We start from the raw sequence: 114,788 nt of genomic DNA on the forward strand, positions 1-114,788 counted from the left end.
GCACGGCGCTCACCGACTCAATCTGAAAGGGGAATCACTGAGAAAAACCAACGCACAAAAAACGGAATCGGTTGACCCATCGTGACCGCTCAGCGTACAAAACTCTCTCCAGCGTGAAGGCCGTGTGCAAATCGGTCACGATCACCGGAATGACCGGTCACGTTCGCCGGAATACGCACCAAGCCGCAAGCGTTTCAATATGTTTTTTATGTTCCTCCTCTTTCACCGCGTCCGTTTTATCGAGCTTTGGTTGATCAAATTTAGGCAAAGGCGGAATTTCAGGAGGTGGAAGATCAAAGATGCTTTTCTTAAAAGGTGTATGGAAGCCCTCTCCGTCCCCACGATTTACCTCTTTATTGATAAGAGTATCAAAAGGATTGATATTTAAATTCATCTGATCTCTTATAGCATTCTCTAATTCTCCCCCACCATTTCCAGCTCCTAAACTTCTCTCAAACTCTTTTTGCTGCTTCTCCATTGCTTCAAGTGCACCGCGGGCAGTATGCGCCCCTATGCTGCTGTCAAATTCTGCTCGCTGCCGGATCATGTCATCGAAAGCACTTCCGGCAGCGCCTAACCCTAATCTATTCTCGGACTCCGCTCGTAGGCGTTCCATCTCCTCAAAAGCACTTGCAGCAGCACCACCCCCTAAGAAGCTATTAACAGAGCCCGCTTGTAAGCGCTCAATCTCATCCTGAACGCTGTTGCTAGCCCCCCAACCATACTGCTTTTTAAACTCTTCATCTTGTCGCTCGATCTCGTCTGAAATCGTGTGCCCGCCACCTATGCCCAAACCCTTATACAAATCAGCGTGCTGTTTTTCATATTCTCTAAATCCTGTATTTCCCAAAGTCGCACGCATTATCTCGTCTTGCTGGTTCTGCTGGCGTTCTAACTCATCCTGCACACTATAGCCTCTGGCCAGATCCTCTATACGTGGGCTTTCAAACAGCTTTTTCGTTTCATGATCAATAGCAGCTTCACACATAATCATATCCAGGTAATGCCGCTCTTCAAAAGCACGGGTAAACACACCGGCCGGAAAGCCCATTGCTAGGTAGGCAGGTGAAACAGGCGTCATTTGAGCATCTTGATTGGCATTTACCAAGAATTCCACCCGCTCAGAAGGCGGCAAAGAAGGCACCCGCTTAAGCATCAGCTTGCCATCATTTAGCTTCAACCCATCTAACCTCAGCATTGATTACTCCTTCTAGAACCACGAACCCTCTCAAATCTGGTATGTGTAGTCACACCAGATTCAACCTTGACCAACACCACGAATAACACTATATAAAGTATTTTACCCCACAACGAAGTACAACATATAGGCCATGAGAGCATTCAGCATGACGAAAACGACTGTCAACAAAAGTGCGAAAACTAGCCGCTTTATCTCAGACAAGGAAGTGAAGGCAAAGCCAAGCACAACGTTCGTTCAAACGGTTAGCAAGCCGAGCGGAGGGAAAGGCAAAAAGCGCTAAAACAAATAAGCCCTTAGTCATCGCCACTGACTAAGGGCTTATTGCTTAATGCAGGTCTACACTATCCAACACCCCCCTCGCGTGATAGTAACATCTGAGCTGCCCCTAACTTTCAGAACATCCCTGTGGGCCGCTAATACGATCCCGCTCACTCCGCTTAGCCTGATAAAGCGCATCGTCGGCGTCCTTGAGCAGCAATGAAAGACTTTCCGGATCTGCAATTTCCCTGCTGGCAAGCCCCATACTTAGAGTAACTAGTCCCGAACTTGTCACTGGGTGGGGGATAGCACTTTTATGCACACCGTTTCTGATTCTGTGGGCCACTTGCTGAGCTAGTGACATGGGCACACCCAGCATCAGTACCAGGAATTCGTCACCACCCAGCCTTATCGGATAGGTCTCACCCACTTTGAGGCTGCTTTGAATCACCTGTGCCACCTGCTGTAAACAAAGGTCACCCTGAAAATGCCCCAAGGTATCGTTGTAGGGTTTGAACTGATCAATATCGATCATCAAGGCTGCTACCTAAAAATGGCGCCCCTTACTCAACAGAATATTACTCAAACGCTCTAACGCCCGGCGATTGCCCATATCAGTAAGTAGATCAGTTTCCGCCGTGATCAGCGCATTCTGGTACTCCTGTTTTAAAGCAGTCGTCATGTTCTTAGCCTGAGTGATATCAACACCAATACCTAGTAGACCTATCTCAGGAACCAGCGTTTCCGTCATCAACAGCCAGCGGCCATCCCATGCGTCAATTTCAAACTGGCGGTAGGTTCGTGTGCGACGCTTTGCTAACGCCGCCTGAATCCAGAACTCAATATCATCTGTCTCAGCAATCAGCCCATGGCCTTGGGAATAGTTGTCACGCACAATATCCGGCCAAGAGAGGTGTGCTCCCTGCGGATAGCAGATCAGGTCGTAGTAGTGGGCATTACCATAAAGCAACCAGTCCTGATTATCGAACAGGGAAATTGCTGCGCCACTATTATCAAACAGATGGGCCGCCACTGGCAGAATCTGCGCTAGTGGGTCGGAATTATCATTCGACGAAAACGTCACGACATCTGCCCCCTACGGTGCTTTGTATCCAGCTATAACAGATCGACTCCAACAAACCTATTAGATCAACGATAGTACTGCTCTTTAACCACTTTAAATTTACTTTTAGCCCCCATTTTTAAAGCCAGTATGAGAAGCGCAACTCCTCTTTCCAACTATCTTTTCAAGGCAAGACTGTCGCTGAAAGCGGGCAACTGTTGGCCTTGTCGAGTAGTTTAGTTCACGAAAGCAGATACCTAGCCTGCTAACAACTATGCTACGATCGTCGTTTGTGCTTTAAATCCTTTCCCTTCTTTTGATATGGAAAAAAGACCATTAGCCAACTAACACACATTAAGGCCGTCCTCCTTTTTGCCAGCACCATGACCGTGATGTCAGGGGCGATTATTGCGCCTGCGCTGCCGGGTATTAGCCGCCACTTCCCCGCCCAGCCCCAAGTGATCATTCAACTGATCCTGACCATTCCAGCGCTGATGATTACGCTTTTCAGTCCATTAATGGGTTATCTCGCCGACCGTTTTGGGCGCAAGAAACTGCTTCTAATGATGCTGTGTATCTATGGCTTTGCTGGGGTATCAGGCTTTTTTATTGATCGTGTGGATTTGTTGTTAAGTTCACGGGCACTGATGGGCATTGCCGTGGCGGGCATCCTCAGCATTAGTACTACGCTGGTGGGGGATTACTTCGATGGTACCGAGCGGGTGCGCTTCCTGGGCTTGCAAAGTAGCTGCATGGCGTTGGGCGGGGTTATTTTTATCAACCTTGGCGGACTCCTTTCTGACTGGAGCTGGCGCGGCCCGTTTTTACTCTACTTAACCGGCGTACTTTTACTGCCTTACGCCTGGGCAATACTACAAGAGCCCAAGTCCAGCGATGGAGTCGGCAGTGATGCAAGCAGTGCGCCGGTGAAGGTAGATTTTATGCGTACCGGCATTGCCTATCTGATCGCCATGATCAGTATGGCGATGTTTTATATGTTCCCAGCGCAACTGCCCTTTCTGCTCTCACAACAGGGGCAAATCAGCGGTGTAGCGATAGGCATTGCACTCTCTATGTCAGCGCTAACGGCTAGCATCGTTGCCTTTGGCTACGGCTACTACAAACCGTTTCTGTCGGTGATGACGATCTATGTCTTAGGGTTCTTGCTGGCGGCGACCGGCTTTTTAATCGTCGGCTTCACCCAAAGCTACGCCATGGCCATTGTCGGCGCGGCCATTTCCGGTTTTGGCCTTGGCGCCTTTATGCCGAATACCACCACGTGGTTGATGCGGATCACCCCGCAGCGGGTGCGCGGCCGGGTGTTTGGCGGTTTTACCTCGACCTTCTTTTTCGGCCAGTTTGTCTCCCCGGTGGTGGTCGCCCCGGCGGTCATCTGGCTGGAGTCGCTGCGCAATGTGTTTACCGGCATGGCAGTGGTGTGCGGACTGCTGGCCGTCGTCCTGATCGTCCTGGGCAAGACGACGCTTAAGGCAGACAGCCAACTTTAACAGGCGGCGAGTACGCCGCCTGGATTCATGCGGGCGGGTGAATCAACCCAACGACACTGACCAGAATCAGCACTGCGCCCAGCACGCGAAAAAATAGCCCGGTGTCCGCTTTCAGCATATAGCGGTGGGCTTTCTCGCCCGCCAAGTGACCAATGAATGCACAGGGCAACAGCCACAGCTGGTGGATAAGTTGGAGGTCTACGCCTGCAATCAGGAACGAGACCATCTTGATGACCACCAGAATAAACCACAGCACAAACATGGTATCCCGTAGCTGCTCCTTGGCCACATGAGCAGCGAATACCGCCACAATTAGCGGCGCGCCAATCAGTGAAGTACCGCTGACATAGCCCCCGAGCGCCAGTAGCACGTAGTCGACATATTTGTTTTTACTCTTGAACGGTCTGTTGAGGACGTAGCCAAGGGCATAAATGAACACAATGCCGAAAATAATGCTGGTCATGACCTGAGCGGGCAGCGTTAACAGCCCCACCACCCCAATCAGCTTGGGGATGATCATGATTTTCAGGGCTTTGAATAGGTACCTCCAATCGATATTGCTCTCAGGGGAATCGGTTCCCACGCCCTCTTTCTGCAGTTGGCGATGGCCGTTCCAGGCAATCCAACTGGAGAAAATCAGTAGATGAATAGCAATAATCGGTAAGAACACCAGAGGTTCGTTTGTCACTAGCAGTAGGAACGGCAGCGCCAGCACAGCGCCTCCAAACCCTAGGCTGGTGCGCACAAAACCGCTCCAGGCAAATATCAGTCCGATCAGCGCATACTGGTACCAGAGTAAATCTGTCATAGCTCGCGACAGGGTCCTAAATTATGGGTTGGGATTTCCCAGCGACCACCAGCTTGGCAATAGCGAGCGCACGCTGGCCTGGGCAAAACGATCATCCATTAATACCACAACGCCCTCATCTTCAGGACTGCGAATCACTCGCCCTGCGGCCTGCACCACCTTTATCATGCCGGGAATGCGGTAAGTGTAATCATCACCTTTACCAAAGCGCGCGTTTAGCCGTGCTTTCAGCGCTTCGTTAAAGTCGTTAAACGGCGGTAGTCCCAAGGTGGCGATAAAGGCTCCGATCAATCGGTCGCCGGGCAGGTCGATGCCTTCTGCAAAGGCGCCGCCCAACACCGCAAAGCCGATGCCTTTTCCGCCGGGCGTAAAGCGCGCTAGAAACGCCTCCCGCGCTGCCTCGGGCATGCCACGGATTTGGCTGAAAACGGGCACGCCTGGGTGCGCCTCGCGAAAGTGGTTCAGCACGGCTTCCAGGTAGACAAAGCTGCTGAAGAACGCCAAGTAGTGGCCTGGCTTGCGCTGATACTGCTGCGCTATGGTCGCCACCATCGGCTCAATCGACGCCTCTCGATCACGAAAGCGGGTCGAAATATCGCTGCGAATACGCACTTCAAGCTGGCGCGCTGAGAAAGGAGAAACAACCTCGCGCCAGGGCGTATTCTCCGACAAACCCAATAGATCCCGGTAGTAGTGAGCGGGATTTAATGTGGCTGAAAACAGCACCACTGAGTGCGCGGCGTTAAACCGTGCGGCCAGAAAGTCGGCGGGTATCAGGTTGCGCAACCCGAGCACTGCTCGCCCGCGGCCATGGCGTGTAATATCACACAACGAGTGCTCACCAAAGCGCTCTGCCAAGCGGCAAAACGCCAGCGCCTCAAACAGCAGTTCTTGAAGCTCAAAACTGGTTTGCTCGGGGTGCTCGCCAAGATAATCAGTGATGGCAGACCCTACTTGCTGAGCGGCGGCCACGAGCTTATCGGGCAGTGCCGTTAGCAGTCGGTAGGCTGGCTTGCCCTGACCACCCTCATTTTCCAGATCCGCGTCTTTAACCACATTTTGCCACTGGCGGGCTAAGCGCCCCAAAGGCCCGGCAAGCGCTTTGGGTGATGACCGGCGTATCCGATTGAAGCGTTGCTGATCGAGCTCAGCGCTGTACATGCCGCGGGCACGCTCCACCAGATTATGCGCTTCATCGACCAGTACGCCCGTTCGCCAATCGTTGGCCTGGGCCAAACCGTGCAGCAGGGCGTGGCTATCGAACCAGTGGTTAACGTCACCGACGATCATATCCGCCCAGCGCGCTAGTTCCTGGCCGAAATAATAGGGGCAAACATTATGGGCCAATGCCACCTCGCGCAGCGCTTCGCGATCCAGCCACCCCTGGTCCACCGCCGCTTGACGGGCAGCAGGTAAGCGATCATAAAAACCGGCAGCTAGCGGGCAAGACTCGCCATGGCAGGCGCGATCGGGGTATTCGCAGGCCTTATCACGCGCCACCAGCTCAAGCACACGCAAGGGCTGGACTTCATCGCTCTGGCTGGCGCGCAGCGTGGCGAGAGCATCCAACGCCAAACGACGGCCGGGGGTTTTCATGGTCAGAAAAGCGATGCGATCCAGCTGCTGTCGCGGCATCGCTAAAAGCATGGGGAACAGCGTGCCCAGCGTTTTACCAATGCCAGTGGGCGCTTGAGCAAGCAGGCAGCGCCCAGTGCTGGCGGCTTTGTAAACGTCTTCGGCGAGTTCACGCTGCCCGGGGCGAAAGGCGGCATGGGGAAAGCGCAGAGTTTGTAGACATGCGTTTCGGCGTTGACGATGGTCTGCCTCCTGTTTCGCCCAGGCAAGAAAGCGGCGGCACTGGGTGGCAAAGAACGCCTGCAGCTCGACGGCGCTGGCCTCTTGATTCAATAGCGTCTCTTTGCCACTGGCGATATCCAGGTAAACCAGCGTTAAGGTTATCTGCTCCAGGCTTCGCTCTGCACATAGCAGTGCGCCGTACACTTTCACCTGCGCCCAGTGCAGCGCACGCTGATTAGCGGCCATGCGCTCCAAGCTGCCGCGATGGGTTTTAATCTCTTCCAGGCGATTAGCCACGGGGTCAAAACCATCCGCTCGGCCCGTGACGACCACTCCCTCAAAGACACCCGACAGCGGAAGTTCGGCAATATAGTCTGCTCCGCGTCGGCTAGCGACAAGGGAGAGCCCTTCGATGCCTTCCCGCGCGCTGGGCGCTGGGGTAAAGCGATGATCGAGATCCCCTTCACGGGCAGTGAAATCACACAATGCCCGCACCGCCACGCGATAGGTCGTACTCATACCTCAAGCTCGTCGCTGGTGACCCAGCGCACGTAACACACTGCGACGGGCATCTCATGACGGTGAAAAAATGTCAGCCAGCGGCGCTGGTTATCCTGCAACCGATCACCGGGGCCTTTGACTTCGATCATCCGGTAGCGCGGTTCGCCAGCCGGCGCGTCAGGCATAAACTGAATCAAGTCCGGCAGCCCTGCCCGGTTGGCTTTCAGATCACCCAACAGCCGCTCAAAACAGTGCCGTAGGTGCTCAGGTGGGATACATGCCAGCGCGAGCTCAATGAGCGCCTCATCAACGATTACCCAGTGAACAAACGGCGAGGCAAGGCCCGCTTTCTCGCGCCAAGTCGTCTGAATGACTTCGCGGTAGCTGCCGTCTTCCAAGCGCGCTAGGCACGCATCGAAAAGGTCACGCCGACGCGCCACAAAATCGTCGCGATATAAATCCGCAGGGCCATTATGAAAAGGGTGGAAGAAAGCGCCCGGCAGTGGTGCGAAGATTGCCGGCCAACAGAGCAAGCCAAACAGCCCCGTGATCAGGCTGTTCTCCACATAGCAGACGGGTGCCTGGGGTTCACCGAGAGTCTGAGCCACGGCGCGCTCAACGCTTTGCGGCCCAGGCAATTGCAAGTCCCAACGCTCATGGGCGGGCTCCGGGTCACTCGGCGAAGCAGGCAGTTTAAGCCGTCGCCGCAAGCGTGGTAGCAGCCGCGACAGCGCTTGGTGCTCTGTCTCATTGGGGCTGCTATTGAGTGCCTTGCTCGCCAATTCAAAAGCAGCCTGGTGCTCGCCCTGCCTTTCCAACACCCGAAGCTGGCGTATCCGCGCTTCGCTGCTGCCCGAATCGTGATAAAGCGTCAGCGCCAGCGCTGCATCTCCGCTACGCTCTGCCTCTCGACCCAACTGCAGCAGTAACCGTGCACGCCGCGTAGCGAGCCAGCGGTTATTCGCGCGCGGTGGCACCTCAATATGTAGATCGGTGGGCAACTCCCCTGCATCAAGACGTTGACGCAGTTGATGGAGCGCTAAGTAGGTATCCACTTCCTGGCGCGATTGGAATGCGCGAGAGCGCAGCGTAAAGGGTACCGTCTCAAAGCGTTGCAGCCCCAGCTCGGTCAACACGAACTCCGCCCAGTCCTGACGCAGGTTGCCAAAGAACATCAGCCGCAGCCGGTCGCAGGTCTCCATTACCTTGAGACGCACGATTTGATCGCTGGAATCAGGCCACCATGCTTGTAAGGGTGCGGTGTGTGTCAGTTGGCTCGTTAAAGTGTCGTAGAGCATAGTTTTAGCGCTAGACACGCTCAGCCCAGTGGCGCGTATCTCATCGGCTAAAATATGGCGAAGCTCGGAGAGTCGCAGCTGGTTAAATAGCTCATCGACGCTAAGCGTCGGATCATTATCGACCCAGCCCAGCGCGATCAGTGGCACTATCGCCTCAGCGCTGTCACCTACCTCGGTATAGCTTAATTTGCTGAGCCTAAACAGCTCACCTTTACGCATGGCCATGCGCACCAGAAGCGCTTGAGAGGCCTGCGGCAAGCTTTCAAACTGTTCAAGAAAGTCGCGCTCGTCTGCCGAAAGCAGATCAGCATGGCGTTCCCCGACCCAAGCCAAAACGAAGCGAAAGTTCGTCAGGTAATAGTAGGGATCATCGAGCGAGGCGGTAGGCGTATCGAAAGCACTGTTCATTTATCCATTGTATCAGTGCTATCGTTTTGCCGTCATGGGGATTAACGGGCTTGGCTATGAAAGCGCTTTTACCCCACCCGGTGCTGCTTGAGCACGGTAAGGCTTCGCTCTTCTTCGCTTAATGCTTCTGTGCCTTGGGTTGGCACAGGCGCTTGGCGGGTACCCACTAGCACATACCATTCCGCTTCTGAAAGGTAGGTTTGGCACCAGCGGCCTAGTTCGGCGGCGCTCTCCTCGCGGCTAGAGTCGCCGCAGCGGTAGTTGTTCGCCAAATGAAGCAGATCTTGGCGGGCAGTACGCGCACGGGCATTGCCCCCGTGTACTTTTACCAGCGGGCAGCGTCGGTCATAGGCGGCGTTGGTTAACGCATTAAGCCAACGCTCCAATTCATGTGCCTGAATTCCACCATACACTGCCACGCTTGAGCTCCCTGCCCGTTGAAAGGGCAATAGCCTGCCCGATTTAGGGGCCGCTGTCACGGTTAACCTTTATCCTTATTTAAATGTAGTTCCAGGCCGTTTTATAGCGCCTGTTTAAAACCTTGTAACACATTGACTACATTGACACCGATTTCATCTACCGCATAGCCTCCTTCCATCAGAAACACACAGGGCAAACCCGCTTGCGCCAAACGTTCACCTAACAGAGTGAAGTCCGCGCTGGTAAAAGTGAAGGCACTTATCGGGTCGCCCTCAAAGATATCGACCCCTAGCGATACGATTAAACACTCGCACTCAGCGGCTTTCACCTGCGCCAACGCCTGCTCCAGTGTGGCCATCCATGTGGTCACGCTGGTACCGGGCGGCAACGGGTAATTAATATTAAAGCCCTCGCCCTTACCTTCGCCGCTTTCATCAGCGTAGCCCAAGTAATACGGAAAGGTTACCTCAGGGTCTCCGTGTAATGAGATAAATAGAACATCGTCACGCTTGTAGAAAATCTGCTGGGTACCATTGCCGTGGTGAAAATCGACGTCAAGAATGGCGACCCGGCGCTTGCCTGCATCCAGCGCCCGCTGGGCGGCAATAGCGGCGTTATTAAAAAAGCAGTACCCGCCGAACTGATCAAACGCGGCGTGGTGGCCTGGCGGTCGGCACAGGCCAAAACTGGGTTCGCCGGTTTGTAGCGTATGCTCTACCGCACCCAACGCCACGTCTTTACTCGCCATCGCGGCTTCAAAGGTACCTTCTGAAATGGACGTTTCTGCTGCCAGCGCGTAATAGCCTAGCTGACCGCTAACAGATTGCGGAATGCGATCCCCCCGCATGGTTCGGGCGGGCCAAATATTGGGAATCGCCTCACCCTCATGCCCAGCCGCTTGCCACTCTTTCCAACAGTTGGCTAGAAACGTCACGTACGCCTTATCATGCACCGCCAGCACCGGTGCCAGCCCGTAGGCGGCGGGCGCTCGAATATCGCCAAGCCCAGAATGGCGGAGATGCTTTAGCACTAAATCCAGGCGTTCCGGGCACTCAAACGGGGTGACCAACGCGCCGTCATGTAGCTCTGTGCGCGCTTGTCGTAAGCGGCTGTCCTCTGAATAAAACGTCAGCATTCCGACTCCTTAATGGGCATCTAACTGAATAGGCCACTGTTTGGCCCAGCGGCGTTTTTGGCTCGGCGTTTGCTGCTTTAACTGATACTCAGCTCGGCTGGCAGCGGCGCGGTCTTCAAACGGCTCGGCGCCCAGCAGCGCAATGGGCGGATTAGCGCGGGTATAACGCGCCCCTTTGCCCGTGCAGTGGGCTTGATAGCGCTTCGCGAGGTTATTGGTAATGCCTGTGTAAGTACCGCGCTGGCACTCCAGCAAATAGAGATACCACTGAGGTTCGGCTTTCCCAGGCTGGGCAATGCCACTATTCACCGCAACATACCTTCAATTTACGCCCGCTACCACATAAGCACGGGTCGTTTCGGCGTGGCTTTTCGCGGGTAAGCGTCGGGGTGCCATCGATATACCACCAACGTTGCTGCTCTTTAACGAAGCGGGAAACCTCCTCTAATACATGCCACCCTTTTTGCTCTCGCCTTCGTTCATAAAAATAGGCCTTAAAATGAACATAGCCGCTATCTCCAAGCGGTGGCTCTGCTGAGACAATGGTTAGCGACTTCCACTCAGTATCGGGATCCTGCCCAAGTTCAGCTGGCCGTGTGGTGGGGTGCCACGTGGCCAACAGATAGTCGCTTAAGCCTAATGCAAAGGCCGAATAGCGAGATCGCATCAACGCTTCAGGGGTAGGCGCTATCTCGCCTTGATGATAACGGCCACAGCAAATAGTCAGCATTAAATCGCTACCACAGGGGCAACTTACATCAGTCGTGCGGGTCATAACCTACGCTCTTTAGCCATCTCTTCTATAGCCTAACCGATACATTCTATGCGCGTCGCCCGACGTGTATCACTATTGTTTCGATTTTCATGCCACGTTAGGTATATAGTAGTGGGGCAATACATTCAGACGACGGAGTACGAATCACGATTGATCATTCTTTCCAAAATTTTTGGAGGTTCTCCTATGAAGGTCTTTAAACCGGAATGGCAGTGCACGTTTAGCGTAAACGAAGGCGCGGAAGAATCAGCAACTTGGAAAGAGAAAATCGCGTGGCGGCTCAGGGGAGTTGCGGATCGACTGGAAGGTGGCGGACGCACGGTAAAAATCGATTACCGCGTGACGCCAGCCGTTAGCCCACAGGAAGTGGACACTTGCTTAGGCAAGGGCTTCGAAGTAACTCAGCGCCTGTTGACGCAGTTAGCCCAACAGCAGGCGTGCGAAGATGTGATGCGCCATGCAAAAGCTGAGCTGTTTGAACAACATCCTCAGCACTGAAATGGTAACGCCAAACATCCCACCCCTTTAACCGGGTGGGATGTTTTTGTGTGGCTATTGGGCGGTTTTTAGCCAGCGTCAGCGGGCTTTTCGAGCGCTTTGCCCATCTTGGTTAGAAATGCTTCGCACGCTTCGAGCTGTTCAATATCGATATACTCATCGGGCTGATGCGCCTGGGCAATGCTGCCAGGACCGAGAATAATGGTTTGTAAGCCCTGGCCCTGGAACTGCCCCGCTTCTGTAGCGTAAGCCACTGCATGGTTACAGCAAACGGCGGGCAAGTGGTCTTTAGCTAAGCTAAGTACTCGGTCGTTATCGCGATCCGCCAACCCCGGCACTGTGACGTTAAGGGGCTCAGTGGTGATGTCAACGTGCTTGCCTTTGGCCTTGAGCTCGCCGGTTAGCTGCTCACAAAACGTTTCAAAGCGCGCGTATATCTCATCGAAGGTGTCGGTCGGCAGGTGGCGAATTTCCCACTCGAACTGACACTCCCGCGCCATAATATTGATGGCCGTTCCGCCTTTGATTTTGCCCACATGTAGGCTGGTGTGAGGCACGTTAAAGGCTTCATCAACTCGCCCCTCTTCGACCAACGCCGCCATGGTGTCTTCAATAAAGGTGACGAGTCTTGCCGCCACGTGAATGGCTGAGGTGCCTTGATTCACCTGGCTGCTATGAGCTTCCTGGCCAGTCACCGTAGTGCGCAGGTTGGTAGCGCCTTTCTGCGCGACCACAGGTTGCATGCTGGTGGGCTCGCCAACAATCACATGGGCGGTGGTGGAGTAGTGTTCGTAAAAGCGCTTAATAAGGCTGGGCGCACCCACGCAGCCGATCTCTTCATCGTAAGAGAAGCCAAGATAAATGGGCTGCTGCAGAGGCGCTTTCACCCAGTTAGGCACCATCGACAAGACACAGGCGATAAAACCTTTCATATCGCAGGTACCCCGCCCGTAGAGCCGTCCATCATTACCGTCGCGCAGGGTGAAGGGATCGCTCGACCAAGGCTGTCCTGCCACCGGGACCACATCAGTATGCCCGGAAAGCATTACCCCACCTGGGGCATCTGGGCCGATTCTTGCAATCAAATTGGCCTTGGTGCCGCAGGGGCTCATCACCCGCTCGGCGCTAACGCCAACCTCGGCCAAATAGCCTTCAACATACTCAATCAGCGCCAAGTTGGATTCGCTGGAGGTGGTGTCAAAGGCAACCAGTTTTTCGAGTAGAGCGATAGCGTGAGGCATTATGTTCTCTTTCCAAAATAGCTTTTCAGCAACAGCTTTTTAAAAGTAGCTTACCGCTAACCCTAACACCCTCCCGATACTTCGCCTACTCCCCGTCATTAGCCGTGAATGTCATCGCGTGTTCACCTCGCATTCATCAAAACGTCATCGTCACTTTCTACTGTTCAGTGCATCCAATAAAACTTAATAACACACTGCACACCTGATTAAGTTCAGGCCCACAAGGAGCTGTTATGTCTCGTTTATCACTGCACGCGCTTGCTGTTGGGGTGGCGACTGCCAGCCTAAGTCTATCCGCCCAGGCCGCCACGGAAATTAGCTGGTGGCACGCCATGGGCGGCCAGCTCGGTGAAATCCTTGAAGGCATCACCGAGGATTTTAACCAGTCCCAAGACGAGTACCAGGTCACGCCCAGCTACCGCGGCACCTATGCCGAAACCATGACCGGTGCCATTGCCGCTTTCCGTGCAAACGAACAGCCACATATCCTGCAGGTGTTTGAAGTTGGTACCGGCACCATGATGAACGCCAAAGGCGCCATCTACCCAGTATATGAACTGATGGAAGAGCACGGTCGCGCTTTCGATAATGAGGCCTTCCTGCCCGCCGTGGTCGGTTATTACACCGATACCAATGGCAACATGCTCTCTTTCCCGTTCAACTCTTCTACGCCGATTATGTACTACAACCGCGACGTATTTGAGGAAGCGGGCCTCGATCCTGAACAGCCGCCCGAAACCTGGGAAGCGCTGGCCGAGGCCTCTCGTCAAATCGTCGAATCCGGGGCGGCTAGCTGCGGTTTCACTTCGTCTTGGCCTAGCTGGGTAATGCTGGAAAACTTCTCCGCCATGCATAACTCGCCGCTCGGCACATTGGAAAACGGTTTTGGCGGCATGGAGACCGAGCTAAATTTCAACAATGAGCTGGTCGCCCGCCATTGGGATAACCTACACGACTGGCAGGAAGAGAACATTTACCGCTGGGCAGGCCCCGGCACCGGTCCGGATTCAGAGCCGATGTTCTATTCCCAGGACTGTGCGATTTTCTTTGGCTCTTCAGCTTCCCGCGCCGATGTCGCCGCCAACTCAGAATTTGAAGTCGGCTTTGGCATGCAACCCTACTACGACGACGTAGAAGGCGCACCGCAGAACTCGATTATCGGTGGCGCTACGCTCTGGGCACTTCAAGGCCACAGTGATGAAGAGTATGAAGCGGTTGCCGCTTTCTTTGAGTACCTCTCTCAGCCTGAAGTACAGGCAGAGTGGCATCAGCAGACCGGCTACTTACCCATCACCCAAGCCGCTTGGGATTTGAGCAAAGAGCAGGGTTACTACGAAGAGAACCCCGGTGCGGATATTTCTCTGCAGCAAATGACGCTCAACGAGCCGACCGAGAACTCGAAAGGCCTTCGTTTTGGTAACTTCGTACAGATTCGCGACATCATTTCCGAAGAGATGGAAGCCGTAATGACCGGTGGTAAATCAGGTCAGGAAGCCGCAGACGACGCGGTAGAACGCGGCAATGCGCTGCTGCGTGACTTTGAATCCGCCAATCAGTAAATAAGCACTCACTTCGCCGCCTGCCCTTAGGGTAGGCGGCGATTTCGTTTACATGCGAGCTGCCCATGCAAACTAAACGCATGACGTTTCCAGGGCGATGGCTGCCTTTCGCACTGCTGGCGCCCCAGGTAATTGTTACTCTGATCTTTTTTATCTGGCCTGCGGGCCAAGCGCTGTACCAATCGCTACTGCGTGAAGACGCTTTTGGGCTGCGCTCTACGTTTGTGGGCCTGGAAAACTTTGCCCGTCTGTTTCGCGACGGTAGCTACCTCAATTCGATGTCGGTGACCGCCATATTCGCTGTTGGCACCACGCTGGTATCAATGTCGGTGGCGCTACTGCTGGCTAGCACTGTGAACCGGATGATTCGTTCACGCAGCACCTACACCACGCTCCTCGTTTGGCCTTACGCCATTGCGCCTGCGATTGCCGGTGTTTTGTGGTGGTTTATCTTCAACCCTTCCATCGGCATCGTGCCCTATATGCTGGAAATGGTCGGCTACCAGTGGAATCACCGTAACTCGGGCAGCGACGCCATGCTGCTGGTCATTCTTGCCGCGGCCTGGAAGCAAATCTCTTACAACTTTCTGTTCTTTTTGGCGGGTCTACAGTCTATTCCGCAATCGCTCATTGAGGCAGCCTCAATTGACGGCGCCAGCCCCACTAAGCGTTTCTGGACGATTATCTTTCCACTGCTTTCTCCCACGACCTTCTTCTTGATGGTGGTTAACGTGGTGTACGCCATGTTCGACACCTTCGGCATTATCCACGCCACTACCCAAGGCGGACCGGCTCAGTCGACCAATATCTTGGTTTACAAGGTTTACGCTGATGGCTTTGTAGGCCTCAATTTGGGTTCTTCCGCAGCTCAGTCGGTGATTCTCATGGTGATTGTAGTGGTGCTCACGGTGATTCAGTTCCGCTTTATTGAGCGGCGCGTGAACTATTAACAAACGTACTATTAAATCGGCCTCGTTGGAGTGTTGTCATGGTTGAAAATCGCCCATGGGCCAATTTTTTCGCCCATACCGTGTTAATCATCGGCGTCGCGCTGGTGGTCTTTCCGGTTTATATCGCCCTGGTGGCCTCGACCCAGGCGCCGGGTGAGTTAATGCGTGGCACCCTACCGCTGCTGCCCGGCAGCCATGGGATCGAAAACTATACCCAGATGTGGCAATCGGGCATATCGTCAGCGAACTCCCCGCCTGCCGCGCTGATGCTTTGGAACAGCTTTGTGATGGCCATGACCATCACCGTGGGAAAGCTGTCCATTTCGCTACTTTCCGCCTTTGCGATTGTCTACTTCCGCTTCCGTTTTCGGATGTTCTTCTTCTGGCTGATCTTCGTCACCCTGATGTTGCCGGTTGAGGTGCGCATTATCCCCACCTTTCAGGTGGTCGCGGACCTTAATATGCTCAATAGCTTTGCCGGGCTGTCGATACCTTTGATTGCCTCAGCCACCGCGACCTTTCTGTTCCGACAGTTTTTCATGACCATTCCCGAAGAGATGCTCGAAGCCGCCAGGGTCGACGGCGCCGGGCCGTTCAAATTCTTTAAAGACATCTTGATGCCGCTCTCCGTAACCAACATCGCGGCGCTGTTTGTGATCATGTTTATTTATGGCTGGAACCAGTATTTGTGGCCGCTGCTGATCACCACCGACCCCGACTACACCACCATTGTGATGGGCATTCAGCGCATGACCTCGGAAGAGAACCCACAATGGCACCTGGTGATGGCCGCAGTGGTGATGGCAGCGCTGCCACCGGTATTAGTGATTCTGTTTATGCAACGCCTGTTTGTGAAAGGCCTGACCGAGACGGAGAAATAAGAATGGCCAGTATTACCTTGGAAGGCCTAAAAAAAACCTACACCGGCGATGTTCACGCCGTCAAAGGCATCGACTTACACATTGAAGACGGTGAATTCGTAGTACTGGTCGGGCCTTCGGGCTGCGGAAAATCCACCCTGCTACGTATGGTAGCGGGGTTGGAAACCATCACGGCAGGCACGCTCACCATCGGCGATCGGGTGGTGAATAAGCTCGAACCCGCCGAGCGCGATATTGCCATGGTGTTCCAGAACTATGCGCTCTACCCGCATATGACGGTGTACAACAACCTCGCCTATGGCCTGAAAAACCGCGGCTTCAAAAAAGACGAGATTGATAAGCGCGTTCAGGTCGCCGCCAAGATGCTGGAAATAGAGGATTTTCTGGATCGCAAACCGCGCAAGCTCTCAGGCGGTCAGCGCCAGCGGGTGGCCATGGGCCGCGCCCTGGTGCGCGAGCCTGCGGCTTTCCTGCTTGATGAGCCGCTTTCCAACCTGGATGCCAAACTGCGTGTGCAGATGCGCGTGGAGATCAAGCAACTACAGCGACGACTGAAAACCACCAGCCTCTATGTGACCCACGATCAGTTGGAAGCCATGACCCTGGGCGATCGCTTAGTGGTACTAAACGCCGGTCAGATTGAGCAAGTGGGCACGCCAATGGAGATCTACGCCCGCCCTGCCACCATGTTCGTGGCCGGCTTTATCGGTTCGCCCGCCATGAACATGCTGCCGGTGGATTACCTCAAAGCCCAGGGTGCCAACGGCCTGCTGGATAACCTGCCCGAAGGTACCGATATCGTCGGCATTCGACCGGACGATATGCACCTGGCGCCGCCGACTACGCCTTACCTAACTGTCGACTCTACGCTTGCGCTGTTTGAAGCCGCCGGTGCCGAAAGCCACCTGTACGTGACCCTCGCTGATAGCGACCAGCCCACGGTCATCCGCGTGTCGGGCCAGCCGCCGGTAGCCGAAGGCGAAACTCTGCGATTTTTTGTAACCCGCGATGCTCTGCATCCTTTCAACAGCGCCACGGGGAAACGCACAGGGGATTGAACGCCTCCCTCCCAAAAAACAAGTCAACGGAGAAACCATGCACTACGTTTGAGATAAAGCTTTCGGATCTCCCTTGATGAGTACTGAATCTGCATCCATTGACGACCTGTATCGTGAGCACTCCCGGCGCGTGCAGGCGACACTGATACGCCTGCTGGGGGAGTTTGAGCTGGCCGAAGAAGCCATGCAGGATGCCTTTATGGCGGCTGTTCAACAGTGGCCAATTAACGGCAAACCTGATAACCCCACGGCATGGCTAATTCGCACCGGCTACCACAGCGGAATCGACCAAATCCGCCAACGCAGTACTGCTCGCCGTCGGGCTCACTTGCTATTACCCACAGAGCGGTTACCTACAGAAGAGACGCTGGATCTTGAGCTAACGGCTATCGAAGACGACGCCTTGCGGCTGCTATTTACCTGCTGCCACCCAAGTTTGAGCATGGAAGCACGGATTGCCCTGACGCTTCGCGAAATATGCGGTTTGACCACTGAGCAAGTAGCCAGCGCGCTACTGATGAAGCCTACGACGCTGGCTCAGCGTATCGTACGAGCCAAACGTAAAATTCGCGATGCGCATATTCCTTATGCCGTGCCTACCCAGGAAGAATTACCCGAGCGCCTACCCGATGTGCTCCAAGTTATCTATCTGGTCTTCAATGAAGGCTACTCACGCAGCACGGGCACCAGCGTGGTTGATATCAGCCTAACCCAAGAAGCCATGCGACTGGGCAATGAGCTGGCACGGCTACTGCCCCAGGGAGAGGTGTTTGGGCTGATGGCATTGATGCTGCTCAACGATGCTCGGCGCGATGCCCGTCAAAATAGCGCCGGTGAGCTGATCACCCTTGATGCTCAGGATAGGCGACTCTGGCACCAACGTGACATCCACACCGGCATTAAGTGGCTTGAACAGGCACTGGCACTCACCCCCGCTGGCTACTATACGCTTCAGGCTTCGATTGCCGCTGAACACGCCCAGGCTAGCATCGCTGAACGCACTGATTGGGGGCGTATCGTGAGGCTCTATGATGCCCTATGCCGACGCTTTCCATCGCCGATTCTGGCATTGAACCGTGCGGTGGCCATTGCCATGAACGGTGCTCCCGCGACCGGCCTGCAGTTACTCGACGACATCGCTCAGCATCCGCAAATATCCCGCTATCATTTGTTTCATGCTGCGAAAGCGGATTTGCTGCGTCGCCAGGGCCAGTATGAGGCCGCACGTAACGCCTATCAGCAAGCGTTACTATTGGCCACTCTGGAGCCAGAAAAACGGTTTTTGAACAGGCGATTGGCAGAGCTCGAAAATTCCCCATAAAAAAATGCTTAGGCTATGTCGATTCAAGACGATGCCAAACGACTAAAGAGAGTCACTACCCTGACCAACCAGGAGACTCCCCATGAAGTACGTTGCGCTGGTGTATTACCAAGAGCAGATTATCAACGCCATGAGCGAACAGGCATGGCAAGACCTCAATCATGAGTGTATCGCCGGGGTAGAGCGCTTGAGCACCAACGGCCACTACCTAGCCGGACAAGCGTTACAGCCAGTAGAAACCGCTACCACCGTGCGTGTACGCGATGGCGAGACGTTAATCTCCGATGGTCCCTTTGCGGAAACCAAGGAGCAGTTGGCCGGCTTCTACCTGCTCGAAGCCCACGACTTGAATGAGGCGCTGCAGCTGGCTAGCCGCATCCCACCAGCCCGGCTGGGCAGCATTGAGGTACGCCCCGTTCGAGAACTCTCCCCTAAAGCACAATAAAACAGTAATAGGAGAACAGCCATGAGCAAGCTTACACACCCTTATGTAGATGGTTTCGTCGCTGCCGTACCCAGCGCTAATAAAGATGCGTTTATTGAGCATGCCCGTGCCGCGGCCGTTGTATTCAAGGAGCACGGCGCACTGCGGATCGTGGAGTGCTGGGAAGACGATGTTCCCGAAGGGGAAGTGACCTCCTTTTCCATGGCGGTCAAACGCAAGGATGACGAAAGCATCATCTTTTCCTGGATAGAGTGGCCATCGCGGGCCGTCCGTGATGAAGGAATGGCCAAGGTCATGCAAGACCCGCGCTTGCAGATGGATGTTAATCCAATGCCGTTTGATGGCAAGCGACTCATTTTCGGTGGTTTTAAAAGTATCATTGATGAGGAGTGACAGGGCACCGGCCGACATAAAAGTTGGAAGCGCTATGCGTGAACCGCCGCCATGGCGCCTTCCAAGCCAATGTCCGACCGACTACCCGCCAACTGAATTTCGATAATCTTGTGCCAACCTACCCACCAGTAGCGGTTTCACTAAACGTTATTACTCATCCTCAAGATCCGCTATTAATGCTTTCATTTCTGCGATCTCTTCCCGCTGGGTCTCGATAATTGAGTCGGCGAGTTCACGTACGCGGGGATCGGTTATCTGAGCACGCTCACTGGTCAGAATGGCAATAGAGTGATGCGGAATCATCGCCTTCATATAGGAAACATCATCCACCGTCTGCTGGCTACGCACCAGCCACAGCGCCCCGGCAAAGACCACGATGCTGCCCACCAAAATAGCCAGGTTCACGCCCTTTTTGGAGTACATATCAAGCATGAAACCCAGCATGACCACTGCCATCGTGGCCCCCATGACAATAGCCATGTAAGTACGAGTTTCACTGAAAGTGACATGGTCTAGCTGGTAAGTGTTCAGGTACATCAACCCCAACATGATCACGGTCGCCGTCACGATCATAGCGCCGAAACGTAAATACATTTTCATCGCATTCCTCCTTGAACCAATTATCGGAGTTACGAGTGTAGATACCGATTCGCTATCCTGGCGAATGACAACGGTGCAACCAAAGGATGCTTTTCATGTCCCGCAACGATCACCAGGAAAGAAGCTCCCCATTGCTATGCCAAAACCCACCACTGTTATCTAGTGTCAGTGCTTCAATACGGGCAGCAATCCCTAAAGCAGCTTCTTGCGGGCTTATTAATCCACCAAAATTGACCATGCGTGTTTGCACATAGCCTGGGTGAAGCTGGGCTACCGCAATACCTTTGGGCTTCAGATCTACTGCCAGCGATTTACCAAACGCATTCAGCGCTGCTTTAGAGGCTCGATAACCATAGCGCCCACCGGAGTCGTTATCAGCAATTGAGCCCATTCGACTAGTGATATTGGCGATTTTGCTGCCTTCGGCAAGGTTGGGGAGCAGCGCCTCGACCACCCGCAACGGCGCATAGGCATTAATTTCCATCTGCTCTCGGATACTGTCGAGATCAATATCGCCAAGCGATTCATCACGCAGCATGCCTGCATTGTTAATTAACAGCGTGATCGCTTGCCCGTCGAGCGCCGTTACCAGGCGGACGATATCATCTGGCTGGGTAACATCAATGTTCTCAATCACTTGATCAGCCACGCGATCGAGCTCTTCCGACGACTGACGGCAAACGCCTATAACCTGCCACCCAGCGTCAAAATAGTGCTCTGCCAACGCTAAACCTACGCCGCGATTGGCTCCCGTAATTACCACTGTCGGCTTCATGTTTGTCTCCCTGTTGCCATTTATAATGCGTCCTACCCAGCCTAGGTGATAATCGCGCGATTGGCTTTCTGACAGTCATGGCATTGCCGTTCGTTATCATTCCTTACCACGTTGTCATCGCTTGTTCATCCATTTGACTCGGCAGTGTCATTCACTCTGCCCACACTGCATAAAAACGTGATAAAGGGATGGATCGCTTATGCGGCTCTGCATCGTCAGTGAAACATGGTCACCGGATATTAATGGCGTTGCCCATACGCTGAGCCGGTTAAGCTACGAACTTCGTCGGCAAGGAGTGCCGGTTGATGTTATTCGTCCTCGCCCAAGAACCCCTAGTCATGCAACGGGGGTGAACAGCGAACTGCAAGTGCAGCGCCTTGCTTTACCCGGCTATTCCGATGTTCAGGTGGGATTAGTCACACCCGCCACATTACGACGCTTTTGGGACCAACATCGCCCTGATGTTATCTACTTAGCAACCCAAGGCCCGCTCGGCTGGGCTGCTCGTCAAGCGGCACGGCGGCTCAATATCCCTCTAGTGGCGGGTTGGCACACGAACTTTGATCACTACTGCGAAGATTATGGTGTTACTTGGCTGGCATCGACCACACGGCGCTACCTTCGCTACTTTCATAATGGCTGCGACCTAACGTTAGTGCCTACCCATCAGCAAGCTAATACGCTTCAACAGCAAGGGATCCGGGATATCCATGTGCTTTCACGTGGGCTAGACGGAGAGCGCTTCTCGCCTGCTCATCGTGATACACAATTGCGCCAGCGCTGGGGCGTAGGCGAACATCAGCCGGTCGCACTTTATGTTGGTCGGTTAGCCGCCGAAAAAAACCTCACCCTGCTCCATGAAAGCCTTCAAGCCATGCGCGAAGTGCGTCCCGATATCGCTCAGGTCATCGTAGGCGACGGCCCTGCGCGGGCACAGCTGGAAAAAGCACTGCCGGACGCGCATTTCACCGGCTTCGTGGGGCAGGAATCGCTGGCTCGCCACTATGCCAGTGCCGATCTGTTTATTTTCCCCTCACTTTCAGAAACCTGGGGGAATGTGGTCGCAGAAGCAATGGCCAGCGGCTTAGCCGTGGTGGCTTATGAGCATGCTGCCAGCGCCGAACTCATTAATAGTGGCTATAACGGTATTACCGTTCCCGCTGGCAATAGCGCTGCCTTTCAGCAGGCAGCGGTCGAGCTGTGCCAGCACCCCGCTGACTACGCGCGCCTAGGTCGAGTAGCGCGCTTACGTGCACTTGAACAGAGCTGGACAGGGATTGCAGAGCAGTTTCTGCGTTATTTACACCAAGCCCAGGAGGCTCACCATGCGCCCGCGTCCGCTTGTCGTATTCGACCGTCTTGATTTACTAGAGTGGCAATTATGCCAGCGCATATCGCGGCTCTCGCTGTATCGCCCCTGGCGCATTACTCTGCAAGCTGCCAGCCGCTTAGGTGATTGGCCGGTATGGGTGCTGCTGATTCTGGCCCAGCCCTGGCTTCAACCAAACGGCTCGTGGCGGTTGATGCAGTACAGCGTTATTGCGCTGTTTGCCATAGCTGTATATCGCCTGGTAAAAACACGACTCTGTCGTGAGCGGCCCTTTATCACCTATAGCGAGGGCATCCTGTGCTGTGAACCGGCACGTGATCGTTATAGTTTTCCCAGCGGCCACACCATGCATGCGGTGATGTTTAGCGTATTAGTAGCCGCTCACACCCCCTGGCTACTACCGGTGATCCTACCGCTATCCCTACTGATTGCGATCTCCCGCGTCGGACTGGGGCTGCACTATGTGAGTGATGTACTGGCAGGCGCTGCATTGGGCTATGCCTTTGCCTTGGTCAGCCTTTATTGGATGGGGTAATGGCCGTTTTCTTCCGACTTATTTTTACCGCTTATTAACCGTGGGCTGGCTTGCATTTGGCTTGCTCTATTTCGAGCGTATGGTGCCTGAGCGAGGCAAAGGCCGTTGGAAGCACTAACGCAAAATGCCTGCTTACGCGGGCATTTTAGTTATTTTTAAATAATTGTTATGGTTAGAGCAGTTGGTTAAATGTCGGGAGGCATGTCATCGCGCTCGTCCATAGTGGCCATGAAAGATGTCTTAAACATCATATACACACCAACCCCCGAAAACCCTAAGAACAAAACAAACATGCATAACATCAATGCCATCGCCATAATCTTGTCCCTGGTCGTGTGCGGTCGTTACGTTGACGTTTTCTAACCGCTACATTTGGTTTTATCGAAAGGATAGACTAAAACACAGGTTTTATCTGTACGAGAGCTGTGTGTACAAAAGCGATGCAAAAAGCTAAATTTTAAAATATATAAAAATCAAGTACTTAAAATATTTTTCGCACGCAAAAAGACCACCCCGTTTTCACGAGATGGCCGTTTTGCACCGACTCCACTCCTTGGTCTGATGAACAGCGCCTCCTTGCGCTGCAACCAGTGAGTGGGCGGATTGTCCTTTAACTTAACTCCCTGTTTGTCTTTCGGCGTCCTGCCTTCCTTTTTTCTCTCAACCCACTCACTTAGTTACTAATAACAATTATCTAAACGGCTAGAGCTAAACAACTGAACTTCTACGCAACTACTCAGTAGCTGCAGGGACTGCGCCAAGCCATGCCAATAATCAACATTAATAATTAAAAACAATAACTTAAAAACAACAAACATCTCCAAATAGGCTAATTTCCCTGCACTTTTGATGTGTAGAACTGGCACATGCGACATAAGCACACGTTATCAAGACACATCTATCTAGCTGAAACACATTAAAATGATGGCGAAACGGCGCAACAGCGATTATTTTTGCTAACGAACCTTCCCACTTTGCTATAAAAAGGCTTTGCTTTAAAAAGTGTCCAGACAGCTCTATCAATGTTTGACGCACGCCCATGCCTTTGAGGAAACCGCTATGAAACGTACTATTGCGCTTGCCATACTCGTCATGACCACACTTCTGTTGGTAAGTGGTTGCAATACCATTCGGGGTGCTGGTGAGGATATCGAACAGGGTGGAGAAGCTATCCAACGCTCAGCGAGCTAAACGTGATGATGACTGTTTACTTATCCCACGGCCTAGAGAGCGGCCCAGGGGCACTTAAAATCCAGGCACTAAAAGGCGTTGCTGAAAAACTAGATGATTGTGAGCCCGTGGTAATGGACTATCGAGGCATGGCAGAGCCCCAGCAACGTCTTCAGCATCTTTTACAGGTGATAGCCGAGCGCGGTGATGACCCTGCCCACTGTGTACTGGCAGGTTCAAGCCTGGGCGGGTGGCTAAGCGCGGCCGTCAGCGCTCAGCAGCCCGTATTAGGCTGTTTTTTGTTAGCCCCCGCGTTAGGCATAGCCGCCTACCCTGAAACGTCGCCCACCATCCAGGCACGCCACACGCACATTGTTCACGGCTGGCGCGATGATATCGTTGCCCCTGAACCGGTGATTGAACGTGCTCGCCTGCAGCGGCTGTCGCTGAGAATGGTGGACGATGATCACCGCTTACACGCCAGCCTCGACACCATTTTGGTCGATTTTGAGCGCTTTCTATGTCAATGCAGCGCGGACTCTCAGAACGACGCATAACCGCTGACCAAAACAAACATTCGACACAAGCAACCAAAACCTATACAAATGGTGTACACCAAAACCAGATAGTGAGGAAATTGCTTATGTTTGGCATGTTTAAGCGCGACCCCAAAAAGAAACTCCAGCAAAATTATGAGCGTAAACTGCAAGCCGCGATGGAAGCGTCTCGTAACGGCGATATGCGCGCCAATGCCACCCTTACCGAAGAAGCTGAGGCGATATTGGCTGAGATTAAACGCCTTGAGCAGTAACGACTGCTTAGCCTTTACTCGTCAGCCAGTGCTGGCAGCAGCGTTTTTAATTTGCGGGTCAGTGTATTACGCCCCCAGCCAAGCAGTTCAGCGGCTTCACCTTTGCGTCCACCGGTATGCTTTAAAGCGGTTTCAATCAGAATCCGCTCAAAATCGGGCACCGCCTCTTCCAAAAGATGGGTATGGCCTTCGGCCAAGGCATGATCCGCCCAGTCGCGAAACGCCGTACGCCAATCGCCATGGGCGCTACTTTCGGAAGCGCTTGGCGAGCGCAGTTCCTGCGGCAAATCTTCAACCAGGATTTCACGCCCCGACGCCATCACCGTCAGCCACCGGCAGATATTTTCCAACTGCCGCACGTTACCGGGCCACGGCAAGCGTGTTAGGTGGGCTTCCGCTTCACTGGTCAGCACCTTGATATCGGTAGTCAGCTCTTTCGCCGCTTCGGCCAGAAAGTGTCGGGTTAAACGTGGTATATCTTCGCGCCTTTCAGCCAGTTTCGGCAGGTGGATACGAATCACGTTCAGGCGGTGGAACAAATCCTCCCGGAAGCGGCCGTCATCCACCAGCACTTCTAGATTTTGGTGAGTAGCGGCGATGATACGCACGTCCACTTTGACCGGCGTATGCCCCCCGACGCGATAGAACTCACCATCCGCCAGCACGCGCAGCAGGCGCGTTTGGGTTTCCGATGGCATATCGCCTATTTCATCTAAAAACAGTGTGCCGCCGTTGGCCTGCTCAAACCGCCCTTGGCGCTGCTGTGCCGCCCCAGTAAAAGCACCCTTCTCATGGCCAAACAGCTCCGATTCGATCAAGTCGCGAGGAATCGCCGCCATGTTCAACGCGATAAAGGGTTTACCGGCACGCGGGCTATGCTGATGCAGCGCCTGGGCAACGCGCTCTTTACCCGTCCCCGACTCCCCGTTGATTAACACCGTGATATGCGAGTGAGAAAGACGGCCAATGGCGCGAAACACCTCCTGCATCGCGGGCGCTTCACCAATAATCTCAGCGTTTAAGCCTTCCGGCACGGCGACCGGTCGTTGGCGTTCCCGGGCGTGGGCCACGGCGCGGCGCACCAGCGCCAGGGCTTCATCAACGTCAAACGGTTTAGGCAGGTATTCAAACGCCCCGCCCTGATAGGAAGCGACGGCGCTGTCTAGGTCGGAATGGGCGGTCATCACGATCACCGGTAGATCGGGATGCGCCTCGCGTACTCTCGCCATTAAGTCCAGGCCGTCGATGCCTGGCATACGAATGTCGGTGACCAGCACGTCGGGAGGGCTTTCCAGTAAACGCGCAAGGGCTGTATCTGCACGCTCAATACACTCAACATCGAGATCGGGCTGCGCCAAGGCGCGCTCCAGCACCCAGCGGATAGCGCGGTCGTCATCGACAATCACCACCCGCGCAACATCGGTACGTGTAGCCTCAGTCATGACGCTTCTCCGGTAAAATTATTACCAATGGAATCAGTAAACGAAATTCGGTATGTCCGGGTCGTGAGTCGCATTCGATCAATCCTTGATGTTGGTGCAAAATCGACTGGGCGATCGATAACCCAAGGCCACTGCCTTCTGCGCGTCCTGACACCATCGGGTAGAACAGCGTTTCCTGCAGCGTATCGGGAATGCCTGGGCCGTTATCAATCACCGAGACTTCACTGACTAAGCGGTGGCGTTCCGCCCCGAGGGTAAACTGTCGCCGGGCGCGGGTGCGCAATATTAAGGTAGGTTCAGGGGTTTGAGCATCGCTCATGGCTTGCACGGCGTTGCGTGCAACGTTGAGTACCGCTTGAATCATTTGAGATTCATCGCCGGAAAGGTCGGGCAAACTGGGGTCATAATCGCGGCTAATAACAACGCTGGGATGCTCGGCAATTAACAGCGCGCGTACACGCTCCAACACCCGGTGAATATTGACCGGCTCATGCTTAAGCACACGGTTAGGGCCCAGCATGGAGTCGACCAAGTCGCGCAGCCGATCCACCTCTTCCACAATGATATGGGTATATTCGCGCAGCGCCGGATCGTCTAAATCCCGTTCTAACAGCTGTGCAGCACCACGAATCCCGCCGAGCGGGTTTTTCACTTCGTGAGCAAGCCCACGGGCCAATATCTTGATGGTTTCTTGGCGAGTGGTCAGCGCCTCTTCACGCGAGATCTGCATTAACCGATCCCGCGGCTCCACTTCTAACAGTAACTCGTCGTCCGATAGCGGCGTTACAGTGTAGTCGACCGTCAGCGGCTCACTGTTCAGCGGCGTAATACGCGCTTCTCGCTGGGTGTAAGGATGAAACGCATCCCGCGCTTTAGCCAATACCTCATCGATGCTGTCAACACCGCCCAGAAGCGTATCTAGGCTGATGCCGTGAACGCGGCTTAAGCTAACCGCTAGTAAGGCTTCAGCGGCAGGGTTCATCCAGCGCACACGCAGCTCGCCGTCCAGCAGCAGTACCGCCGTGGTGAGATGTTCAAGCAAACGCTGATGCATGGTGGTGTCCTGAGAAATTACGTCTTCCATCGCCGTTGCAGACCTACAGGTGGATAATCAATGAGGGAACTGCAAAAAGCGCGCCAATTATGCATTTATGCCTAGTTGCACGGCTTGCGGGCATAGCAATAAAAGAAGATGGATCGTTTTAGCGCAATCACCGCGCCAAATGCCTCCACAACCGCACCAATTTAGTGCATTCGAGATTTTAACCACCCGGTCTAAGGAACCGTAATCGTCACTGCGGGCGTGCGGTGCTGTAAACGCTGGCTACTATCCAGTAGCTCTGCTTGAAGCTCGTGCTGCCCCGCAGGAAGCCCCGTTAACCAGAAAACATCACTGTGCAGCGCGGTCTGGCTAATCTCTCCATTCACTATCAGCCGCACTTGGTGGTCATCGCGCAGCGGAGGCGCAATAGCCACTTCCACCGCGGTGCTTCGCTCCGGCAGCCGTGCGCCTTGCTGGGGCAGTGCAATCGAAAAATGGTCATACGGCATAAAAGGCTGCCCTGGCTTGCCACGTGGGCGCCCAGTAGCGGGCGTGGCTACACTGGCCGTAGCTGCGCTTAACCCAGGCGGCAGGCTTGGCAACGGTGCCAATTCCAACGCCTCCCCGCCGCGGCCAGGGTTATCGGTAAACGTAACGTTGCCGTGCTCATCAATGACCCTGAAAACCGTTTGCCCAAAAGCCGCACCTGACATGATGGCCGCCCCGATGCCCAGCAAAGCGGCCATCAAGAAGCTGATCGTGTACGTGGTTAGCTTGCCCATACTGCTCCTCACACTTGTCACACCCTCAATAACGAAAAACCCCGCCGAAGCGGGGTTTTGATACTATTTTGATCAACTGCGTTTTGATCAACTGCGTCTTTATCAACTGTTACCACCGCTAGGGTGATGGTAGCAGTTAGGTGCTAAAAGCGCTGATTAGCAGCTGTAGTACATATCAAACTCGATGGGGTGCGTCGTCATACGGATACGCTCCACTTCTTCCATCTTGAGTTCGATGTAGGCATCGATCATTTCGTCGGTGAACACGCCACCTTCGGTCAGGAACGCACGGTCAGCGTCGAGGGCTTCCAGTGCTTGATCCAGGCTGTGTGCTACGGTCGGTACTAACTTGCCTTCTTCTGGCGGCAGGTCGTACAGGTTTTTATCCATTGCATCGCCAGGATGGATCTTGTTCTTGATACCGTCGATACCGGCCATCAACATGGCAGAGAATGCCAGGTACGGGTTGGCAGTCGGATCAGGGAAGCGAGCTTCAACACGCTTGCCTTTCGGGCTAGCGGTGTAAGGAATACGGATAGAAGCAGAACGGTTACGGGCACTGTAGGCCAGCATGACCGGCGCTTCAAAGCCAGGTACCAGACGCTTGTACGAGTTGGTAGAAGCGTTAGTAAAGGCGTTTAGGGCACGGGCGTGCTTGATGATGCCGCCGATATAGAAAAGCGCCATTTCAGACAGGCCAGCGTACTCGTCACCGGCGAACTGGTTCTCACCACCTTTCCAGAACGACTGGTGAACGTGCATACCAGAACCGTTGTCGCCTACCAGCGGCTTCGGCATAAAGGTCGCCGTTTTACCATACGCGTGCGCCACGTTGTGGATCACGTACTTCATTTCCTGCACTTCGTCAGCTTTCTTCACCAGCGTGTTGAATTTAACGCCGATTTCGTTCTGACCCGCGTTGGCAACTTCGTGGTGGTGAACCTCGACAGTCTGGCCAATCGCTTCCAGGGTGTTACACATCGCGCCACGAATATCGTGGAAGCTGTCAACCGGGGGAACCGGGAAGTAGCCGCCTTTAACGCGCGGGCGGTGGCCTAAGTTACCGCCTTCTACCTGGTTACTGGTCGCCCAAGCGCCTTCGTCAGACGTGATTTTGTACATGGAGCCCTGAATGTCAGACTTCCAATGCACTTCGTCAAAGATAAAGAATTCAGGCTCAGGACCGAAAAACGCAGTGTCGCCCAGGCCAGTAGACTCTAGATAAGCTTCAGCGCGCTTGGCGATGGAGCGCGGGTCACGATCGTAGCCCTGCATAGTGGCCGGCTCGATGATGTCGCAGCGCAGAACCAGCGTCGCATCTTCGGTGAAGGGGTCGAGATAGCCAGTGCCATCTTCCGGGCGCAGAATCATGTCGGATTCGTTAATGCCCTTCCAACCTTCGATAGAAGAGCCATCAAACATCTGGCCATTCTCAAAGAATTCTTCGTTCACATCGCGAGCAGGCACAGTCACGTGCTGTTCTTTACCGCGAGTGTCGGTGAAACGCAGATCTACCCACTTAACATCATGTTCTTCAATTAGCGCGAGAGTCTTGGCTGACATAGAGTCCTCCGGTATGAGCGTGGCTTAAAGTTAACGACTGTAAGCTACCGATAAATGTGTTGTTCGACAAAATACGCGCTAAACCGCACGTTTGTCATTCTTGTTCGCTCAACGTTTGCCTGACATTAGTGAACAAATCGCTCAGCGAGCATTTCAGACCGGCTATCGTTTTAGCACGTCGTAGGGCTTATGCCTACGGCCCGCTAGCCGCTTGCAAATATAATGCAGAGAACATGCCAACCCTGCACCAAGATGGCATAAAAAATCAGCAACCAATTGTTTTATAAACGTTAAAAAGTGGACAAGGATGCCTCTTGATGACGCATAGCAGCTAAATGCTGGTTCGGCAGCTGTTTAAAAAAGCCATAGCGCACCAATACAGGGCAAAAATAATGTTTTATGCGCCAATAAAGTGCATGAATAATAGTGAGCCCTCTTTTTTGGCTCGCAAGTTTTTTTACTTGCTACCCAAATAAGCCAGATACTACAATAAATTACAATTTGATAGATTTGCTCACAATCGGAGTCGGCAAATGGGGTCGGTTTGCTTTATCGTTGATGCCATGGTGACGGGTAACATGTTGCCACGCCACTTAAAATCCATACGTGATTCTGGCGTAGCCGACCACTTGCTGCCCATTTTGGTAACCAGCACGCAAGCCCATGCGCGTCTCAGCTCGATTGAGCAGCGCTACCACACTCATTGCTTGATCACCCCCAAGCTACCACTAGGCGCACGCCTCAATAAAGCAGCCTTTGCCAGCCAAGCTGAGTGGTTAATTATTGCGCTGCAGAAGCAGCCACTGCCTGCCAGCCTCTGGGGCTCACTCTACCCGCAATTGAACACCTACAACCTTGATGCCTTAATTGTTGGCCTTGCTCAGCCATCATTAGCCAAACGCATCCTGCGCCGCTTATTGGCAAGCACGCTGCTGTTACCGCCCTACATCGCCGTCAGGCGGGCCTGGCTTGAGCGCTTAGGTGGATTTGATCCCGAGCTGGATGACGCCAGCGCGATTGACGATTTTTTACAGCGTTTGCATGACTGCCCCACTCGCTTAAAAACGTACAGCGGCCGCTTGCTTAGCCAGGCTGCTGAACACACATCCGCCATGCTGCCCAACGACCCGGATCTCGCTTACACATCGAAGCGGTAAGCCGTGCCTTTCGATTTATGCACTCACATATTTCCATTACCGAACCTTCAAGCGCTTGCCAAACAGCATCGCTCCCAGTGTGGTGGTATTCGCCAATTTATTAAGGGCCACCGACCCGGCGAGTCCCACGACGATGAGTACCAGCGCATACACCCCAATCGGCAACGACAAAGGCTCAACGACCAGATCGGCAAGCACAAAGAACATGGGGTGGGCCAAGTAAATCCCAAACGAATACGCATTGATGTGGCGCACCCACAATGGCGCCGGGCGCCCAGCCAAATAACGCATGGCGCAAAGCGTAAACAGCACGAAAAATGGAATCACCCACACCTCTTTGGATGAAAACGCCAGCCAACCCGCAAACGTCGCCGCTATAATTAGCGCCACCAACAGCACCAACCACGCCGGGTGCGCCAATTGCTGCATCCAGGTGGGCCGCTCAGCGAGTACACCCTCTTGAGCTAGCGGGTAGTAGCGCACTAGCACCAGCGCCAGGAAAAACACATAGATCCACCCCAGCGGGGCGATCCACAGCAGGTAGCCGGGCAAATCAACATCAAACCAATAAGCCAGCCCCCAATACGCCATGCTGATAACGCAGGCACCCCACAACCATGGCACCGGATTCAATCGCCACAGCTGCCAGCGGGTAAACAGCCAATAAGCCACGTAAAACTGCATCGCAATGATCAAAAAATAGCCATGCCAGCCCGCATAAACGTAATACTCGATAGCATTAGCCACGAACCCCACCGGCTCATCCGACGCCTGTTGGCTTAACCATTCAGCGGTGGAATAAATAAAGCCATACACAAAGTACGGCACCATCACATACTTTACGCGCTGAATAAGAAACCCCTCCGGCACGGATTTATCGTAGCGAACAGCAAACACAAAGACCGATATAAACAGAAATATTGGCGTACCCAGCACCAGCGGCAGGCGCATTAAATCAGTGGCGACATTATCGAGGCGTTGATTGACGTGATCTAATAAATGAAACAAAAAAACGGCTATACAGCCGTAAGCGCGCAACCAATAGATCTCTTCAATTTTTCGCATTGGGCCTCCCGCCGCTACATACGCCTAACCTGCTATCCTGCATGGCTACTTTGTGTAACTGCTCGGCATAACGAGTCTGCATAGCTACGATGAACAACCAGTACCGCCGCGCTGTCCGACTTTATTAAACTAGTTTAATTCCGGAGAAAACGTGTTCATCCCAAAACCACCTTTCCTCTCCTACCGGTTTCGCACCCTACTCACCACTTTTATTGGGTGGCTAACACTCAGCGGCCACAGCTTGGCAAGCGACGTTGAGCATCATTATTTTTCCTCATCCACCCTCGGTTACGATTACCCTTATAGCGTGTATTTACCTGATAATTATGACACCCAGTCGACTACGCCCTATCCCGTCATTTACATGCTGCACGGCTCTTTTGGCACCGACCGCGACTGGGTTTCCCGCGGCAATTTACAACAGGTAGCCGACAGGTTAATTCGCGCAGGGCATATACCCCCGGCAGTTTTCATTATGCCCGGCAGCCGCAGCTGGTGGGTAGATGGCCATAACGAACCCGCCCGTAGCGCGTTTTTTAATGACCTAATGCCCCACGTGGAAGCTACCTATCGCGTTGGGCAAGAACGCCACCTACGTGGCGTAGCGGGGCTTTCCGCCGGTGGTTACGGTGCGCTTAACTTCGCCCTAGAACGGCCTGATTTATTTGCCGCCGTCGCGGCGCTTAGCCCCGCAAGCTACGCCCCCCTACCACCGCGCAACTCCTCCGCCTGGCGCCACCCAGCCTTTATTAATGACCAAGGGCAATTTGACCGCGAGCTTTGGGAAACCCTCAACTACACCGCCCATTTAGAAGAGTACCGCCTGCGTGTCACCCCCCGCGGCACCGATGAAGAAGGCGACCTTCCCCCCGTACCACTGTATATCAGCGCCGGGCGCAGCGACGTTTACGACGCAGAATTTCACGCCCGCTTACTCCGCCAAGCCATGGAGCGCATTCAACCCAACGAGGTACGGCTCGACCTTTACCCCGGCGGCCACACATGGCAGGTTTGGCGCGCCAGCCTACCCGCCGCGCTCAATTTCCTGTTTCAATACGTGGGGCAAACAAACAGCGTAGCGGGAATTGAAAAACAAGCTGAAACACAAGTTGAAACGCAAACTGAAGAACAGATTGAAGAGCAGAATGAAGAACAAGCCAATGAAGCGCGAGCAGAGGCAGCAAGCCCAGGCGGTTTAGAAAGCACCGCCAGCCCTGATGAAGTAAGCAGCTGAACGCACTACACTGAAGCAACATCCAACACGACAAGGAAGACCACAATGCATCAGCATATTGAATGGGACGAACCCGGCAGCGCCAGCGTAGCGGAATACTTTAAAAACGACCCCGACCACAGGGCACCCGACCCAGGCGATATTATTTCCGCACGTTTCCAGGGCATGATGGTACGCATCAAAGTAGAAGCCTACCGCGAAGATGACGCTGTCAGCATTGGCGAAGTTGTCGCCATTATCGACACCAGCGGCGGCCGCCACCAACGCCACAGCAAGCTCGAAGTCGGCCACATCGTACGGGTACCCGACGACAAACGCGCCATGGAAACACCGCCGAAAGAAGATTAACGCGTTAGCGCGTTCCTGATTTCAGTAACAGAGGCCATCCAACGCGATGGCTTTTTTGTGTGAATTTGAATAGCCAAGCAGCCATTCTTGAGTAGCGTAATCGCAACCACATTGATGGCCTTGCGATTACGCGCAGCAATACCAAAGGCACTTATCATATTTATTGCGGATGGGGAGACTCGAACTCCCACATCTTTCTGAGCTGCCTGAGCTACAGCGCAAATTAATCACCTAAGGTGGCAGGCAAACTATCCTCACACTCCGCGTTAGCAACAGTTAACAGAAGCCACCATGTAAATTTATACTCACTTCAATATTGTCGCCTGTTGTCTTCTTGCGTTTACACTAAACAAATGCAAAGTGGTTTAGCGGTTTTAGAGGAGTATCACTATGGCCGTACATTATGAACACGATGCCTATGCCTGGGCCCTGGAGCAAGCTGGGCTACTGCGGGCGGGGAAACTGGAGCAACTTGATCTTGAGCACCTCGCCGAGGAGATTGAGAGCATGGGCAAAAGCGAACGGCGCGCGCTGGTCAGCCAATTGGCTCGTCTGTTAATGCACCTGCTGAAATGGGATCACCAGCCCGAACGCCGCTCACGTAGCTGGCGGTTGACGATCATTGATGCCCAAGCCAAAACGAATCGCTTACTGAACGACAACCCCAGCCTAAAAGCATCATTACCTGAACTGATGAGCGAAGCGTACGAAGATGCACGCCGCGCAGCAGCGATTGAGACCGATAGCGAGCTGCACGCTTTTCCAGAAAAGTGTATGTACAGTTTCGATGAAGCGGTAACGTTTCAACCTGTCGAGCACTAAATCGCATGAAAGCAGTCAGGCCTAACCACTTACTCGCCCAATGCACGTCACTTGTAGCTTGGCATGAGCGCTAGCGCACCCCGAAAGCACCGCACAGCGATACTACCAGTACACATCTTAAATCTAGCAAAACTGCCTGGACGGCAGCGTACTCTCACCCATACTTCTGCGCTTCGTTGACGTTTACCTGAGCTACCTGGGCAGCGCACGAGCAGGATGCCTACGCCTGGGCGCTTGAACATTTCTGAGCTGCCTGGGCGGCAGCGCACGGCCAGCACTCAAGATGCCCTGCGCGACGAATTTTCTGAGCTGCCTGGGCGGCAGCGCACGGCCAGCACTCAAGATGCCCTGCGCGACGAATTTTCTGAGCTGCCTGGGCGGCAGCGCACGGTGAACAGCTTGGTGATGTGGGTTCGCCTTGTTTCTGAGCTGCCTGGGCGGCAGCGCACGGGCATTTGCGCGGCTGCTTGGTGGCGCGGGTTTTCTGAGCTGCCTGGGCGGCAGCGCACGAGGGAGGGGCCGTTGATTTGAATTTACCCTTTTTCTGAGCTGCCTGGGCGGCAGCGCACGACTACATTCGCGATACGGGCGGCAGCTTGTCTTTCTGAGCTGCCTGGGCGGCAGCGCACTCGGTGTTGACGCTGGGGATAGCCGCTGCTTTTTTCTGAGCTGCCTGGGCGGCAGCGCACAATTTCGCATCGGCACGCACTGAAATGGTTAGTTTCTGAGCTGCCTGGGCGGCAGCGCACGACCCCACTGGGTCGGCACGCCAATAGCGTCATTTCTGAGCTGCCTGGGCGGCAGCGCACTCTCGCCCGCCTCACTGGCCTGGCTTTCTAGCTTTCTGAGCTGCCTGGGCGGCAGCGCACTGGAGAATTCCCAGGCGGCGGGGGTGGTGGCGTTTCTGAGCTGCCTGGGCGGCAGCGCACAGGGCAACATCGAGAAGGCCGAAGCCTGGAACTTTCTGAGCTGCCTGGGCGGCAGCGCACATGGGCGTGAATCCCAACAGCGGCCGATTCCATTTCTGAGCTGCCTGGGCGGCAGCGCACGGCACCAAAGGCAAGATAGTCACGCCTGACATTTTCTGAGCTGCCTGGGCGGCAGCGCACGTCCCGCCCGCTGGCTTGCCCGACGACGTAGTTTTCTGAGCTGCCTGGGCGGCAGCGCACGCAGCTTGCCGAGCGCCTTCAAGGCTTCGTTCTTTCTGAGCTGCCTGGGCGGCAGCGCACGTTGAGCCTAGGAACTTGCGCGGGATGCCGGCGTTTCTGAGCTGCCTGGGCGGCAGCGCACATGGGCACGGTAGGCACCGGCAAAAGCCACCTTTTCTGAGCTGCCTGGGCGGCAGCGCACCCAACAAGCGGCCCATCATGTCCGACTTGAAATTTCTGAGCTGCCTGGGCGGCAGCGCACGGGGTGTAGTGAATGACGCATCAGGGTCAGATTTTCTGAGCTGCCTGGGCGGCAGCGCACTAACGCACGGTTGAATTGCTGCTTGGCCTCCATTTCTGAGCTGCCTGGGCGGCAGCGCACTTCGCGATGCGGGAGATTGACGGCATAAGCGATTTCTGAGCTGCCTGGGCGGCAGCGCACCTTAGCGAGCACTTGGAGTCTGCCGAGCTACTTTTCTGAGCTGCCTGGGCGGCAGCGCACCTTGGCGATCTGCAAAGCTGGCTTCCAGTTCCTTTCTGAGCTGCCTGGGCGGCAGCGCACGCTTCGTAGCTAACAGGATTGCGAGCTAGCTTTTTCTGAGCTGCCTGGGCGGCAGCGCACACGCCCGTAACCTGCGCAGCCACCTAGCGTCCTTTCTGAGCTGCCTGGGCGGCAGCGCACGCGATTAGCGGCCCGCCTTGCGCCCAGTCGATTTTCTGAGCTGCCTGGGCGGCAGCGCACGGCGCCAGCGCGCAAACCTTTGTGCTGCGCGTTTTCTGAGCTGCCTGGGCGGCAGCGCACGAGCTCATCAATGACCAGCTCATACGCGGGCTTTTCTGAGCTGCCTGGGCGGCAGCGCACCAAAGAAGCGAGGCGAACCTCCTACCCACATTTTTCTGAGCTGCCTGGGCGGCAGCGCACAGATGACAGCACCGCGCGGCAGGAACAGGAATTTTCTGAGCTGCCTGGGCGGCAGCGCACCGGGTGCTATTGTCCTTGTTGCTGAAGTACTGTTTCTGAGCTGCCTGGGCGGCAGCGCACTGCAAGCAGTGCGCGCGCCGTTCGTGCCAGAATTTCTGAGCTGCCTGGGCGGCAGCGCACAGGCCAACGCCGAACGTGGCACCGGTGTCGATTTTCTGAGCTGCCTGGGCGGCAGCGCACTAGGCGGTCGGCGGCGTCGACGAGGTCTATTTTTTCTGAGCTGCCTGGGCGGCAGCGCACTCGCAGGCCCAAAAACCCGCGCGCTACTTCATTTTCTGAGCTGCCTGGGCGGCAGCGCACCAGGTCGCCTGCCGACATCCAGATTTCATCGTTTTCTGAGCTGCCTGGGCGGCAGCGCACTGCAGTTCGCCCAGGCGCTGCTCGATGTGGGCTTTCTGAGCTGCCTGGGCGGCAGCGCACGCAGCTTATCCAGCACCTCTAACGAATCGTTATTTCTGAGCTGCCTGGGCGGCAGCGCACCCTTCCCGGTCTTTGCCCATCAGCACGCCAGCTTTCTGAGCTGCCTGGGCGGCAGCGCACGATCCCAAGAAGCGCTACTTTCGCGTGCGCACTTTCTGAGCTGCCTGGGCGGCAGCGCACAAGCAGCATGAAAAGGATCGCCGCTTCTTCCTTTTCTGAGCTGCCTGGGCGGCAGCGCACTGTTGGCATCACGGCGGTCCATCATTTGGGACTTTCTGAGCTGCCTGGGCGGCAGCGCACCGCAGAATGCGCACCATGACTTCACCGTCGCGTTTCTGAGCTGCCTGGGCGGCAGCGCACCGTTGGCCTTGAGGGCTTTTGCGTAGGGGTTGTTTCTGAGCTGCCTGGGCGGCAGCGCACCCGAAACGGCGGCGGTGTTCGCGGCCACCGATTTTCTGAGCTGCCTGGGCGGCAGCGCACCGTCGCGCCCGTAACCAGGGCAGGCGGGGCGTTTTCTGAGCTGCCTGGGCGGCAGCGCACTCACCCAACAGATCTAAAAAAGCGCGCTCGAATTTCTGAGCTGCCTGGGCGGCAGCGCACAACCGTAACCAGGGCGGTGTGAGGGCGAAGCCTTTCTGAGCTGCCTGGGCGGCAGCGCACCGTAGCAACTGTTCAATCTCAGCCAGGCTATTTTTCTGAGCTGCCTGGGCGGCAGCGCACACTGACGTTCGCGCGGCTGGCGGTACCGGAGATTTCTGAGCTGCCTGGGCGGCAGCGCACTGACAGGGCGCGCATGTCGCCGGTGTAGCCGTTTTCTGAGCTGCCTGGGCGGCAGCGCACGGTTCGCCCTGGCTGGGCGGCGAAGTGTTCGCTTTCTGAGCTGCCTGGGCGGCAGCGCACGCTGGACGGCGCCAGCGGGTCGCCTAGCTGGTTTTCTGAGCTGCCTGGGCGGCAGCGCACTTATCGCCAATTTGCAAATCGGCAGGGCGGCTTTTCTGAGCTGCCTGGGCGGCAGCGCACTACGAAACAATGCGCGAAAGACGCGCCCCGATTTTCTGAGCTGCCTGGGCGGCAGCGCACCGACCATGGATAGCCAAACAAAAACGGGCTCGTTTCTGAGCTGCCTGGGCGGCAGCGCACTGGCAGCATCGAGTTATTCCGAGTGACGTGGTTTTCTGAGCTGCCTGGGCGGCAGCGCACTTGGATTGTTAACGCCGATACGGCAGAGGAGGTTTCTGAGCTGCCTGGGCGGCAGCGCACTTCGTGCCAAAAGAAACTTTAACCCAGATCACTTTCTGAGCTGCCTGGGCGGCAGCGCACGAGGCTTCACAATTTATGCTTTGCCCTAGCATTTTCTGAGCTGCCTGGGCGGCAGCGCACCTGAGAAATGCCAAAGCGTTTGCTGATTTTCATTTCTGAGCTGCCTGGGCGGCAGCGCACAAGACGTTTGGTTCCAGCGTTGGCGATGTAATTTTCTGAGCTGCCTGGGCGGCAGCGCACAAGATGAGTATCGCCGTGTCGCGGCACAGCTATTTCTGAGCTGCCTGGGCGGCAGCGCACTCGAGCGTCTGAATGAATACGATGAGCTGCTGTTTCTGAGCTGCCTGGGCGGCAGCGCACGTGGGGATGAAGAGGATGGCGTTCATTGGCAATTTCTGAGCTGCCTGGGCGGCAGCGCACGGCATCACTATCAACCCCCGGCTCACGCGCTATTTCTGAGCTGCCTGGGCGGCAGCGCACATTTACGCGACGTGTTAGGAAAGACCATGAATTTTCTGAGCTGCCTGGGCGGCAGCGCACATTAGCATTGAGCGCGGCCAGCGCGCCCTTGATTTCTGAGCTGCCTGGGCGGCAGCGCACACGCAGGGGCTTTTTTATGCAGGAGGGTTTATTTTCTGAGCTGCCTGGGCGGCAGCGCACACTGGCAGACACAAAAAAACCGCACTGTTGGCTTTCTGAGCTGCCTGGGCGGCAGCGCACCGGCAGCTCTTCTAGCAGCCGTTCATCAACGTTTTCTGAGCTGCCTGGGCGGCAGCGCACCCGCCGAACAACGCAGAGCCTAGCCCCGAAAGTTTCTGAGCTGCCTGGGCGGCAGCGCACTCTATCCAGTAGCGCGGCAATCCCTCGCCTGCTTTCTGAGCTGCCTGGGCGGCAGCGCACCTGGGCACAAACAACAAATGCCCGGTCTTGATTTTCTGAGCTGCCTGGGCGGCAGCGCACAAGTCGGGGCAAGCCTGATCGACGGTTTGCTATTTCTGAGCTGCCTGGGCGGCAGCGCACGCATGATCGTCAGCAACTGGGGCGGCATTGCTTTTCTGAGCTGCCTGGGCGGCAGCGCACTTTATTTGCTGTCATGTAAAGATTTTATCCGGTTTCTGAGCTGCCTGGGCGGCAGCGCACTGAAAATCTCATACGAAAAGCACGGCGTGGAATTTCTGAGCTGCCTGGGCGGCAGCGCACGCTCTGGGCTTTGGATGCCTGCAATGCGGACACTTTCTGAGCTGCCTGGGCGGCAGCGCACTTGATGTTCCCGTTTTCGGCACTGCCGTTCACTTTCTGAGCTGCCTGGGCGGCAGCGCACTTGCCGTGGTTAGCGTGGGCAGTGGGGGTAGATTTCTGAGCTGCCTGGGCGGCAGCGCACCAGTGGTCGATTGGCCGGTCGTTCCTGTAGACTTTCTGAGCTGCCTGGGCGGCAGCGCACGAGCCGGTGTTGCCCGCCGGCACCGTGATACTTTTCTGAGCTGCCTGGGCGGCAGCGCACAACGGGTGGCGGTAAACGATCCACGCCGCCACTTTCTGAGCTGCCTGGGCGGCAGCGCACGTTAAGCAGGGGCCAGCCTCTCGCGTCGTCGTTTTCTGAGCTGCCTGGGCGGCAGCGCACGTGGCACCTCCCTGGCTGCAGAGGTTGCCATTTTTCTGAGCTGCCTGGGCGGCAGCGCACTATAAGGATGTCATCTCCCCCTCTTTTGATTATTTCTGAGCTGCCTGGGCGGCAGCGCACGAGTGGCTCCCGATTCACCAGATGAAAGTAGATTTCTGAGCTGCCTGGGCGGCAGCGCACGTCGTATTCAGCCAGTAGCTCTGGATGCTCACTTTCTGAGCTGCCTGGGCGGCAGCGCACAGTCTGAGTTGGCGCGCGCTTGCGGGGTCAGTTTTCTGAGCTGCCTGGGCGGCAGCGCACGCTACCATTTAGGCGCTTGGCTTCGTTGAGTATTTCTGAGCTGCCTGGGCGGCAGCGCACCCCTGGTAGCCATAGTTGAAGCCCTGGTACCATTTCTGAGCTGCCTGGGCGGCAGCGCACACGGCACGGTCTCGGGCATTGCTAACCGTGCTTTTCTGAGCTGCCTGGGCGGCAGCGCACTGTCGCGCTTCGGCTGATCGTCGGTGTTGGCTTTTCTGAGCTGCCTGGGCGGCAGCGCACCCGCTCGATACCCGCGTAGGACACCGCGACTGTTTCTGAGCTGCCTGGGCGGCAGCGCACCCTGCACACCATGGCGATCGCACCGGCCGTAATTTCTGAGCTGCCTGGGCGGCAGCGCACCAGGGCGTGCGAAGAGCTACGGCCGTTTGATTTTTCTGAGCTGCCTGGGCGGCAGCGCACTTACAAAGCCAAAGGCCAAGCATTTTGGCTGGTTTCTGAGCTGCCTGGGCGGCAGCGCACGTAGGCCATCTCTGTTGGTTCACTCATCGCTTTTTCTGAGCTGCCTGGGCGGCAGCGCACACCGGCGCACCGCCTCCCGGCGGGGTGATTTTTTTCTGAGCTGCCTGGGCGGCAGCGCACGCTCAGCGTTTCAGTCGCTACCGTCTATCGCTTTTCTGAGCTGCCTGGGCGGCAGCGCACGTACCGTGTCCTATTGCCAAATGGCCTTGAATTTTCTGAGCTGCCTGGGCGGCAGCGCACTACCGTCGACTGGATCTGCTGGCGCGCTTACGTTTCTGAGCTGCCTGGGCGGCAGCGCACCACTTAGTTGCGGAGGTGCTGGGCCTCGCTGCTTTCTGAGCTGCCTGGGCGGCAGCGCACTGCTTGTTCCATTCGATACCGATGGGTTGCTTTTTCTGAGCTGCCTGGGCGGCAGCGCACACTGTTGGTGCTGCGTCGAACCGATGCTCATTTTTCTGAGCTGCCTGGGCGGCAGCGCACCTGGATACTGCGCTTCAAGCGCGACGGAACCATTTCTGAGCTGCCTGGGCGGCAGCGCACTTTTCGTAGTTGGTCAGGTACACGTCCGCATTTTTCTGAGCTGCCTGGGCGGCAGCGCACTATCACCGCGTCAGCCGCCGCCGCCATGGACTTTTCTGAGCTGCCTGGGCGGCAGCGCACCCTGAGTCGCTTTTCGCGAGCGCCGCGGCCTTTTTCTGAGCTGCCTGGGCGGCAGCGCACGACAATATCGTCACTTGGTCGCCGCGGTTACGTTTCTGAGCTGCCTGGGCGGCAGCGCACGATCTTGGCAGCCGCAAAGCAGGCTGGTTGATTTTCTGAGCTGCCTGGGCGGCAGCGCACGGGTGGTATCTCTGACTGGTTTGGCAATATGTTTTCTGAGCTGCCTGGGCGGCAGCGCACTCGCTGCGGGTTACATGCAGCTGAACGTTATTTTTCTGAGCTGCCTGGGCGGCAGCGCACCGTATCGTTGTGCTGCCCTGGGGTATCTGGTTTTTCTGAGCTGCCTGGGCGGCAGCGCACAAAACAGCCTGCCTCACTTACATGTCGCACTATTTCTGAGCTGCCTGGGCGGCAGCGCACGTCATACGCGGCTGTTTGACGATATCCTTCTTTTTCTGAGCTGCCTGGGCGGCAGCGCACACCTTTCTGGGTCAACACAGACGCATGAAGCGTTTCTGAGCTGCCTGGGCGGCAGCGCACATAGCGGCAAGAAGAGCTCAGTCCAGCAAGTTTTTCTGAGCTGCCTGGGCGGCAGCGCACACGTGTCTTTAACGCCCCATTGCGTCGTTGATTTTCTGAGCTGCCTGGGCGGCAGCGCACTATCACTCGCCTCTAACCGACACCATCTTTATTTTCTGAGCTGCCTGGGCGGCAGCGCACTCTAGTCGCCGCTGGTGGGCGGCGGACCAGCCTTTCTGAGCTGCCTGGGCGGCAGCGCACGACGCTACAGGAAATTGCTTCCAGCGTTCGACTTTCTGAGCTGCCTGGGCGGCAGCGCACGTTAGCGTAAACCTGATTCGCCAAGGCTTCCGTTTCTGAGCTGCCTGGGCGGCAGCGCACTAGAGCATACCAAAATTAATGTGCTGATTGTTAAAGAGCTTTAGCCGAAAAAAGCGGTATCACCCTTTTCAGAGCGACACCGCTAAGTGGTTGATTATTGGTGGCCAATTTTCATGCTAGAAAAAAGGGTCAAAACCAGGGCACCGTGGCGTTGGGGCTTAGGCCGTAATGGCTAAACGTGCCTTCCGTTGCAGAAGCCAACGGTTTGCTATGTTCAATAAACAGGCTAAAACGCTGCTGGGTGGAGCGGCTATTGATCTGCACAAAGGGGAGCTCAATGCGTCGTTCAGCCAACTTGGCATAAATCTTCCGCGCCTCTGCTTCTGAAATATCATGCCGTTTGGCGTAACGTTTGGCCCGGCTTTCACTGCCCGTATTAAATTGCTTACGCGCCACGTTTATATGCTGAGTATTTGCAGGTACCGCAAGCACTTCGCTCACCTGGGTGTGGTCGCGCATACCGGTTAGCCAGTCCGCTCTCATTAGCTGCTGCAAACGTGCTTGCGTGCCATGCAAGCGAAGGTGATCGCCCAGTGTGCGAGCGCGAACACCGTGCTTATAGCCTGGGAAACTGGCGCCTACATCTTCGGCATGTAAATCAAACAGCGCCCGGTGCAGCTTGTTATAAAGCGCGCCCATTAACATTGCCGGGGCAAAGTCAGGATCGGGCCTTAAACGAATGTCGATATAGTGATCCATGGTTTACCCCGCTTCGCCGAATACACCACCGCGAATCAGGGTCGCCATCACAAAGTGCTGATCTTCCTTCGTAGGCACTTGGTCCTTGATCATCCAGTTATCTAGGAGTGAATAGAAATCAGCTTTCTGCTTGGGCTGGCGGTACGCTTTACCCTGCGTGGTCACTGAGCCATACGGCTCAACGGCAATCGGCCCAAGATCATCATCGTTTTCATTGGGGTACCAGGTGTCGATGGTACGAATGGCGTTACCCAACTTTTGCGAGTGAATACCGGCAATGTTGCTGACGTGATAAAGCGTTTTGCTCTTATCACCCCGGCCCCGCTCAAGAATCAGCTCTTGTGAAGGAAACACTTCTTGGCCACTGCCCACGCGCACATAGGCCACTACCTCTAGCAGTAAGTGCTGTTCCCCCACCAACGCGGCGGCGATAACACCGGCGAGTTCTTTAAGCTCGGCGGTCTCCTCAAAGGCCCGCAACGAAAGCGACAGTGCATCAAACGTCCACTCTTTGGTGGCTTTACCCTGCGCCAATTGGCGAACGCTTACCTCGACTTGCTCAGCGCCCATGCGGTTACGCCACAGAAAGCGGCCATTAGCGAGGTTATTGGCATAGCGATGCGCCAGCTCGCCGAAGCCTTGCGCTTGTTTATACTCGGCAACTGCCTGTTCCAGCTTGGCTTGGTACTCGGCGTTATTACAGGCCGAAGGCGTTCCGGCACCCGCCAATACGCGCAGCGTAAAACGAGCAACTAAGGTGTCTGCATCGTGGGGCAGCGTGGCGACATCCACCGTTTGCAGGTTGGGATTTTCAATCGCTGCGTCTAGCTTAGCGGGGTCTTGGTCTTTGGCTTTCAGGCGGTTGGAAATGGTGCCGCGCACCGACTTTTCGCGCACTTCTACCGGCTGCCACTGCTGATTATCTTGCCGCTTTTCCCAGCTGCTGGCGTAAAGCAGGGCATCGGAAGGATCAAGCTTGCGTTCAAAGGCGAGGACGGAAGCGGTTTTAAGGGTATCGTTTTTAGCCATGATAGAGCTCCTGGTTTACTGGGCAGTGGCGCGAAGGTGGTAATCGTTATTGAGTCGGTAAAGTCCCGCTTCTTCGTCGTTATCAACGTACCAAAGCAGGTCTTCCGGTTGCTTCATGCGGTGGGGGCTGACCCACTCGCCAATGGAGTAGAGGCTTTCAACAAAGCGAAACTGAGTCTTGGCATCGCGAGCATTGGCCACTTCGCCGGGATTAAATAGATCGGAAATAGCGCCGTAACCTACAGGGATAGGCACCAGCCAGCCGCGATAGGGGCGCTGAGCCTGCCAAACGGGCTTCTCGTTGGATTCACCTTCATTTTCCAGGGCGCAGTGGTGATTGAGCCGTGAAAGATCCAGCCACGCATCCAGCAAACTGGCATCCGGGTTCTGCTGTTGCAGCGTCTGGTGGTGCTCGGCGAGGTAGTCATCGCGCAGGGTTAGCGCAAAGCCCGGCAGCCAGCGCCGTTTTAGGCGTTCGAACTGCTTTTGCCGCTTTTCTTCATCGTCATCAAGCGCGACCCATTGCGGGCGTTGCTTGTGGCTTGGCACGGCGCGGTTAGGGATGACGCTACCACCGGCAATACGCATACCTGCAACGATCTCACTGATTTGTTTGGCAATCTCATCATGCTCACTTTCTGCCGCGGCTGAATCAATCGTGAAGATCAGCGTGATATCCAGATGGATGCGCCCTTCTTCTACAATCGCTGCCGTTCCGCCAGTTTTATCCACTGGATTACGGGTGAGATGAAAACCACGGATATAGCCGCCTTCAGTGGCCTGGGCTTCAAAGTCATGGCAGATAACGCCGACGTTACCGAGCGAAACGTTGATGCCTGCTGCATAGAGTTTGCGTTCCAGGGCGTGCATCAATCCCACAAAAGCACTCATGGCAGGAAAGCCCCAGGTCATTGGGCTGGAAATCGCATTAGCGTTTTGTACCCGCAGGCGTGGTAAAACCAGGAGGTTTTTCACTTCACTCATCGTCATCACCTCCTGGCAGGTTGGTTAAGTCTTCCATTAGGTTTTCCATCCAGCGGCGGTCACGATCTAGCAGGCGTTGATGGGTGGCATCTTTTGCCAGCGTTTTCTGCCAGTGGCGAAATTCCACATCACCTAATGGGAGCTTTTCACCCAACGCAGCATTGAGCCAGTTAGCAAAGCGGTGGCGAATCTCGTCTGCCCACTCCACGCTGTTTCGTGCTTCACGAAAAGCGGCATCTTCCTCGGCACGGCCAGGATCTAACCAAAAGGCTTCTTCGGCGACCAATTCGCATTTTTCATCCGCACTCCACCCGGCAGGTAGGCTGTGCATTTGCATGGCAAACAGCGCCAGTTCATCCATCAGCATGGCGGTGTAGTCATCACGTAAATCGCGGGTGTGCATGTCGGTAGAGGGGTTGGTCTCCAGAAAGCGCTTGAGGTCTTTAACAAGGGCGCGCACTTCTGAGCGGCTGCCAAATACGCCTGGATGGGAGAAAACCGATGCTACTTTTAGCGGTGGGCGAATATCACGGACATTCCAACTGGGCGGAAGCGACGCCAACAAATAGTTGTTACCGCCCCGCTCGCTATTCAGCTGCGAGATATTTTGCGGCTTGGTGCCGCCCATTTTTTGTACGGCCAAGTTGGGGTAGCTGTGAACGGGTTGCTCAGCGTAGTTGCCCTCCCGTTTAGCTTTACGTGCCTCTTTAGCCTCTTCGCTAAAGCGGTCATGGTTAATGGTTTGAAATACGCGGTGGGCCAGCGAGGTGGCATAGAGCGGTGCTAATAGATGAAAATTCTCGGCATCACTTTCTACGTCTGCGGCATCATCACCTACCAGCCAGTAGAGCTGTTTGCCTCGGGTATGTGAGGCGTGCTCGCCACGCGGTTCGGTAATCGCCGCAAAGGCGCTGATCCACGCCTGGGCTTGTTCGGGGTTATCGCTTAACGCTTTGGCAAACTCGCTATCATTTTCTAGCGCACGCTCAAGCAGCGATTTTCCCTCGAGCTGCAGCTTCAAGAACTTATAAACATCCAAGGCTGCGGCGTTCCCCACCACATCGCCCGCAAAATTAGCGGGTAGTACATGACTGCCAACAAGGTTGTGGGTATGTAGCGATTCGGGCGGAGCGTAAAGGTTGGAGCCTTTGGCATCGGGGTGGATAGGTTTTAGCGAGTGGGTGACGACTTGCAGTTGACCAACGCGCCTTGCCGCATCGTTGATCCAGGTATCGAATTGGAACTGTTCAACCAGTGCTTGGTATTTTGGATCGTCGGGAGCTAGCTTTTCCGCCTTGGTATCGAAGCGATCTTTTAAAAAAACTTCGACTAATGTTCGGAGTTGCTGCCAACTTCCACTAGGAATGGTAGGCATTATTTATCCTTACGAATTTGGGAATCACTGAAATTCGTGCCAAAATAAGCCCCGAGGCAATACGCCTCGGGGCATCTGGCAGGCCGATCTAAAAATCGGCCTCAAAATATTATGTTTACATGATAGCCAATCATGCTCAGATTCCTCCTATCTGCTCTGACCCTGCAGATTTGGGTAACGACGATATACGAATGTGTTTCAAGCTAGCCAAGGAGGTGTGCGACCACCCCTTGGCTAAATTGATATTAGGGCACCACTCTAAAATTATCAACCAGTTTATTAATTAGTGTAATTAAAATAGAAAATGACTTTGACTGCCCGTGCCACTACCATATTTTTGTTGCCGCCCAGGCAGCTCAGAAAAGTTTCTTAATCAGAGTAACTTACGCTGCCGCCCAGGCAGCGGGCCGGTGTCTATCACCGGCCTTCATTTACTCCGCCAAAATCCCAGCACCGGGTGATATCCCCAGCGTTGGTTTCTAGCCGAGGCGGTTACCGTGCCGAAGGTGCGAGCGGCGCGATCAAGGGAGATATCCAAGTCTTCTGCCAAGTCAGCCAGGGCTGTTAAATAGTCGTTGGCTCCCCAGGGCTGAATCCGCTCGCCCTGCTCTTTTGTCAGGTCTATCCGCACCAGCAGGCTCTCCTCCACCAGAACGTAGAGCTTTTCACCTCGCCTTGCGCCATCGTCTACGCGGTGTAGTGTCCAGGTTTCTCCTCCCTCATCGGGCAGCAGCGCTAGGGTTATTTCAGGTTCGAGCTGCTTGCGAAATGGGTCACGCTGAATCAATACACCGGTTAAGTGCACCTGTGGTACGGCGTACCAACTATAGGCCCCCAGCGGTGGTGGCTTGGGCTGCTTGCCAAGCCTGATCTCTTTTTTGGTTAACGGTTCGGCGGGCTGTTCGATCATCAGTTGATGCAGCCGCTCATGCTCCAAATCGACGAGACTTTCTTTAGCGTGCAGCACTTCCCGCGCCAGCACGCGCGGGCGGGCATCTATCACCTGGTACTCATCTTTAGTTAACAGCGTGGTAAGTGAGTGGCTATTAAGTTTCCAGGCCATCTTCGTTTCGAAGCCTGGCTTATGAAAAGCGGGCTCATCCGCGCGCTCCAGGTGTTTTAGATTGGTCTCTAGCAGCAAAATATTGGCCACTTCACAGGCCTGCTCGCGGTGTCGGCGCACCCGGCCCGCTAGTTGGATAATTGAGCGCATGGAAGAAGGCTCGACAATGGCCCAGTCATAATCGTGGTCGCGGCCCACTTCGGTGACCGGCGAGCCCAGCACGATAAACAGGTGGTCGTTTTCTTCGCTGCTATCCAGCAGGCGGCGGATATCGGGCTGCTGAAACACGCGCTCGGGCTCGGCCCGTTGCAGCGTTTTATCTAACCGGCGCTCAATCTCCGAGCGCATCACCAACGGGTGGCGCGAGTGGTAAACGCAGAGGTGAATGCGCACACCTTCTGGCGCGCCCTGCTGAAACAGTGCCCTGGCCACATCCACCAAGGGGTCGATATTGGCCATGCGAATCAGACCGAAACTGACGCGCTTGCTGGTGTGGGGGTCAACGGAATGATGCTGCTGGTGCATCGCCAATGCATGTTCGCGTAGCAGCGTTGCAACTGCGGGCCTGATTTCTTCTGGCCGTTTACCCAACGCTGGCAACGCTAAAATATCGCCACTGCGTCGCACCGGGCTGGAGGCTAAGCGCTCTAGCCGGCGCTTGGCAAAAGCCTGATGTGTCGCCTTGAAGGTCTCGCTACTGGCGCAGTTTTCATGTTGGCGGTCGTGCTCGTCGAACCAGGCGCAGCAGATATCGACCGCCAAACCCGGTTCGCCTCGGTGGCGTTGAAAGGCTTCGCGACCGCTGCGGTAGGCTTCATACAACCCTTCGACCAACGCGGGCGGCAAGGTGGCCGATGAAAGCAACACCCGTGATCCCAAAAGTCCCGCCCAATTGACGAGCCGAGTAAGCGCGGGCAGGTCGTTAATATCGAAATCGTCGATTTCATCGAGGACTAAATCACTACTCATCAGGCGCAGCATTGGCACGATTTGCCGACCGCCGCGCGTGCTTTCCGTGGCGGGCACCAGGTGGTCAACGGTACATACCAAAATAGGTGCGGCGGTTAGCGCTCGGGTGCCCGGTTCATCGTTCAGTCGGCGCAGTACGGGGTGGCTATCAAAATTGCCATCAAACACCACGTGGGCGTCTTCTTCGATAAGTGCCTGTTTAGATGCCGAGCCACTGGCTTCGGCCTCTTGCTCGTAGTGCGCAAACAGAGCTTTATTGGCGCTGCCGCCTACGCGCACGGCGAGTTCATCTTCACCCAGATTCAGACGCTCACGAAGGGCTTGACCAGTTTGCAGAGTCAGCGTGCGTAACCCCAGCGCAATGCTAAAGCGCGCGCCCTGCTGAGGGTCGGCCAGCGCGTACATAATGCGCCCATTCGCCAAGGTTTTACCGCAGCCGGTGGATGCCATATTGATGCCAAAGAAGCCCTGGCGCTGGCTGCGCGCTCTAAGCGATTGGGCCAGATCAAAGGCTTTATCCTGCCAGCGAAAGCGCGGGTGACTGCTGCGCTTACGAAAACCTTTATGGCGGGCTAAACGGGGCAAGTGGCTGTCGACGCTAGGCAGCGCACGGGCGACCGCGGCGGCGTGCTTTTCGACGCCAAGAATATGCTCATCCAATGGCTGATTGGGTTTGCCGGTTTTGCGCACGGTATTGGCAACCAGTGGATAGTTGGACTCACCACGCACTCGATGCAGTGGGTCTTCCAGGCTTGAGTAGTGGTGATCGGCCAGCATTAAACTTAGCCGCGCTAAGTGCATGACGTAGTGACTCTCCAACCAATGGCCATCTTTGTCCAGCCGCGCCTGTAAACGCGTGGCAAGCTTTGTGGCGCGTTCCCTCCAGCGTGTTGTGCTAACGGGTAACCCGCCACTAAATTGCCAGTAGGGCGCGATGCGATTTGGGTCTTGCGTCTCAGGAATTTCGTTCCACTCGGCGCTAATCGACTCAAATAACGCAGGCAGTTGCTCGGCTTGCAGGTTGATGCTTCCACCCCAGCGCCTGGGAATATCGTTATCGTACGACGGCGGCTTTAAGGGCAGCCGATGGTGACTAAGTACTAGCCAACCAAGCGCAGCGGCAAGCGGCGGCAAATGACTAAACACCGCTGAAGTAGCCTCATCCAGACCATCACGCTCTAACCCCTCCAACCAGTCCTGCTCTTGATAGTCACCTTCGGCCAGGCGCGCCAGCCAAGTGGCATCGTCGTCATTACCCACAAATGCCTGAAACAGGCGTAGCGATATCCACTCATGACGGTATAAGTTGCGGCCTTCCAGCTTGCCCTTAAGCCGTAGCTGAAAGGCGTCGCAAGCTTTTCCCAGGTCGTGCAGTAGCGCAGCTAGCGCGGTGAGCAGGAGAATATCTTCACCGCTATGCCAGTCGTTTTCATCGCGACGACGCAATATATCTCTGGCGGTGGTATTGGTTGGCACTGCGCCATTGATATTAAACCTTGAAGCATCCCCCACTACCCACATCAGTTCGCTGTGGTCGTGACCACGAATCCAGTGGCAGGCGACGGCGGTGTTTTTGCGGGCTTTTTTACGCAGCAGTTTGCGCAGTGTGTCCAGCCCGGCCTGGGTGATCGGCGTTTGCCAGGTGCGGTCGCCCCGGCGTTCGGCAAACTGATCAAGGATGCGGCGCGTTTCTTTAAGGGCGTTTTTGTTGCACTGGGAAATCAACAGCACGTTCATGCTTCGCCACCCCCCGACTCTTGCCCTAGCTCTTGGGCGACTTCCTTGAGCGTATCAATCATAAAGTCGAGGGATTCGGTGCGCGTTAAGCGCTCGATGCAGGCTTGGCGAAATTCCTGCTCTTCATCGCCGCGCATGGCGGAAATAAATGCCTGGGGCAGAATCACCGCGTCTTTTACCAAGTCGGCTACATCAAACACCAGCCCGCCCCGGCGGGTTTTACCGTGGAGTACCGCAAGCCCGTGAGGAATCCCCAGCACCCAGGTGGCGGTCGCCGCCAGGCCGTAAGCAAGGTAGTTGCCGTGATCAAGAAATCGGTTGGCAGGGTCAGTGCCCGAGCCGCGTTTGGCACGGGTGAAGTCCCCGTAATCAACGGCATTCACCGCCAGCTTGAACAGCGTTTTGGTTAAACGTGCTTCTAGGGTCAGCAGGTCAACGGTGCTGGGGGCTTGGGTAATCGCTTCGCGATGATGGGCAAGGGCACTCTGCAGGTGATCAGTGGATATACCAAAGCCTGCATCTTTCATAACACGGCTGGTCCACAGCGCTTCGATACGGGCAAGTCGCGCCTGCTGAAACGCCCGGGCGGCATCCAGGCGCTTTACATCATCGAACCAAAAGCGCACCCAGTATTGCAGGTACTCCGTGGGCCGGTACTCGCTTTGCGGGGTCAGCCAGGCGACATCTACATCGACCTCATTGGCAGCAAATAATGGCGTACCGCCGCCGCCGCAGAACCCAACTAATACGCCTGCCTTGGCAAGCTCGCGCATGGCTGCCTGGGTAATCGAGGTGCCGGTGCCCAGCAGTATCGAGGTGGTGTTGGCAATGGGGATATTCCAATAGCGGGATTTGCTGCCTTCATCGGTGACGTACTCTACGCGGCCACCATTCACCAACACTCGACAATGCTGAAGGTAATAGAGGTTAGCGCGCTTGGAATGAAGAATGGTTTTTAGGTCATTGGGCGAAAAGTCATCCATGCGGCGCTCCTGGTTATCGTCTCTCCTCATCTAATCATTCTTTATGAGCAAACACCATGAATCTTAGTCATACTTCGCTTCGTGTTATTCCACGCTAGCCAGCCGCGAACGCCGTGCTACGCTTAGCGCTATTGATCCCGTTAATAGGCACTTCCTTATGCATGCTTTTCGTCTTCTCTCCGCGCTGGTTACGACGCTGGTGATTGCCCTACCTGTCTCTTTGCAGGCCCACGCACAAACCCAGGCTCAAACCGGCGGGCAGTGGAGTGAGTACGATGATGTGTTTGAGGATGGCGCGCGCCATGCGCATGTTTGGCAGTGGGGCTGGACAGGCATTTACGGCACTAGCCTGGCAGTGAATGCGTACCAGTCGAGTGAGGCAAACGACGCGGATGACCGTTTTGATGCGCGAGTGGGGGTGGTGAAATCTGCGCTGGCGCTGGGCGGTATGCTGACCGACCGCCAGCCGCACCCGGCGGCGTTGGCCGAATATGAGCGTTTGAAAGCCAGCGGCGAGCTAAGCGGTGTGCAGGCGTTGGGGTTACAGCTTTCCCAGGCGGAACGTGAGCGGCGCGGCTGGGGCGCTCGCGTGGGCTCATTGGTGGTTAATGGTGTGGCGGGGGCGGTAATTGCTGCCGATGGTCGTGAAAGCGATGGCGCCATCAACTTCGCGACGGGCATGCTGGTCAACGAGCTACAGATTTGGACACAGCCGAATCAGGCGACCTCTGCGATTAATCGCTTCCAACCCGCTAATCTATCGCTGGGTCCGATGACTATTCCTGGTGAATATGCACTCCATGTAGGGCCACAGCAGCTTGGTGCTACCTGGCGCTACTAGGTTTTTACGCCAACTGCCTGCGCCAATCTCCCCCACTTATTTGTGACTCTAAAAAGCGCTGTCGGCAGTTTTCGGCTAGCGCTTTTTCGTTGTCAGCGCGGCATTAACGCGTAAAATATTCAGCAATTTTTTGGCTTTTCCAAATGTTATGTTATAACCTATTTGAAATTACACGAGGCCGCCTGATGAGTGAGCATACGCACCGCCATAACAAGGAAGGTCCTTGTCACTTCTCCTTGATGTCATTATCGGCTGTTAAACGGCTGTTGTTTGTCACCGTGCCGTTGTTGGTGCTTTGGTGTTTGGTGGTTTGGGCTGGTGGGTGGCTAGGATGAGTCAGCGCTCTTTATCACGCTGTCAGTTGCATAATCTGCATTTGGCTCAAGCGCGCCGCACGGTGCTTGAACACCTTGAGGGCGACTTTCAACCGGGCGCCATTACCGCGCTGATCGGCGCTAACGGGGCCGGTAAAAGCACGCTGATTCAGGCGATTATGGGTGAACTGCGGCCGATTAACGGTGAAGTGGTTTGTACGGTACCCAAAGAGCGCCGGGCGTGGCTGCCCCAACAGTTGGCGTTAGACCTGACCTTCCCGATGAGTGTGGAAGAGCTGGTGATGACTGGCAGTTGGCCCAGCCACGGCGCGTTAACCGGCTACTGTGCAGCGCACTATCGCAAGGGTCGCGAGATCATGGCGCGGCTGGGGATCTCGCACTTGGCCCACCGCCCCTTGGGCGAGCTTTCCGGTGGTCAGCGCCAGCGCGCACTGATCGGCCGCACACTGATGCAGGAAGCCGAACTGCTGCTGCTTGATGAGCCGTTTGCCAACGTGGATAGCGAGACCGTGGATATTTTGATCCGCATCCTGCGCCAGATGGCGGACGACGGCGCGACGATTATTGTCGTGCTCCACGATATGGATCACCTGCAACGCTTGGCCGATGAAGTGTTGATGCTAAACGGCGGCCATGGCCGTTGGGTCGCGCCGAGTGCGCTTACTGATCACCATTCACCCGCGCAAGTGGTGCCGTTTACTCTCGGAGGTCGTCATGCTGGATCTGCTTAATGCGTGGCTGATCAGCCCCTTCGATTACGGCTTTATGCGCCGTGCGGTGGTGGGTGGTTTGGCGCTTTCGCTGGCCGCCCCGCCGCTGGGAGTGTTTTTGGTGCTGCGCGGCATGAGCCTGATTGGTGACGCCATGGCCCACGCCATTCTGCCGGGCGTTGCGCTGGGGTTCCTGCTGGCAGGGTTTTCGCTGCCGATCATGAGCATTGGCGGGGTACTGTTTGGCTTAATGGTCGCGCTGCTGGCAGGGGCGGTCTCAAAAATGGGCGGCCAGCGCGAAGATGCCGCCATGGCGAGCTTCTTTATCATTTCGCTGGCCGCCGGTGTCATGCTGATTTCGATTGGCGGCAGCAGTGTAGATCTTACCCATGTGCTGTTTGGCTCGATTCTGGCAATCAACTCCACCGCGCTACTACTGATTGCAGGCATCAGCACGCTGATTGTGGTGACGCTGGCCATCGTGTTTCGCGCATTAGTGGTGGAGTGTTTAGACCCGCTGTTCTTACGCGGCCAAAGCCGCCGTAGCGGTTGGGTGCACAGCGTGTTTTTGGGGCTACTGGTGCTGAACTTAACCGCCGGCTTTCAAACCCTGGGCACGCTAATGGCGGTGGGCTTGATGATGCTGCCTGCTACCTCCGCACGCTTTTGGAGTAAACGGCTTGAGGGGTTGATCGGCATCGCGATTGTACTGGCCATGGTGGCGAGTACTGGCGGCCTGCTGCTCTCTTTCCATCTGGATATTCCTTCTGGCCCGAGCATTATTCTGCTGGCCGGGGCGGGGTATCTGTTTTCGGCCCTGTTTGGTCGCTATCACAGCTTGGCAGCCAAGCTGCGGCGTAAGACAACGCCATTGGCCGTGGAGCAAGGGTCTTAATCGTCCCTATTTATACTTATCGTAAGGAGTGTTGCATGTCGCTTTCCTATTTATCCTATCGGCCGTCGCGCTGGTTAGTGGGTGTTTCCGCCCTGCTGGCGCTGCCTGCCGCTATCGCTGATGAACGCGTTCAGGTGGTGACCAGTTTCTCGATACTGGCGGATATGGTGGAAAACGTAGGCGGCGAGCATGTTGAGGTGACCTCGCTGGTGGCTGCCGACGGCGATGCCCACGTCTACTCCCCCAGCCCCGGAGACGCCCGCTCTCTAGCGAACGCGGATTTGGTGGTGTTCAACGGTCTGCTGTTTGAGGGCTGGATGGAGCGTTTGATTAGCGCCAGCGATTATTCAGGTGCACTGGTCACCGCAACGGATGGCGTTGAACCACTCTCTTTAGCTGAGCATGAAGACCATGACGAGCACGGCCATGAGGAGCATGGGCATGACCAGCACGCTCACGAAGAGCAGGATCATGAAGAACATGGGCATGACGACCACGCCGATCACGACCATGGTAATGAAGACCCGCACGCTTGGCAGGATATGCAGCAAGCCGAGGTGTATGTCGCCAATATTCGTGACGGTTTAATCGCCGCGGATGCCGATAACGCCGATGCTTACCGCGCCAATGCGGAGCAGTATTTACAGGAAATGGCCGAGGTAGACGCCGAGATTCGTGCGCTAATTGATGAGATTCCGGCTTCCACCAGCGTGATTACCGGGCATGACTCCTTTGGCTACTTTTCCAGCGCTTACGGGGTGAACTTTCTCTCTCCGGTGGGGCTTTCGACCGAAGCTGACCCCAGTGGCGCCAGCATGGCCGCGCTAGTGGATGTGATTGCGCAGGAGAACGTACAGGCGCTGTTTCATGAGAACATGACCAATCAGTCGATCATCAACCAGCTCGCCGAAGAGACCGGCCTGCCGATCGCCGGTACGCTTTACGCCGATGCATTGACCGCAGAAGGCGAAGCCAGCACTTACCTGGGCATGATGCGCCACAATGCCCGTGTGCTGCATGATGCGTTAGCAGAGCCCGGATATATAAAGCCCGGTCATGACGATCATGAGCGTGACCACGATGACCATGACCACAGTGAGCATAATCACTAAGCCGATAGGGTTATAAACGCTGCTCACGTCGTGATAGATATGAGCAGCCATATCACCAATCATCTTTATCACGCTCTTTGCGGCTGGCCATACCCCTAACTTACTTGCCGCACCCACTACCACAGGATCTTGGTATGCGTAAGTTAGTAGCGGTAACAACCTCCTTTCTCATGACCAACTCACTCCTGCTCGGCAGCGCTGCCTGGGCGCTTGAAACAGCCGATAGCGACGCAGTTGAAGCGCTGGTGAACGAGACTATCGCCCCACTGATGGATGAGCACCGCATCCCGGGCATGGCGGTCGCGCTGAGCATCAACGGCCAGCAGCACTACTTTAATTATGGCCTCGCCAATCAAGAAGCGGGGATTCCGGTCGCCGATGAGACGCTGTTCGAGCTGGGCTCCATCAGTAAGATTTTCACTGCGGCGTTAACAGGCTACGCGCAGGCCAGCGGTGCGCTTTCGCTTTCCGACGCGGCCAGCGAGCACCTGCCTGCCCTTGAAGGCAGTGCCTTCGATGAGATCACATTGCTGGAATTGGGCACTTACACCGCGGGTGAACTGCCGCTGCAGTTTCCCGAGGCGGTTAACAACGAAGCGGCAATGGTCGACTACTATCGCCAGTGGCAGCCTGAATCCACGCCTGGCAGTCATCGGCTCTACTCCAACCCGAGCATAGGGCTGATGGGGTATTTAACCGCCCAACGTCTCGGAAAGCGTTATGCAGCATTGATGGAGGAACATCTCTTCTCACCGTTAGGGCTTGACCACAGTTTTTACCAAGTGCCTGAAGCACAGCAGGCGCACTACGCTTACGGTTACTCGAAAGAAGATGAGCCGATTCGGGTGAACCCCGGCGTATTGGATGCTCAGGCTTACGGCTTGAAATCAACTGCTGCAGATGTGCTCACTTTTGTGGAAGCCCACATGAATGACTCAGCGCTGGAAGCCCCCCTACGCCAAGCCCTGACGGCCACGCGCACGGGGTACTTTGAGGTCGGCAATATGACCCAGGGGCTGGGCTGGGAAAGCTACGCCTACCCAGTAACGCTTGAGCAGCTGCTGGCAGGTAACTCACTTGAGATGATATTAGAGCCCAACCCTGCCAACCGCTTAACGCCCCCTTTAGCCCCTCGGCAAGAGGCGCTTTATAACAAGACCGGCTCAACCAACGGCTTTGGCGGCTATGTGGCTTTTGTGCCCAGCGAGCAGATCGGCATTGTGATGCTGGCTAACCGTAACTACCCCAATGGTGCCCGCATAGAAGCAGCGCACCAACTGCTTACCGCACTGGCAGAAGCCCACTGAGTCTCTCTCGCTTAAAACAGTCTAATGCCGCCGTTGGCGGCATTTTTTATGGCATCATCGCTAAGATCAAACAACCTAAAGTTGCATTTTTCGCTGTCAATAAGGAGACTATTACTCCTCCCCGATACTTACCTTCACTGCGAAGAGCCCTTTCCCATGCGTCTAAACGCCGATTTTAGCCACTTTGCCTGTGTTACCCCGGAAGAGTATCAGTGGGTCGATTCCCCCAGTGCGGGGGTCGAGCGCATGATGTTTGACCGAATTGGTGATGAAGTTGCCCGTGCCACCAGTCTTGTTCGCTACGCGCCTAATACGCAATTTGAGCGGCATACCCACGGCGGCGGCGAAGAGATCCTGGTGTTGGAAGGCGTGTTCGCCGATGAGCATGGGCGCTACCCAGCCGGCAGCTACTTACGAAACCCCATCGGTACCGGCCACACGCCACAGATTGGCGAGGAAGGCGCGCTGATTTTTGTCAAACTGCACCAGTTTGACCCCAACGACACGCTCCAGCTGGCGGTACCTGCGCATCGGCTTCCCTGGCAGCCGGATCGTCGCCCGCGCATTGCCTACAAGATGCTGCACACCTACAAGCAGGAGCGCACCAGCCTGGAACGGTGGTCGGCGGGCACCTCCATCACTTACCCCACGCTGCTGGGCGGCCTGGAGTTTTTGATTCTTGAAGGCAGCCTAAGCGATAGCGAGCATAGCTACACGGCGGGCACCTGGTGTCGCTACCCCAGCGGCGCAGCCCCTGCACTCACCGCCGGTGAAAATGGCGTGATGATGTACCTCAAACGCGGTCATCTGCCGCCCGCATAGCTTAGTGCTTAGCTTCGTGATAAGCCCAGAAACGGCAGCAGCGTAAGAGCCGCAATAAGCCCCACGGCTAACAGCACCAGCACCACCTGCAGCGGGTGAGCGGCCAAGCGATGCCACAATGTTTCCGCGTCGCCCCGCTCAACCGCTGCTTGATGCTCACGCTGGACGCGGTCAAGGCGCTCCGCCTGATAGGCGTCTAGCGCGGCGATAGCCGCATCATGCTGATGTGGATTACGTAGCCAGATAGCATCGACCCCCAGGCGGAAAAAGCCCGCCTGGGTTTCATAGGTATCAAAGCCATGGTCGGCCAACAGGTCACGCACTTCCATGGCCTCTTCGTCGGTAACGTGGCGCAGCCGGAACAGTAGTTCAGCCATTGGCGTGCCTCATGCGTCGCTTTTACCCGCCATCAGGTCTGCCTGAATTACTTCGATCCAGTAGCCATCCGGGTCCTTAACGAAGATAACATCCTTCATTTTGCCCTGATCAGCGCGTTTTACGAAGGTGACGTCGTGCTCGTCAAACCATGCCTGTGCCGCTGCCAAATCCGGCACGTTAAAGCAGATGTGCCCAAAGCCCTGGGGCTCGGCATTGCCATCGTGATAGGCGAAATCTTCCTGGTTTTCAGTCCCCCAGTTGTGGGTCAATTCCAACAGCCCCTTCTGGCTAAACGTCCATACGGTACGCGCGTCAGTCTCTTCCGGCACGCTGTCGCTCGGCTCCACGTTGGCTAAAAAGTAGAGCGAGAACTGCATCTCCTCGAAATCCAGCCGCCGCAGTACCTGCATGCCAAACACTTTTGAGTAGAACGCCAGCGCCCGCTCGGGGTCTTTGACCCGCAGCATGGTGTGGTTTAAACGGAATCCTTGGGTTTGAGGCGGTGTATCGACGACACCAGGATGCTGCTCACCTTGAAAACTCATCACGCTCTCCTGTCGCTAATACTGTTCATTGACTCTATTGAGCCTCACATACCGCTTACCATGGGGGCTTTATTGCCAGAATGCTAGCCCTTACAAGCACGTAGGCAGTGTCGTATCGGGGCACCGGTAAGCGCACTAGCAATCCTAAACAAAAACCCTACACTTATTATCCATAAGATTTACAAAAGAAGTTCCCGCCACATGATCGATGCCCCTGATTGAGGGCGTCCTTCAGGAGGTTTTTATGACTGCGATTGATATGACGCTGGGTGATCACTTAACCCTCAAGCAACTTTCCAATGCGCTTCACAACGGCTTTTCGCCCATTGTTGAAGTGGAGTCGATGGATGGGATTTACAGAGTGCGCTTTCATCACGCTAACGGCGTGTCTGACCTCAGTGATAACAAAGGGCACGTCAGTACTTTTCTCGGCACGGGTGAAATCCGCGATACCTTAGGCCAACTTGGCTTGACCCACGGCGTGCTGACCTTCGCTGACCAGTGCGGTGACGAAATGATTGGGATAGAGGGGAAAGCCATAACGCCTGACGAGATGCTCACCTACGGCACGCGTATTTCGTTTCGTTAGATTGCCATCGTCTGTATCCAGGGGTTTACAGGGCTACTCCAGGCAAGGATAGTAAGCGCTCGACAGGGGCGCCCTCCGTTACGGTTGGGCTGAGACGCACCCTTTGAACCTGAACCGGATAACACCGGCGTAGGGAGTCATGGTACCGCTTACCACCTCCCCGCCGGGAGGATGCTATGACCCTACCTCCGCTTGGCGATTACCTTGCAACGCTGCGCGCAGTGACACCGTTAGTCCATTGCATGACCAATTATGTCGCCATGAACAGCACGGCCAACCTGTTGCTAGCCACGGGCGCGTCACCCGCAATGCTGCATGCTCCAGAGGAAGTGGCAGAGTTCACCGCTATTTCTGCCGGGCTGTCGATCAACATTGGTACCATCTCTGCCCACTGGGCGGACGCGATGTTGACCGCAGCGGCCACCGCCAGCCAGCACTCGATTCCCTGGGTATTAGATCCTGTCGCCGTTGGCGCGACCCGCTATCGACAATCGCTGTGCACGCGGTTACTCGCGTTAAAGCCTAGCGTGATTCGTGGCAATGCCTCTGAAATTCTGGCGCTTAATGGGTTAGCCAACCAAGGCCGCGGCGTGGACTCGACAGCTGCCGCCGACCAAGCCATAGACGCAGCGATAGCGCTAGCGCAAAAACATGGCTGCGTTGTCGCGATGACCGGTGAAAGCGACTGGGTGACGAATGGCACACAGCACTATCGTATTAACGGTGGCCACCCCTTAATGCCCCGTGTCACAACGTTAGGCTGCGGCCTTAGCGCACTGGTCACCGCCTTTGTTGCGGCCAACCGTGAAGCCCCGCTGGAAGCCACCGCCGCGGCGCTAGGCTGCTTTGCCGTCGCTGGCGAGCGGGCGGGCAGTACTGCTCAGGGCCCAGGCAGTTTCCAAGTCGCTCTGCTGGATGCGCTTTATCAACTTACCCCTGACGACCTCTCTGCTCATACTCAGTTGGAGTCACTCCATGCCGTATGATCTATCGCTTTATTTGGTGACCGACACTGCGCTTTGCGACGATTATGGCCTAGAGCAGACGGTTGAAGCAGCGGTAAGAGGTGGTGTGACCATCGTGCAGCTACGCGATAAGCATGCCAGCGATGAACAGATGGTTACTCAGGCCAAGCGGCTAAAAGCACTGCTGGCAGGCACCGGGGTGCCGCTCATCATTAACGACCGTTTACAGGTAGCGCTAGAGAGTCAGGCAGATGGCCTGCATGTCGGTCAGAGCGATGCCGCTGTTCAGGAAGCACGCCGAGCGCTAGGTGAACAGGCGATTATTGGCCTGTCGATCAATACCCTCGCTCAGCTCCAAGCGGCGCCCATGGCGTTAATTGATTACGTTGGCATTGGGCCCGTGTTTGCAACAGTGAGCAAACAGGACCACGCCCAGCCTATCGGCTTTGGCGGCTTGGCTTCGCTGGTCAAAGCGTGCCCACTGCCCAGCGTGGCGATTGGTGGGTTGAAAGCTGAGCATGCCATTAGTGTGCAGCGGGCGGGAGCGAACGGATTAGCGGTGATTTCAGCCATTTGCGGCCAACCCGATCCTTTCCAGGCGGCACGCGCCTTTCAGGTCGCTGCTGCGTCATGAACCAAATAGAGCATATCGTTGCTTTCGTGCGAGTCGCCGAGCTGGGTAGCTATACCCGGGCAGCTGAAGCACTCGATATTTCGCGTACCCGCGTGTCGCGTCAGGTCATGGCACTGGAGAAGGCACTCGGGGCGCGACTGATACAGCGCACTACGCGTCGCCTGCATCTCACGGAAGCAGGAGAGCGCTATTTAATGCGCGCCCAGGGTGTGCTGCAAGCGCTCGATGAAGCCGCTGCTGAAGTTGGCCAAGGTACCAGCGATGTGCGCGGCCGTTTACGCGTAAATGGGCCCATGAGTTTTGGTACCCGCTACTTAACGCCACTCGTCACCCAGTTTATGCTTACCCACCCGGCGCTTGACGTGCGCCTGGACCTTAATGACCGTCGCGTTGATCTACTTGAAGAGGGTTATGACGTGGCGATCCGTATCGGCAGCCTGCCCGACTCCAGCCTGGTGGCACGCCGCCTGACCCGCTGCCGTTTGCTGTTTTGTGCCTCCCCTGAGTATCTTGCCACCCACGGCGAACCCGTTAGCGTTAACGACCTTAATGAGCACCGCTGCCTGCGATATCGTAGTGGCCAGCAGAGCGCTGACTGGCAAATTGCTACGCAGTCTTTGACGGTTAATGGCCCACTGGAGAGCAATAATGGTGATGTACTGACCCAGGCTGCTGAAGCGGGCTTAGGCATCGCACAACAGCCCAGTTTTCTGGTCACGGAGAGTATTGTCAGCGGGCGGTTAGTGCCGATTTTAACCGACGAGCCCGCGGTGCGGCTCGACGTTCACGCGCTCTACCCTGCCCGGCGGTATCTGCCCGCCAAGGTGGAGCGCTTTATCGATCTGCTTACCGAGGCGTGGGGAGATCCACCTATTTGGGAACAGGCGATTGGATTATCGCCTATTACGCAACAGTGATGTGCATAACGCGCTGATTATCTCACCCTGGCCTAGCTGTAAAGTAGCTCCATCAACCACACAGATGGAAGCTCCTCAAATGACGACTCAATCATCACTTACGGCCACTCCCTCTCTACAGCCTTATGCTATTACGCTTCTGCGCATCAGCCTCGGCGTTATGGCCCTCGCTCACGGTTTGCTCAAAGTGTTGGTATTTACCGTACCGGGTACGGTCGGCTATTTTGAGTCACTGGGTTTGCCGGGGGTCTTAGCCTACTTAACCATTGCTGCTGAAGTGGGCGGTGGGATAGCCCTTCTGCTCGGCGTATACACTCGCTGGGTAAGCCTAGCACTGGTACCGGTACTGCTGGGTGCCGCTTGGGTACACTTGGGTAACGGTTGGATGTTCTCGAATGCTGGTGGCGGTTGGGAATTCCCGGTGTTTTGGACGCTGGCCCTCATTACTCAAGCGGGTTTAGGAAGTGGTCACTGGGTGTTAAACCGTCGCTTCGCCTAACCTCATCACCGGCGCTTGCTCCACCGCAAGCGCCGGTACTACCGTGGAGATCTACCCATGTTACCTAGTCTATTTATTTCCCATGGTTCACCCATGCTGGCGCTGAATAAAACATCTGCCCATACGTTTCTGCGTGAACTTGGCAGTCAGCTCTCGCCTAAAGCGGTGGTAGTGGTTTCGGCGCACTGGGAGAGCAGCGAGCTACAGGTCAGTAGCAGCGCCAAACCGAAGACGATTCACGATTTTGGTGGCTTTCCGCAGGCGCTTTTTGATTTGCAATATGCCGCCCCTGGCGACCCTGAACTGGCTGAACGGCTGGCCGTGTTGTTGGGCGCCAAACCGGTAGAGCGCGGCTTCGACCATGGCGTTTGGGTGCCGCTCTCGCTAATGTTTCCAGACGCTAATGTACCTGTCGTTTCATTATCGCTGCCGGTGCGCTGGAGCAGTGCGCAGCTTGCGGCACTCGGTGAACAGTTATCGGTACTTCGGGATGAGGGCATTTTGGTTATCGGCTCGGGCAGCCTGACCCATAATCTATATGAACTGATGGCGCAAGATAGCCCAATGCCCGGTTGGGTAGATGAATTTGCGCGCTGGGTACACGATCACCTGATCGCCAATGACCGTGAGGCGTTGCTAAATTGGGAGAACGCCCCTAGCGCGCGGAAGAATCACCCCACGCCAGAGCACTTTCAACCCTTGCTGGTCGCGATGGGCGCTGGCGGTAACGCCACCCAGCTACACAACAGCGTGGAACACGGCGTACTGGCGATGGACGTTTACCAGTTCGCTTAAGCGTACTGCTAGGCAGTAGGGCGGCGTTTAAGGGTGGTGCGGCGGTCGTGATACGCGACCGCTAATCCGCTGCCCATAATCAGGGCGCTGCCCACCCAGACCCAGAGGTCGGGCATTTCCCCCCAAAACCACCAGCCGAGAAGCACTGCCCAAAGCATCGCCGTGTAATCAAACGGGGCGGCAATGGCGGCTGGGGCGTACCGAAACGCCAGGGTAATAAAGGCGGTCGCCGCAACGCCGAAGATTCCAGAAGTGAAAAAACCGACCCAGTGCCAGGGCTGGGGGGGTTGCCATACCCATGGCAGCGTTAAGCCGGTTACCACGAGTGGCACAAAAGTCATATAAAACAGCATTGCCCATAAGTGTTCACGGGCGCCGTAGCGACGTGCGGTAATCATCATCAACGCATAAAAGAGCGCCGCGGCGACCAGCACCAGCGCGCCTAGCTGGAAGGCATCACCGTTAGGGCGAACCACAATCAGCACACCCACAAACCCGACTAACGAGGCGATCAGTACCGGTGGGTCGATACGCTCTCCTAGCAAGGGCACCGACAGGAGGGTGACAAATAACGGTGCCACAAAGGCGATTGCCGTCGCTTCCGCCAGGGGCAACAGCGTTAATCCCCAGACGAAACAGACCATGGTGGCGGTATAGATCAAACCACGCAGCAAATGAACGCCTGGGCGTTTCGTCCGTAGTTTGCGTAAACCACCCGCAAAATGGGCAAGCAGCGCAATCATTGGTAGCGAGACTAAAGCACGGAAAAAAATAATCTGCAGCGGCGAATGTGTCTCGCCTAACCACTTGGAAACGGCGTCTCCCAGGGCGAGAAAAAGAACCCCCATACACATGCAGAGTATGCCCTTCAGTGAGGTGGTCACCGCTCTCTCCTTAGTTGTTGTTAGCCGGTAATCGCCAGCCAATTGCTTAAAAGCAAAAACCCCGCCCAATAACGAGTGGCGGGGTGATACGCACTTGGGTCAGCGCTTGAACCAACGCCAGCTTAACCAGCTTACAAGCTGGCGTTAACGACCATACAGTCCATCCCCTGGGAGTGCAGTTCGCGACACGCTTGACGGGCGCGCTGTTCATCCAACGCCATTAAGCGAGCGCGGTAAACCGGGTTCTGGCCCTCTACGGTGTCGATAGCCACACGACCACCTAAACTTTGCGCAATACGCTGAGCCGCCTGTTGCGCCAATTGACGAGCCTGGGCCTCCTGGCTAAAGGCGCCTACCTGAACTCCCCAGCCGCCGCCTGTTTCATTGACAGACGCAAGCTGACGTTCGCGCTCAATAAAGGCCTGCAAAGGGTCGGGCTGCGGCATCTCGCTTTCAGGCGTGGGGCGCTGAACGCTGGTTATATCGGCCAACTGTTCTTCAAGGTCCACGGCGGGCGTTGAAGCGGCAGTGTTCGCGGAGGGCGAAAGCGTAGTCGTTTCTACGACGGCCAATAGCGGCTGACGTGGTTCAGGTGTTGGTGGGGAAACCGGCTGAGCGGGAGGGGCAAAGGCCATAAACTCTTGTGAAAAGGTGGTGTCGGCCACCCAGCTACGTTGATCACGTAGTGAAGCTCGCAAGAAGCTGCGGTCCAGCAAATTGGCCATATGGGTATCACGCGACTGAGATGAAAAACCGCCCATCACCACTGCCACTAATCGCCGATTACCGCGCACTGCAGTGGTCGCCACATTAAAACCAGACGCTCTAATAAATCCAGTTTTCAGCCCATCAGCGCCAGGATAATCACGCACCAGACGGTTGTGGCTGGTATGCCGTGTGCCGCGGTAGGTAAATTCCTGGAGACCGAAGTAGTGGTAGTACTGAGGGAAATCCTGCATTACGCGTACTGAGAGCGTCAACATATCCCGTGCGGTGGTGACTTGGCCGTCATCAGGCAAGCCAGAAGCATTGCGGAAGGTGGTCGCGTGCATGCCGAGCTCGCGCGCCTTGGTGGTCATCATCTGTGCAAAACGCGCTTCGCTACCGCCTAGTGCTTCGGCAACCACCGCGGCAACATCATTAGCCGAGCGAACCGCTAGCGCACGTATGGCCGTGTCGACGGGGATAGAACTACCTGCAGCAAGCCAGAGCTTGACGGCTGGCTTTGCTGCTGCAAAACGGGAAACCGGCAAGGGCTGATCTAAACGCAACGTGCCCGCTTCCAGCGCTTCAAAGGTCAAATACAGGGTCATCATTTTGGTCAGCGAAGCAGGATAACGCTGATCGTCAATATTTTCAGCGTAAAGGACTTCGCCATTATCCAAATCCACCACAATGCCTGCATAGCGTGGATTGTCGGCGTGAGCATTGGAGACCATTGCCAGCATGAGCAGCAAAACCACACTCAATGACCATACCGCTGATGCACCGCCAACGGCGATCTGTTTTACCCTCGCATACATACCTGCCCCTTGCTTGTTATCAACGTACTGTGACTGATCCATGGCCTCACTACCATGCCATATTCAAGGTGCAACGCAAGGCTTTCCCTGCTCTGCACGGCCATGCTAGGTACTTTTAATAATAAGCTGAGTATATACGGAGTTAGGCTTAGAAAAAGAGAAGTTACATACGTATCAAAAGAAGATGAATATATGCCATAAAAAAACCGACCCACTGAGGGGTCGGTTTTCGATCGCTACTAAAAAAACCTAGCGCAGAAAATTACTCTTCTGCAGCGGCTTCTTCAACAACCGGACGGTCAACTAGCTCAACGAACGCCATAGGTGCGTTGTCGCCGGTGCGGAAACCGCACTTAAGAATACGGACGTAACCGCCCGGACGCTCGGCATAACGCGGACCTAGTTCGTTGAACAGTTTGCCGACGGCTTCTTTAGAGCGCGTGCGGGCAAATGCCAAACGACGGTTTGCAACGCTATCCTGCTTAGACAAGGTGATCAGCGGCTCGATAACGCGACGCAGCTCCTTGGCTTTAGGCAGGGTTGTCTTAATGACTTCATGCTCGACCAGCGAGACAGACATGTTCTTGAACATGGCCTGACGATGCGAGCTGGTGCGATTCAGATGACGACCACTCTTACGATGACGCATGGTTGTAATTCCTTACCAAACTGGGACTCAAGTCGACGCTCACGCGGAGGCTTTGTCGTCCTTCAGGCTTGCCGGAGGCCAATTTTCCAACCGCATGCCAAGGGACAAGCCGCGAGCCGCCAATACGTCTTTGATTTCATTCAAAGATTTCTTACCGAGATTCGGTGTCTTCAACAGCTCAACTTCTGTGCGCTGGATAAGATCACCGATGTAATAAATATTCTCGGCTTTTAGGCAGTTCGCGCTGCGAACGGTCAACTCAAGATCGTCTACGGGGCGCAATAGAATTGGATCAACATGATCCTCTTCCTCTTCGACTTCCTGTTCTTTATCAGCTTCCAGGTCGACGAAGGCGGCCAGCTGCTCTTGCAGGATGGTCGCACTGCGACGGATAGCCTCTTCCGGATCCAGGGTACCGTCGGTTTCCAGATCGATAATTAGCTTATCGAGATCGGTGCGCTGCTCAACACGAGCGGCTTCAACCGAGTAGGAAACACGGCGGACAGGGCTGAAGGTGGCATCCAGCTGCAGGCGGCCAATGGCACGGGTCTCTTCATCAGAGCCACGCGCGTCAGCCGGTTCGTAGCCACGACCCAGCGCTACCTTAAGCTGAATTTTCAGCTCGGCACCTTCATTGACATGAGCAATGATGTGGTCCGGGTTGACGATTTCGACGCTATGATCAAGCGCAATGTCGCCAGCGGTGACGACGGCTGGGCCCTGCTTGTTCAGCGTGAGCACCGCCTCATCGCGGCTGTGCATCTTGATCGCAACATCTTTCAAGTTCAGGAGGATTTCAATGACATCTTCCTGCACCCCTTCGAGCGCACTGTATTCATGCTCGACGCCAGCAATTTCAGCCTCTACCACGGCACAGCCGGGCATAGACGAAAGCAGAATGCGACGCAGTGCATTCCCCAGGGTGTGACCAAAGCCACGCTCGAACGGTTCGAGCACGATTTTGGCGTGATGTGCGCTGATTTCTTCGACCTTGATGTCGCGAGGACGTAGAAACTCTGTCACTGAACGCTGCATATGAACACCTTTCAGGCTGCCAAACGGATACTTGGTACTCGGTACGACCTGGCGCGGGCGTTACACCCGCACCAGGTTGACAAGAAACAGAAAACTGCTTACTTGGAGTACAGCTCGACGATCAGGTTTTCGTTGATGTCGGCAGACAGGTCACCGCGTTCAGGCAGAGCCTTGAAAGTGCCTTCCATCTTCTTGGCGTCGATTTCGATCCAAGCGATATCGCCACGGTTGGCCGCAATGGACAACGCGCTTTGAATACGTGCTTGGTTTTTCGCCTTTTCGCGAATGGAAACAACGTCACCCGGCTTCACTTGATAGGAAGCTACGTTAACGGTGCGGCCGTTCACGGAAATCGCCTTGTGGCTGACCAGCTGACGCGCTTCAGAGCGAGTCGAGCCGAAGCCCATGCGGTAGACGACATTATCCAGTCGGGATTCGAGCAACTGCAACAATACTTCACCAGTCGCGCCTTTCAGGCGAGCGGCTTCTTTGTAGTAGTTACGGAACTGTTTTTCGAGTACGCCATACATGCGACGTACTTTTTGCTTCTCGCGAAGCTGCAAGCCGTAGTCTGAAAGACGTTGACGACGCTGGCCGTGTACACCCGGGATTTGCTCGGATTTACACTTTTTCTCGAAGGGAGTCACACCACTCTTCAAAAAGAGGTCGGTGCCTTCACGACGAGACAGTTTGCACTTCGGTCCAATATAACGAGCCATGAATCTGTCTCCTTAAACGCGGCGTTTCTTCGGCGGACGGCAGCCATTATGGGGAATGGGCGTCGCGTCTACGATGCTTTGCACGCGGAAGCCGGCGGCATTCAGTGCACGCACGGCGGATTCACGACCGGGTCCTGGACCTTTAACCAGTACGTCTACGTTTTTCACACCATACTCGGCTGCAGCAGTTGCTGCACGTTCGCTTGCCACTTGAGCAGCGAACGGGGTGCTCTTGCGAGAACCACGAAAACCCGAACCACCGGCAGTCGCCCAAGAAAGAGCGTTGCCCTGGCGGTCTGTGATCGTCACGATCGTGTTGTTAAAAGAGGCATGGATATGCGCAATCGCGTCCACTACCTGCTTTTTAACCTTTTTACGGTTACTACGCGGGTTAGCCATGTTGATGTTTCTTCCTGTCTTAACGCCGGCTCTCTATTAAAGAGCCTGCGTGTTATTTGCGGATCGGCTTACGCGGGCCCTTACGGGTGCGCGCGTTAGTCTTAGTCCGCTGACCACGCAGCGGAAGACTACGACGATGACGCAGACCACGGTAGCAGCCTAAGTCCATGAGACGCTTAATGTTAAGCGTGACATCACGACGAAGGTCGCCTTCTACGGTGTACTTGCCAACTTCAGAACGCAGGGTGTCGACTTCTTCAGAAGACAGGTCCTGGATCTTGGCATTCATGGCAATACCGGCTGCTGCACAGATGTGCTCAGCACGGGTACGGCCAATCCCGAAGATATAGGTCAGCGAGATCGCCGCATGCTTGTTGTCCGGGATATTGACGCCTGCAATACGGGCCATCAGCTTACTCCGAAATTTGAGCGGCTTGCTCGTTTATTCATCTACAAAAGGCGCAACAGCATACCCCTTTTAGCGCCCTAAGGCAAGGGGTATGCTGGCACCGCTTAATACAACCCAGGGGGATTAACCCTGGCGTTGTTTGTGCCGTGGTTCGCTGCAGATGACGCGGACAGCGCCATTGCGACGAATGATCTTGCAGTTACGGCACATTTTCTTTACGGAAGCTCGAACTTTCATCGATCTTTCTCCAAAAACCGGCTCGCGGCACGCCCCCTCACTAACTTAATAGGGGTGGGCGGCGCCTCAGCGCATGATACCGCCGCTACCGTAGCCTTTCAGGTTGGACTTCTTCATCACTGAGTCATACTGATGCGACATGAGATGCGATTGCACCTGGGCCATGAAGTCCATGATGACCACGACTACGATTAACAACGAGGTACCGCCGAAGAAAAACGGCACGTTCCACGCCACAATCAAGAACTGGGGCATCAAGGAAACCGCAGTGATATACAAGGCACCGAACAGGGTCAGACGTGTCATGACCTTGTCGATATAGCGAGCGGTCTGCTCGCCGGGGCGAATGCCCGGCAGGAAAGCGCCTGACTTTTTAAGATTGTCAGCCACATCCTTGGGGTTGAAGACCAGCGCTGTGTAAAAGAAGCAGAAGAATACCACTGCCGCCGCGAAAAGCAAGATGTAAAGCGGTTGACCTGGGCCTAATGCCTGAGATGCACGCTGCAACCACTCCATACCTTCACCGGCACCTACCCACTGACCGATAGAGGCCGGGAAGAGCAGAATACTGGAGGCAAAAATCGCCGGAATAACGCCAGCCATGTTGACCTTCAAAGGCAGGTAGCTACTTTGCCCTGCATACATCTTATTGCCCACTTGACGCCGGGGGTAGTTCACCTTGAGGCGGCGTTGGCCACGCTCGATGAAAACCACGAAGGCGACAGTCGCAATACCTAACGCAGACAACGCTAACAGCGGCAGAACATTCCAGGCCCCTTCATTACGGGCAAGCTCGAAGGCTTGGCCCACGGCACTGGGTAGTCCAGCGACAATACCGGCAAAGATTAGCAGCGAAATACCGTTGCCAATGCCCTTCTCGGTAATCTGCTCACCTAGCCACATCATAAACACCGCGCCTGATACGAACGTAATCACGGCGGTGAAGTAGAAGCTAAAGTCAGCGCTGTACGCGATGCCTTGGCTAGCCAGGCCGACGGACATACCGGTTGCCTGGACAAATGCCAGTATCACCGTGCCGTAGCGGGTGTACTGGCTAATCTTGCGGCGGCCAGCCTCACCCTCTTTCTTGAGCTGCTCAAGATGAGGGGAGACCGCAGTCATGAGCTGCATGATAATCGACGCCGAAATATAGGGCATGATACCCAGGGCGAGGACACTCATGCGCTCCAGGGCGCCACCCGAGAACATGTTAAACATGCCTAGGATGGTTCCCTGTTGCTCCCTAAACAAGGCAGCAAGCTGGTCAGGATTGATACCGGGAACGGGAATGTGGGCACCAATACGGTACACCACGATGGCGAGGAGCACGAAGCGCAAACGCGCCCACAGTTCACTCAGACCGCTGCCCATCGCCGGCATTTTTCCTGACTTGGCCATTTAGTCCTCTACCTTGCCGCCAGCGGCTTCGATCGCTTCACGGGCACCTTTGGTGACCTTGATTCCGCGAACGGTAACCGCCGTTTTCAATTCGCCAGAAAGGATAATCTTCGCGTGTAGCGTAGCATCCTTCAGCACGTTGGCTTCTTTCAAAGATGCCATGGTGACTTCGCCACCGGCAACTTTAGCAAGCTCAGCCAGGCGTACTTCTTCAGAGACCAGCGACTTCGCAGACGTAAAGCCGAATTTCGGCAAACGACGCTGCAAAGGCATCTGACCGCCTTCGAAACCGGGCTTAACACTGCCGCCACTACGTGATTTCTGACCTTTGTGGCCACGGCCACCGGTCTTACCAAGACCGGAACCGATGCCACGACCCACACGCTTTGCAGCGTGTTTGGAGCCCGGAGCCGGGCTTAGGTTATTGAGTTTCATGGATTACTCTCCCTCAACGCGCACAAGGTAAGTTACCTTGTGGATCATGCCGCGTACGGCAGGGGTGTCTTCCAGTTCAACCGTATGACCGATGCGACGCAGGCCCAAGCCTTTCATAGTAGCCTTGTGCTTGGGCATAATGCCGATGGTGCTGCGGATCTGGGTAACCTTGATCGTTGCTGCCATGGTGCCTTACCCCGTGATCGCTTCGACAGACAGACCGCGCTTGGCGGCCACGTCTTCCGGTGCTTGCATGGAGGAGAGACCTTTAACAGTCGCTCGCACCACGTTAACCGGGTTGGTGGAACCGTAGCACTTGGCCAGTACGTCGTGGACACCGGCAAGCTCTAGTACAGAGCGCATGGCGCCACCGGCGATGATACCGGTACCTTCGGAAGCCGGCTGCATGTACACCTTGGAAGCACCGTGACGGGCTTTTACCGGGTACTGCAGCGTGTGGCCAGCGAGGTTCACCTTGACCATGTTGCGACGAGCTTGATCCATCGCTTTCTGGATTGCGACAGGCACTTCACGCGCCTTGCCACGTCCGAAACCGACACGACCTTTACCATCACCAACGACGGTCAGTGCGGTGAAGCCGAAAATACGACCACCCTTGACCACCTTGGCGACGCGGTTGACCTGCACTAACTTCTCTTGCAGATCACCGCTTTGCTGTTCGTTCTTCGCCATCGTAAAACCCTTTAGAATTCCAGGCCGCCTTCACGTGCGGCGTCGGCCAGCGCCTTGACGCGGCCGTGATACTTAAAGCCAGCACGGTCGAAGGCCACCTGGGTGATGCCTGCTTCTTTAGCGCGTTCGGCAATCAGTGCACCTACTTTAGAGGCGGCATCTGAGTTACCGGTCGCACCCTCGCGCAGTGCTTTATCCAGCGTAGAAGCACTGGCTAGCACTTTGCCACCATCCGGCGAGATAATCTGCGCATAGATGTGACGCGGGGTACGGTTGACGCACAGGCGATACACGCCCAGCTCGCGGATCTTCGCGCGAGCGCGGCGGGCACGACGGAGACGAGATTCTTTCTTCGCGTTCATAACCCTGCCTTACTTCTTCTTGGCTTCTTTGCGACGCACCTGCTCGTCGGCGTACCGTACACCCTTGCCTTTATACGGCTCGGGCGGACGGAAAGCGCGGATTTCCGCGGCGCACTGACCGAGCTGCTGCTTGTCCGCGCTTTTCAGCACGATCACGGTGTTCTTCGGCGTTTCCGCTGAGACACCTTCAGGCAGTTCGTAGTCGACCGGGTGCGAGAAGCCCAGTGAAAGATTGAGCGTCTGGCCCTTAGCTTGGGCACGATAACCGACGCCAACAATTTCGAGAGTTTTTGTGAAACCCTCGGATACGCCCGTTACCAGGTTCTGAACTAAGGCGCGGGTAGTACCGGCCATTGCCCAGCTCTTGGCAGACTCACTCGGGGCGAAGGTCAGCTGGCCATCTTCTTGATTAACCACTACATCAGAGTGGATCGTCATAGATAGCGTGCCCTGGCCGCCTTTGGCGGTCAGCTGGTCGGCATTGATTTTAATGTCAACGCCGGCAGGCACTTTAACCGGATATTTCGCTATGCGGGACATTCCAGCCTCCTAGAATACGGTGCAGATGACTTCGCCACCGACACCCGCTTGGCGCGCGGCACGATCGGTCATGACACCCGTTGACGTGGTGACAATCGCGATACCGAGACCATCGGCGACCTTAGGCAAGTTGTCCTTACCCATGTAACGGCGCAGGGACGGCTTGGAAACCCGCTGAATATGCTCAATGACCGGCTTACCCTCAAAGTACTTGAGAGTGATGGTTAGCTCAGGCTTAACACCTTCGGCAACCGTAAAGTCGGCAATGTAGCCTTCTTCCTTTAGCACTCGGGCCACTTGTACTTTCAGCTTGGAGGACGGCATGGTAGCCGTCTCCTTGGTGGCCATCTGCGCATTGCGGATACGGGTAAACATATCCGCCAGAGTGTCTTGCATGCTCATTTAATGTGCGCTCCTGATGATACTACGTGGCGTTACCAACTGGACTTTTTAAGACCAGGAACGTCGCCACGCATGGCGGCTTCACGCAGCTTGTTACGGCCGAGGCCGAACTTGTTGTAAAAACCGTGCGGACGACCGGTGATACGGCAGCGGTTACGCTGACGTACCGGGCTTGAGTCACGCGGCAATTGCTGCAGCTTCAGCGTCGCCTCGAAGCGGTCTTCCTCAGACGTGTTCACATCCGAGATGATTTTCTTAAGCTCTGCGCGCTTGGTGGCATACTTTGCCACCAGCTGCGTACGCTTAAGCTCACGCTCTATCATACTTTTCTTAGCCATGATCCAACCCTTATTTCTTGAAGGGGAAGTTCAGTGCGGTTAGTAGCGCACGACCTTCCTCGTCGGTTTTGGCGGTAGTAGTGATAGTGACGTCCAACCCTCGGATACGATCGATCTTATCATACTCGATCTCCGGGAAGATGATCTGCTCACGCACACCCATGGAGTAATTGCCGCGACCGTCAAAAGACTTCGGGTTAAGACCACGGAAGTCACGCACGCGGGGAATCGCGATGTAAACCAAGCGGTCCAGGAAGTCCCACATGCGCTCAGCGCGCAGGGTCACCTTAATACCGATTGGCCAACCTTCACGTACCTTAAAGCCCGCGATGGACTTACGTGCCTTGGTCACCAACGGTTTTTGACCAGAGAGCTTCTCTAGATCGCCGATGGCATTGTCAATCAACTTTTTATCGTTGACTGCTTCGCCGATACCCATGTTCAGAGTCACTTTCGTGATCCGGGGTACCTGCATAACGTTGGCATAGCTGAACTCTTCTTTGAGTTGAGCTGCTACCTCGTTTTGATAACGTTCTTTCAAGTTCGCCATTTTGCTACCCGACTCGCGTTAGGCGTCGATCTGCGTCTGCGTCGACTTGTAGATACGTACCTTGGTACCGTCTTCCTTCACTTGGAAGCCGACGCGATCCGCCTTACCGGTCTCCGAATTGAAGATGGCTACGTTGGACGCGTGAATCGGAGCCTCACGCTCGACGATACCGCCCTGATTTCCCGCCATGGGATTTGGCTTGGTGTGACGTTTAATCATGTTCACACCGGACACCAAGAAGCGGTTTTCTAATACCCGCTTAACGGTGCCACGTTTGCCTTTATCCTTCCCGGCGATGACGATGACTTCATCGTCACGTTTGATCTTTTGCATATCCGCCTCGCTCCTTACAGCACTTCAGGCGCTAAGGAAATGATCTTCATGAACTTTTCATTACGAAGTTCACGAGTCACCGGCCCAAAAATACGGGTACCGATGGGCTGTTCGTTGGTGTTATTCAACAAAACTGCCGCATTTCCATCGAAACGGATGAGCGAACCGTCGGGACGACGGACGCCACTACGGGTCCGGACCACGACCGCTTTTAGCACCTGGCCTTTTTTGACCTTGCCACGCGGAATCGCTTCCTTAACCGTGACCTTGATGATATCACCAACGCGAGCGTAACGACGGTGTGATCCGCCTAACACCTTGATGCACTGCACCCGGCGCGCTCCGCTGTTGTCGGCGACATCCAGCATTGTCTGAGTCTGAATCATCGGTTTTCTCCAAACCTAATCTGACTGCACTGATTGACAAGCCTTGGGATTACCCCTTGGCGTGTTCAACCACCTCGACCAGCGTCCAAGCTTTTTTCTTGGAAAGCGGACGGCACTCTTGAATAGAGACCGTATCGCCTGCCTTAGCCTGGTTCGCCTCATCATGGGCGTGCAGCTTGGTGGAGCGCTTAACGTATTTTCCGTAGATCGGGTGACGCTCGCGCCGCTCGATCATGACGACGATGGACTTGTCCATCTTATCGCTCACCACTTTACCGGTGAGCGTACGCTTTGTGTTTTCTTCGGCCATCTCAATCACCTGCCTTCTCGTTGAGCAAAGTCTTAACGCGGGCGATATCCCGGCGGACCTGCTTGAGCAGATGAGTCTGGCTCAGTTGGCCAGTGGCCTTCTGCATGCGCAGGTTAAACTGCTCGCGGAGGAGTTCGAGGAGTTGCTCCTGGAGCTCTCCTGCGGACTTTTCACGAATTTCCTGGGCTTTCATCACATCACCGTCCGTTTCGCAAAGGTGGTGGATAAGGGCATTTTCTGTGCGGCAAGCTCAAACGCTTCACGAGCGAGCTCTTCCGACACGCCTTCAATTTCATACAGGACCCGACCCGGTTGGATCTGGGCAACCCAGTACTCAACAGAACCTTTACCTTTACCCATACGAACTTCGAGCGGCTTCTTGGAGATCGGCTTATCAGGGAATACGCGGATCCAAATCTTACCGCCACGCTTTACGTGACGTGTGATCGCACGACGGCCTGCTTCGATCTGACGCGCAGTGATGCGGCCGCGACCAGTAGCTTTAAGGCCGTATTCCCCGAAGCTGATCTTGCTTCCGCGATGCGCCAGGCCACGGTTGCGGCCTTTCATCATCTTGCGGAATTTCATACGCTTGGGCTGTAACATCGACTCGCTCTCCCCTTACCTGGAACCTTTCTTCTTGGGCGCGTTGCCGGCAGGCTGTTTGGCCTTGGCACGTACTTCCTCGATACCGCCGAGGATTTCACCCTTGAAGATCCACACTTTGACGCCGATAACGCCATAGGTGGTGTGAGCTTCGTAAGTGGCGTAGTCGATATCCGCACGCAACGTGTGCAGCGGAACGCGACCTTCGCGGTACCATTCGGTACGTGCGATTTCAGCGCCACCAAGACGACCTGACAGCTGAATCTTGATGCCACCAGCGCCAAGACGCATTGCGTTCTGTACCGCGCGCTTCATAGCACGACGGAACATAACGCGACGCTCAAGCTGACCCGCTACGTTAGCAGCGACTAGCTTGGCATCCAGCTCCGGCTTGCGAACTTCTTCGATGTTCACATGCACGGGAACACCCATCATCTGGGTGAGATCGCGACGCAAACGGTCGACATCTTCACCTTTCTTACCAATCACGATACCCGGACGGGCAGTGTGAATGGTGATGCGGGCATTGTTCGCCGGACGCTCGATGTGGATGCGGCTAACAGAGGCGCTTTTAAGACGCTCTTCCAGGAAGCTACGCACTTCGAGATCGTTATTGAGCTTATCGGCGTAAGCGCCGCGCTCAGCATACCAGACAGAAGCATGGTCTTTGACGATGCCCAGTCGAATGCCTGTTGGATTGACTTTCTGACCCATCGGTCGACTCCTACTTCTCGGCTACCTTGACGGTGATGTGGCACGTGCGCTTCAAGATACGATCCGCACGCCCCTTGGCACGCGGCTTGATACGCTTGAGCGTCATGCCCTCATCGACGCAGATGGTCGAGACACGCAGCTCGTCAATATCCATGCCGTTATTTTCTTCCGCATTTGCAATCGCGGATTGCAGCACCTTCTTAACCAGCTTGGCAGCCTTCTTCGGTGAGAAGGTCAGCAGGTCGAGTGCCTCGGCGACAGGTTTACCGCGCACCTGGTCAGCCACCAAACGGGCCTTCTGGGCGGATAAACGAGCGCCAAGCAGCTTAGCTGTGACTTCCATCTCTCAATCCTCTCTGGCTTACCGTTTGGCTTTTTTATCCGCCGCATGCCCGCGATAAGTGCGAGTAGCAGCGAATTCGCCCAATTTGTGGCCAACCATTTCCTCGGAGACGTGCACCGGGACGTGTTGGCGACCATTATGGACCGCGATAGTGAGGCCTACCATATTGGGCAGGATCATAGAACGACGCGACCAAGTCTTAATTGGTTTGCGATCGCTCTTCTCCACTGCAGCCTCTACCTTCTTCAAAAGATGAAGGTCAATGAAGGGACCTTTCTTTAGTGAACGTGGCACAGCCGTTACCTCTTAATGTCTTGGCAATTTAGATCAACGCGTCTTATTACGACGACGAATGATCAGCTTGTCGGTGCGCTTGTTCTTACGCGTCTTGTGACCCTTAGTCGGCACACCCCATGGGGATACCGGGTGACGACCACCACTGGTGCGGCCTTCGCCACCACCGTGTGGGTGATCGACTGGGTTCATCGCGACACCGCGAACAGTCGGACGCACGCCTCTCCAGCGCTTCGCACCGGCCTTGCCAAGTTGACGCAGGCTGTGCTCAGAGTTGCTCACTTCACCCAACGTCGCGCGGCACTCGGCCAACACTTTACGCATTTCGCCAGAGCGAAGACGCAAGGTGGCATAGTTACCTTCACGAGCAACCAACTGGGCGCTTGTACCGGCACTGCGAGCAATCTGCGCACCTTTGCCCGGCTTGAGTTCGATGCAGTGCACCGTAGAACCCAGCGGAACGTTACGCAGCGGCAAGGCATTGCCTTTCTTGATTGACGCGTTAACACCAGATTCCAGCACGTCACCCGCGCTGACACCTTTCGGTGCAATGATGTAACGACGTTCACCATCGGCATACTTCAGCAGTGCAATGTGCGCACTGCGGTTGGGATCGTGCTCCAGGCGCTCAACGGTGGCAGGAATGCCATCCTTGGTACGCTTGAAATCGATCAACCGATAGTGGTGACGATGACCACCGCCCACGTGGCGGGTGGTGATACGACCGTAGTTATTCCGGCCGCCGGACTTGGACTGTTTTTCCAAAAGCGGTGCATAGGCACGGCCTTTAAACAGTTCCTCGCCAACGATCTTGACGACGTGGCGACGACCGGCGGAAGTGGGTTTGGTCTTGACGATTGCCATTATCCGTACTCCTGCCCTTATTCGGCGCCAGAGAAGTCTTCGAGCGTTTCACCCGCAGCCAGGGTCACATACGCTTTGCGGTAACCCTTACGCAGGCCAACGCCGTTCGCAGTACGCTTTGTTTTACCCTTCATGTTCAGAACCTGAACACTACCGACCTTTTTGCCGAAGAGTGCTTCAACGGCCTTTTTGATCTCGGGCTTGGTAGCATCAGATGCTACCTTGAAAACGTACTGGTTGCGCTCGGCTGCCATTGCGGCCTTTTCGGTCACGTGCGGCCCAAGCAGAACCTTAAATACGCGTTCCTGGTTCATGCCAGCTTCTCCTCGAATTTACGCAGGGCGGAGACGGTAATCAGGACCTTATCAAAGGCTACCAGGCTTACCGGGTCAGCTGCCGCGACATCCACCACGTCAACGTGGGGAAGGTTGCGTGCGGCCAAATAGAGCTTCTCGTCGATTTCTTCAGTGACGATCAACACTTTTTCAAGGTTGAGCTCTTTCAGCTTGGCAGCTACCTGCTTGGTCTTAGGCGCATCGACGACGAACTCTTCAATCGCGACTAAACGCTCTTGACGTACCAGCTCAGACAAGATGGAGCGCATCGCTGCACGGTACATCTTGCGGTTAACCTTCTGGGTGTAGTCTTGCGGACGCGCCGCGAAGGTTACGCCACCACTACGCCATAGCGGAGAGCGGATGGTACCGGCACGTGCACGACCGGTGCCTTTCTGACGCCACGGCTTCTTACCACCGCCACGAACGTCGGAACGACTCTTTTGTGCGCGGGTTCCCTGACGACCAGCCGCCAAATAGGCAGTGACAACCTGGTGAACAAGCGCTTCGTTGAATTCTTTGCCAAAAGTGGCGTCGGCTACTTCAACGGTACCCGCGCCTGCAGCAAGATTCAGATTCATTGGTAATTATCCCCTTCAGCCTGCTTTCACGGCGCTGCGAACGATAACGTCACTACCGGGAGCACCCGGTACGGCGCCTTTAATCAGCAGCAGGTTACGCTCGGCGTCGACACGGACGATCTCAAGGCTCTGCACGGTGCAACGGGCGTTACCCATTTGACCGGCCATCTTTTTGCCTTTGAAAACGCGACCCGGAGTCTGACACATGCCGATAGAACCCGGCGCGCGATGCGACAGAGAGTTACCGTGAGTCATGTCTTGGGTACGGAAATTCCAGCGCTTAACAGCACCCTGGAAGCCTTTACCCTTAGAGGTGCCAGTCACGTCAACCATTTGACCAGCTTCGAAGAGGGATACGGTGATTTCGCCGCCCACTTCAGGAATTGTTTCGCCTTCTGCAAGACGAAATTCCATCAGTGCACGACCAGCTTCAACACCCGCCTTGGCAAACTGACCCGCTTGCGCTTTGGTGAGGTGCTTCGCTTTGCGAGAGCCAGATGTGACCTGAATCGCTGCGTAACCGTCAGATTCGACAGATTTAACGCGTGTAACACGATTAGGATCAACTTCAATAACGGTTACGGGCACAGACGCGCCGTCTTCGGTAAAGACACGGGTCATCCCGGCCTTTTTACCGACTAAACCGATAGTCATACTCAGTCTCCTATAGTGTACGGGGCTATCACCCGCTATGGCTGCCCTTTCCAGAGCATTCCACTAGCACATTGTATGGCGCCTCACGGCGCGGCGGCTGCTGCTCATGCCAACTCTTTATAAAGAGCGATGAGCGCTGGGCCGCAAAGTGACTAGTGTAATTAGTTGAGTTTGATTTGCACGTCTACGCCTGCGGCGAGATCAAGCTTCATCAAAGCGTCAACAGTTTTCTCGGTCGGCTCAACAATGTCGAGCACACGCTTGTGCGTACGAATCTCATACTGGTCACGCGCATCTTTGTTGACGTGCGGCGAGATCAGGATGGTGTAACGCTCGCGATTGGTCGGCAGCGGGATCGGGCCACGAACCTGAGCACCAGTACGCTTAGCAGTTTCAACAATTTCCGCTGTGGACTGATCGATCAGGCGATGGTCGAATGCTTTCAACCGAATGCGAATCTTTTGGTTCTGCATTTGCCTTAAACTCCAATGGATGTCGACGGCGCGAGCCGTCTACCCACGCATTCAAAGGATGCGCATTATAGGCACGCCAAAAGCCCATGTCAAACATTTGCTGTTGGTGCGCAGAAAAGGGGGCTCATCAGAGCCCCCTTCATCATTCAAGCATGTAGCTTACTTGACGATCTTGGCCACAACGCCAGCACCGACAGTACGGCCGCCTTCACGAATAGCGAAGCGCAAACCTTCGTCCATTGCGATCGGAGCGATCAAGGTAACAACCATCTGAACGTTGTCACCCGGCATGACCATTTCAACGCCTTCCGGCAGTTCACAAGTACCGGTTACATCGGTGGTACGGAAGTAGAACTGGGGACGGTAGCCCTTGAAGAAAGGCGTGTGACGACCACCCTCTTCTTTGGACAGTACGTAAACTTCTGCTTCGAAGGTAGTGTGCGGGTTGATGGTGCCCGGCTTGGCCAATACTTGGCCACGCTCGACGTCATCACGCTTAGTACCACGCAGCAGGGCGCCAACGTTCTCACCAGCACGACCTTCGTCGAGCAGTTTACGGAACATTTCAACACCGGTAACGATCGTTTTGGTGGTGTCGCGGATACCCACGATTTCCACTTCTTCGCCCGCTTTAACGATGCCGCGCTCTACACGACCGGTAACAACAGTACCGCGACCAGAGATAGAGAACACGTCTTCAATCGGCATCAGGAACGGCTGGTCGATAGCACGCTCCGGCTCAGGAATGTACTCGTCCAGAGCTTTGATCAGGTTAGCTACCGCAGTAGTACCCATGCCGTTCTCATCTTCACCGTTCAGCGCCATCAAGGCAGAACCAGTGATGATCGGCGTGTCGTCGCCCGGGAAGTCGTACTGGTCTAGAAGTTCGCGAACTTCCATTTCTACCAGCTCGAGCAGCTCTTCGTCATCGACCATGTCCGCTTTGTTCAGGAACACAACGATGAACGGTACGCCAACCTGACGAGACAGCAGGATGTGCTCGCGAGTTTGCGGCATCGGGCCGTCTGCGGCAGAACATACCAGGATCGCGCCGTCCATCTGCGCAGCACCGGTGATCATGTTCTTGACGTAGTCAGCGTGTCCTGGGCAGTCAACGTGAGCGTAGTGACGCTCTTCAGACTGATATTCCACGTGGGAAGTAGCGATCGTGATACCGCGCTCGCGCTCTTCAGGAGCGTTATCGATGGTATCAAATTCACGCCAGTCGCCGCCGAAAACCTCAGCAGACACGCGGGTTAGGGCCGCTGTCAGGGTCGTTTTACCGTGGTCGACGTGACCAATGGTGCCGACGTTGACGTGCGGTTTGGAACGTTCAAATTTTTCCTTAGCCACTGCTATAACCTCTTTACGTTAGCTAACGGTTAACCGTTTTGATTGATGACGGCTTCAACGACGCTGGAGGGCGCCTCGTCGTACTTCGAGAACTCCATAGAGTAGCTCGCACGGCCCTGGGTTTGTGAGCGCAGATCGGTTGCATAACCGAACATCTCGCCCAGTGGCACCGTTGCACGAATGACTTTACCAGAAGAAGAGTCATCCATGCCCTGCACCAAGCCGCGACGACGGCTCAGGTCGCCCATGACGTCACCCATAAATTCTTCGGGGGTCACGATTTCGACCTTCATCACCGGCTCCAGCAGCACGGCCTTGGCCTTCCTGGCACCTTCTTTCACTGCCATAGAAGAAGCAATCTTAAACGCAGTCTCGTTGGAGTCCACGTCGTGGAAGGAGCCGTCGAACAGCGACACTTTAACGTCGATCATCGGGTAACCCGCGATGACACCGTTTTTGAGCTGCTCGTAAGCACCCTTCTCAACCGCGGGAACGTATTCCTTCGGAACCGCACCACCCACGATTTCAGAAGTGAATTTGAAGAAGATTTCATCTTCGCCTTCACCCTTCTCTTCTTTAGTCAGCGGTTCAATACGTAGCCAAACGTGACCGTACTGACCACGACCACCGGACTGACGCACGAACTTGCCTTCTTGCTCAATGCTGCCGCGAATCGTTTCGCGATAGGCAACCTGCGGCTTACCGATATTGGCTTCAACCTTAAACTCGCGACGCATACGGTCAACGAGGATGTCCAGGTGAAGCTCACCCATACCAGAAATAATCGTCTGGCCGGTTTCTTCGTCGGTTTTAACCTGGAAGGAGGGATCTTCCTGAGCAAGCTTGCCCAGAGCGACACCCATCTTCTCTTGGTCTGCCTTAGATTTAGGCTCTACAGCAACCGAGATAACCGGATCCGGGAACTCCATACGCTCGAGAACAATTTTGTTATCGATGTCGCACAGGGTATCACCGGTGGTGACGTCCTTGAGACCGATACAAGCGGCGATATCGCCCGCCAGTACTTCTTTGATCTCTTCACGGGAGTTGGCGTGCATCTGAACGATACGGCCAACGCGCTCCTTCTTCTGCTTAACGGAGTTATAAACACCGTCGCCAGATTTCAGAACGCCCGAGTAGACGCGGATAAAGGTCAGCGTACCAACGAAGGGGTCGGTGGCGATTTTAAATGCCAACGCCGCAAACGGTGCACTGTCGTCCGCTTCACGGGTATCAACGGTGCCGTTTTTATCATCCAACTCACCTTCGATCGCCTTAACTTCTGTCGGCGAAGGCATGAATTCGATAACGCCATCCAGCACGGCCTGAACACCCTTGTTCTTAAAGGCAGAACCACAGGTAACCAGAACGATATCGTTAGCCAGAGTGCGCGCACGCAGACCAGCTTTGATCTCTTCAATCGTTAGCTCGCCGCCTTCAAGGTATTTCTCCATCAGCTCATCAGAGCCTTCGGCAGCAGCCTCGACCATCTCTTCGCGATACTTTTCTGCTGTTTCTTGTAGCTCAGCAGGAATATCCACGAGGTCATAGGTCATACCCAGACTTTCTTCATCCCACAGGATGGCTTTCATCTGAATAAGGTCGATAACACCTTTAAAGTCTTCTTCCGTGCCCCAGTTAATCTGGATCGGCACAGCATTAGCACCCAGACGCTCTTTCAACTGGTCGACAACCATGAAGAAATCAGCACCGGTACGGTCCATTTTGTTGACAAAGACCATGCGCGGCACTTCGTACTTATTGGCCTGGCGCCATACAGTTTCGGTCTGCGGCTGAACGCCGGAAGAACCGCACAGTACAACAACCGCGCCATCAAGTACGCGCAAAGAACGCTCAACTTCGATCGTGAAGTCAACGTGCCCTGGGGTATCGATAATGTTAATACGGTGCTCGGGGAACTGCTTGTTCATGCCCTGCCAGAAACAGGTAGTTGCAGCTGAGGTGATAGTGATACCACGCTCCTGCTCCTGCTCCATCCAGTCCATGGTCGCAGCACCGTCGTGCACTTCGCCCACTTTGTGGGAAAGGCCGGTGTAGAACAGTACCCGCTCAGTCGTCGTAGTCTTACCCGCGTCAACGTGAGCGACGATACCGATATTACGATAGCGATTTAGTGGAGTCTTGCGTGCCACGGTGAAACTCCCGTTTGTTGGCGATGCTCGTTAATTTAGCGACGTATGCAAGCGAGGCTTATGCGTCCGCCGCTACCACTGCATGGTAGCGGCTGGGTATTGCAACTAATGCGTTGCAACAACGCGACTCAGCAAACACTTCGCCATGCTGAACAACGTGCATATAAAAACCATAAAGCCGTACTTAAAAACGCCGTGCTTAGAAACGCAGTTTCTAGAAACACCGATTTTAGAAACGGTAGTGCGAGAAGGCCTTGTTGGCTTCTGCCATGCGATGCACGTCTTCGCGCTTCTTAACGGCAGAACCTTTACCTTCCGCGGCATCCAGCATTTCGCCTGCTAGACGCTGCACCATGGTTTTCTCACCGCGACGACGCGCCGCGTCTACCAGCCAGCGCATTGCTAGCGCTTGGCGACGAGACGGACGTACTTCAACCGGCACCTGATAGGTCGCACCACCAACGCGGCGCGACTTCACTTCGACCATGGGCTGGATGGCTTCCAGCGCTTTGTCGAAGATCTCCAGCGGATCTTCTTTACTACGATCGGCAACCTTGTCCAACGCACCGTAGACGATACGCTCAGCTATGGACTTTTTGCCGCTGACCATCAGGTGGTTCATGAACTTCGCCAGACGCTCACTTCCGAACTTAGGATCCGGCAGGATTTCGCGTTTAGCTACTACTCTTCTTCTAGGCATGATAAGCCCTCAATTAAGGATCTTTCAGGTAAACCCGGAACTCATGAGCTTGTACTAAGACAAAGCGTCGCCCGACCTTACTCTTATCAGACCGTCAAATTCGTGATAATCGCTACTCAGCACACCCAATAAAATCGGCCATGCTATACAGCTACCCCAGCCTTATTAGGACTTAGGACGCTTAGTACCGTATTTAGAACGACCCTGACGACGATTTTGAACGCCAGAGGTGTCAAGGGCGCCACGAACGGTGTGATAACGCACACCTGGTAAATCCTTTACACGACCGCCACGAATCAAAACGACAGAGTGTTCTTGAAGGTTGTGACCTTCACCACCGATGTAAGAAGACACTTCGAAACCGTTGGTAAGGCGCACACGGCAAACCTTACGCAGGGCCGAGTTCGGCTTCTTCGGGGTAGTAGTGTAAACGCGCGTACATACGCCGCGCTTTTGCGGACAGGCCTGCAGCGCGGGCACGTCACTTTTAGTGACGGGGCGCTTGCGCGGCTTGCGCACTAGCTGATTAATCGTTGCCATGGTGTTTAGCTGACTCCAATGGTTGCCTTGTCTTTCAACAAGTAGCCTTTTTAACAAATACGTGCAGCGGATGCGGGCGCACCCACCCCACTGTTAAAGGCTGCGCATTCTAAAGGCTGACCCTAGGTGCCGTCAAGCCTTGCTGGCGGTTTTACCAGCAAGGTGACGTTTTTAGGTCAGCAACTTATGCTACTTACTAATTTTACTGCTTGTTTTAAGCACCAAATTTACAGCTCGTCGTCAGAGTCGAGAGCGGTTAACTGGGCACCTAGCTCCTGCTCTACCTCGGTCGCCGAGGGATTGAACAGTTGCTCAACGCCTTCGCGCTTGCGACGACGTTCTGCGTGGTGAGTCAAGCCCGTACCTGCTGGTATTAGACGACCAACCACCACGTTTTCTTTCAGGCCGCGCAGGTAATCGCGCTTGCCGGTCACCGCTGCTTCGGTCAGTACCCGGGTAGTCTCCTGGAAGGAGGCCGCGGAAATGAACGACTCAGTGGCCAAGCTGGCCTTAGTAATACCCAGCAACATGCGTTGGTACTTGGCTGGGAATTTCTTCTCTTTTTCAAGACGTTCATTCTGTTCCAGCACACGCACAAGCTCGGCTTGATCGCCCGTGATGAAATCAGAGTCGCCTGAATCAGCAATCTCTACCTTACGCAGCATCTGACGCACAATCACTTCAATGTGCTTATCGTTGATACCAACGCCCTGGAGACGGTAAACGTCTTGTACTTCTGCCGTAATGTACTTGGCGAGCTCCTCAACACCCAATAAACGCAGGATGTCATGGGGGTTGCTCGGGCCATCAGAAATGACTTCCCCCTTCTCAACCGTTTCGCCTTCAAAGACGGCAATTTGACGCCACTTCGGAATCAAGGCTTCAAACGGATCGCCGGATTCCGGGGTAATCATCAGGCGACGCTTGCCTTTAGTCTCTTTACCAAAGCTAACGACACCGCTGATTTCCGCCAGGATAGACGACTCTTTCGGCTTACGCGCCTCAAACAAGTCAGCAACGCGTGGCAGACCACCGGTGATATCTTTGTTCGCCGAGGCTTCTACCGGGATACGGGCAACGACTTCACCCACACCGATAGTGACACCATCGTCGACCGAAATAATCGAGTTGCCTGGCAGCAAGTACTGCACCGGCGTGTTGGAACCGGATACGGAAACATACTCACCAGCGCTGTCTTGCAGCATAACCATCGGGCGCTTATCGCGACCAGCCATGGGGCGCGCTGCAGACTCGATCACCTCAATAGAGGACAAGCCAGTCATCTCATCGACGCTACGGTGCATGGTGACACCTTCGTCAAGATCGATGAACTGCGCCTTACCCTCTACTTCGGCAACGATCGGGTGCGTGTGCGGGTCCCACTTGGCGACTATGGCACCGGCATCCACGACGTCACCGTCGCGTACCGAGAGTTCGGCGCCGTAGGGCAGCTTGTAGTACTCGCGTTCACGACCATGGTCATCCGCAACAGCCAAGGCGCTCGAACGAGAGACCACCACTAGCTTGCCGTCACCACGCTCAACATGCTTGATGTTGTGCAGGCGAACCTTGCCGCCGTGCTTCACTTGTACGCTATCCACGGCTGATGAACGCGATGCTGCGCCGCCGATGTGGAAGGTACGCATGGTCAGCTGGGTACCCGGCTCACCAATTGACTGGGCAGCGATAACGCCGACAGCTTCACCGATGTTGACCTGGTGGCCACGGGCCAAGTCACGGCCGTAACAGGAGGCACACACGCCATGTGCGGTCTCACAAGTAATCGTGGAGCGTACGATAATTTCGTCGACGCCCATGGTGTCGAGCTCTGCACACCACTTCTCGTCGAGCAATGTCCCTTTAGCGATCAATACTTCGCCGCTGCCCGGATGCACGACATCCTGCGCAACCACGCGACCTAGTACACGCTGGGAGAGCGGTACAATGATGTCGCCGCCTTCGATGATCGGGTGCAGTGTCAAGCCATTTTCGGTACCACAATCAACCTCAGTGATAACCAAATCTTGCGCCACATCGACCAAACGACGCGTCAGGTAACCGGAGTTGGCCGTTTTCAGGGCCGTATCCGCCAGACCTTTACGTGCACCGTGAGTCGAGATGAAGTACTGCAGTACGTTCAGACCTTCACGGAAGTTGGCGACGATCGGCGTTTCAATGATCGAGCCATCCGGCTTGGCCATCAGGCCACGCATACCAGCAAGCTGACGAATCTGGGCAGCCGAACCACGAGCACCGGAGTCGGCCATGATAAAGACGCTGTTGAACGAATCTTGCTCAACCTCGTTGCCATCACGATCGATAACGGTCTCTTTCGAGATGCCGACCATCATCGCCTTAGCGACTTTATCGTTCGCCTTCGACCAGATATCGATAACCTTGTTGTACTTCTCACCCGCTGTTACTAGGCCAGAAGAGAACTGGTCTTCGATCTCTTTAACTTCGGCTTCCGCCGCGTCAACGATTTCGGTTTTCGCTTCGGGGATAACGAAGTCGTTAACACCGATAGAGGCACCAGACCAAGTCGCCAAGCGAAAGCCGGTGTACATCAGCTGGTCAGCGAAGATGACGGTCGGCTTAAGGCCGGCACGACGATAGACTTCGTTGATCAGGCTGGAGATCGCCTTCTTCTTCATCGGCTGATCGATCAGCGCGAAGGGGACACCTTCCGGAAGAATGCGGAACAGCAGTGCACGGCCTACCGTCGTATCGTAAATACGGCGGTGGAAGCTGCGCTCGCCGCTCTCTTCTTCGATATCGATTTCGTCCAGACGCACTTTGACCCGGGCGTGCAGCGATACAGACTGGGTACCAAACGCGCGCTCGACCTCGTTAAGGTCAGAGAACACCATGCCTTCGCCTTTGGCGTTGATCTTTTCGCGGGTCATGTAGTAAAGACCCAGAACAACATCTTGCGACGGCACGATGATCGGCTCGCCGTTAGCGGGCGACAGCACGTTGTTGGTGGCCATCATCAGCGCACGCGCTTCAAGCTGGGCTTCCAGGGTCAGCGGTACGTGTACCGCCATCTGGTCACCGTCAAAGTCGGCGTTGTAGGCGGCACATACCAGCGGGTGTAGCTGGATCGCTTTACCTTCGATCAACAGCGGCTCAAACGCCTGGATACCCAGACGGTGCAGCGTGGGTGCGCGGTTAAGCAGTACCGGGTGTTCGCGGATAACATCGGCGAGGATGTCCCACACTTCCGGCAGCTCACGCTCGACCATCTTCTTGGCGGCTTTGATCGTTGAAGCGTAGCCCAGCGACTGTAGCTTGGAGTAGATAAACGGCTTGAACAGCTCAAGCGCCATTTTCTTCGGCAAACCACACTGGTGCAGACGCAGGGTCGGACCTACGGTAATGACCGAACGGCCCGAGTAGTCAACACGCTTACCCAGCAAGTTCTGACGGAAACGGCCCTGCTTACCTTTGATCATATCGGCGAGCGATTTCAACGGACGCTTGTTAGAGCCCGTGATCGCACGACCGCGACGGCCGTTATCAAGCAGTGCATCGACCGCCTCCTGCAGCATCCGCTTCTCGTTGCGCACGATAATATCCGGCGCATTGAGGTCAAGCAGACGCTTCAAGCGGTTGTTACGGTTGATCACGCGACGGTAAAGGTCGTTCAAATCAGAGGTCGCGAACCGGCCACCGTCCAGTGGTACCAACGGACGAAGGTCCGGCGGCAACACGGGCAGCACTTCCATAACCATCCACGCCGGCGCATTGCCAGAGTGGTAGAAGGCTTCCAGCAGCTTCAGGCGCTTAGAAAGCTTCTTGATCTTAGTTTCAGAGTTGGTCTGCGGAATTTCTTCACGCAGGTGGTTAATCTCTTCTTCCAGATCGATATCTTTGAGTAGCTCTTGAACGGCTTCGGCACCCATACGGGCATCGAAGTCATCGCCGAACTCTTCTAATGCTTCGAAGTACTGCTCATCGTTGAGCAGCTGACCACGCTCCAGCGTGGTCATGCCGGGATCGATCACGACAAAGCTTTCGAAGTACAGCACGCGCTCGATATCACGCAGGGTCATATCGAGGAACATGCCAATACGCGACGGCAGTGACTTCAAAAACCAAATGTGAGCAACCGGAGAAGCCAGCTCAATGTGCCCCATGCGCTCACGACGCACGGCGGCCTTGGTCACTTCAACGCCGCATTTTTCGCAGATAATACCACGGTGCTTCATGCGCTTATATTTGCCGCACAAGCACTCATAGTCTTTTACCGGACCAAAAATCTTGGCGCAGAACAGACCGTCCCGCTCCGGCTTAAAGGTACGGTAGTTGATGGTCTCAGGCTTCTTCACCTCGCCAAACGACCAGGAGCGAATCATGTCCGGCGACGCCAGGGTAATCTTGATCGCGTCAAACTCTTCGGACTGAGACTGCGATTTGAGTACTTTCACCAAATCTTTCATGGGACGGCTCCTAGCTCTCTAACTCGATATCGATGCCCAGCGAGCGGATTTCCTTCACCAGTACGTTGAAGGATTCCGGCATGCCTGCCTGCATGGTGTGGTCGCCATCCACGATGTTTTTATACATCTTGGTGCGGCCTTCGACGTCGTCCGACTTGACGGTGAGCATCTCTTGTAGCGTGTATGCGGCGCCGTATGCTTCCAACGCCCACACTTCCATCTCACCGAAGCGCTGACCACCGAATTGCGCCTTACCACCCAAGGGCTGCTGGGTAACCAGCGAGTAAGAACCGGTAGAACGCGCGTGCATCTTGTCGTCTACCAAGTGGTTAAGCTTCAACATGTACATGTAGCCGACGGTAACCGGACGATCAAAGGCGTCACCGGTACGGCCATCGAACAGGGCCATCTGACCCGATTCAGGGATGTCCGCCAGCTTCAGCAGGTGTTTGATTTCGTGCTCTTTGGCACCGTCAAACACCGGCGTGGCCATCGGCACACCACCTTTGAGGTTCTTCGCCAGAGCGATAATCTCATCGTCGGTCAGGGAATCGAGATCTTCAACACGCGTACCTTGCGTATTGTAGATCTGCCCCAGGAAGTCACGAATCTCCGCGACTTGCTGACCGCGTGCGTCGCGCAGCATGGCTTCGATCTTGACGCCCAAGCCACGTGCCGCCATACCCAAGTGGGTTTCAAGAATCTGACCGACGTTCATACGCGACGGTACACCCAGCGGGTTCAGCACCACGTCGACCGGCTCACCCTTCTCATCAAACGGCATGTCTTCGATCGGCATAATTGCCGAGATAACACCTTTATTACCGTGACGACCCGCCATCTTGTCGCCTGGCTGGATGCGACGCTTAACCGCCATATAGACTTTGACGATTTTCAGCACGCCCGGAGCAAGGTCATCGCCCTGGGTCAGCTTGCGCTTCTTATCTTCAAAGCGCTCATCCATCTCTTTACGACGGTTTTCAAGCTGCTCGTCGGCCTGAGCCAACAACTCATTGTAGGACTCATCCTGCATGCGCAGTTTGAACCACTGCTGACGCGGCAGCTCATCCAGGTACGCCTCGTCTAGCACGTCGCCTTTTTTGAGGTTCGGGCCGCCATTGACAGCTTGGCCATCAAGGGTGCGCTGTAGGCGCTCAAACGTGGCGTCTTCAGCAATCCGGTACGTCTCTTGCAGATCCTTACGCACTTCATCAAGCTGCGTACGCTCAATGGATAGTGCGCGAGAGTCTTTATCAACGCCGTCACGAGTAAACACCTGAACGTCGATGACCGTACCTTTCATGCCGGTCGGGGCACGCAGGGAAGTATCTTTAACGTCAGACGCTTTCTCACCAAAGATGGCACGCAACAGCTTCTCTTCTGGCGTTAACTGGGTTTCACCCTTCGGTGTCACCTTACCGACCAGAATGTCGCCGGGGCCAACTTCAGCACCGATGTAAACAACGCCCGCCTCATCCAGTTTGGAAAGCGCAGACTCACCCACGTTCGGGATATCGGAGGTAATCTCTTCCGAGCCCAACTTGGTGTCGCGAGACACACAGGTCAGTTCCTGAATGTGGATCGTCGTGAAACGGTCTTCTTGCACGACCCGCTCGGAAAGCAGGATCGAGTCCTCGAAGTTGTAACCGTTCCAGGGCATAAATGCGATGCGCATGTTCTGGCCAAGGGCCAGGTCACCCATGTCGACAGACGGGCCGTCGGCGAGAATATCGCCACGCGCCACGTTGTCACCAGGCCGCACGATGGGGCGCTGGTTCATACAGGTGTTCTGGTTCGAGCGGGTGTACTTGGTCAGGTTGTAGATATCAACACCGGCTTCACCGCCGATAATTTCATCTTCATTAACCCGTACCACCACACGACGCGCATCCACGGAATCAATCACGCCGCCGCGATTGGCCACCGCACAGACGCCGGAGTCACGGGCAACAAAGCGCTCCATGCCCGTACCTACCAACGGCTTATCAGCACGCAGGGTCGGCACCGCCTGACGCTGCATGTTAGAACCCATCAAGGCACGGTTGGCGTCATCGTGCTCCAGGAACGGAATCAATGCCGCTGCGACGGAGACGACTTGACGTGGCGATACGTCCATTAGCGTCACTTGCTCAGGACGCATAAAGGTCGTTTCACCGCGGTGACGAACCTGAACCAGGTCATCACTTAGTTTGTTGGACTCATCTACCGCTGCTGACGCCTGGGCGATAACAAAGTCGCCCTCTTCGATCGCCGAGAGGTGAACGATATCGTCGGTCAACTGACGATCAACCACTTTACGGTACGGCGTTTCAAGGAAACCGTAGCTGTTAGTGTGGCTGTAGGTGGCCAGCGAGTTAATCAGACCGATGTTCGGGCCTTCTGGCGTTTCGATTGGGCATAGACGCCCGTAGTGCGTGGCGTGAACGTCACGTACTTCGAAGCCAGCGCGCTCACGGGTCAAACCACCGGGGCCGAGTGCAGACACACGACGCTTGTGGGTCACTTCCGAAAGCGGGTTGTTCTGATCCATGAATTGAGAAAGCTGGCTGGAACCGAAGAACTCTTTCACCGCGGCCGCAACCGGCTTGGCGTTGATCAAGTCTTGCGGCATCAGGCCTTCGCTTTCCGCCATGGAAAGACGCTCTTTCACGGCGCGCTCAACACGCACCAAGCCAACGCGGAACTGGTTCTCGGCCATTTCGCCCACACAGCGAATACGACGGTTACCCAGGTGATCGATATCGTCAACGTCACCGAAGCCGTTACGGATATTGATCAGCTCGCGCAGCACATCCAGGATGTCCTTGCGATCCAGTACGCCGGAGCCCGTGTCAGTATCACGGCGCAGGCGACGGTTGAACTTCATGCGACCAACGCCAGAGAGGTCGTAACGGTCTTCAGAGAAGAACAGGTTGTTAAACAGCGTCTCGGCTGACTCTTTAGTCGGCGGCTCACCGGGGCGCATCATGCGGTAAATTTCGACTAACGCTTCAAGCGCGGAATTAGTCGCATCCAGCTTCAGGGTGTCGGAAATGAAGGAACCGCAGTCAAGATCGTTGGTGTAGAGCGTTTCGACCAGGGTAATACCGCCCTGCGCCATGCGCTCAAGCACTTCTGGCGTGATCTCGGTGTTACACGGACAGATCAGTTCGCCTGTTTTAGAGTCGATTTGATCTTTGGCCAGGGTTTTGCCGAACAGGTACTCCATCGGCACATCCAGACGCTCAAGGCCGGCTTTTTCAAGCTGACGAATGTGCTTCTGGGTAATCCGACGTCCTTCTTCAACGATCACATTACCTTCGCCATCTTTGATGTCGAAAGTAGCCGTCTCGCCGCGCAGACGCGACGGCACCAGTTCCACAGAGAAACCGGATTTCTCAATGTGGAAGACACTGGTTTCAAAGAACTCGGCCAGGATCTCTTCGGTGTTCATCCCCAGCGCACGCATCAGTACCGACGCCGGCAGTTTGCGGCGACGGTCAATACGTACAAAGACGTTGTCTTTGGGGTCAAACTCAAAGTCTAACCAAGAACCACGGTAAGGAATCACGCGGGCTGAATAGAGCAGCTTACCTGAAGAGTGGCTCTTGCCTTTGTCATGATCGAAGAACACACCGGGCGAGCGGTGGAGCTGGGAAACGATAACCCGCTCAGTACCGTTGATAACAAAGGTACCGTTCTCGGTCATCAGGGGGATTTCCCCCATGTAGACTTCCTGCTCTTTAATATCTTTGATTGCTTTGTTTGAGGAGTCGCGATCATAGATGATCAAGCGAACCTTAACGCGCAGCGGGGCGGAATAAGTGACGCCGCGCAGCTGGCACTCCTTAACATCGAACGCCGGCGTGCCGAAGCGGTAGCTGACATACTCAAGCGCCGCATTACCGGAGAAGCTCTCAATCGGAAACACGGACTTAAAAGCCGCGTGCAAACCGACTTCGTGACGCTCGTCGGGCGAACGATCTTGCTGGAGGAAGTCGTAATAGGAATCAAGCTGGATCGCCAGCAAGTAAGGCACATCCATCACTTGGGGCAGTTTGCCGAAATCCTTGCGGATGCGTTTTTTCTCAGTATATGAGTAAGCCATCTGTATTCCCCAGCTTGTTCACCATGGGTGACCGATGCGTGGTCATCGCTGCCCGGCGGGCTTCGTCAGACACAGACAGCAAGCTCCTAAATCGGTAGCTCGCCGTCGAAAATCTAGTTCGATAACACTGTAGTCGATAACACTATTTCTACGTTTCTATTGCGACTGCGATAATGAAACATCAGTTGCAACAGAAAAAGGCCGGCAGCGGGATATCCCGCCGCCAGCCGTGGAAGCTTACGCAGCGCGTAAAGCCGTCCGCACAATAATTACTTGAGCTCGACGGTTGCGCCCGCTTCTTCCAGCTTAGCTTTAGCTGCTTCAGCGTCGTCCTTAGACAGACCTTCTTTGATGGTCGCCGGAGCGCCGTCAACAGCACCTTTAGCTTCTTTCAAGCCAAGGCCAGTGATCTCACGTACTGCTTTGATCACGTTAACTTTCTTGTCGCCAGCAGCGGTCAGAACGACGTCAAATTCAGTCTGTTCTTCAGCTACTTCGCCACCAGCAGCCGGGCCAGCCATTACGGCAGCCGCTGCAGAAACGCCGAATTTCTCTTCCATTGCTTCGATCAGCTCGACAACTTCCATTACGGACATGTCGGCTACAGCATTGATGATATCGTCTTTAGACAGTGCCATTGTTTCATTCCTAACTTTGCGGGAGTCTCGGTCAGCCGAGGACTCAGGATTCATTGCTCGGTTCAAGCAGCGCGTTGATGATGGCTTATACCGTCATACCGTTTACGCCGCCTGCAAGAAACGCTGCTTAAGCAGCTTCGGCTTCTTGCTTCTGGTCGCGCAGAGCGGCCAGAGTACGAACCAGCTTGCCAGCGGAGGCTTCTTTCATTACCGACATCAACTTGGCAATTGCTTCGTCGTAAGTCGGTAGGGTTGCCAGACGGTCGATGTCAGCAGCCGGAATCAGCTCACCTTCGTAGGCCAACGCTTTTACTTCGAAGTTCTTATCCGTTTTGGCGAACTCTTTGAACAAACGAGCGGCAGCGCCCGGATGATCAGTAGAGAAAGCCAACAACGTAGGACCAACGAAGCTATCGTTTAAGCACTCCCACTGAGTGCCCTCGAGAGCGCGGCGAGCCAGCGTATTACGAACAACACGCAGCTCTACACCATTCTCACGCGCTTGCTTGCGCAGATCGGTCATTTTACCAACCGTAACGCCGCGAGAATCAGCAACTACGACGGAGAGTGCGCCCTTGGCCGCTTCACTGACCTCGGCAACAATCGCTTTCTTGCCTTCAAGTGCTAGTGGCACAGTGATCACTCCTTCGTGCCGGAACCCAAGAAGGTTCCGGTGGTTACCATCTCTTCCTGCCCTGCCTTGCAAAAAGCGCTGCAGCGCGGGAAGCCTTGGGGATGGTGCTCACCAGAAAGCTTTAAGCTTAACCAACTGGCGGCCACACCATCTGCGCAGGCGCTTCTAGGGCAATTAAGCCGCCCCTGTATATACAAAATGCTAAATGTACATACTAAGCGCGGCACCTGCGGTCTTTGACGATGCCCCGGCCAGTTTCAATAACCAAACGGGGGACCGCAAAGTTCTTGCTCGGTTCCTAAAAGAAAACCAACGATAACTCGCTTTACACGAAAGCAGAGTGATCGATTGTTAAACCCGGGCCCATGGTAGTGGACAGAGTCATTTTCTTGAAGTAAATGCCTTTAGACGCGCTCGGCTTGAGGCGCTTCAGGTCAGCAACCAGGGCTTCCAGGTTGCCGTTAATCGCTGCCACGTCAAAATCCACTTTACCCAGGGTAGTGTGGATGATGCCGTTTTTATCAGTACGGAAACGCACTTGGCCCGCTTTGGCATTTTTAACCGCTGTCGCCACATCAGGCGTTACGGTGCCAACTTTCGGGTTAGGCATCAGGCCACGCGGACCCAGGATCTGGCCCAACTGACCAACAACGCGCATGGCATCTGGCGAAGCTATAACGACGTCAAAATCCATCACGCCTTTTTTCACTTGCTCAGCCAAGTCGTCCATACCTACGATGTCGGCACCGGCTTCTTTAGCGGCATCGGCATTGGCACCCTGGGTGAAGACCGCAACGCGTACATCTTTACCCGTACCGTTAGGCATGACGGTAGCGCCACGCACAACTTGGTCAGATTTACGCGGGTCAACGCCAAGGTTGATAGCGACATCAACTGACTCTTTGAATTTAACCGTAGACAGCTCGGAGAGCAGCGCTACCGCTTCTTCAATAGAGTAGGATTTGGTGGCGTCTACTTTTTCGCGAATAATTTTCGCACGCTTAGATAGTTTAGCCATGATCAGAGACCCTCCACGTTTAGGCCCATGCTGCGAGCACTGCCAGCAATGGTGCGCACAGCGGCATCAAGATTCGCAGCCGTTAAATCTGGCTCTTTCGTTTTGGCGATCTCTTCGAGCTGTTCACGCGTCACGGTGCCGACTTTCTTCTTGTTCGGCTCACCAGAACCGGACTTGATACCAGCAGCTTTCTTCAGCAGCACGGCAGCAGGCGGCGTCTTAGTGACGAACGTGAAGCTACGGTCAGAGTAGACAGTGATCACGACTGGCGTCGGCAGACCCGGCTCAATTTCTTGAGTCGCTGCGTTAAACGCCTTACAGAATTCCATGATGTTCACGCCGTGCTGACCCAGCGCTGGGCCTACCGGCGGACTTGGATTGGCTTTACCTGCAGCAACCTGCAGTTTGATATAAGCCTGTACTTTCTTGGCCATCGTTTATGCTCCAATTGGGTAATAGCGCCCGAAGGCTCCCCGGTACCAGCAAGACGACTTTTGAGTCGTCTTACGCGAATCAAAACTTACGCTTTCTCAACCTGAGAGATTATTCTTTCTCAACCTGAGAGAACTCTAACTCAACAGGTGTAGAGCGCCCGAAGATCAGTACGCTGACATGCAGGCGGCTCTTTTCATAATTAACTTCTTCGACAACACCATTGAAATCGGCAAACGGCCCGTCAACAACGCGCACTGACTGGCCCGGCTCAAACATCGTTTTGGGACGCGGCTTATCAGTACCATCCTTAACGCGCAACAAAATTGCATCTGCTTCGCGAGAAGTGATTGGCGCTGGCTTCTCTTTTGTTCCACCGATAAAGCCCATAACACGCGGCGTCTCATTGACGAGGTGCCATGTTTCGTCGGCCATTTCCATCTCGACCAATACGTAGCCGGGATAAAATTTGCGCTCGCTCTTGCGTCGCTTGCCGTCACGCATTTCAACGACTTCTTCGGTCGGCACCAGAATTTCGCCAAAGCGATCTTCCATACCGTACATTTTCACACGCTCTATCAAAGAGCGCATGACATGCTTTTCAAAGCCGGAATAAGCGTGAACGACATACCAACGTTTGGACATGAAAGCTCCTAACCAATGACGCCGGACATCGCCCAGCCAAGAAGAGTGTCGATCAACCACAGCATCAGCCCCACCACCAGAACCGCCACTAGCACGATAGCAGTGGTTTGGATGGTTTCGGCACGGGTCGGCCATACAACGCGCTGAATCTCTTTCTTGGCGCTTCTGGCAAGCTCTACTAAATCACGACCTTTGGTAGTAGTTAGCGCGATCAAACCCGCAATCACACATAACACCACTACACCTAGCACGCGGTAGAGCAGGCCAATATCGGCGAAATAGGTATTACCAACGACAGCAATGACAAGCAGCGCTACGACCGCCGCCCATTTGAGCCCGTCATGGCGCGTCTGTTGCACCTCGGCGCCATGTTTTACAGAACCAGGCTTCATAAAAACGAGACTCCTCAAGGGTGCGGCGAACGATAAAAGAATTTTGGAAAAAGACATACCAACCTGGGGAAGGTTGGCAGGCCAGGAGGGAATCGAACCCCCAACCTGCGGTTTTGGAGACCGCTGCTCTGCCAATTGAGCTACTGGCCTGTATCGTCGTACTGGCTTTCTATACCAATTTTTTACTTCAACTATCTGTCTATCAATCTACATCAACCAACTACACCTATTGATAAGCGTCTTTTCAACCGCCTATACAACAGCGGGCGCCATGGTAGCGAAAAACGCCACTTCTGACAACCCCTTCTTTACGCTCAGACGCTATTTTATACCACCTGAACGCAGAGACAAAAAAAGCGAGCTTCGCTCGCTTTATCTGCAATATGGAGCTCATGGACGGAATTGAACCGTCGACCTCACCCTTACCAAGGGTGTGCTCTACCCCTGAGCTACATGAGCTAAACACATCAACTGGAGCGGGCGGCGGGAATCGAACCCGCACCATCAGCTTGGAAGGCTGAGGTTCTACCGTTGAACTACGCCCGCAGAACCTGTCTTGAATGACAATCCGCTACGCGCCGCCTTATAGCTCCTTACCTTCTACCAAGCTATAAATCGTAGACAATGCCCGCTACCGGCTTTTCATTCAGCCGCACCGATTAAATCGTTGCAGCTTAATTCTGGTGGAGAGAGAAGGATTCGAACCTTCGAAGCTTTCGCGGCAGATTTACAGTCTGCTCCCTTTGGCCACTCGGGAATCTCTCCAACGTGGCGGCACATTATGCCAGCCCTCAAAAATGTGTCAAGCCTGATAATCGTCTTAGCTATTAAAAGCTTAGCTTACCAACACTTTCAACATTAATGCATTCTACATGGCAAGACACTCACGCCTCGCCTTCGAACGCGCTGCATTCTGTCAAAGCAGCATTGAGAATGCAAGCCCCGCACGAATCTTTTCGAGCGACACAGGCTCCGGCACTCGCGGCGCGCCTGACATTTTGCCTGCACGCTCAGCAAAGGTCATTGGAAAACAGGCCTCTAAACCGCCATAAACCATGTCCGGCCACACGGCATGAGGCACTTGCACCCCCCGCGAGACAACCCGGGCATCGCCACCGGTTAATAGCATTGGCAGCGCCACCCCTTGCTGGTCACAGACTTCACTATAGATGCGATTAATCGCGCTGACGGCCGCCATGTAGATACCATGATTGACGGCATCAACTGTACGCCGCCCTGGCTCTAGCAATTCATCCGCCTCGCTTTCTGGGTCGATGGCCACATTGCGGGTGCCTAGCTTCAAGCTCTCCTTCATCAGGCGCAGCCCTGGGATAATAAAGCCACCAAGATGGCTACCGCCCGGCAACACAAAGTCGATAGTAATGGCACTGCCACAATCCACCGCACAGCAACCGCCCGCTAACTGATAGCCCGCCAGCGCCCCCATCCACCGATCAACGCCTAAGCGCCCTGGCTCCTCATAGCCGTTGACGACCCCCAGCGCTTCATGGGTTGAGTGTGCCACGTGCACATGACGCACCCGGCGACGCAGTAAAGCAACCGTCTCTTCCAGCACGGCCGCCCTGGCCACGCTTGAAATACGCACAGCCTCCACTACATCAAGATCCGGGATGTCAGCCCCTGGTCGCCACTCTTCACGGGTCCATACCGCCCCGCGCGATCGTATCTCGCTACTCTCGGCATCCTTGAGCCGCCATTTTGACAGCGTGTTGCCGATATCAAGGTCCAGAATCATAAACGCCTGCGTACGCTGATCTCACCGCCGGCTAGGCGTCGCGAGTGACCATTTTCGGTAACCCAAAGGTTACCACTCTTATCTACTTCCCCAGCGATGGCATCGCTGGTCTGCTGCCCTTGGATCACCCGAATAGGCAGTCCTGCATAAGCATGACGTTGATTCCACTCATCCTGCCAGGCGCTAAAGCCAACGCGCTCAAAGTCAGCCAGCATCGCCAATAGACCGGCTACAACATCGGAGGCCAGCTGATTACGCGAGATATCCGGCAACCGCTCGAACAGCGCCGCAACCGGCTGATCAATGGCGGCTCGCTGAGCCGCAGGCAGCCACAAATTCATGCCCATGCCGATCACCACCTCGCAGGGACCTGCCGCATCCCCGGTGACTTCAATAAGAATGCCGGCCAGCTTGCCAAGCTCGTCGCTGGCAGCATCGCCCTGCTCGGAGAGCAAGATATCGTTGGGCCATTTTAACTTGGGCGCCACGCCATGCTGCTCTAGCACCTGAGCCACTACAACCCCGACGGCCAAACTCAGGCCTTCAAGCACCGCGATGCCAGATTCAAAGCGCCAGCCTAGCGAGAGCATTAAACTCTGCCCCCACGGCGTCGACCAGACACGACCGCGCCGCCCACGCCCTGCCGTTTGCAGCTCAACCAAGCACACTTCACCATGCCCTGCGCCCTGCTCAAAGCGCTGACGCAAATACTCATTGCTGGAAGGTAACTGATCTTCAACAAACAGGCGTGCGAGGTAATGGCGTGCCTGAGCAGGCAAACGCTCGACGATTTTGGCGCCCTCCAAAGGCTCCAACCGCTGCGCTAATCGATAGCCACGTCCTTTAACGGCGACTAGCTCAACGCCCAGCGCCTCCAGTTTTTTTAACTGCTTCCACACCGCAGCACGAGAAATACCCAGCGTTTCACCCAGCTGCTCGCCAGAGTGAACCTCGCCATCGCTTAACAAACGCATCAGGTTGCCGATGGTCATGCTCCTGCCCCAATGGGAAAAGCGCTATTCTAGCGGATGGAGGTTCGCTGCGAAAACTTTCCTGAGGGCGACCAAGGTCGATAAGCGCTCCAGTAATATCAGCGAAGCCTTCGACATGCTAGAATAGCCGCTGGACGCAAGCCCTGAGCCAAGATGGTCGGCAAATTGCCAGCCCTTGCGACCCGCATTTTCCGACCCGTGGACAAACGGGTGTTCACAAGAGTTCTCTCTCAGCATGCAAAACCAGCAAAATTCCAGCGCGGTTAATAACCTGCGCAACGTCGCGATCATAGCCCACGTTGACCATGGTAAAACCACTCTGGTCGACAAACTCCTGAGCCAGTCCGGCACTCTTGACCGTAAAGCAGAAGGTCAAGAGCGCATCATGGACTCAAACGATCAGGAAAAAGAGCGTGGCATTACCATTTTGGCCAAGAACACGGCCATTCAATGGCAAGACAGCCAAGGGAACGACTACCACATCAACATTGTGGATACGCCTGGGCACGCCGATTTCGGTGGTGAAGTTGAGCGCGTCATGTCGATGGTTGATTCGGTCCTACTTCTTGTAGATGCCGTTGATGGCCCGATGCCGCAAACGCGCTTCGTGACGCAAAAAGCATTCGCCCAAGGCCTGAAGCCCATCGTGGTCGTCAACAAAATTGACCGCCCCGGTGCACGCCCTGACTGGGTTATCGACCAGATTTTTGATCTGTTCGACAACCTGGGCGCTTCCGACGAACAGCTCGATTTCCCGATCATTTACTGCTCTGCCTTGAACGGCATTGCCGGTATGGATCCTGAAGAATTGGCCGACAACATGGACCCCATGTTCCAAGCCATCGTCGATATCGTCGAGCCACCCAAGGTGGAACTCGACGGCCCTTTCCAGATGCAGATTTCGGCACTGGATTACAACAGCTATGTGGGTGTCATCGGCCTGGGTCGCATCAAGCGTGGCGCGGTAAAACCGAACCAGCAGATCTCGGTGATTGGCGTTGACGGCAATGTGCGTAAAGGCAAAATCGGTCAGGTCATGACCCATATGGGTCTGGAGCGCGTTCAGACCAACGAAGCAACCGCTGGCGATATCGTCTGCATCACCGGCATTGATGATCTGGCGATTTCCGATACGCTGTGCGATCCGGCCAATGTTGCAGCGCTCCCCCCGCTGTCCGTTGACGAACCCACCGTGTCGATGACCTTCCAGGTCAACGACTCACCGTTCGCCGGTAAAGATGGCAAGTTCGTGACCAGCCGTAATATCAAGGATCGTCTTGATCAAGAGCTGATTCACAACGTGGCGCTGCGCGTTGAACAGGGCGAAACCCCTGAGAAATTCAAGGTGTCTGGCCGTGGCGAACTGCACCTATCGGTGTTGATCGAAACCATGCGCCGTGAAGGCTTTGAGCTGGCCGTCGGCCGCCCAGAAGTCATCATCAAAGAGATTGACGGTGAGAAGCAGGAACCTTACGAAGAAGTCATCATCGACTGTGAAGAGCAGCACCAGGGCTCAATCATGGAAGAGCTGGGCTACCGTAAAGGTGAAATGACCAACATGCTGCCGGACGGTAAAGGACGGGTTCGCCTCGACTTCATCATTCCGGCCCGCGGCTTGATCGGTTTCCGTGGCCAGTTTCTGACCCTGACCTCCGGCACCGGCATTCTCACCAGCCGTTTCGATCACTACGGCCCGCTGAAGCCTGAAGCGTCCATCGAACGTCGTAATGGCGTGCTGGTCTCCATGGTCGACGGTAAAGCTCTCGCCTACGCCCTGTATGCACTGCAAGAGCGCGGCAAGCTGATTATTGATCACGCCACGGAAGTTTACGAAGGCATGCTGATCGGGATCAACAACCGTGCTAACGACATGGTAGTGAACCCCACCAAGGGTAAGAAGCTCGACAACATGCGCTCTACCGGCAACGATGAAAACATCGTGTTAACCCCGCCGGTTAAGTTCTCTCTGGAGCAGGCGATTGAGTTTCTCGATTCCGATGAACTCGTCGAAGTCACGCCGGCGCATATCCGCCTGCGTAAAAAGCTGCTGAAAGAGACCGAGCGTAAGCGTTACAGCAAGAAGTAACCCGCTCCAAGCAGTGAGTACCCAAAAAACCCGCGCAAGCGGGTTTTTTTATGTCGATTCGAAACCCACCGAACACTCGTTTAACACTGTCAGCAGCTTGCCAAGCAGCCCACTAAACGCAGCCTAAACGTTACGGTGCTGGAAAGGCGGCGCGTTCTATCGCACAGTAACGCTAAATTCAGCACGCCCAATGCACGCTGTCATCACTATATTCATACAATTGTTTGGATACCTATCCCCATCCTGACACCCAAACACGGACACTCTTACCCATGAGCGGTCAAAACGTCTGGACGCATAAAGGTACTTTTCTACTCGCGGCGGTTGGCTCCGCCGTTGGCCTGGGCAATCTGTGGCGATTCCCTTACCTCACCGGTGAAAATGGCGGTGGTGCCTTTATTTTGGTCTACGCGCTGACCATTTTCGCGGGGGGTATCCCCATTCTAATTGCGGAGATCATGCTCGGGCGCACCAGCCGCCGAAGCCCGATTATGGGGATGCGCCACCTGACCAAAACCCACGGCACATCACGCGCCTGGGAAACCATCGGCTGGCTGGGCGCCGCCTCGGCGTTCTTGATCTTAAGCTTTTACTCGGTCATCGCCGGCTGGGCGATTCACTATACTTGGCTGATGCTGACCGGTTCACTGGTCGGTGCCGACGCACAAACCATCAGCGATGGCTTCGACGCCCTGTTGGCAGCCCCCGGCCTGATGACGCTCTATCACACCTTGTTTATCGCCTTTTCTGCGCTGATTGTCGGCATGGGAATCCATAAAGGCATCGAGTCGGGCCTGCGCATTATGATGCCCGCGCTGTTCGTGATTCTGCTGGTGGTGCTGGCCTACGGTGTGGTTAATGGCGATGTGGGCGCCGCCGCCCGTTTTCTGTTTACTTTCAATATCGCCGACCTGAGCCTTGAAGGCTGGCTGCAGGCCATGGGTCAGTCGTTCTTTACCCTGAGCTTAGGCATGGGAGCGATCATGGCCTACGGCGCTTACATGCCCAGTGACGTATCGCTGACCCGCACCGCCTTTGCCGTTGCCATTGTTGATACCGCTGTGGCGATGGTCGCTGGCCTGGCCATTTTTGCTCTGGTGTTTGGTGCCGGGTTGGAAACAGGCCAAGGCCCTGGGCTGATGTTTGTCACCCTGCCACTGGCCTTCGCGGAGATGCCATTTGGCGCGCTGGTCGGCGGCGTGTTCTTTATCCTGGTACTGGGCGCCGCCATCAGCTCCTCCATTTCGCTGATCGAGCCCGTCGCGGCATTTTTGGTAGAGCGCTTTGATATGACTCGCCCCCAGGCCGTTACGATTATGGTGATTGCCGCCTGGGCAATGGGCCTATTAACGGTTGTCAGCTTTAACGTGTGGGCCGAAGGGACGATATTCCATAGCCTGTTTGGGCGTAGCGCCTTTGAATTTATCGAGCTACTCACCAATATCTTCATGCCGGTGGGCGGCCTGCTGATTGCCCTGTTTGCAGGCTGGGCGCTGACCCAAAGCGAAGTCATGAAAGAGCTGGGCTCTACGGTCACGTGGTTTAAAGTCTGGCGGTTGCTAGTGCGCTTTGTGGCCCCCGCCGCTGTCGCCTTTGTGTTTTTACGCACCATTCCTCAAGTAGAGGGCTATCTCATTCCCACCCTAGGCGCGCTGCTAATTGTCGGCGCGTTTGCCGCCAGCCAGCGGTGGCTTAAAAAGCCACGACAAACAACTTGATAACAATGCGCAGGCGGCTTATATAGCCGCCTGCATCGCGTGGAGACACCATGAACCCTCTTATTGATGTACAGCGAGTCAACAAAGCGTTCGGCGGCTTACAGGTGATTAACGACTGCTCCATTCAGGTGGAAAAGGGCTCAATTACCGGCATGATCGGCCCCAATGGCGCAGGCAAATCAACCCTGTTCAATCTTATTGCCGGCTCCCTGGCGCCCGACAGCGGTCACGTTCTACTGGATGGAGAAGACATTACGACGCTCAGCGCCGACCAACGGTTTCATAGGGGCTTACTGCGCACCTTCCAGATCGCCCACGAGTTCAGCCAGATGAGCGCGCTGGAAAACCTGATGATGGTACCGCCCAAGCAAGCCGGTGAAGACCTTTTCAGCGCTTGGCTAAAGCCTGGCAAGGTACGTCGGGAAGAAGCCGAGGTACGTCGCCGAGCACTAGAGGTAATTGATTTCGTCGGGCTACACCATGTGCGTAATGAATTGGCGGGCAATTTATCCGGCGGGCAGAAAAAGCTTTTAGAGCTTGGCCGCACCATGATGACAGATGCCAAGGTAGTGCTGCTTGACGAAATCGCCGCCGGGGTGAACCGCACCCTGCTGGGCGATTTGATCGGCAATATCGAGCGACTCAACCGTGAGATGGGCTACACCTTTCTCGTCATCGAGCACGATATGGAGATGATAGCCCGGCTCTGCGACCCGGTGATCGTGCTCGCCCAGGGTAGCGTGATGGTAGAAGGCCACATCAACGAGATTCAAAATAACCCTGAGGTAATCGAAGCCTACTTTGGCACCGATGCCGCTTTAGGGTGACCGTTCGCTACTCACCAATGACTACAATGATGTCGCTTTACGTAAGTGACCTTGCTGAGAAACTTTGCTTATGTCATCAACAACCAGGCCATTAATCGACGCGCGCGATGTGCACGGCGGCTATGGCGGCATGAACATTCTTAACGGGGTTAACATGACGCTGGAGGCCGATGAGGTCGGTGTCATCGTTGGCCCCAACGGGGCTGGCAAATCCACCATGCTAAAAGCGATCTTTGGTCTACTGTATGTCAGTCAGGGCGAGATACTGCTTAATGGCCAGCCGATCCAGAATTTACCCCCCAACCAGTTGGTACAACGTGGCATGGGTTTTGTCCCCCAGGAGAAGAACGTTTTCCCGAGCCTTTCGGTGCAGGAAAACCTGGAGATGGGCGCCTTTTTAAAGCCGCAGAACGTTAAGCGCATGCTGGCTCAGGTGTATGAGTTTTTCCCACCGCTGTATGAAAAACGCCGTCAGCCCGCCGGTGAGCTCTCCGGTGGGCAGCGCCAAATGGTTGCCATGGGGCGCGCTTTGATGGCCGAGCCGAGCCTGCTGTTACTTGATGAGCCCACCGCGGGACTGTCGCCCCTCTACATGCATGAAATCTTTGACCGCGTCAAACAGATCAACGCCGCAGGCGTGGGCATTTTGATGGTGGAACAGAACGCCAAGCAGGCGCTAGCGATCGCCGATAAGGGTTTTGTACTGGCCGCTGGCCAAAACCGCTTTACCGATACTGGGGCTGCGTTACTCGCCGACCCGGACGTCGCCAAAAGCTTTTTGGGCGGTTAGCCCCAGGGAGAAACATGTGAACGAACTGGCTTTTTTCATTAATAATGTGGTGATTTCGGGCAGCGTGAGCGGCTCCATTTACGCTATTGGTGCCATTGGCGTAACGCTGATTTTCAGCATCATGCGCTTTGCCCATTTTGCCCACGCCGACATGATGACTTTCGGTGCCTTTATGGTGCTACTGCTCACCACGCTGTTCCCGGCGGCAGGCGCCAGCCTTGGCGTGCCGACGGGGGTCTTGATGCTGCCGCTGGCGATGCTGCTCACCGCCGTCTTGGCTGTAGGGATCGACAAAACCTTTTATAAGCCGCTGCGTGCTCATGGGGTAAAGCCCATCGTGCTGGTGATTGGCTCGCTAGGTGTGACGTTGATTTTGCAGGGGCTGATCCGCCTGTTTTCCGGCACCGGTGGGCAGAGTCTTTATGTGGATGACCGCAAAGAAATCTTTCGCCTTGCGCTGCCCTTCGAGGGCGCCCGCGCGCCGATTGTCATCACCGAACCGCAGATTTATCTGTTTGTGATTACCATCATTGCTGTCGTCGCACTCCACCTTTTCCTTAACCGTTCGCGACTGGGTAAGGCGATGCGCGCCATGTCGGATAACCCTGAACTGGCCCAGGCATCGGGCATTAACACCAATACCATTGTGGCAGTGACCTGGATGATTGCAGGAGCGCTAGCCGCCATCGCTGGCACGCTGCTTTCCCTGGACGTCACCTTCAAGCCCGACTTGAGCTTCTTCCTGCTGCTGCCTATTTTTGCCGCTGCCATTGTCGGCGGTGTTGGCCACCCTTATGGCGCCATTGCTGGCGGCTTTGTGGTCGGTTTTGCCGAAACACTGGCGGTGTTTAACTGGAATGTTCTACTTCGCCCCTTCCAGGAAAGCTTCCCCGCGTGGCTGGAACTGCCGTCAAATCTCGCCTTCGTGGGCACGGAGTACAAGATTGTAGTGCCGTTTTTCATTCTGATAGCCATTCTGGTGTGGCGCCCCACCGGACTGTTCAAGGGCAAGATGATCTAATGAGCCATTCAGCTAAAACACGCAACCCTGCCTACACGCCCCAAGACGCAACGCCAACTCGCCGGTTTCCGCTGCGTGAATTGTTCCTGTTTGGCGTGTTGCTGGCGGCCATTCTGGCGGTTTATGCCCTCATGGGCGCAGCATACAGCACGCGAATGCTCGTTGAAGCCGCTTGTTATGCCATCCTCGCGTTGGGATTAACCATTCAGTGGGGCTATGCCGGGCAGTTCAATGCCGGTGTGATGGGGTTTGTCGCCCTAGGCGGCTTCTGTGCGATGCTCTTCAGCGTTCCGGTTAACGAGGCCTTCTGGGGCACCGCGCTACCCGGCGAACTAGGCCGTGTGCTGTTGTATGGTGTGGCCGCCACTCTGCTGATCGTCGCTGTTAGCAAACTGGATCGCCTGGGCATGCCCAAGCCCCTACGTACGCTTATCGTAGTCGTGTTAGGCCTTGTGCTTTATCTCGCGGTGATTAGCCAGCTACGTGAAGTTACTGATGCGATTGAGAGCCAGGCAGGCTTTGTCGGCGGGCTAGGATTACCGCCCTGGACCGGCTGGATTGTGGGTGGCGCGCTGGCCGGTGGCGTCGGTTACTTTATTGGTCATATCTGCCTGGGCTTACGCAGCGATTATCTGGCCATTGCCACCCTCGGCATTGCCGAGATCATCAAGGCGTTTTTAAAGAATTCCGACTGGCTGACCCGCGGCACCGCCACGGTGTCGCCGTTACCCTGGCCTACCCCAGGGCCTGCTGAACTGGGGTTTACGCTCTCCCGCGCCATCTACCTTTCGTTTACAGCGTTGATCATTGCAGTGATCTTCTTTCTGCTTAATCGCGCTTACAACGCCCCATGGGGCCGTATGATTCGAGCGATTCGCGATAACGAAGTGTCCGCTGCCGCCATGGGCAAAGATATCAACAAGCGTCGCCTGGAGATTTTCGTGCTGGGCTGCATTCTGATGGGCTTGGGCGGTGGCATACTGGGCACTTTTAACAGCCTCTTTGACCCTCAGGGCTATTTGCCGCTCAACCATACCTTCTTGGTGCTGGTGATGGTGATTCTTGGCGGGCCGGGCAACAACCTGGGCACTATTTTCGGCGCGGTGGCGGTGTATATCATCTGGATTATGTCTGAGCCGCTGGCGCTATTTTTGATGCAGCTAGCGGTGGCGTTTGGGGAGGGTACGTTTGGTTGGGATGCCCCAAGCAATATGGATAGCCGCGCCTTGCAGGCACGGGTACTGGTGATTGGCTTGCTAATTACCATGGTGCTGCGTTTTGCGCCCAAAGGGCTGCTGCCTGAGAAAGTCAAAAGCCATAGCTGATCCTCTCAAATGCTGCCCCATATAAAAACAGGGCTAATGACGGCCTTTCAAAAACTCTCGATACCGAGTGTGAGGGCTGATTGAAGCGAGGGTCTTTTGTCATGGATGACAAAAGTAGCGCCCACGGATGGGTTCACAGCGCCCTCGCGGAAACCTGCCCTCAGCACGGTGGCGTGCAGATTGCCAACTACGATAACCCAACAATAAGAATGCCCGGCTGAAACCAGCCGGGCATTCTTTTCATACTAAGCCTAAAAATTAAAGATCAACCTGACCTTTACTGGTAAAGGTGCCGTCTTCTACAGCCATTTCTACCACCACGCCCGGAACATCTCCGTTGTCGTCAAACTCATGCGAGCCAGACGCGCCTTCGTAGTTGATGTCGGTACCCGCGGCAATCAACTCAACCGCTTTCTCCCATTCGCCGGGCAGAATAACCTCACCGGGGGCAGTGGCGACGCTGCGCAGCGCTTCGGAAAGCCCTTCACGGTCAGCGCTGCCGTTTTGCTCAATCGCCAGCGCGATCAGGAAAGCAGCATCGTAAGCCTGGGCGGCAAACACGGCAGTGGGATCCAGCTCAGCAGCTTCGGCGGCTTCGATAAAGATATCGGTGCCAGGCAGGTCAGGACTGCCGGGACGCGTGGCAATCATACCGTCCAGCACGTCCGCACCGATGGCTTCAATCAGGCTATCGCCGACCATGCCGTCAGCGCCTACGTACTGGGTAAACATGCCGCTTTCATAGGCTTGACGCAGTACCGTTTGACCCGACGTATCGGCATAAGCCAACACTACCAGTGTTTCAACGCCACTCACTGAAAGCGAACCTAACTCAGAACGATAATCCGCGCGGTTATCTTCATGGGCAAGATTCTCAGTGATCTGACCACCGCCCGACTCAAATGCAGCGCTAAAGGCGTCCGAAAGCCCCTGACCGTAGTCGTTGTTCACGTAGGTAACGGCGACTTCATCAATGCCTTTTTCAAGCAGCAGCTTCGCGAGCATCTCCCCCTGGAAAGCGTCTGACGGTACGGTGCGGAACACCAGATCATTATCGTCCAGTTCTGATACGGCAGGCGCCGTAGAGGCAGGCGAGACCATCAATACGCCACCAGGAATGGCCGCATTGTTGGCTGCAGCAATGGTTGCACCCGTACATAGGGCACCCACAATTGCCGTCACATTTTCAGAATTCACCATCCGGTCAGCGGCGTTTGAGGCGGCCGATGCATCCGAACAGGTGGTATCGCCGGACGGCATCTCCAACGTTTGGCCATCTAGAATACCGCCCTGCTCATTGACCTGTTCAACGGCTAGCTGCGCCCCTGCAAAAATCGATGGCGTTAAACTTTCGATTCCCCCGGTAAAGCCGCCCAAGAAGCCAACTTTGACCTCTGCCTGTGCGAATCCCGTCATTGCCAGGGTGGAGGCCGCCACAGCAGTGGCTAATGCGCGCTTATTGATCATATTATTTGTCGCTCCCAGTGTCGTAAGAGATGATGCATTTTTTTAGTATGCCTCAGCGATCAATCACTAAGGCTGCTATTAATCTGGAACTGGAACACCAAAAACACAAGCAACGCTTTCTAACGCTCGTCGTCTTCCTCTAGAAAGCGCCTGCGTTCAGCAAGCTGCTTCTGAAGGCGCTTGTGGCGATAAAACCGCACCAGCGCAATCGTTAACGCGGTAACCAGCATCGCAGCCAACACCCAACCCTGCCAGGGGCGAGCGGCGTTACCCATCACCGTTTCCAACGTAATTATCAGCATTAAGCCAATCGCCTGGGAGCCGATCGCTAGCGCGCGCAGTCTATCAAAAGCGGGTGGGGGCATAACGTCTCCGTAATTTGTAGCTCGCATGGTATGGTCTGCCAGTGTACCTGCTTCACGAGAAAATCATGAATGCCATCGCTCTCGGCCCACTGCTGATTTCATTACCGCGTCTTTATGCCATCGGCTGCGCGCTGCTGTTGCTACTCTGTGCACGGTTACTGCTAGGCCTTCCCCGGCGTGACCAGCAGCGCTGGTTTACCGGGCTTATCATTGTTTGGTTAGTCGGCGCCCGATTGGGCCACCTTATGCTCAACCTGGATAGCTATAGCGACACCCCGCTTGAAGCGCTCAAAGTCTGGCAACCCGGCTACCACGGCCTATGGGGCATGGCGGTAGGCTTGGTATGGACAGTCTGGACGCTGAGGGCGCGGTTATTGGCTATGGGCGGTGCAATGGCCATGCTGATCGCCGCTTCCAGCCTATGGCTGGTGCTGGTCACCCTGGCGCCCCTGAGCAATGAGTTTGCGGTTGACTCCCTACCGGAGGTCACTCTGGAAGATATAGAGGGCAATCAGGTGGATCTACCGTCACTCACCGAAGGCGGTGACCTGATTATTGTCAACTTATGGGCTACCTGGTGCCCACCCTGCCTGCGTGAAATGCCGCTGCTTGAGGAGGCCGCTCAGCGCGATGGCGTCAGCGTGGTGGTGGCTAACCAAGGCGAAGATCTGCTGCCCATGGTGCGCTACCTGGATGAGCAGCAGCTTGAATTTCGCTATGCGCTGCGCGACCCCAACCAACAATTAATGGCCCTTTTCGCAGCGCCGGGGCTACCCACTACCGTGCTATTCGATGACCAGGGAAATACCTTAGATGTGCATGTGGGCGAACTTACCCGCGCCCATCTAGACCGCTGGTTAAAAGATTGATGTCGATACACCTTAATCCCCCCGCTGCTTTGCGTTAGAATCCCCCGCCCTGTTGCCGCCGGTGCTCCCCCCGGCGGCAGTCGACCCGTTTTGCAGACTCCTCCGAGGCATCATGAGCGATTTTTCTCCCGGCCAACGCTGGATTAGCGACGGTGAAGCTGAGCTTGGGCTCGGCACCGTGCTTAACTGCGACGCCCGTAGCGTTACCATTTTGTTCAGTGCCAGTCAGGAAACCCGTACCTACAATACCCGCCAAGCCCCGCTCACCCGCGTTATGTTCGGCAGCGGCGACCGCGTGCTCTCCGCCGACGGCTGGCAGATGGTGGTTGATGACAGCAAAGAGTCCGGTGGCCTGATTACCTATATCGGTGAAGACAGCGATGGCAACCTGCGCGAACTGCCCGAAGCCAAGCTCGCTGATACCATGCAGTTCGACCAGGCCCGTGACCGCCTGCTAACCGGCCAGGTCGATCGCAACGACTGGTTTGATTTGCGCTTTCGTACCCTGCACCACTATCAGCGTATTGAGCAGCACAGCGCGCTGGGCTTTTCCGGGCCGCGTATCGACCTGATTCCTCACCAGCTCTATATTGCCAATGAAGTCGCCAACCGCCATGCGCCCCGCGTGCTGCTGGCGGACGAAGTGGGCTTGGGTAAAACCATCGAAGCCGGCCTGATTCTGCACCGCCTGCTGCTCAATGGCCGCGTTGAACGCGCGCTGATTCTGGTACCCGACAGCCTCACGCATCAGTGGCTGGTCGAGCTACTGCGCCGCTTTTCGCTCAACGTCACGCTGTTAGATGAAACCCAAAGCCAAGCCCACGGCAGCTACAACCCTTTTGAGAGCGCGCAGCTGGTGCTAGCCAGCCAGGGCTGGCTGTTCGCCAACCCGCAACGCCAGGAGCAGGCGTTGGCCAGCCAGTTCGACCTGCTGATCGTCGACGAAGCGCACCATCTCGACTGGAGTGAAGAGGGCAGCGGGCCCGGCTACCGGTGCATCGAACAGCTCTCGGCGGTGATTCCCGGCCTGCTCCTGCTCACCGCTACTCCGGAACAGATGGGCATCAAGAGCCACTTTGCCCGCCTACGGTTGCTAGATAGCGAGCGCTACCATGACCTGGAGCGCTTCAAAGCCGAAGAGAGTCACTACACCGAGGTCGCACGCGCCATCGATGCCTTGGAGGCACTGCCCGGCAACCCTGATGCGAGTGCTCACGTCTCTGCAGTAGCCGATGACCGCGACAGCCAGGCGCTGCTGGCCACGCTATGTAACGAGGAGGCTAGCCAAGCGCAGCAGGACGCCGCTCGCACCCAGCTCAGTGAAGCGCTGCTGGATCGCCACGGCACGGGGCGCGTGATGTTCCGCAACAGCCGCCGCCACGTAGGCGGCTTCCCGGAACGGCGCTTAAACCTAGCGCCGTTAGCATTGCCTTCGGCCTACCGTCGTGTTGTGCGCCGTCTAGAGCGCGACGAGGATTATCTTGATGAGCTGCTGATCGAGACCGGCATGGATCATCCGGACGTGCTGATCTATCCCGATGCGGCCTACCGCGAGCTCAGCAATGATCCGCTCAACGGCGAAGACTGGTGGCACATCGACCCGCGCGTCAACTGGCTGCTGGAAAAGCTCAGCGACGACAGCGAGAGCGGCTTCGCCAACGAAAAAGTCTTGGTCATTGCCCACCACCGTGAAACCGCCGAAGGGCTTGCCGAAGGACTGCGGGTGCTGGGCGGCTATCACGCCCCGGTCTTCCACGAAGACCTCTCTTTAATCGAGCGTGACCGCGCAGCGGCAGCGTTTGCCGATGAGGATGAGGGCGTGCAGGTGCTAGTCTGCTCGGAAATTGGCTCAGAGGGGCGCAACTTCCAGTTCTGCCGCCACTTGGTCATGTTCGATATGCCTCAGCACCCCGATCAGTTGGAACAGCGCATTGGCCGCCTGGATCGCATCGGCCAACGCCACGCTATTGAGCTGCATATTCCTACTTTTGAGGGCAGCCCCGGCGAACGTCTGCTGCGCTGGTATAACGAAGGCATGGATGCGTTCAGCGCCCCGCATGGAGTCGGCAACGAGCTGTTTGATGCCTTTGGTGACGCCCTGGCTGACGCCCTGCTGGATGATGAAGCGCTTGAAGAGATTATCGCCGAAACCCGTACCATGTTTAGCGCCAAACTGGCGGAGCACGATGCGGGCCGTAACCGGCTGCTGGAACTCAACGCCTACCGTCCTACCCGCGCTCAGCAGGTCATCGACGCCGTGCGTGAACTTGACGAAGACGCCGCCTTGCCGCGCTACCTTGAACGGGCGCTGGATATTTTCGGCGTGGAGAGTCAGGAAATCGGCAAGGGCTTGATGCACCTGCAGCCCAGCCAACATATGCTGGATGGCCTGCCGGGTCTGGTTAAAGGCGAAGAGGGCTTTACCGCCACGTACAGCCGCGCCCAAGCACTGGTCCGCGACGATGTGCAGCGGCTCTCTTGGGAACACCCGCTGCTGCGGGAAATGATGGGCCGCGTGCTGGATGGCACCATGGGCAACTCGGCGCTGGCGCTACTGCGCCACGACGCCATTCCCAGCGGTCGATTGATGGCCGAACTGGTGTTTCGCACCCACTGCCCAGCGCCCAAGAAACTGCATCTTAACCGCTTCCTGCCACCCACCGCGGTGCGCCTGCTGCTGGATGAATCCGGCGCCAACCTGACCAGCAAAATCTCCTTCACCGGCTTGGGCAAGAACCTGCAGAAGGTGAATAAATCCCTGGCGCGCGATCTGATCAAGAGCCGCCATGACCAACTGCGTGAACTGCTCACTCAGGGGGAAGGCGAAGCCGAGCGCCAGTTGCCCAGCATTGTCGAAAATGCTGAAGCGCGCATGCGTGCGCAATTGGACGCAGAAATTGCCCGTTTAACCGCGCTGGCCGAGCACAATCCGGCGGTACGCAGCGCTGAAATCGACGCGCTTAAAGATGAGCGTAATGCGCTCAGCGAAGCGATTGAAAATACCCGCCTACGTCTGGATTCCGTACGGGTAATTATCACCGTTGACGCCGATCGTTAATCGCCAAGCGAATGTTTCCTAAAGGATCGCCTCAAGCGCCTTGTCCAATGTGGGGTATTGGAAAGTAAACCCTGCTGCTTCAAGGCGCACGGGGCGCATATCCGCCCCAGTCAGCAATAGCCGAGACATTTCACCCAGCCCCGCCTTCAAGACAAACGCGGGTACGGGGAAAATGGCCGGTCGATTGAGATGCTTGGCCAGGGTTTTGGTAAAGGTGGCGTTGGTGACCGGGTGCGGCGCACTGCCGTTAAAAGGGCCGCTCAAGGTATCGTGATTGATGAGAAACAAAATCGCCGCGACTAAATCATCGCGGTGAATCCACGGCATAAATTGCTCACCGCTGCCAAAGCGGCCACCTAACCCCAGCTTAAACGGCGGCAGCATCTTCTGCAGGCTGCCGCCGCCTGCATCTAGCACCAACCCCGTACGCAAAATCGCTAAACGCACCCCCATCGCCTCAATCGGCTGGGCGGCTGCCTCCCACTGTTTGCACAGACGATGGGCAAACTCATCATTAGGGATTGTCTCTTCGGTTACCACGCGTTTGCCCTGATCGCCGTAATAGCCCATTGCTGAACCCGATACCATTACCTTCGGCAATGGCTGACCGTTGGCCTTTAACTGTTCACACAACGCGACCAATTGCTCAGTTGACGCTACACGAGAATTTATCAGCTTGGCTTTCTGCTCATCGCTCCAGCGCTTACCGGCAATAGACTCTCCAGCCAGGTTAATTAGCGCATCCGGTGGCGACTCAATAAACGCCTGGGCGCTGTCACGAATGTCGCAACTGGGCAAGCGATCGCGTACTTGATGAGGGTGACGGGAAACCACCTGCACCTCGTGGCCCTGCTCTATCAGTTTTTGGCATAGCCGCTGGCCGACAAACCCACTGCCTCCGGTCACTAATACGCGCATGGAATTACTCCTGTTGGTGCCACCGTTCGTTGTCAGCTTGGCGAAATGAATCAATCGACGACAAAATTGTACGACATCTATACACAACTGCTACAGTAAGCTTTCAACTCTATTCATACGACACCTAATCAATGCTGCGAGGAACCATGGCGATACTGCCTCTGAGTGCTCATCAATCGGTCGCCATCATTGGTGCAGGCATCGCAGGGCTTGCCTGTGGGCAGGTACTCGCCAATAGCGGCGCTAGCGTTACGCTGTTTGATAAAGCCCGCGGCCCTGGTGGGCGTATGTCGAGTAAGCGCAGGCCCAGCGCGACGCTAGATCTAGGCGCTCAGGCTTTCAGCGTGCGCGACGCAGACTTTCAGCGCGCAGTTGATACATGGCTATCCATTGGCTGCATCGCTTCCTGGCCCACCTCTACCTATCAGGCTAGCCCAAATGGCTGGCAGGCGCATAACGATGGGAAAAAGCGCTACGCCGGTGCTCCTCGAATGAGTGCCTTGACGCGTCATTTGGCCGACTCACTAACGGCGCTACCTCAGGCTGCACTGCATACAGGCACTTCCATCACGTCACTCAAACGCACGCAAAAAGAGTGGCAGTTGGTAACGGCGGACGGCATGACCCATGGGTCTTATGATCAGGTAGTGGTCAGCGCACCGCCGCCCCAGGCCCATGCACTGCTGGCAGCGTGGGACGACGATTTGGCCACCGCGTGCCAAACGCGAAAGCAACGCGCCTGCTGGGCGGGATGGGCGATTTTTGACGGACCGCTTCCCGCCATACCCGGTGTTGACCCAGACTGGCAGATGACGAGAGTTGCCCACCCTGCCCTGCATATTGTGTCACGTAACCAAACAAAACCAGGACGCGCTGCTCAACCTGAAAGCCTTAGCCTGCTGGCTCAACTCGACTGGAGCGAAGCACATTTGGAGCAGCCTGCCAGTGAGGTGGCTAACCAACTTCTTGCCGCTCTAAAAAGCCTTTTCCCCACCTCAGCAACGCTACCCGACCTGATTGAAACAGGCGCGCACCGGTGGCGCTATGCACAACCGGCGGCCGCTTGTGAACACACATACTTATACAGTGAAAACGGTTTGGCCCTGTGCGGCGATCACTTTTGCGACGGCCGCGTAGAAGATGCTTGGCTATCAGGCCACCGCCTGGGGAAAGCGCTAATAGGCCGGTCGGTCTAATTATATAAAATATTATACGGGCTAAGAGGGATTCTTATAAAGGTTGTACCGAGTAGCGACAAGTTGTACAAATGAGCATACAGTAACGTACTAATGTTCAGATCTTTGATTAGGCAGTCTCTACATGGAACACGCTTCACCTTCGCCGCGGCGAATAATGTCCGGCCCTTACAGCGCGGCGCTGCAGTTAACTAGCTTGCGGTTAACTAGTGTGCAGTTAACGAAGAGGTACTGGCGCTCATGAGTCTCAAGGCGACCCATCCCCCCGATACGCCGCTCTATCCGATACGCGAAGTATCTCGCTTGACGGGCGTAAACTCGGTCACCCTTCGCGCTTGGGAACGACGCTACGGGTTAATTCGCCCCCAGCGCACTCCCAAAGGGCATCGCCTTTACGCTCAAGACGACATCACACGCATCGAACGCATCTTGCAGTGGCTCAATCGTGGTGTGCCGGTCAGTCAAGTCGCCGACTTGCTTGACCAGCCAGAAACAATTGAGACGCCTACCCCTGATGCCGGCGATTGGGCTAGCCAACGCCTGCAGCTGCAAGCCATCATCGAAGCGTTGGACCTGCCCAAGCTAGAGGCTTTTTATTACCAGAGCTTAGCGCTCTATCCGCTGAGTATTGCCATTAACGAGCTTTGGCAGCCGGTCGTTTTAAGCTTAGAGACGAAATGGGCCCTTCAGGCAGATCAGTTAGTACGCCGCACCTTGGAAGCATTTTTGCGCAGTCAAGTGGGTATCCGCTT

General features: G+C 55.4%; 113 protein-coding genes, 4 tRNA genes, 1 CRISPR repeat array and 1 riboswitch (1 of these 119 running past the window's edge). Of the genes, 40 read left to right on the forward strand and 77 right to left on the reverse strand.

All coding sequences use genetic code 11. The features are described 5' to 3' along the window. Positions 1 to 157: 157 nt before the first annotated feature. The 3 genes from V8L71_RS03510 to V8L71_RS03520 all read right to left on the reverse strand — a co-directional run bounded on the left by V8L71_RS03510 (position 158) and on the right by V8L71_RS03520 (position 2,543). Positions 158 to 1,198 carry a hypothetical protein gene (locus tag V8L71_RS03510; RefSeq protein WP_336273219.1) on the reverse strand — a complete coding sequence of 347 codons (1,041 nt, stop codon included), beginning with the start codon at positions 1,196 to 1,198 and terminating at the stop codon, positions 158 to 160. Between the two features lie 388 nt (positions 1,199 to 1,586). After that, positions 1,587 to 1,994, reverse strand: coding sequence for a GGDEF domain-containing protein (locus V8L71_RS03515; RefSeq protein ID WP_336273220.1), 408 nt, complete (start codon positions 1,992 to 1,994; stop codon positions 1,587 to 1,589). Between the two features lie 12 nt (positions 1,995 to 2,006). Beyond that, positions 2,007 to 2,543 carry a PAS-domain containing protein gene (locus V8L71_RS03520; protein WP_336273221.1) on the reverse strand — a complete coding sequence of 179 codons (537 nt, stop codon included), beginning with the start codon at positions 2,541 to 2,543 and terminating at the stop codon, positions 2,007 to 2,009. A 332-nt stretch (positions 2,544 to 2,875) separates the two neighbouring features. On the opposite strand from V8L71_RS03520, the gene V8L71_RS03525 reads away from it, so the two are divergent. Then, positions 2,876 to 4,030: an MFS transporter gene (locus V8L71_RS03525; protein WP_431313163.1), complete on the forward strand. Its 1,155-nt coding sequence runs from the start codon at positions 2,876 to 2,878 to the stop codon at positions 4,028 to 4,030. Between the two features lie 25 nt (positions 4,031 to 4,055). On the opposite strand, the gene V8L71_RS03530 is transcribed toward V8L71_RS03525, so the two are convergent. From V8L71_RS03530 to V8L71_RS03560, 7 genes are all read right to left on the reverse strand, one after another. Beyond that, positions 4,056 to 4,838: a TSUP family transporter gene (locus V8L71_RS03530; protein WP_336273223.1), complete on the reverse strand. Its 783-nt coding sequence runs from the start codon at positions 4,836 to 4,838 to the stop codon at positions 4,056 to 4,058. A 21-nt stretch (positions 4,839 to 4,859) separates the two neighbouring features. Continuing rightward, a complete protein-coding gene (locus V8L71_RS03535; RefSeq protein ID WP_336273224.1) occupies positions 4,860 to 7,154 on the reverse strand; it encodes an ATP-dependent DNA helicase in 2,295 nt (764 codons plus the stop codon). After that, positions 7,151 to 8,842, reverse strand: a complete 1,692-nt coding sequence (locus tag V8L71_RS03540; protein WP_336273225.1) for a VRR-NUC domain-containing protein — start codon at positions 8,840 to 8,842, stop codon at positions 7,151 to 7,153. The genes V8L71_RS03535 and V8L71_RS03540 overlap by 4 nt, the downstream gene beginning before the upstream one ends. Positions 8,843 to 8,910: 68 nt before the next feature. After that, the gene (locus V8L71_RS03545; protein WP_336273226.1) at positions 8,911 to 9,261 is read right to left on the reverse strand and encodes a hypothetical protein; all 351 of its coding nucleotides are present in this window, start codon (positions 9,259 to 9,261) and stop codon (positions 8,911 to 8,913) included. 101 nt (positions 9,262 to 9,362) lie between these two features. After that, on the reverse strand, positions 9,363 to 10,397 hold the full coding sequence (locus V8L71_RS03550; protein WP_336273227.1) for a histone deacetylase family protein: 1,035 nt from the start codon (positions 10,395 to 10,397) through the stop codon (positions 9,363 to 9,365). Positions 10,398 to 10,406: 9 nt separating this feature from the next. Next, on the reverse strand, positions 10,407 to 10,706 hold the full coding sequence (locus V8L71_RS03555) for a GIY-YIG nuclease family protein (RefSeq protein WP_101147071.1): 300 nt from the start codon (positions 10,704 to 10,706) through the stop codon (positions 10,407 to 10,409). Continuing rightward, positions 10,699 to 11,172 (reverse strand): YchJ family protein, encoded by a 474-nt coding sequence (locus V8L71_RS03560; protein WP_336273228.1) that lies wholly within the window; start codon positions 11,170 to 11,172, stop codon positions 10,699 to 10,701. Before V8L71_RS03560 ends, V8L71_RS03555 begins: the two co-directional genes overlap by 8 nt. 186 nt (positions 11,173 to 11,358) lie before the next feature. On the opposite strand from V8L71_RS03560, the gene V8L71_RS03565 reads away from it, so the two are divergent. Further along, positions 11,359 to 11,670 carry a hypothetical protein gene (locus tag V8L71_RS03565; RefSeq protein WP_008957053.1) on the forward strand — a complete coding sequence of 104 codons (312 nt, stop codon included), beginning with the start codon at positions 11,359 to 11,361 and terminating at the stop codon, positions 11,668 to 11,670. Positions 11,671 to 11,738: 68 nt separating this feature from the next. Here V8L71_RS03565 and argE read toward each other — a convergent pair whose 3' ends face one another. Beyond that, positions 11,739 to 12,911: an acetylornithine deacetylase gene (argE, locus tag V8L71_RS03570; RefSeq protein ID WP_336273229.1), complete on the reverse strand. Its 1,173-nt coding sequence runs from the start codon at positions 12,909 to 12,911 to the stop codon at positions 11,739 to 11,741. Positions 12,912 to 13,144: 233 nt separating this feature from the next. Here argE and ugpB point away from each other — a divergent pair, with 233 nt between their 5' ends. The 7 genes from ugpB to V8L71_RS03605 all read left to right on the forward strand — a co-directional run bounded on the left by ugpB (position 13,145) and on the right by V8L71_RS03605 (position 19,518). After that, entirely contained in the window at positions 13,145 to 14,470 is a 1,326-nt protein-coding gene (ugpB, locus tag V8L71_RS03575; RefSeq protein WP_336273230.1) for a sn-glycerol-3-phosphate ABC transporter substrate-binding protein UgpB, read from the forward strand. Between the two features lie 65 nt (positions 14,471 to 14,535). After that, entirely contained in the window at positions 14,536 to 15,420 is an 885-nt protein-coding gene (gene ugpA / locus V8L71_RS03580) for a sn-glycerol-3-phosphate ABC transporter permease UgpA (protein WP_336273231.1), read from the forward strand. 38 nt (positions 15,421 to 15,458) lie between these two features. Continuing rightward, positions 15,459 to 16,301, forward strand: coding sequence for a sn-glycerol-3-phosphate ABC transporter permease UgpE (gene ugpE, locus V8L71_RS03585; RefSeq protein ID WP_336273232.1), 843 nt, complete (start codon positions 15,459 to 15,461; stop codon positions 16,299 to 16,301). Positions 16,302 to 16,303: 2 nt separating this feature from the next. Continuing rightward, entirely contained in the window at positions 16,304 to 17,359 is a 1,056-nt protein-coding gene (locus V8L71_RS03590) for a sn-glycerol-3-phosphate import ATP-binding protein UgpC (protein ID WP_336273233.1), read from the forward strand. Between the two features lie 76 nt (positions 17,360 to 17,435). Further along, positions 17,436 to 18,680, forward strand: a complete 1,245-nt coding sequence (locus tag V8L71_RS03595) for an RNA polymerase sigma factor (RefSeq protein WP_336273234.1) — start codon at positions 17,436 to 17,438, stop codon at positions 18,678 to 18,680. Between the two features lie 82 nt (positions 18,681 to 18,762). Then, positions 18,763 to 19,125 carry a YciI family protein gene (locus tag V8L71_RS03600; protein ID WP_336269165.1) on the forward strand — a complete coding sequence of 121 codons (363 nt, stop codon included), beginning with the start codon at positions 18,763 to 18,765 and terminating at the stop codon, positions 19,123 to 19,125. A 21-nt stretch (positions 19,126 to 19,146) separates the two neighbouring features. After that, positions 19,147 to 19,518, forward strand: a complete 372-nt coding sequence (locus tag V8L71_RS03605) for a DUF1428 domain-containing protein (protein WP_336269166.1) — start codon at positions 19,147 to 19,149, stop codon at positions 19,516 to 19,518. A 150-nt stretch (positions 19,519 to 19,668) separates the two neighbouring features. Here V8L71_RS03605 and V8L71_RS03610 read toward each other — a convergent pair whose 3' ends face one another. After that, positions 19,669 to 20,118 carry a DUF305 domain-containing protein gene (locus V8L71_RS03610; protein WP_035565191.1) on the reverse strand — a complete coding sequence of 150 codons (450 nt, stop codon included), beginning with the start codon at positions 20,116 to 20,118 and terminating at the stop codon, positions 19,669 to 19,671. A 109-nt stretch (positions 20,119 to 20,227) separates the two neighbouring features. Next, positions 20,228 to 20,893 (reverse strand): SDR family oxidoreductase, encoded by a 666-nt coding sequence (locus V8L71_RS03615; RefSeq protein ID WP_336273235.1) that lies wholly within the window; start codon positions 20,891 to 20,893, stop codon positions 20,228 to 20,230. 199 nt (positions 20,894 to 21,092) lie between these two features. On the opposite strand from V8L71_RS03615, the gene V8L71_RS03620 reads away from it, so the two are divergent. The 5 genes from V8L71_RS03620 to V8L71_RS03640 all read left to right on the forward strand — a co-directional run bounded on the left by V8L71_RS03620 (position 21,093) and on the right by V8L71_RS03640 (position 24,739). Beyond that, entirely contained in the window at positions 21,093 to 22,256 is a 1,164-nt protein-coding gene (locus V8L71_RS03620) for a glycosyltransferase family 4 protein (RefSeq protein ID WP_176303369.1), read from the forward strand. After that, entirely contained in the window at positions 22,219 to 22,758 is a 540-nt protein-coding gene (locus V8L71_RS03625; protein WP_176303370.1) for a phosphatase PAP2 family protein, read from the forward strand. Before V8L71_RS03620 ends, V8L71_RS03625 begins: the two co-directional genes overlap by 38 nt. Before the next feature lie 1,059 nt (positions 22,759 to 23,817). Beyond that, positions 23,818 to 23,949, forward strand: a complete 132-nt coding sequence (locus V8L71_RS03630) for an entericidin A/B family lipoprotein (protein ID WP_008956940.1) — start codon at positions 23,818 to 23,820, stop codon at positions 23,947 to 23,949. A 5-nt stretch (positions 23,950 to 23,954) separates the two neighbouring features. Beyond that, positions 23,955 to 24,485 (forward strand): YqiA/YcfP family alpha/beta fold hydrolase, encoded by a 531-nt coding sequence (locus tag V8L71_RS03635; RefSeq protein ID WP_035564130.1) that lies wholly within the window; start codon positions 23,955 to 23,957, stop codon positions 24,483 to 24,485. Positions 24,486 to 24,571: 86 nt separating this feature from the next. After that, positions 24,572 to 24,739, forward strand: coding sequence for a DUF6435 family protein (locus tag V8L71_RS03640; RefSeq protein ID WP_144408617.1), 168 nt, complete (start codon positions 24,572 to 24,574; stop codon positions 24,737 to 24,739). A 14-nt stretch (positions 24,740 to 24,753) separates the two neighbouring features. On the opposite strand, the gene ntrC is transcribed toward V8L71_RS03640, so the two are convergent. From ntrC to glnA, 4 genes are all read right to left on the reverse strand, one after another. Continuing rightward, a complete protein-coding gene (gene ntrC / locus V8L71_RS03645; RefSeq protein WP_101147083.1) occupies positions 24,754 to 26,181 on the reverse strand; it encodes a nitrogen regulation protein NR(I) in 1,428 nt (475 codons plus the stop codon). Then, positions 26,174 to 27,235, reverse strand: coding sequence for a nitrogen regulation protein NR(II) (gene glnL, locus V8L71_RS03650; RefSeq protein WP_035586359.1), 1,062 nt, complete (start codon positions 27,233 to 27,235; stop codon positions 26,174 to 26,176). The genes ntrC and glnL overlap by 8 nt, the downstream gene beginning before the upstream one ends. 221 nt (positions 27,236 to 27,456) lie before the next feature. Beyond that, positions 27,457 to 28,005: a DUF4124 domain-containing protein gene (locus tag V8L71_RS03655; RefSeq protein ID WP_101147084.1), complete on the reverse strand. Its 549-nt coding sequence runs from the start codon at positions 28,003 to 28,005 to the stop codon at positions 27,457 to 27,459. Between the two features lie 156 nt (positions 28,006 to 28,161). Further along, complete coding sequence (gene glnA, locus V8L71_RS03660; protein ID WP_101147085.1) at positions 28,162 to 29,568, reverse strand: glutamate--ammonia ligase; 1,407 nt, start codon at positions 29,566 to 29,568, stop codon at positions 28,162 to 28,164. Between the two features lie 533 nt (positions 29,569 to 30,101). Here glnA and V8L71_RS03665 point away from each other — a divergent pair. Beyond that, the gene (locus V8L71_RS03665; protein ID WP_101147086.1) at positions 30,102 to 30,725 is read left to right on the forward strand and encodes a hypothetical protein; all 624 of its coding nucleotides are present in this window, start codon (positions 30,102 to 30,104) and stop codon (positions 30,723 to 30,725) included. Positions 30,726 to 30,761: 36 nt separating this feature from the next. Here V8L71_RS03665 and V8L71_RS03670 read toward each other — a convergent pair whose 3' ends face one another. After that, positions 30,762 to 31,790, reverse strand: a complete 1,029-nt coding sequence (locus tag V8L71_RS03670) for an acyltransferase family protein (RefSeq protein WP_101147087.1) — start codon at positions 31,788 to 31,790, stop codon at positions 30,762 to 30,764. Between the two features lie 151 nt (positions 31,791 to 31,941). On the opposite strand from V8L71_RS03670, the gene V8L71_RS03675 reads away from it, so the two are divergent. The 3 genes from V8L71_RS03675 to V8L71_RS03685 all read left to right on the forward strand — a co-directional run bounded on the left by V8L71_RS03675 (position 31,942) and on the right by V8L71_RS03685 (position 34,194). Then, entirely contained in the window at positions 31,942 to 33,024 is a 1,083-nt protein-coding gene (locus tag V8L71_RS03675) for an alpha/beta hydrolase (protein WP_232774933.1), read from the forward strand. Positions 33,025 to 33,069: 45 nt separating this feature from the next. Next, a complete protein-coding gene (locus V8L71_RS03680; protein ID WP_101147088.1) occupies positions 33,070 to 33,372 on the forward strand; it encodes a hypothetical protein in 303 nt (100 codons plus the stop codon). Positions 33,373 to 33,762: 390 nt separating this feature from the next. After that, entirely contained in the window at positions 33,763 to 34,194 is a 432-nt protein-coding gene (locus tag V8L71_RS03685; RefSeq protein WP_101147089.1) for a DUF29 domain-containing protein, read from the forward strand. 241 nt (positions 34,195 to 34,435) lie between these two features. After that, positions 34,436 to 41,965: direct repeats of the CRISPR family, unit length 28 nt; unit sequence TTTCTGAGCTGCCTGGGCGGCAGCGCAC. Between the two features lie 129 nt (positions 41,966 to 42,094). Here V8L71_RS03685 and cas6f read toward each other — a convergent pair. The 6 genes from cas6f to cas1f form a co-directional block, all read right to left on the reverse strand. Continuing rightward, a complete protein-coding gene (gene cas6f, locus V8L71_RS03690; protein ID WP_101147090.1) occupies positions 42,095 to 42,664 on the reverse strand; it encodes a type I-F CRISPR-associated endoribonuclease Cas6/Csy4 in 570 nt (189 codons plus the stop codon). A gap of 3 nt (positions 42,665 to 42,667) precedes the next feature. Beyond that, complete coding sequence (gene csy3 / locus V8L71_RS03695) at positions 42,668 to 43,693, reverse strand: type I-F CRISPR-associated protein Csy3 (RefSeq protein WP_101147091.1); 1,026 nt, start codon at positions 43,691 to 43,693, stop codon at positions 42,668 to 42,670. Positions 43,694 to 43,708: 15 nt separating this feature from the next. Then, positions 43,709 to 44,677 (reverse strand): type I-F CRISPR-associated protein Csy2, encoded by a 969-nt coding sequence (gene csy2, locus V8L71_RS03700; RefSeq protein ID WP_101147092.1) that lies wholly within the window; start codon positions 44,675 to 44,677, stop codon positions 43,709 to 43,711. Further along, positions 44,670 to 46,052 carry a type I-F CRISPR-associated protein Csy1 gene (gene csy1 / locus V8L71_RS03705; RefSeq protein ID WP_101147093.1) on the reverse strand — a complete coding sequence of 461 codons (1,383 nt, stop codon included), beginning with the start codon at positions 46,050 to 46,052 and terminating at the stop codon, positions 44,670 to 44,672. The genes csy2 and csy1 overlap by 8 nt, the downstream gene beginning before the upstream one ends. A gap of 427 nt (positions 46,053 to 46,479) precedes the next feature. After that, positions 46,480 to 49,821 (reverse strand): type I-F CRISPR-associated helicase Cas3f, encoded by a 3,342-nt coding sequence (cas3f, locus tag V8L71_RS03710; protein ID WP_101147094.1) that lies wholly within the window; start codon positions 49,819 to 49,821, stop codon positions 46,480 to 46,482. Further along, entirely contained in the window at positions 49,818 to 50,804 is a 987-nt protein-coding gene (gene cas1f, locus V8L71_RS03715) for a type I-F CRISPR-associated endonuclease Cas1f (protein WP_101147095.1), read from the reverse strand. Before cas1f ends, cas3f begins: the two co-directional genes overlap by 4 nt. 157 nt (positions 50,805 to 50,961) lie before the next feature. Here cas1f and V8L71_RS03720 point away from each other — a divergent pair, with 157 nt between their 5' ends. The 6 genes from V8L71_RS03720 to V8L71_RS03745 all read left to right on the forward strand — a co-directional run bounded on the left by V8L71_RS03720 (position 50,962) and on the right by V8L71_RS03745 (position 56,826). Continuing rightward, entirely contained in the window at positions 50,962 to 51,645 is a 684-nt protein-coding gene (locus V8L71_RS03720) for a hypothetical protein (RefSeq protein ID WP_101147096.1), read from the forward strand. Positions 51,646 to 51,976: 331 nt separating this feature from the next. After that, complete coding sequence (locus V8L71_RS03725) at positions 51,977 to 52,711, forward strand: metal ABC transporter ATP-binding protein (protein ID WP_101147098.1); 735 nt, start codon at positions 51,977 to 51,979, stop codon at positions 52,709 to 52,711. Then, positions 52,695 to 53,585: a metal ABC transporter permease gene (locus V8L71_RS03730; protein WP_101147099.1), complete on the forward strand. Its 891-nt coding sequence runs from the start codon at positions 52,695 to 52,697 to the stop codon at positions 53,583 to 53,585. Before V8L71_RS03725 ends, V8L71_RS03730 begins: the two co-directional genes overlap by 17 nt. A 35-nt stretch (positions 53,586 to 53,620) precedes the next feature. Then, the gene (locus V8L71_RS03735; protein WP_336273236.1) at positions 53,621 to 54,697 is read left to right on the forward strand and encodes a metal ABC transporter solute-binding protein, Zn/Mn family; all 1,077 of its coding nucleotides are present in this window, start codon (positions 53,621 to 53,623) and stop codon (positions 54,695 to 54,697) included. A 170-nt stretch (positions 54,698 to 54,867) separates the two neighbouring features. Continuing rightward, positions 54,868 to 56,004, forward strand: a complete 1,137-nt coding sequence (ampC, locus tag V8L71_RS03740) for a class C beta-lactamase (RefSeq protein WP_431313164.1) — start codon at positions 54,868 to 54,870, stop codon at positions 56,002 to 56,004. Between the two features lie 156 nt (positions 56,005 to 56,160). Further along, positions 56,161 to 56,826 (forward strand): cupin domain-containing protein, encoded by a 666-nt coding sequence (locus V8L71_RS03745; protein ID WP_101147102.1) that lies wholly within the window; start codon positions 56,161 to 56,163, stop codon positions 56,824 to 56,826. An 8-nt stretch (positions 56,827 to 56,834) separates the two neighbouring features. Here the strand turns inward: V8L71_RS03745 and V8L71_RS03750 are convergent, their stop codons facing one another. Both V8L71_RS03750 and gloA read right to left on the reverse strand, forming a co-directional pair. Beyond that, positions 56,835 to 57,203, reverse strand: coding sequence for a DUF6164 family protein (locus tag V8L71_RS03750; protein WP_101147103.1), 369 nt, complete (start codon positions 57,201 to 57,203; stop codon positions 56,835 to 56,837). Positions 57,204 to 57,212: 9 nt separating this feature from the next. Beyond that, positions 57,213 to 57,749 (reverse strand): lactoylglutathione lyase, encoded by a 537-nt coding sequence (gene gloA, locus V8L71_RS03755; RefSeq protein WP_101147104.1) that lies wholly within the window; start codon positions 57,747 to 57,749, stop codon positions 57,213 to 57,215. Between the two features lie 244 nt (positions 57,750 to 57,993). On the opposite strand from gloA, the gene V8L71_RS03760 reads away from it, so the two are divergent. From V8L71_RS03760 to V8L71_RS03785, 6 genes are all read left to right on the forward strand, one after another. After that, entirely contained in the window at positions 57,994 to 58,338 is a 345-nt protein-coding gene (locus V8L71_RS03760) for a hypothetical protein (RefSeq protein ID WP_101147105.1), read from the forward strand. A 54-nt stretch (positions 58,339 to 58,392) separates the two neighbouring features. Further along, positions 58,393 to 58,491: riboswitch (TPP riboswitch) on the forward strand. A 23-nt stretch (positions 58,492 to 58,514) separates the two neighbouring features. Then, positions 58,515 to 59,324, forward strand: a complete 810-nt coding sequence (gene thiM / locus V8L71_RS03765; RefSeq protein ID WP_101147106.1) for a hydroxyethylthiazole kinase — start codon at positions 58,515 to 58,517, stop codon at positions 59,322 to 59,324. Beyond that, positions 59,314 to 59,937 (forward strand): thiamine phosphate synthase, encoded by a 624-nt coding sequence (thiE, locus tag V8L71_RS03770; protein ID WP_101147107.1) that lies wholly within the window; start codon positions 59,314 to 59,316, stop codon positions 59,935 to 59,937. Before thiM ends, thiE begins: the two co-directional genes overlap by 11 nt. Next, positions 59,934 to 60,854 (forward strand): LysR family transcriptional regulator, encoded by a 921-nt coding sequence (locus tag V8L71_RS03775; RefSeq protein ID WP_101147108.1) that lies wholly within the window; start codon positions 59,934 to 59,936, stop codon positions 60,852 to 60,854. Before thiE ends, V8L71_RS03775 begins: the two co-directional genes overlap by 4 nt. Before the next feature lie 64 nt (positions 60,855 to 60,918). Further along, positions 60,919 to 61,353: a DoxX family protein gene (locus tag V8L71_RS03780; protein WP_101147144.1), complete on the forward strand. Its 435-nt coding sequence runs from the start codon at positions 60,919 to 60,921 to the stop codon at positions 61,351 to 61,353. A gap of 57 nt (positions 61,354 to 61,410) precedes the next feature. Next, on the forward strand, positions 61,411 to 62,148 hold the full coding sequence (locus V8L71_RS03785) for a DODA-type extradiol aromatic ring-opening family dioxygenase (RefSeq protein WP_101147109.1): 738 nt from the start codon (positions 61,411 to 61,413) through the stop codon (positions 62,146 to 62,148). 8 nt (positions 62,149 to 62,156) lie between these two features. Here the strand turns inward: V8L71_RS03785 and V8L71_RS03790 are convergent, their stop codons facing one another. The 48 genes from V8L71_RS03790 to V8L71_RS04025 form a co-directional block, all read right to left on the reverse strand. Further along, a complete protein-coding gene (locus V8L71_RS03790; RefSeq protein ID WP_232774935.1) occupies positions 62,157 to 63,032 on the reverse strand; it encodes a DMT family transporter in 876 nt (291 codons plus the stop codon). 131 nt (positions 63,033 to 63,163) lie between these two features. Then, entirely contained in the window at positions 63,164 to 64,555 is a 1,392-nt protein-coding gene (locus V8L71_RS03795) for a D-alanyl-D-alanine carboxypeptidase (RefSeq protein WP_101147146.1), read from the reverse strand. Positions 64,556 to 64,817: 262 nt separating this feature from the next. Continuing rightward, on the reverse strand, positions 64,818 to 65,204 hold the full coding sequence (gene rplQ, locus V8L71_RS03800; protein ID WP_008959150.1) for a 50S ribosomal protein L17: 387 nt from the start codon (positions 65,202 to 65,204) through the stop codon (positions 64,818 to 64,820). A gap of 39 nt (positions 65,205 to 65,243) precedes the next feature. Further along, positions 65,244 to 66,239 (reverse strand): DNA-directed RNA polymerase subunit alpha, encoded by a 996-nt coding sequence (locus V8L71_RS03805; protein ID WP_008959151.1) that lies wholly within the window; start codon positions 66,237 to 66,239, stop codon positions 65,244 to 65,246. A gap of 98 nt (positions 66,240 to 66,337) precedes the next feature. Beyond that, complete coding sequence (rpsD, locus tag V8L71_RS03810) at positions 66,338 to 66,958, reverse strand: 30S ribosomal protein S4 (protein ID WP_008959152.1); 621 nt, start codon at positions 66,956 to 66,958, stop codon at positions 66,338 to 66,340. A 12-nt stretch (positions 66,959 to 66,970) separates the two neighbouring features. Further along, entirely contained in the window at positions 66,971 to 67,357 is a 387-nt protein-coding gene (rpsK, locus tag V8L71_RS03815) for a 30S ribosomal protein S11 (protein WP_007111985.1), read from the reverse strand. Positions 67,358 to 67,409: 52 nt separating this feature from the next. Continuing rightward, on the reverse strand, positions 67,410 to 67,766 hold the full coding sequence (gene rpsM / locus V8L71_RS03820; protein WP_007111986.1) for a 30S ribosomal protein S13: 357 nt from the start codon (positions 67,764 to 67,766) through the stop codon (positions 67,410 to 67,412). A gap of 123 nt (positions 67,767 to 67,889) precedes the next feature. Beyond that, positions 67,890 to 68,003 (reverse strand): 50S ribosomal protein L36, encoded by a 114-nt coding sequence (gene rpmJ / locus V8L71_RS03825; RefSeq protein ID WP_008959154.1) that lies wholly within the window; start codon positions 68,001 to 68,003, stop codon positions 67,890 to 67,892. Between the two features lie 66 nt (positions 68,004 to 68,069). After that, entirely contained in the window at positions 68,070 to 69,401 is a 1,332-nt protein-coding gene (gene secY, locus V8L71_RS03830; RefSeq protein ID WP_101147110.1) for a preprotein translocase subunit SecY, read from the reverse strand. Then, entirely contained in the window at positions 69,402 to 69,836 is a 435-nt protein-coding gene (rplO, locus tag V8L71_RS03835; RefSeq protein ID WP_101147111.1) for a 50S ribosomal protein L15, read from the reverse strand. It abuts the gene before it with no gap. A 3-nt stretch (positions 69,837 to 69,839) separates the two neighbouring features. After that, entirely contained in the window at positions 69,840 to 70,022 is a 183-nt protein-coding gene (gene rpmD, locus V8L71_RS03840; RefSeq protein WP_008959157.1) for a 50S ribosomal protein L30, read from the reverse strand. A 6-nt stretch (positions 70,023 to 70,028) separates the two neighbouring features. Beyond that, positions 70,029 to 70,529, reverse strand: a complete 501-nt coding sequence (rpsE, locus tag V8L71_RS03845; protein ID WP_007111990.1) for a 30S ribosomal protein S5 — start codon at positions 70,527 to 70,529, stop codon at positions 70,029 to 70,031. A gap of 11 nt (positions 70,530 to 70,540) precedes the next feature. Beyond that, positions 70,541 to 70,891: a 50S ribosomal protein L18 gene (gene rplR / locus V8L71_RS03850; protein ID WP_008959159.1), complete on the reverse strand. Its 351-nt coding sequence runs from the start codon at positions 70,889 to 70,891 to the stop codon at positions 70,541 to 70,543. Positions 70,892 to 70,900: 9 nt separating this feature from the next. After that, a complete protein-coding gene (rplF, locus tag V8L71_RS03855; RefSeq protein WP_336273237.1) occupies positions 70,901 to 71,431 on the reverse strand; it encodes a 50S ribosomal protein L6 in 531 nt (176 codons plus the stop codon). A 9-nt stretch (positions 71,432 to 71,440) separates the two neighbouring features. Further along, positions 71,441 to 71,833: a 30S ribosomal protein S8 gene (rpsH, locus tag V8L71_RS03860; protein WP_008959161.1), complete on the reverse strand. Its 393-nt coding sequence runs from the start codon at positions 71,831 to 71,833 to the stop codon at positions 71,441 to 71,443. A 32-nt stretch (positions 71,834 to 71,865) separates the two neighbouring features. Further along, the gene (gene rpsN, locus V8L71_RS03865; protein ID WP_008959162.1) at positions 71,866 to 72,171 is read right to left on the reverse strand and encodes a 30S ribosomal protein S14; all 306 of its coding nucleotides are present in this window, start codon (positions 72,169 to 72,171) and stop codon (positions 71,866 to 71,868) included. Positions 72,172 to 72,181: 10 nt separating this feature from the next. Further along, positions 72,182 to 72,721, reverse strand: coding sequence for a 50S ribosomal protein L5 (gene rplE / locus V8L71_RS03870; RefSeq protein WP_007111995.1), 540 nt, complete (start codon positions 72,719 to 72,721; stop codon positions 72,182 to 72,184). Positions 72,722 to 72,739: 18 nt separating this feature from the next. Continuing rightward, complete coding sequence (rplX, locus tag V8L71_RS03875; protein WP_007111996.1) at positions 72,740 to 73,054, reverse strand: 50S ribosomal protein L24; 315 nt, start codon at positions 73,052 to 73,054, stop codon at positions 72,740 to 72,742. A 14-nt stretch (positions 73,055 to 73,068) separates the two neighbouring features. Then, positions 73,069 to 73,440 carry a 50S ribosomal protein L14 gene (gene rplN / locus V8L71_RS03880; RefSeq protein ID WP_008959163.1) on the reverse strand — a complete coding sequence of 124 codons (372 nt, stop codon included), beginning with the start codon at positions 73,438 to 73,440 and terminating at the stop codon, positions 73,069 to 73,071. Between the two features lie 49 nt (positions 73,441 to 73,489). Beyond that, entirely contained in the window at positions 73,490 to 73,750 is a 261-nt protein-coding gene (gene rpsQ / locus V8L71_RS03885) for a 30S ribosomal protein S17 (RefSeq protein ID WP_007111998.1), read from the reverse strand. A 1-nt stretch (position 73,751) separates the two neighbouring features. Beyond that, the gene (rpmC, locus tag V8L71_RS03890) at positions 73,752 to 73,943 is read right to left on the reverse strand and encodes a 50S ribosomal protein L29 (RefSeq protein ID WP_007111999.1); all 192 of its coding nucleotides are present in this window, start codon (positions 73,941 to 73,943) and stop codon (positions 73,752 to 73,754) included. Next, positions 73,943 to 74,356 (reverse strand): 50S ribosomal protein L16, encoded by a 414-nt coding sequence (gene rplP, locus V8L71_RS03895; protein WP_007112000.1) that lies wholly within the window; start codon positions 74,354 to 74,356, stop codon positions 73,943 to 73,945. The genes rpmC and rplP overlap by 1 nt, the downstream gene beginning before the upstream one ends. Before the next feature lie 15 nt (positions 74,357 to 74,371). After that, entirely contained in the window at positions 74,372 to 75,070 is a 699-nt protein-coding gene (gene rpsC / locus V8L71_RS03900) for a 30S ribosomal protein S3 (RefSeq protein WP_008959164.1), read from the reverse strand. A gap of 10 nt (positions 75,071 to 75,080) precedes the next feature. Continuing rightward, the gene (rplV, locus tag V8L71_RS03905; protein ID WP_007112002.1) at positions 75,081 to 75,413 is read right to left on the reverse strand and encodes a 50S ribosomal protein L22; all 333 of its coding nucleotides are present in this window, start codon (positions 75,411 to 75,413) and stop codon (positions 75,081 to 75,083) included. An 18-nt stretch (positions 75,414 to 75,431) separates the two neighbouring features. After that, complete coding sequence (rpsS, locus tag V8L71_RS03910) at positions 75,432 to 75,707, reverse strand: 30S ribosomal protein S19 (protein WP_008959165.1); 276 nt, start codon at positions 75,705 to 75,707, stop codon at positions 75,432 to 75,434. 33 nt (positions 75,708 to 75,740) lie between these two features. Continuing rightward, the gene (gene rplB, locus V8L71_RS03915) at positions 75,741 to 76,571 is read right to left on the reverse strand and encodes a 50S ribosomal protein L2 (protein WP_008959166.1); all 831 of its coding nucleotides are present in this window, start codon (positions 76,569 to 76,571) and stop codon (positions 75,741 to 75,743) included. A gap of 17 nt (positions 76,572 to 76,588) precedes the next feature. Next, entirely contained in the window at positions 76,589 to 76,885 is a 297-nt protein-coding gene (gene rplW, locus V8L71_RS03920; protein ID WP_008959167.1) for a 50S ribosomal protein L23, read from the reverse strand. Beyond that, complete coding sequence (gene rplD / locus V8L71_RS03925) at positions 76,882 to 77,487, reverse strand: 50S ribosomal protein L4 (RefSeq protein WP_008959168.1); 606 nt, start codon at positions 77,485 to 77,487, stop codon at positions 76,882 to 76,884. The genes rplW and rplD overlap by 4 nt, the downstream gene beginning before the upstream one ends. Before the next feature lie 15 nt (positions 77,488 to 77,502). Continuing rightward, entirely contained in the window at positions 77,503 to 78,141 is a 639-nt protein-coding gene (rplC, locus tag V8L71_RS03930; protein ID WP_008959169.1) for a 50S ribosomal protein L3, read from the reverse strand. A gap of 161 nt (positions 78,142 to 78,302) precedes the next feature. After that, positions 78,303 to 78,614: a 30S ribosomal protein S10 gene (gene rpsJ, locus V8L71_RS03935; protein ID WP_007112007.1), complete on the reverse strand. Its 312-nt coding sequence runs from the start codon at positions 78,612 to 78,614 to the stop codon at positions 78,303 to 78,305. A 159-nt stretch (positions 78,615 to 78,773) separates the two neighbouring features. Beyond that, positions 78,774 to 79,967 carry an elongation factor Tu gene (tuf, locus tag V8L71_RS03940; RefSeq protein ID WP_101147113.1) on the reverse strand — a complete coding sequence of 398 codons (1,194 nt, stop codon included), beginning with the start codon at positions 79,965 to 79,967 and terminating at the stop codon, positions 78,774 to 78,776. 29 nt (positions 79,968 to 79,996) lie between these two features. Further along, the gene (gene fusA / locus V8L71_RS03945) at positions 79,997 to 82,120 is read right to left on the reverse strand and encodes an elongation factor G (protein WP_008959171.1); all 2,124 of its coding nucleotides are present in this window, start codon (positions 82,118 to 82,120) and stop codon (positions 79,997 to 79,999) included. A 229-nt stretch (positions 82,121 to 82,349) separates the two neighbouring features. Further along, a complete protein-coding gene (gene rpsG / locus V8L71_RS03950; protein ID WP_101147115.1) occupies positions 82,350 to 82,820 on the reverse strand; it encodes a 30S ribosomal protein S7 in 471 nt (156 codons plus the stop codon). Between the two features lie 165 nt (positions 82,821 to 82,985). Next, a complete protein-coding gene (rpsL, locus tag V8L71_RS03955; protein ID WP_008959173.1) occupies positions 82,986 to 83,360 on the reverse strand; it encodes a 30S ribosomal protein S12 in 375 nt (124 codons plus the stop codon). Positions 83,361 to 83,587: 227 nt separating this feature from the next. Beyond that, positions 83,588 to 87,802: a DNA-directed RNA polymerase subunit beta' gene (gene rpoC, locus V8L71_RS03960; protein WP_101147116.1), complete on the reverse strand. Its 4,215-nt coding sequence runs from the start codon at positions 87,800 to 87,802 to the stop codon at positions 83,588 to 83,590. A gap of 10 nt (positions 87,803 to 87,812) precedes the next feature. Continuing rightward, positions 87,813 to 91,889, reverse strand: coding sequence for a DNA-directed RNA polymerase subunit beta (gene rpoB, locus V8L71_RS03965; protein WP_336273238.1), 4,077 nt, complete (start codon positions 91,887 to 91,889; stop codon positions 87,813 to 87,815). A gap of 269 nt (positions 91,890 to 92,158) precedes the next feature. Continuing rightward, positions 92,159 to 92,527 (reverse strand): 50S ribosomal protein L7/L12, encoded by a 369-nt coding sequence (gene rplL / locus V8L71_RS03970; RefSeq protein WP_008959176.1) that lies wholly within the window; start codon positions 92,525 to 92,527, stop codon positions 92,159 to 92,161. A gap of 127 nt (positions 92,528 to 92,654) precedes the next feature. Further along, a complete protein-coding gene (gene rplJ, locus V8L71_RS03975; protein ID WP_008959177.1) occupies positions 92,655 to 93,161 on the reverse strand; it encodes a 50S ribosomal protein L10 in 507 nt (168 codons plus the stop codon). A 325-nt stretch (positions 93,162 to 93,486) separates the two neighbouring features. Then, positions 93,487 to 94,179, reverse strand: a complete 693-nt coding sequence (gene rplA, locus V8L71_RS03980) for a 50S ribosomal protein L1 (protein WP_336273239.1) — start codon at positions 94,177 to 94,179, stop codon at positions 93,487 to 93,489. A gap of 2 nt (positions 94,180 to 94,181) precedes the next feature. Then, on the reverse strand, positions 94,182 to 94,613 hold the full coding sequence (gene rplK / locus V8L71_RS03985; protein WP_007112017.1) for a 50S ribosomal protein L11: 432 nt from the start codon (positions 94,611 to 94,613) through the stop codon (positions 94,182 to 94,184). Positions 94,614 to 94,722: 109 nt separating this feature from the next. After that, positions 94,723 to 95,256: a transcription termination/antitermination protein NusG gene (gene nusG, locus V8L71_RS03990; RefSeq protein WP_008959178.1), complete on the reverse strand. Its 534-nt coding sequence runs from the start codon at positions 95,254 to 95,256 to the stop codon at positions 94,723 to 94,725. 8 nt (positions 95,257 to 95,264) lie between these two features. Next, positions 95,265 to 95,648 (reverse strand): preprotein translocase subunit SecE, encoded by a 384-nt coding sequence (gene secE / locus V8L71_RS03995; RefSeq protein WP_035564017.1) that lies wholly within the window; start codon positions 95,646 to 95,648, stop codon positions 95,265 to 95,267. Positions 95,649 to 95,722: 74 nt separating this feature from the next. Continuing rightward, positions 95,723 to 95,798 (reverse strand) — tRNA-Trp (locus V8L71_RS04000). A gap of 234 nt (positions 95,799 to 96,032) precedes the next feature. Beyond that, positions 96,033 to 96,107 (reverse strand) — tRNA-Thr (locus V8L71_RS04005). A 13-nt stretch (positions 96,108 to 96,120) separates the two neighbouring features. Next, positions 96,121 to 96,194 (reverse strand) — tRNA-Gly (locus tag V8L71_RS04010). Between the two features lie 135 nt (positions 96,195 to 96,329). After that, positions 96,330 to 96,413 (reverse strand) — tRNA-Tyr (locus tag V8L71_RS04015). Positions 96,414 to 96,564: 151 nt separating this feature from the next. Beyond that, the gene (locus tag V8L71_RS04020; protein ID WP_008959180.1) at positions 96,565 to 97,404 is read right to left on the reverse strand and encodes a type III pantothenate kinase; all 840 of its coding nucleotides are present in this window, start codon (positions 97,402 to 97,404) and stop codon (positions 96,565 to 96,567) included. Beyond that, positions 97,401 to 98,396 carry a biotin--[acetyl-CoA-carboxylase] ligase gene (locus tag V8L71_RS04025; RefSeq protein WP_336273240.1) on the reverse strand — a complete coding sequence of 332 codons (996 nt, stop codon included), beginning with the start codon at positions 98,394 to 98,396 and terminating at the stop codon, positions 97,401 to 97,403. Before V8L71_RS04025 ends, V8L71_RS04020 begins: the two co-directional genes overlap by 4 nt. Before the next feature lie 235 nt (positions 98,397 to 98,631). Here V8L71_RS04025 and typA point away from each other — a divergent pair, with 235 nt between their 5' ends. The 6 genes from typA to V8L71_RS04055 all read left to right on the forward strand — a co-directional run bounded on the left by typA (position 98,632) and on the right by V8L71_RS04055 (position 106,163). Then, positions 98,632 to 100,482 (forward strand): translational GTPase TypA, encoded by a 1,851-nt coding sequence (gene typA / locus V8L71_RS04030; RefSeq protein WP_336273241.1) that lies wholly within the window; start codon positions 98,632 to 98,634, stop codon positions 100,480 to 100,482. Between the two features lie 272 nt (positions 100,483 to 100,754). Next, positions 100,755 to 102,200: a sodium-dependent transporter gene (locus tag V8L71_RS04035; protein WP_336273242.1), complete on the forward strand. Its 1,446-nt coding sequence runs from the start codon at positions 100,755 to 100,757 to the stop codon at positions 102,198 to 102,200. A gap of 50 nt (positions 102,201 to 102,250) precedes the next feature. Continuing rightward, entirely contained in the window at positions 102,251 to 103,027 is a 777-nt protein-coding gene (locus V8L71_RS04040) for an ABC transporter ATP-binding protein (RefSeq protein WP_336273243.1), read from the forward strand. 70 nt (positions 103,028 to 103,097) lie between these two features. Further along, entirely contained in the window at positions 103,098 to 103,817 is a 720-nt protein-coding gene (locus V8L71_RS04045; protein ID WP_176303398.1) for an ABC transporter ATP-binding protein, read from the forward strand. 16 nt (positions 103,818 to 103,833) lie between these two features. Further along, complete coding sequence (locus tag V8L71_RS04050) at positions 103,834 to 104,838, forward strand: branched-chain amino acid ABC transporter permease (RefSeq protein WP_336273244.1); 1,005 nt, start codon at positions 103,834 to 103,836, stop codon at positions 104,836 to 104,838. Further along, positions 104,838 to 106,163, forward strand: coding sequence for a branched-chain amino acid ABC transporter permease (locus V8L71_RS04055; protein ID WP_336273245.1), 1,326 nt, complete (start codon positions 104,838 to 104,840; stop codon positions 106,161 to 106,163). The genes V8L71_RS04050 and V8L71_RS04055 overlap by 1 nt, the downstream gene beginning before the upstream one ends. 258 nt (positions 106,164 to 106,421) lie before the next feature. Here V8L71_RS04055 and V8L71_RS04060 read toward each other — a convergent pair whose 3' ends face one another. Together V8L71_RS04060 and V8L71_RS04065 are read right to left on the reverse strand one after the other, a co-directional pair. Then, complete coding sequence (locus V8L71_RS04060) at positions 106,422 to 107,630, reverse strand: ABC transporter substrate-binding protein (RefSeq protein WP_336273246.1); 1,209 nt, start codon at positions 107,628 to 107,630, stop codon at positions 106,422 to 106,424. A gap of 119 nt (positions 107,631 to 107,749) precedes the next feature. After that, the gene (locus V8L71_RS04065; protein ID WP_336273247.1) at positions 107,750 to 107,995 is read right to left on the reverse strand and encodes a hypothetical protein; all 246 of its coding nucleotides are present in this window, start codon (positions 107,993 to 107,995) and stop codon (positions 107,750 to 107,752) included. 65 nt (positions 107,996 to 108,060) lie between these two features. Between V8L71_RS04065 and V8L71_RS04070 the strand changes: the two genes are divergently transcribed. Continuing rightward, entirely contained in the window at positions 108,061 to 108,864 is an 804-nt protein-coding gene (locus V8L71_RS04070) for a redoxin family protein (protein WP_336273248.1), read from the forward strand. Between the two features lie 112 nt (positions 108,865 to 108,976). Then, on the forward strand, positions 108,977 to 111,922 hold the full coding sequence (rapA, locus tag V8L71_RS04075) for an RNA polymerase-associated protein RapA (RefSeq protein ID WP_336273249.1): 2,946 nt from the start codon (positions 108,977 to 108,979) through the stop codon (positions 111,920 to 111,922). Positions 111,923 to 111,940: 18 nt separating this feature from the next. Here rapA and V8L71_RS04080 read toward each other — a convergent pair whose 3' ends face one another. Beyond that, positions 111,941 to 112,840 (reverse strand): TIGR01777 family oxidoreductase, encoded by a 900-nt coding sequence (locus V8L71_RS04080; protein ID WP_336273250.1) that lies wholly within the window; start codon positions 112,838 to 112,840, stop codon positions 111,941 to 111,943. Positions 112,841 to 112,986: 146 nt separating this feature from the next. Here V8L71_RS04080 and V8L71_RS04085 point away from each other — a divergent pair, with 146 nt between their 5' ends. Continuing rightward, positions 112,987 to 114,036, forward strand: a complete 1,050-nt coding sequence (locus tag V8L71_RS04085; RefSeq protein ID WP_336273251.1) for an NAD(P)/FAD-dependent oxidoreductase — start codon at positions 112,987 to 112,989, stop codon at positions 114,034 to 114,036. A gap of 240 nt (positions 114,037 to 114,276) precedes the next feature. Then, positions 114,277 to 114,788, forward strand: partial view of a MerR family transcriptional regulator gene (locus V8L71_RS04090; protein WP_176303406.1) — the 5' portion only. Its footprint extends 409 nt past the window's final position; 512 of the gene's 921 nt are visible here — the first part of the coding sequence; the start codon lies at positions 114,277 to 114,279; its stop codon lies off the right edge, out of view.

It is taken from the genome of Vreelandella indica, from assembly GCF_037070225.1.
Taxonomy (GTDB): Bacteria; Pseudomonadota; Gammaproteobacteria; order Pseudomonadales; family Halomonadaceae; genus Vreelandella; species Vreelandella arctica.

Coding starts and splice junctions, on each gene's coding strand:
- V8L71_RS03510 (WP_336273219.1), bottom strand. CDS start 1,198: ATGCTGAGGTTAGATGGGTTGAAGCTAAATGATGGCAAGCTGATGCTT.
- V8L71_RS03515 (WP_336273220.1), bottom strand. CDS start 1,994: ATGATCGATATTGATCAGTTCAAACCCTACAACGATACCTTGGGGCAT.
- V8L71_RS03530 (WP_336273223.1), bottom strand. CDS start 4,838: ATGACAGATTTACTCTGGTACCAGTATGCGCTGATCGGACTGATATTT.
- V8L71_RS03535 (WP_336273224.1), bottom strand. CDS start 7,154: ATGAGTACGACCTATCGCGTGGCGGTGCGGGCATTGTGTGATTTCACT.
- V8L71_RS03540 (WP_336273225.1), bottom strand. CDS start 8,842: ATGAACAGTGCTTTCGATACGCCTACCGCCTCGCTCGATGATCCCTAC.
- V8L71_RS03550 (WP_336273227.1), bottom strand. CDS start 10,397: ATGCTGACGTTTTATTCAGAGGACAGCCGCTTACGACAAGCGCGCACA.
- V8L71_RS03560 (WP_336273228.1), bottom strand. CDS start 11,172: ATGACCCGCACGACTGATGTAAGTTGCCCCTGTGGTAGCGATTTAATG.
- V8L71_RS03565 (WP_008957053.1), top strand. CDS start 11,359: ATGAAGGTCTTTAAACCGGAATGGCAGTGCACGTTTAGCGTAAACGAA.
- argE (WP_336273229.1), bottom strand. CDS start 12,911: ATGCCTCACGCTATCGCTCTACTCGAAAAACTGGTTGCCTTTGACACC.
- ugpB (WP_336273230.1), top strand. CDS start 13,145: ATGTCTCGTTTATCACTGCACGCGCTTGCTGTTGGGGTGGCGACTGCC.
- ugpA (WP_336273231.1), top strand. CDS start 14,536: ATGCAAACTAAACGCATGACGTTTCCAGGGCGATGGCTGCCTTTCGCA.
- ugpE (WP_336273232.1), top strand. CDS start 15,459: ATGGTTGAAAATCGCCCATGGGCCAATTTTTTCGCCCATACCGTGTTA.
- V8L71_RS03590 (WP_336273233.1), top strand. CDS start 16,304: ATGGCCAGTATTACCTTGGAAGGCCTAAAAAAAACCTACACCGGCGAT.
- V8L71_RS03595 (WP_336273234.1), top strand. CDS start 17,436: ATGAGTACTGAATCTGCATCCATTGACGACCTGTATCGTGAGCACTCC.
- V8L71_RS03600 (WP_336269165.1), top strand. CDS start 18,763: ATGAAGTACGTTGCGCTGGTGTATTACCAAGAGCAGATTATCAACGCC.
- V8L71_RS03605 (WP_336269166.1), top strand. CDS start 19,147: ATGAGCAAGCTTACACACCCTTATGTAGATGGTTTCGTCGCTGCCGTA.
- V8L71_RS03610 (WP_035565191.1), bottom strand. CDS start 20,118: ATGAAAATGTATTTACGTTTCGGCGCTATGATCGTGACGGCGACCGTG.
- V8L71_RS03615 (WP_336273235.1), bottom strand. CDS start 20,893: ATGAAGCCGACAGTGGTAATTACGGGAGCCAATCGCGGCGTAGGTTTA.
- V8L71_RS03620 (WP_176303369.1), top strand. CDS start 21,093: ATGCGGCTCTGCATCGTCAGTGAAACATGGTCACCGGATATTAATGGC.
- V8L71_RS03625 (WP_176303370.1), top strand. CDS start 22,219: ATGCGCCCGCGTCCGCTTGTCGTATTCGACCGTCTTGATTTACTAGAG.
- V8L71_RS03630 (WP_008956940.1), top strand. CDS start 23,818: ATGAAACGTACTATTGCGCTTGCCATACTCGTCATGACCACACTTCTG.
- V8L71_RS03635 (WP_035564130.1), top strand. CDS start 23,955: ATGATGACTGTTTACTTATCCCACGGCCTAGAGAGCGGCCCAGGGGCA.
- V8L71_RS03640 (WP_144408617.1), top strand. CDS start 24,572: ATGTTTGGCATGTTTAAGCGCGACCCCAAAAAGAAACTCCAGCAAAAT.
- ntrC (WP_101147083.1), bottom strand. CDS start 26,181: ATGACTGAGGCTACACGTACCGATGTTGCGCGGGTGGTGATTGTCGAT.
- glnL (WP_035586359.1), bottom strand. CDS start 27,235: ATGCATCAGCGTTTGCTTGAACATCTCACCACGGCGGTACTGCTGCTG.
- V8L71_RS03655 (WP_101147084.1), bottom strand. CDS start 28,005: ATGGGCAAGCTAACCACGTACACGATCAGCTTCTTGATGGCCGCTTTG.
- glnA (WP_101147085.1), bottom strand. CDS start 29,568: ATGTCAGCCAAGACTCTCGCGCTAATTGAAGAACATGATGTTAAGTGG.
- V8L71_RS03665 (WP_101147086.1), top strand. CDS start 30,102: ATGGGGTCGGTTTGCTTTATCGTTGATGCCATGGTGACGGGTAACATG.
- V8L71_RS03670 (WP_101147087.1), bottom strand. CDS start 31,790: ATGCGAAAAATTGAAGAGATCTATTGGTTGCGCGCTTACGGCTGTATA.
- V8L71_RS03680 (WP_101147088.1), top strand. CDS start 33,070: ATGCATCAGCATATTGAATGGGACGAACCCGGCAGCGCCAGCGTAGCG.
- V8L71_RS03685 (WP_101147089.1), top strand. CDS start 33,763: ATGGCCGTACATTATGAACACGATGCCTATGCCTGGGCCCTGGAGCAA.
- cas6f (WP_101147090.1), bottom strand. CDS start 42,664: ATGGATCACTATATCGACATTCGTTTAAGGCCCGATCCTGACTTTGCC.
- csy3 (WP_101147091.1), bottom strand. CDS start 43,693: ATGGCTAAAAACGATACCCTTAAAACCGCTTCCGTCCTCGCCTTTGAA.
- csy2 (WP_101147092.1), bottom strand. CDS start 44,677: ATGAGTGAAGTGAAAAACCTCCTGGTTTTACCACGCCTGCGGGTACAA.
- csy1 (WP_101147093.1), bottom strand. CDS start 46,052: ATGCCTACCATTCCTAGTGGAAGTTGGCAGCAACTCCGAACATTAGTC.
- cas3f (WP_101147094.1), bottom strand. CDS start 49,821: ATGAACGTGCTGTTGATTTCCCAGTGCAACAAAAACGCCCTTAAAGAA.
- cas1f (WP_101147095.1), bottom strand. CDS start 50,804: ATGGATGACTTTTCGCCCAATGACCTAAAAACCATTCTTCATTCCAAG.
- V8L71_RS03720 (WP_101147096.1), top strand. CDS start 50,962: ATGCATGCTTTTCGTCTTCTCTCCGCGCTGGTTACGACGCTGGTGATT.
- V8L71_RS03725 (WP_101147098.1), top strand. CDS start 51,977: ATGAGTCAGCGCTCTTTATCACGCTGTCAGTTGCATAATCTGCATTTG.
- V8L71_RS03730 (WP_101147099.1), top strand. CDS start 52,695: ATGCTGGATCTGCTTAATGCGTGGCTGATCAGCCCCTTCGATTACGGC.
- V8L71_RS03735 (WP_336273236.1), top strand. CDS start 53,621: ATGTCGCTTTCCTATTTATCCTATCGGCCGTCGCGCTGGTTAGTGGGT.
- ampC (WP_431313164.1), top strand. CDS start 54,868: ATGACCAACTCACTCCTGCTCGGCAGCGCTGCCTGGGCGCTTGAAACA.
- V8L71_RS03745 (WP_101147102.1), top strand. CDS start 56,161: ATGCGTCTAAACGCCGATTTTAGCCACTTTGCCTGTGTTACCCCGGAA.
- V8L71_RS03750 (WP_101147103.1), bottom strand. CDS start 57,203: ATGGCTGAACTACTGTTCCGGCTGCGCCACGTTACCGACGAAGAGGCC.
- gloA (WP_101147104.1), bottom strand. CDS start 57,749: ATGAGTTTTCAAGGTGAGCAGCATCCTGGTGTCGTCGATACACCGCCT.
- V8L71_RS03760 (WP_101147105.1), top strand. CDS start 57,994: ATGACTGCGATTGATATGACGCTGGGTGATCACTTAACCCTCAAGCAA.
- thiM (WP_101147106.1), top strand. CDS start 58,515: ATGACCCTACCTCCGCTTGGCGATTACCTTGCAACGCTGCGCGCAGTG.
- thiE (WP_101147107.1), top strand. CDS start 59,314: ATGCCGTATGATCTATCGCTTTATTTGGTGACCGACACTGCGCTTTGC.
- V8L71_RS03775 (WP_101147108.1), top strand. CDS start 59,934: ATGAACCAAATAGAGCATATCGTTGCTTTCGTGCGAGTCGCCGAGCTG.
- V8L71_RS03780 (WP_101147144.1), top strand. CDS start 60,919: ATGGAAGCTCCTCAAATGACGACTCAATCATCACTTACGGCCACTCCC.
- V8L71_RS03785 (WP_101147109.1), top strand. CDS start 61,411: ATGTTACCTAGTCTATTTATTTCCCATGGTTCACCCATGCTGGCGCTG.
- V8L71_RS03795 (WP_101147146.1), bottom strand. CDS start 64,555: ATGTATGCGAGGGTAAAACAGATCGCCGTTGGCGGTGCATCAGCGGTA.
- rplQ (WP_008959150.1), bottom strand. CDS start 65,204: ATGCGTCATCGTAAGAGTGGTCGTCATCTGAATCGCACCAGCTCGCAT.
- V8L71_RS03805 (WP_008959151.1), bottom strand. CDS start 66,239: ATGCAGCGTTCAGTGACAGAGTTTCTACGTCCTCGCGACATCAAGGTC.
- rpsD (WP_008959152.1), bottom strand. CDS start 66,958: ATGGCTCGTTATATTGGACCGAAGTGCAAACTGTCTCGTCGTGAAGGC.
- rpsK (WP_007111985.1), bottom strand. CDS start 67,357: ATGGCTAACCCGCGTAGTAACCGTAAAAAGGTTAAAAAGCAGGTAGTG.
- rpsM (WP_007111986.1), bottom strand. CDS start 67,766: ATGGCCCGTATTGCAGGCGTCAATATCCCGGACAACAAGCATGCGGCG.
- rpmJ (WP_008959154.1), bottom strand. CDS start 68,003: ATGAAAGTTCGAGCTTCCGTAAAGAAAATGTGCCGTAACTGCAAGATC.
- secY (WP_101147110.1), bottom strand. CDS start 69,401: ATGGCCAAGTCAGGAAAAATGCCGGCGATGGGCAGCGGTCTGAGTGAA.
- rplO (WP_101147111.1), bottom strand. CDS start 69,836: ATGAAACTCAATAACCTAAGCCCGGCTCCGGGCTCCAAACACGCTGCA.
- rpmD (WP_008959157.1), bottom strand. CDS start 70,022: ATGGCAGCAACGATCAAGGTTACCCAGATCCGCAGCACCATCGGCATT.
- rpsE (WP_007111990.1), bottom strand. CDS start 70,529: ATGGCGAAGAACGAACAGCAAAGCGGTGATCTGCAAGAGAAGTTAGTG.
- rplR (WP_008959159.1), bottom strand. CDS start 70,891: ATGAACGCGAAGAAAGAATCTCGTCTCCGTCGTGCCCGCCGCGCTCGC.
- rplF (WP_336273237.1), bottom strand. CDS start 71,431: ATGTCCCGCATAGCGAAATATCCGGTTAAAGTGCCTGCCGGCGTTGAC.
- rpsH (WP_008959161.1), bottom strand. CDS start 71,833: ATGAGCATGCAAGACACTCTGGCGGATATGTTTACCCGTATCCGCAAT.
- rpsN (WP_008959162.1), bottom strand. CDS start 72,171: ATGGCTAAGAAAAGTATGATAGAGCGTGAGCTTAAGCGTACGCAGCTG.
- rplE (WP_007111995.1), bottom strand. CDS start 72,721: ATGGCGAACTTGAAAGAACGTTATCAAAACGAGGTAGCAGCTCAACTC.
- rplX (WP_007111996.1), bottom strand. CDS start 73,054: ATGCAAAAGATCAAACGTGACGATGAAGTCATCGTCATCGCCGGGAAG.
- rplN (WP_008959163.1), bottom strand. CDS start 73,440: ATGATTCAGACTCAGACAATGCTGGATGTCGCCGACAACAGCGGAGCG.
- rpsQ (WP_007111998.1), bottom strand. CDS start 73,750: ATGGCCGAAGAAAACACAAAGCGTACGCTCACCGGTAAAGTGGTGAGC.
- rpmC (WP_007111999.1), bottom strand. CDS start 73,943: ATGAAAGCCCAGGAAATTCGTGAAAAGTCCGCAGGAGAGCTCCAGGAG.
- rplP (WP_007112000.1), bottom strand. CDS start 74,356: ATGTTACAGCCCAAGCGTATGAAATTCCGCAAGATGATGAAAGGCCGC.
- rpsC (WP_008959164.1), bottom strand. CDS start 75,070: ATGGGTCAGAAAGTCAATCCAACAGGCATTCGACTGGGCATCGTCAAA.
- rplV (WP_007112002.1), bottom strand. CDS start 75,413: ATGGAAGTCACAGCTAAGCTGCTTGGCGCTCGTTTATCCGCCCAGAAG.
- rplB (WP_008959166.1), bottom strand. CDS start 76,571: ATGGCAATCGTCAAGACCAAACCCACTTCCGCCGGTCGTCGCCACGTC.
- rplW (WP_008959167.1), bottom strand. CDS start 76,885: ATGAACCAGGAACGCGTATTTAAGGTTCTGCTTGGGCCGCACGTGACC.
- rplD (WP_008959168.1), bottom strand. CDS start 77,487: ATGAATCTGAATCTTGCTGCAGGCGCGGGTACCGTTGAAGTAGCCGAC.
- rplC (WP_008959169.1), bottom strand. CDS start 78,141: ATGACTATCGGTTTAGTCGGTAAAAAGGCCGGGATGACCCGTGTCTTT.
- rpsJ (WP_007112007.1), bottom strand. CDS start 78,614: ATGCAGAACCAAAAGATTCGCATTCGGTTGAAAGCATTCGACCATCGC.
- rpsG (WP_101147115.1), bottom strand. CDS start 82,820: ATGCCTAGAAGAAGAGTAGTAGCTAAACGCGAAATCCTGCCGGATCCT.
- rpsL (WP_008959173.1), bottom strand. CDS start 83,360: ATGGCAACGATTAATCAGCTAGTGCGCAAGCCGCGCAAGCGCCCCGTC.
- rpoC (WP_101147116.1), bottom strand. CDS start 87,802: ATGAAAGATTTGGTGAAAGTACTCAAATCGCAGTCTCAGTCCGAAGAG.
- rpoB (WP_336273238.1), bottom strand. CDS start 91,889: ATGGCTTACTCATATACTGAGAAAAAACGCATCCGCAAGGATTTCGGC.
- rplL (WP_008959176.1), bottom strand. CDS start 92,527: ATGGCACTGTCTAAAGACGATATCATCAATGCTGTAGCCGACATGTCC.
- rplA (WP_336273239.1), bottom strand. CDS start 94,179: ATGGCTAAACTATCTAAGCGTGCGAAAATTATTCGCGAAAAAGTAGAC.
- rplK (WP_007112017.1), bottom strand. CDS start 94,613: ATGGCCAAGAAAGTACAGGCTTATATCAAACTGCAGGTTGCTGCAGGT.
- nusG (WP_008959178.1), bottom strand. CDS start 95,256: ATGTCCAAACGTTGGTATGTCGTTCACGCTTATTCCGGCTTTGAAAAG.
- secE (WP_035564017.1), bottom strand. CDS start 95,648: ATGAAGCCTGGTTCTGTAAAACATGGCGCCGAGGTGCAACAGACGCGC.
- V8L71_RS04020 (WP_008959180.1), bottom strand. CDS start 97,404: ATGATTCTGGACCTTGATATCGGCAACACGCTGTCAAAATGGCGGCTC.
- V8L71_RS04025 (WP_336273240.1), bottom strand. CDS start 98,396: ATGACCATCGGCAACCTGATGCGTTTGTTAAGCGATGGCGAGGTTCAC.
- typA (WP_336273241.1), top strand. CDS start 98,632: ATGCAAAACCAGCAAAATTCCAGCGCGGTTAATAACCTGCGCAACGTC.
- V8L71_RS04035 (WP_336273242.1), top strand. CDS start 100,755: ATGAGCGGTCAAAACGTCTGGACGCATAAAGGTACTTTTCTACTCGCG.
- V8L71_RS04040 (WP_336273243.1), top strand. CDS start 102,251: ATGAACCCTCTTATTGATGTACAGCGAGTCAACAAAGCGTTCGGCGGC.
- V8L71_RS04045 (WP_176303398.1), top strand. CDS start 103,098: ATGTCATCAACAACCAGGCCATTAATCGACGCGCGCGATGTGCACGGC.
- V8L71_RS04055 (WP_336273245.1), top strand. CDS start 104,838: ATGAGCCATTCAGCTAAAACACGCAACCCTGCCTACACGCCCCAAGAC.
- V8L71_RS04060 (WP_336273246.1), bottom strand. CDS start 107,630: ATGATCAATAAGCGCGCATTAGCCACTGCTGTGGCGGCCTCCACCCTG.
- V8L71_RS04065 (WP_336273247.1), bottom strand. CDS start 107,995: ATGCCCCCACCCGCTTTTGATAGACTGCGCGCGCTAGCGATCGGCTCC.
- V8L71_RS04070 (WP_336273248.1), top strand. CDS start 108,061: ATGAATGCCATCGCTCTCGGCCCACTGCTGATTTCATTACCGCGTCTT.
- rapA (WP_336273249.1), top strand. CDS start 108,977: ATGAGCGATTTTTCTCCCGGCCAACGCTGGATTAGCGACGGTGAAGCT.
- V8L71_RS04080 (WP_336273250.1), bottom strand. CDS start 112,840: ATGCGCGTATTAGTGACCGGAGGCAGTGGGTTTGTCGGCCAGCGGCTA.
- V8L71_RS04085 (WP_336273251.1), top strand. CDS start 112,987: ATGGCGATACTGCCTCTGAGTGCTCATCAATCGGTCGCCATCATTGGT.